At 73.6% G+C, this 115343-nt stretch carries 112 protein-coding genes, 3 tRNA genes and 1 pseudogene (2 of these 116 running past the window's edge); 53 read left to right on the top strand and 63 right to left on the bottom strand.

From position 1 onward, the window contains the following. A protein-coding gene (locus NP075_RS02790; protein WP_227566291.1) for an alpha/beta hydrolase crosses the window boundary here: on the top strand, positions 1-992 show its 3' portion. 16 nt of this gene lie to the left of the window's left edge; only the last 992 of its 1008 coding nucleotides appear in the window; its start codon lies beyond the left edge, outside the window; its stop codon occupies positions 990-992. On the opposite strand, the gene NP075_RS02785 is transcribed toward NP075_RS02790, so the two are convergent. After that, positions 955-1899 carry a cation diffusion facilitator family transporter gene (locus tag NP075_RS02785; RefSeq protein ID WP_227566339.1) on the bottom strand — a complete coding sequence of 315 codons (945 nt, stop codon included), beginning with the start codon at positions 1897-1899 and terminating at the stop codon, positions 955-957. The two genes, NP075_RS02790 and NP075_RS02785, sit on opposite strands and share 38 nt — an antisense overlap. 236 nt (positions 1900-2135) lie before the next feature. Here NP075_RS02785 and NP075_RS02780 point away from each other — a divergent pair, with 236 nt between their 5' ends. Genes NP075_RS02780 through NP075_RS02770 form a run of 3 tightly spaced genes read left to right on the top strand, consistent with a single transcriptional unit; the run spans position 2136 to position 4379 of the window. After that, entirely contained in the window at positions 2136-2915 is a 780-nt protein-coding gene (locus tag NP075_RS02780; RefSeq protein ID WP_227566292.1) for a VOC family protein, read from the top strand. A gap of 22 nt (positions 2916-2937) precedes the next feature. Further along, positions 2938-3663, top strand: a complete 726-nt coding sequence (trmB, locus tag NP075_RS02775) for a tRNA (guanosine(46)-N7)-methyltransferase TrmB (RefSeq protein ID WP_227566293.1) — start codon at positions 2938-2940, stop codon at positions 3661-3663. Next, positions 3660-4379, top strand: coding sequence for a LysR substrate-binding domain-containing protein (locus NP075_RS02770; RefSeq protein WP_227566294.1), 720 nt, complete (start codon positions 3660-3662; stop codon positions 4377-4379). Before trmB ends, NP075_RS02770 begins: the two co-directional genes overlap by 4 nt. A 140-nt stretch (positions 4380-4519) precedes the next feature. On the opposite strand, the gene NP075_RS02765 is transcribed toward NP075_RS02770, so the two are convergent. The 3 genes from NP075_RS02765 to NP075_RS02755 all read right to left on the bottom strand — a co-directional run bounded on the left by NP075_RS02765 (position 4520) and on the right by NP075_RS02755 (position 8915). Then, the gene (locus NP075_RS02765) at positions 4520-7003 is read right to left on the bottom strand and encodes a glycogen/starch/alpha-glucan phosphorylase (RefSeq protein ID WP_227566295.1); all 2484 of its coding nucleotides are present in this window, start codon (positions 7001-7003) and stop codon (positions 4520-4522) included. A 137-nt stretch (positions 7004-7140) separates the two neighbouring features. Continuing rightward, on the bottom strand, positions 7141-7944 hold the full coding sequence (locus NP075_RS02760) for an ABC transporter permease (protein ID WP_227566296.1): 804 nt from the start codon (positions 7942-7944) through the stop codon (positions 7141-7143). Then, entirely contained in the window at positions 7941-8915 is a 975-nt protein-coding gene (locus NP075_RS02755) for an ATP-binding cassette domain-containing protein (protein WP_227566297.1), read from the bottom strand. Before NP075_RS02755 ends, NP075_RS02760 begins: the two co-directional genes overlap by 4 nt. 260 nt (positions 8916-9175) lie before the next feature. Between NP075_RS02755 and NP075_RS02750 the strand changes: the two genes are divergently transcribed. Beyond that, positions 9176-10459: an MFS transporter gene (locus NP075_RS02750; protein WP_227566298.1), complete on the top strand. Its 1284-nt coding sequence runs from the start codon at positions 9176-9178 to the stop codon at positions 10457-10459. A gap of 21 nt (positions 10460-10480) precedes the next feature. On the opposite strand, the gene NP075_RS02745 is transcribed toward NP075_RS02750, so the two are convergent. The 3 genes from NP075_RS02745 to NP075_RS02735 all read right to left on the bottom strand — a co-directional run bounded on the left by NP075_RS02745 (position 10481) and on the right by NP075_RS02735 (position 12551). After that, the gene (locus tag NP075_RS02745) at positions 10481-10933 is read right to left on the bottom strand and encodes a GatB/YqeY domain-containing protein (RefSeq protein WP_227566299.1); all 453 of its coding nucleotides are present in this window, start codon (positions 10931-10933) and stop codon (positions 10481-10483) included. Positions 10934-10989: 56 nt separating this feature from the next. Continuing rightward, positions 10990-12138, bottom strand: coding sequence for an iron-containing alcohol dehydrogenase (locus NP075_RS02740; RefSeq protein ID WP_227566300.1), 1149 nt, complete (start codon positions 12136-12138; stop codon positions 10990-10992). Between the two features lie 65 nt (positions 12139-12203). Beyond that, a complete protein-coding gene (locus NP075_RS02735; RefSeq protein WP_227566340.1) occupies positions 12204-12551 on the bottom strand; it encodes a UBP-type zinc finger domain-containing protein in 348 nt (115 codons plus the stop codon). 241 nt (positions 12552-12792) lie between these two features. Between NP075_RS02735 and NP075_RS02730 the strand changes: the two genes are divergently transcribed. The 6 genes from NP075_RS02730 (at position 12793) to NP075_RS02705 (ending at position 17859) form a co-directional block, all read left to right on the top strand. Then, a complete protein-coding gene (locus tag NP075_RS02730; RefSeq protein WP_227566301.1) occupies positions 12793-13431 on the top strand; it encodes a M15 family metallopeptidase in 639 nt (212 codons plus the stop codon). Next, entirely contained in the window at positions 13428-14621 is a 1194-nt protein-coding gene (gene alr / locus NP075_RS02725; RefSeq protein WP_227566302.1) for an alanine racemase, read from the top strand. The genes NP075_RS02730 and alr overlap by 4 nt, the downstream gene beginning before the upstream one ends. Next, positions 14618-15622, top strand: a complete 1005-nt coding sequence (locus NP075_RS02720; RefSeq protein ID WP_227566303.1) for a D-alanine--D-alanine ligase family protein — start codon at positions 14618-14620, stop codon at positions 15620-15622. The genes alr and NP075_RS02720 overlap by 4 nt, the downstream gene beginning before the upstream one ends. Next, on the top strand, positions 15619-16677 hold the full coding sequence (locus tag NP075_RS02715) for an acyltransferase family protein (RefSeq protein ID WP_227566304.1): 1059 nt from the start codon (positions 15619-15621) through the stop codon (positions 16675-16677). The genes NP075_RS02720 and NP075_RS02715 overlap by 4 nt, the downstream gene beginning before the upstream one ends. Before the next feature lie 110 nt (positions 16678-16787). Then, positions 16788-16958: a hypothetical protein gene (locus NP075_RS02710; RefSeq protein ID WP_227566305.1), complete on the top strand. Its 171-nt coding sequence runs from the start codon at positions 16788-16790 to the stop codon at positions 16956-16958. A 424-nt stretch (positions 16959-17382) separates the two neighbouring features. After that, positions 17383-17859: a hypothetical protein gene (locus NP075_RS02705; RefSeq protein ID WP_227566306.1), complete on the top strand. Its 477-nt coding sequence runs from the start codon at positions 17383-17385 to the stop codon at positions 17857-17859. A 71-nt stretch (positions 17860-17930) separates the two neighbouring features. Here the strand turns inward: NP075_RS02705 and NP075_RS02700 are convergent. Continuing rightward, positions 17931-18003 (bottom strand) — tRNA-Arg (locus NP075_RS02700). A gap of 337 nt (positions 18004-18340) precedes the next feature. Here NP075_RS02700 and NP075_RS02695 point away from each other — a divergent pair. Both NP075_RS02695 and NP075_RS02690 read left to right on the top strand, forming a co-directional pair. Next, complete coding sequence (locus NP075_RS02695; protein ID WP_227566307.1) at positions 18341-18931, top strand: SMI1/KNR4 family protein; 591 nt, start codon at positions 18341-18343, stop codon at positions 18929-18931. A gap of 72 nt (positions 18932-19003) precedes the next feature. Next, complete coding sequence (locus NP075_RS02690; protein WP_227566308.1) at positions 19004-19402, top strand: GNAT family N-acetyltransferase; 399 nt, start codon at positions 19004-19006, stop codon at positions 19400-19402. Positions 19403-19450: 48 nt separating this feature from the next. Here the strand turns inward: NP075_RS02690 and NP075_RS02685 are convergent. From NP075_RS02685 to NP075_RS02660, 6 genes are all read right to left on the bottom strand, one after another. After that, positions 19451-19540 (bottom strand) — tRNA-Ser (locus tag NP075_RS02685). Positions 19541-19620: 80 nt separating this feature from the next. After that, complete coding sequence (locus tag NP075_RS02680; RefSeq protein ID WP_227566309.1) at positions 19621-20889, bottom strand: threonine/serine exporter family protein; 1269 nt, start codon at positions 20887-20889, stop codon at positions 19621-19623. 140 nt (positions 20890-21029) lie between these two features. After that, complete coding sequence (locus NP075_RS02675; protein ID WP_227566310.1) at positions 21030-22220, bottom strand: hypothetical protein; 1191 nt, start codon at positions 22218-22220, stop codon at positions 21030-21032. Positions 22221-22631: 411 nt separating this feature from the next. Continuing rightward, the gene (locus tag NP075_RS02670; protein ID WP_227566311.1) at positions 22632-22940 is read right to left on the bottom strand and encodes a hypothetical protein; all 309 of its coding nucleotides are present in this window, start codon (positions 22938-22940) and stop codon (positions 22632-22634) included. Positions 22941-23096: 156 nt separating this feature from the next. After that, complete coding sequence (locus NP075_RS02665) at positions 23097-23735, bottom strand: dihydrofolate reductase family protein (RefSeq protein WP_348519250.1); 639 nt, start codon at positions 23733-23735, stop codon at positions 23097-23099. A 36-nt stretch (positions 23736-23771) separates the two neighbouring features. Further along, a complete protein-coding gene (locus NP075_RS02660; protein WP_227566313.1) occupies positions 23772-24470 on the bottom strand; it encodes a hypothetical protein in 699 nt (232 codons plus the stop codon). 114 nt (positions 24471-24584) lie between these two features. On the opposite strand from NP075_RS02660, the gene NP075_RS02655 reads away from it, so the two are divergent. Next, positions 24585-25574, top strand: coding sequence for a pirin family protein (locus tag NP075_RS02655; protein ID WP_227566314.1), 990 nt, complete (start codon positions 24585-24587; stop codon positions 25572-25574). Here the strand turns inward: NP075_RS02655 and NP075_RS02650 are convergent. Further along, positions 25508-25798, bottom strand: coding sequence for a Pr6Pr family membrane protein (locus tag NP075_RS02650; RefSeq protein ID WP_227566315.1), 291 nt, complete (start codon positions 25796-25798; stop codon positions 25508-25510). The two genes, NP075_RS02655 and NP075_RS02650, sit on opposite strands and share 67 nt — an antisense overlap. Positions 25799-25960: 162 nt before the next feature. On the opposite strand from NP075_RS02650, the gene NP075_RS02645 reads away from it, so the two are divergent. Beyond that, the gene (locus tag NP075_RS02645; RefSeq protein WP_227566316.1) at positions 25961-27181 is read left to right on the top strand and encodes a serine hydrolase domain-containing protein; all 1221 of its coding nucleotides are present in this window, start codon (positions 25961-25963) and stop codon (positions 27179-27181) included. Between the two features lie 207 nt (positions 27182-27388). Beyond that, entirely contained in the window at positions 27389-28459 is a 1071-nt protein-coding gene (locus NP075_RS02640; protein ID WP_227566317.1) for an HAD family hydrolase, read from the top strand. Between the two features lie 28 nt (positions 28460-28487). Here the strand turns inward: NP075_RS02640 and NP075_RS02635 are convergent, their stop codons facing one another. Next, positions 28488-29366, bottom strand: coding sequence for an alpha/beta fold hydrolase (locus NP075_RS02635; protein ID WP_227566318.1), 879 nt, complete (start codon positions 29364-29366; stop codon positions 28488-28490). Positions 29367-29447: 81 nt separating this feature from the next. Here NP075_RS02635 and NP075_RS02630 point away from each other — a divergent pair, with 81 nt between their 5' ends. Then, positions 29448-31274 (top strand): AfsR/SARP family transcriptional regulator, encoded by a 1827-nt coding sequence (locus tag NP075_RS02630; protein ID WP_227566319.1) that lies wholly within the window; start codon positions 29448-29450, stop codon positions 31272-31274. Between the two features lie 32 nt (positions 31275-31306). Here the strand turns inward: NP075_RS02630 and map are convergent, their stop codons facing one another. Both map and NP075_RS02620 read right to left on the bottom strand, forming a co-directional pair. Further along, complete coding sequence (gene map, locus NP075_RS02625) at positions 31307-32089, bottom strand: type I methionyl aminopeptidase (RefSeq protein ID WP_227566320.1); 783 nt, start codon at positions 32087-32089, stop codon at positions 31307-31309. Further along, the gene (locus NP075_RS02620; RefSeq protein ID WP_227566321.1) at positions 32086-32403 is read right to left on the bottom strand and encodes an antibiotic biosynthesis monooxygenase family protein; all 318 of its coding nucleotides are present in this window, start codon (positions 32401-32403) and stop codon (positions 32086-32088) included. Before NP075_RS02620 ends, map begins: the two co-directional genes overlap by 4 nt. A 59-nt stretch (positions 32404-32462) precedes the next feature. Here NP075_RS02620 and NP075_RS02615 point away from each other — a divergent pair, with 59 nt between their 5' ends. From NP075_RS02615 to NP075_RS02590, 6 genes are all read left to right on the top strand, one after another. Beyond that, positions 32463-33482, top strand: coding sequence for a LacI family DNA-binding transcriptional regulator (locus tag NP075_RS02615; protein ID WP_227566322.1), 1020 nt, complete (start codon positions 32463-32465; stop codon positions 33480-33482). A 158-nt stretch (positions 33483-33640) separates the two neighbouring features. Next, entirely contained in the window at positions 33641-34954 is a 1314-nt protein-coding gene (locus NP075_RS02610; protein WP_227566323.1) for an ABC transporter substrate-binding protein, read from the top strand. 31 nt (positions 34955-34985) lie between these two features. Next, positions 34986-35954 (top strand): carbohydrate ABC transporter permease, encoded by a 969-nt coding sequence (locus NP075_RS02605; RefSeq protein WP_227566324.1) that lies wholly within the window; start codon positions 34986-34988, stop codon positions 35952-35954. Beyond that, positions 35947-36786, top strand: coding sequence for a carbohydrate ABC transporter permease (locus tag NP075_RS02600; RefSeq protein ID WP_227566325.1), 840 nt, complete (start codon positions 35947-35949; stop codon positions 36784-36786). Before NP075_RS02605 ends, NP075_RS02600 begins: the two co-directional genes overlap by 8 nt. Next, on the top strand, positions 36783-37565 hold the full coding sequence (locus NP075_RS02595; RefSeq protein ID WP_227566326.1) for a DUF5995 family protein: 783 nt from the start codon (positions 36783-36785) through the stop codon (positions 37563-37565). The genes NP075_RS02600 and NP075_RS02595 overlap by 4 nt, the downstream gene beginning before the upstream one ends. A 219-nt stretch (positions 37566-37784) precedes the next feature. Then, entirely contained in the window at positions 37785-39350 is a 1566-nt protein-coding gene (locus NP075_RS02590) for an outer membrane protein assembly factor BamB family protein (RefSeq protein WP_227566327.1), read from the top strand. A 63-nt stretch (positions 39351-39413) separates the two neighbouring features. Here the strand turns inward: NP075_RS02590 and NP075_RS02585 are convergent, their stop codons facing one another. Then, the gene (locus tag NP075_RS02585; RefSeq protein ID WP_227566328.1) at positions 39414-41216 is read right to left on the bottom strand and encodes a hypothetical protein; all 1803 of its coding nucleotides are present in this window, start codon (positions 41214-41216) and stop codon (positions 39414-39416) included. Positions 41217-41374: 158 nt separating this feature from the next. After that, positions 41375-41827: a hypothetical protein gene (locus NP075_RS02580; protein WP_227566329.1), complete on the bottom strand. Its 453-nt coding sequence runs from the start codon at positions 41825-41827 to the stop codon at positions 41375-41377. A 234-nt stretch (positions 41828-42061) separates the two neighbouring features. Between NP075_RS02580 and NP075_RS02575 the strand changes: the two genes are divergently transcribed. After that, positions 42062-42832 carry a lysoplasmalogenase gene (locus NP075_RS02575; protein ID WP_227566330.1) on the top strand — a complete coding sequence of 257 codons (771 nt, stop codon included), beginning with the start codon at positions 42062-42064 and terminating at the stop codon, positions 42830-42832. A 29-nt stretch (positions 42833-42861) separates the two neighbouring features. After that, on the top strand, positions 42862-43359 hold the full coding sequence (locus tag NP075_RS02570; RefSeq protein ID WP_227566331.1) for a ribonuclease FAU-1 family protein: 498 nt from the start codon (positions 42862-42864) through the stop codon (positions 43357-43359). Between the two features lie 164 nt (positions 43360-43523). Here the strand turns inward: NP075_RS02570 and NP075_RS02565 are convergent, their stop codons facing one another. Then, positions 43524-44144 carry a hypothetical protein gene (locus NP075_RS02565; protein ID WP_227566332.1) on the bottom strand — a complete coding sequence of 207 codons (621 nt, stop codon included), beginning with the start codon at positions 44142-44144 and terminating at the stop codon, positions 43524-43526. Positions 44145-44254: 110 nt separating this feature from the next. On the opposite strand from NP075_RS02565, the gene NP075_RS02560 reads away from it, so the two are divergent. Then, entirely contained in the window at positions 44255-44464 is a 210-nt protein-coding gene (locus NP075_RS02560; protein WP_227566333.1) for a hypothetical protein, read from the top strand. A 175-nt stretch (positions 44465-44639) separates the two neighbouring features. Next, the gene (locus tag NP075_RS02555) at positions 44640-45281 is read left to right on the top strand and encodes an SMI1/KNR4 family protein (RefSeq protein ID WP_227566334.1); all 642 of its coding nucleotides are present in this window, start codon (positions 44640-44642) and stop codon (positions 45279-45281) included. 209 nt (positions 45282-45490) lie between these two features. On the opposite strand, the gene NP075_RS02550 is transcribed toward NP075_RS02555, so the two are convergent. Next, positions 45491-45577, bottom strand: a tRNA-Ser gene (locus NP075_RS02550). Positions 45578-45660: 83 nt separating this feature from the next. On the opposite strand from NP075_RS02550, the gene NP075_RS02545 reads away from it, so the two are divergent. Further along, positions 45661-46620 carry a Sir2 family NAD-dependent protein deacetylase gene (locus NP075_RS02545; protein ID WP_227566335.1) on the top strand — a complete coding sequence of 320 codons (960 nt, stop codon included), beginning with the start codon at positions 45661-45663 and terminating at the stop codon, positions 46618-46620. Between the two features lie 42 nt (positions 46621-46662). Here NP075_RS02545 and NP075_RS02540 read toward each other — a convergent pair whose 3' ends face one another. Beyond that, complete coding sequence (locus NP075_RS02540) at positions 46663-47094, bottom strand: nucleoside deaminase (protein ID WP_227566341.1); 432 nt, start codon at positions 47092-47094, stop codon at positions 46663-46665. Positions 47095-47336: 242 nt separating this feature from the next. Here NP075_RS02540 and upp point away from each other — a divergent pair, with 242 nt between their 5' ends. Continuing rightward, complete coding sequence (upp, locus tag NP075_RS02535; RefSeq protein ID WP_227566336.1) at positions 47337-47972, top strand: uracil phosphoribosyltransferase; 636 nt, start codon at positions 47337-47339, stop codon at positions 47970-47972. A 317-nt stretch (positions 47973-48289) separates the two neighbouring features. Then, positions 48290-48670, top strand: a complete 381-nt coding sequence (locus NP075_RS02530) for a hypothetical protein (RefSeq protein ID WP_227566337.1) — start codon at positions 48290-48292, stop codon at positions 48668-48670. Positions 48671-48785: 115 nt separating this feature from the next. Here the strand turns inward: NP075_RS02530 and NP075_RS02525 are convergent, their stop codons facing one another. Beyond that, positions 48786-52727 carry a sigma-70 family RNA polymerase sigma factor gene (locus NP075_RS02525; RefSeq protein ID WP_256791444.1) on the bottom strand — a complete coding sequence of 1314 codons (3942 nt, stop codon included), beginning with the start codon at positions 52725-52727 and terminating at the stop codon, positions 48786-48788. A gap of 294 nt (positions 52728-53021) precedes the next feature. On the opposite strand from NP075_RS02525, the gene NP075_RS02520 reads away from it, so the two are divergent. Further along, entirely contained in the window at positions 53022-53975 is a 954-nt protein-coding gene (locus NP075_RS02520; RefSeq protein WP_227564929.1) for a hypothetical protein, read from the top strand. 10 nt (positions 53976-53985) lie between these two features. Then, the gene (locus NP075_RS02515) at positions 53986-54741 is read left to right on the top strand and encodes a phosphotransferase (RefSeq protein WP_227564928.1); all 756 of its coding nucleotides are present in this window, start codon (positions 53986-53988) and stop codon (positions 54739-54741) included. 30 nt (positions 54742-54771) lie between these two features. Here the strand turns inward: NP075_RS02515 and NP075_RS02510 are convergent, their stop codons facing one another. After that, on the bottom strand, positions 54772-55068 hold the full coding sequence (locus tag NP075_RS02510) for a DUF1540 domain-containing protein (RefSeq protein WP_227564927.1): 297 nt from the start codon (positions 55066-55068) through the stop codon (positions 54772-54774). 310 nt (positions 55069-55378) lie between these two features. Between NP075_RS02510 and NP075_RS02505 the strand changes: the two genes are divergently transcribed. The 4 genes from NP075_RS02505 to NP075_RS02490 are packed head-to-tail and all read left to right on the top strand — an operon-like array spanning position 55379 to position 58444. Continuing rightward, a complete protein-coding gene (locus tag NP075_RS02505; protein ID WP_227564926.1) occupies positions 55379-56221 on the top strand; it encodes a DUF4397 domain-containing protein in 843 nt (280 codons plus the stop codon). Positions 56222-56241: 20 nt separating this feature from the next. Next, entirely contained in the window at positions 56242-56982 is a 741-nt protein-coding gene (locus NP075_RS02500) for a class F sortase (protein WP_256791443.1), read from the top strand. A 57-nt stretch (positions 56983-57039) separates the two neighbouring features. Beyond that, the gene (locus NP075_RS02495; protein ID WP_227564924.1) at positions 57040-57612 is read left to right on the top strand and encodes an RNA polymerase sigma factor; all 573 of its coding nucleotides are present in this window, start codon (positions 57040-57042) and stop codon (positions 57610-57612) included. Next, positions 57596-58444 carry an anti-sigma factor gene (locus tag NP075_RS02490; protein ID WP_227564923.1) on the top strand — a complete coding sequence of 283 codons (849 nt, stop codon included), beginning with the start codon at positions 57596-57598 and terminating at the stop codon, positions 58442-58444. The genes NP075_RS02495 and NP075_RS02490 overlap by 17 nt, the downstream gene beginning before the upstream one ends. A 45-nt stretch (positions 58445-58489) precedes the next feature. On the opposite strand, the gene NP075_RS02485 is transcribed toward NP075_RS02490, so the two are convergent. Continuing rightward, entirely contained in the window at positions 58490-60040 is a 1551-nt protein-coding gene (locus NP075_RS02485) for a SulP family inorganic anion transporter (RefSeq protein ID WP_227564922.1), read from the bottom strand. 189 nt (positions 60041-60229) lie between these two features. Next, positions 60230-62191, bottom strand: coding sequence for a right-handed parallel beta-helix repeat-containing protein (locus tag NP075_RS02480; protein WP_227564921.1), 1962 nt, complete (start codon positions 62189-62191; stop codon positions 60230-60232). A 166-nt stretch (positions 62192-62357) separates the two neighbouring features. On the opposite strand from NP075_RS02480, the gene helR reads away from it, so the two are divergent. Further along, positions 62358-64514 (top strand): RNA polymerase recycling motor ATPase HelR, encoded by a 2157-nt coding sequence (gene helR / locus NP075_RS02475; RefSeq protein ID WP_227564920.1) that lies wholly within the window; start codon positions 62358-62360, stop codon positions 64512-64514. 85 nt (positions 64515-64599) lie between these two features. Here helR and NP075_RS02470 read toward each other — a convergent pair whose 3' ends face one another. The 6 genes from NP075_RS02470 to NP075_RS02445 all read right to left on the bottom strand — a co-directional run bounded on the left by NP075_RS02470 (position 64600) and on the right by NP075_RS02445 (position 69335). Next, positions 64600-64815, bottom strand: a complete 216-nt coding sequence (locus NP075_RS02470; protein WP_227564919.1) for a CDGSH iron-sulfur domain-containing protein — start codon at positions 64813-64815, stop codon at positions 64600-64602. Then, the gene (locus NP075_RS02465; protein ID WP_227564918.1) at positions 64812-65783 is read right to left on the bottom strand and encodes a glycosyltransferase family 2 protein; all 972 of its coding nucleotides are present in this window, start codon (positions 65781-65783) and stop codon (positions 64812-64814) included. The genes NP075_RS02470 and NP075_RS02465 overlap by 4 nt, the downstream gene beginning before the upstream one ends. Then, positions 65780-66847, bottom strand: a complete 1068-nt coding sequence (locus NP075_RS02460; RefSeq protein ID WP_227564917.1) for an iron-containing redox enzyme family protein — start codon at positions 66845-66847, stop codon at positions 65780-65782. The genes NP075_RS02465 and NP075_RS02460 overlap by 4 nt, the downstream gene beginning before the upstream one ends. Before the next feature lie 172 nt (positions 66848-67019). Further along, on the bottom strand, positions 67020-67151 hold the full coding sequence (locus tag NP075_RS02455; protein ID WP_227564916.1) for a chromosome partitioning protein: 132 nt from the start codon (positions 67149-67151) through the stop codon (positions 67020-67022). After that, positions 67148-67306 carry a hypothetical protein gene (locus NP075_RS02450; protein WP_227564915.1) on the bottom strand — a complete coding sequence of 53 codons (159 nt, stop codon included), beginning with the start codon at positions 67304-67306 and terminating at the stop codon, positions 67148-67150. The genes NP075_RS02455 and NP075_RS02450 overlap by 4 nt, the downstream gene beginning before the upstream one ends. A gap of 103 nt (positions 67307-67409) precedes the next feature. After that, the gene (locus tag NP075_RS02445) at positions 67410-69335 is read right to left on the bottom strand and encodes an oxidoreductase (RefSeq protein WP_227564914.1); all 1926 of its coding nucleotides are present in this window, start codon (positions 69333-69335) and stop codon (positions 67410-67412) included. A 109-nt stretch (positions 69336-69444) separates the two neighbouring features. Here NP075_RS02445 and NP075_RS02440 point away from each other — a divergent pair, with 109 nt between their 5' ends. Continuing rightward, the gene (locus tag NP075_RS02440; RefSeq protein ID WP_227564913.1) at positions 69445-69993 is read left to right on the top strand and encodes a TetR/AcrR family transcriptional regulator; all 549 of its coding nucleotides are present in this window, start codon (positions 69445-69447) and stop codon (positions 69991-69993) included. A gap of 37 nt (positions 69994-70030) precedes the next feature. On the opposite strand, the gene NP075_RS02435 is transcribed toward NP075_RS02440, so the two are convergent. Both NP075_RS02435 and NP075_RS02430 read right to left on the bottom strand, forming a co-directional pair. After that, positions 70031-71305, bottom strand: a complete 1275-nt coding sequence (locus tag NP075_RS02435) for a PP2C family protein-serine/threonine phosphatase (RefSeq protein ID WP_227564912.1) — start codon at positions 71303-71305, stop codon at positions 70031-70033. A 118-nt stretch (positions 71306-71423) separates the two neighbouring features. After that, positions 71424-71921: a hypothetical protein gene (locus NP075_RS02430; protein WP_227564911.1), complete on the bottom strand. Its 498-nt coding sequence runs from the start codon at positions 71919-71921 to the stop codon at positions 71424-71426. A 390-nt stretch (positions 71922-72311) separates the two neighbouring features. On the opposite strand from NP075_RS02430, the gene NP075_RS02425 reads away from it, so the two are divergent. Continuing rightward, positions 72312-73961, top strand: coding sequence for a glycoside hydrolase family 27 protein (locus NP075_RS02425; RefSeq protein WP_227564910.1), 1650 nt, complete (start codon positions 72312-72314; stop codon positions 73959-73961). Beyond that, the gene (locus tag NP075_RS02420; protein ID WP_227564909.1) at positions 73958-75781 is read left to right on the top strand and encodes a family 43 glycosylhydrolase; all 1824 of its coding nucleotides are present in this window, start codon (positions 73958-73960) and stop codon (positions 75779-75781) included. The genes NP075_RS02425 and NP075_RS02420 overlap by 4 nt, the downstream gene beginning before the upstream one ends. Positions 75782-75920: 139 nt before the next feature. Here NP075_RS02420 and NP075_RS02415 read toward each other — a convergent pair whose 3' ends face one another. Beyond that, on the bottom strand, positions 75921-76142 hold the full coding sequence (locus NP075_RS02415) for a PLDc N-terminal domain-containing protein (protein WP_227564908.1): 222 nt from the start codon (positions 76140-76142) through the stop codon (positions 75921-75923). A gap of 380 nt (positions 76143-76522) precedes the next feature. Between NP075_RS02415 and NP075_RS02410 the strand changes: the two genes are divergently transcribed. Beyond that, positions 76523-76900: a cupin domain-containing protein gene (locus NP075_RS02410; protein WP_227564907.1), complete on the top strand. Its 378-nt coding sequence runs from the start codon at positions 76523-76525 to the stop codon at positions 76898-76900. A gap of 31 nt (positions 76901-76931) precedes the next feature. Here NP075_RS02410 and NP075_RS02405 read toward each other — a convergent pair whose 3' ends face one another. From NP075_RS02405 to NP075_RS02370, 8 genes are all read right to left on the bottom strand, one after another. Further along, positions 76932-78047, bottom strand: coding sequence for an FUSC family protein (locus NP075_RS02405; protein ID WP_227564906.1), 1116 nt, complete (start codon positions 78045-78047; stop codon positions 76932-76934). Between the two features lie 415 nt (positions 78048-78462). Further along, positions 78463-78849, bottom strand: coding sequence for a nuclear transport factor 2-like protein (locus NP075_RS02400; RefSeq protein WP_227564905.1), 387 nt, complete (start codon positions 78847-78849; stop codon positions 78463-78465). Positions 78850-79160: 311 nt separating this feature from the next. Beyond that, positions 79161-80015 carry an alpha/beta fold hydrolase gene (locus tag NP075_RS02395; RefSeq protein ID WP_227564904.1) on the bottom strand — a complete coding sequence of 285 codons (855 nt, stop codon included), beginning with the start codon at positions 80013-80015 and terminating at the stop codon, positions 79161-79163. 209 nt (positions 80016-80224) lie between these two features. Then, entirely contained in the window at positions 80225-80638 is a 414-nt protein-coding gene (locus NP075_RS02390; RefSeq protein ID WP_227564903.1) for a type II toxin-antitoxin system death-on-curing family toxin, read from the bottom strand. After that, positions 80635-80820: a hypothetical protein gene (locus NP075_RS02385; protein ID WP_227564902.1), complete on the bottom strand. Its 186-nt coding sequence runs from the start codon at positions 80818-80820 to the stop codon at positions 80635-80637. Before NP075_RS02385 ends, NP075_RS02390 begins: the two co-directional genes overlap by 4 nt. Before the next feature lie 81 nt (positions 80821-80901). Continuing rightward, positions 80902-81288 (bottom strand): PIN domain-containing protein, encoded by a 387-nt coding sequence (locus NP075_RS02380; protein ID WP_227564901.1) that lies wholly within the window; start codon positions 81286-81288, stop codon positions 80902-80904. Continuing rightward, positions 81285-81560 (bottom strand): type II toxin-antitoxin system Phd/YefM family antitoxin, encoded by a 276-nt coding sequence (locus tag NP075_RS02375; RefSeq protein WP_227564900.1) that lies wholly within the window; start codon positions 81558-81560, stop codon positions 81285-81287. The genes NP075_RS02380 and NP075_RS02375 overlap by 4 nt, the downstream gene beginning before the upstream one ends. Before the next feature lie 103 nt (positions 81561-81663). Continuing rightward, positions 81664-82164 (bottom strand): CGNR zinc finger domain-containing protein, encoded by a 501-nt coding sequence (locus NP075_RS02370; RefSeq protein WP_227564899.1) that lies wholly within the window; start codon positions 82162-82164, stop codon positions 81664-81666. A gap of 101 nt (positions 82165-82265) precedes the next feature. Here NP075_RS02370 and NP075_RS02365 point away from each other — a divergent pair, with 101 nt between their 5' ends. Next, a complete protein-coding gene (locus tag NP075_RS02365; protein ID WP_227564898.1) occupies positions 82266-83129 on the top strand; it encodes an alpha/beta fold hydrolase in 864 nt (287 codons plus the stop codon). 53 nt (positions 83130-83182) lie between these two features. On the opposite strand, the gene NP075_RS02360 is transcribed toward NP075_RS02365, so the two are convergent. From NP075_RS02360 to NP075_RS02300, 13 genes and pseudogenes are all read right to left on the bottom strand, one after another. Next, on the bottom strand, positions 83183-84079 hold the full coding sequence (locus NP075_RS02360; RefSeq protein ID WP_227564897.1) for a sulfurtransferase: 897 nt from the start codon (positions 84077-84079) through the stop codon (positions 83183-83185). Between the two features lie 137 nt (positions 84080-84216). After that, positions 84217-84345 carry a hypothetical protein gene (locus NP075_RS02355; protein WP_255629868.1) on the bottom strand — a complete coding sequence of 43 codons (129 nt, stop codon included), beginning with the start codon at positions 84343-84345 and terminating at the stop codon, positions 84217-84219. A gap of 63 nt (positions 84346-84408) precedes the next feature. After that, entirely contained in the window at positions 84409-84615 is a 207-nt protein-coding gene (locus NP075_RS02350) for a hypothetical protein (protein WP_227564896.1), read from the bottom strand. Between the two features lie 158 nt (positions 84616-84773). After that, positions 84774-84920, bottom strand: a pseudogene (locus NP075_RS02345) (class 1b ribonucleoside-diphosphate reductase subunit beta); the annotation flags it as partial. A 243-nt stretch (positions 84921-85163) separates the two neighbouring features. Next, positions 85164-86831: a ThiF family adenylyltransferase gene (locus NP075_RS02340; RefSeq protein ID WP_227564895.1), complete on the bottom strand. Its 1668-nt coding sequence runs from the start codon at positions 86829-86831 to the stop codon at positions 85164-85166. Next, positions 86828-87811: an SMODS domain-containing nucleotidyltransferase gene (locus NP075_RS02335; RefSeq protein WP_227564894.1), complete on the bottom strand. Its 984-nt coding sequence runs from the start codon at positions 87809-87811 to the stop codon at positions 86828-86830. Before NP075_RS02335 ends, NP075_RS02340 begins: the two co-directional genes overlap by 4 nt. Before the next feature lie 10 nt (positions 87812-87821). Further along, entirely contained in the window at positions 87822-89009 is a 1188-nt protein-coding gene (locus tag NP075_RS02330) for an SAVED domain-containing protein (protein WP_227564893.1), read from the bottom strand. Between the two features lie 663 nt (positions 89010-89672). Then, the gene (gene nrdF / locus NP075_RS02325) at positions 89673-90653 is read right to left on the bottom strand and encodes a class 1b ribonucleoside-diphosphate reductase subunit beta (protein WP_227564892.1); all 981 of its coding nucleotides are present in this window, start codon (positions 90651-90653) and stop codon (positions 89673-89675) included. Between the two features lie 46 nt (positions 90654-90699). Then, positions 90700-92847, bottom strand: coding sequence for a class 1b ribonucleoside-diphosphate reductase subunit alpha (gene nrdE / locus NP075_RS02320; protein ID WP_227564891.1), 2148 nt, complete (start codon positions 92845-92847; stop codon positions 90700-90702). Beyond that, entirely contained in the window at positions 92817-93233 is a 417-nt protein-coding gene (gene nrdI / locus NP075_RS02315) for a class Ib ribonucleoside-diphosphate reductase assembly flavoprotein NrdI (protein WP_227564890.1), read from the bottom strand. The genes nrdE and nrdI overlap by 31 nt, the downstream gene beginning before the upstream one ends. 181 nt (positions 93234-93414) lie before the next feature. Next, the gene (gene nrdH / locus NP075_RS02310) at positions 93415-93660 is read right to left on the bottom strand and encodes a glutaredoxin-like protein NrdH (RefSeq protein WP_227564889.1); all 246 of its coding nucleotides are present in this window, start codon (positions 93658-93660) and stop codon (positions 93415-93417) included. Between the two features lie 554 nt (positions 93661-94214). Then, positions 94215-94448, bottom strand: coding sequence for a chemotaxis protein CheW (locus NP075_RS02305; RefSeq protein WP_227564888.1), 234 nt, complete (start codon positions 94446-94448; stop codon positions 94215-94217). Positions 94449-94593: 145 nt separating this feature from the next. After that, the gene (locus NP075_RS02300; RefSeq protein WP_227564887.1) at positions 94594-96447 is read right to left on the bottom strand and encodes an AAA family ATPase; all 1854 of its coding nucleotides are present in this window, start codon (positions 96445-96447) and stop codon (positions 94594-94596) included. A gap of 290 nt (positions 96448-96737) precedes the next feature. Between NP075_RS02300 and NP075_RS02295 the strand changes: the two genes are divergently transcribed. The 8 genes from NP075_RS02295 to NP075_RS02260 all read left to right on the top strand — a co-directional run bounded on the left by NP075_RS02295 (position 96738) and on the right by NP075_RS02260 (position 106505). Beyond that, entirely contained in the window at positions 96738-98129 is a 1392-nt protein-coding gene (locus NP075_RS02295; protein ID WP_227564886.1) for a glycine--tRNA ligase, read from the top strand. A 190-nt stretch (positions 98130-98319) separates the two neighbouring features. After that, positions 98320-98478, top strand: a complete 159-nt coding sequence (locus NP075_RS02290; protein WP_227564885.1) for a hypothetical protein — start codon at positions 98320-98322, stop codon at positions 98476-98478. A gap of 65 nt (positions 98479-98543) precedes the next feature. Next, positions 98544-99854 carry a radical SAM protein gene (locus tag NP075_RS02285; protein WP_227564884.1) on the top strand — a complete coding sequence of 437 codons (1311 nt, stop codon included), beginning with the start codon at positions 98544-98546 and terminating at the stop codon, positions 99852-99854. After that, positions 99851-101644, top strand: a complete 1794-nt coding sequence (locus tag NP075_RS02280; protein ID WP_227564883.1) for a hypothetical protein — start codon at positions 99851-99853, stop codon at positions 101642-101644. Before NP075_RS02285 ends, NP075_RS02280 begins: the two co-directional genes overlap by 4 nt. Continuing rightward, the gene (locus tag NP075_RS02275; RefSeq protein WP_227564882.1) at positions 101638-102522 is read left to right on the top strand and encodes a radical SAM protein; all 885 of its coding nucleotides are present in this window, start codon (positions 101638-101640) and stop codon (positions 102520-102522) included. Before NP075_RS02280 ends, NP075_RS02275 begins: the two co-directional genes overlap by 7 nt. 82 nt (positions 102523-102604) lie before the next feature. Continuing rightward, entirely contained in the window at positions 102605-104005 is a 1401-nt protein-coding gene (locus NP075_RS02270; RefSeq protein WP_227564881.1) for an amino acid--tRNA ligase-related protein, read from the top strand. Further along, complete coding sequence (locus NP075_RS02265) at positions 104002-105270, top strand: MFS transporter (protein ID WP_227564880.1); 1269 nt, start codon at positions 104002-104004, stop codon at positions 105268-105270. The genes NP075_RS02270 and NP075_RS02265 overlap by 4 nt, the downstream gene beginning before the upstream one ends. Beyond that, positions 105267-106505, top strand: a complete 1239-nt coding sequence (locus NP075_RS02260; protein ID WP_227564879.1) for a cytochrome P450 — start codon at positions 105267-105269, stop codon at positions 106503-106505. The genes NP075_RS02265 and NP075_RS02260 overlap by 4 nt, the downstream gene beginning before the upstream one ends. Here NP075_RS02260 and NP075_RS02255 read toward each other — a convergent pair. From NP075_RS02255 to dnaK, 4 genes are all read right to left on the bottom strand, one after another. Then, entirely contained in the window at positions 106451-106897 is a 447-nt protein-coding gene (locus tag NP075_RS02255; protein ID WP_227564878.1) for a heat shock protein transcriptional repressor HspR, read from the bottom strand. The two genes, NP075_RS02260 and NP075_RS02255, sit on opposite strands and share 55 nt — an antisense overlap. Before the next feature lie 37 nt (positions 106898-106934). Further along, complete coding sequence (locus tag NP075_RS02250) at positions 106935-107924, bottom strand: DnaJ C-terminal domain-containing protein (RefSeq protein ID WP_227564877.1); 990 nt, start codon at positions 107922-107924, stop codon at positions 106935-106937. Between the two features lie 118 nt (positions 107925-108042). After that, entirely contained in the window at positions 108043-108675 is a 633-nt protein-coding gene (locus tag NP075_RS02245) for a nucleotide exchange factor GrpE (RefSeq protein WP_227564876.1), read from the bottom strand. After that, the gene (gene dnaK, locus NP075_RS02240) at positions 108672-110531 is read right to left on the bottom strand and encodes a molecular chaperone DnaK (protein ID WP_227564875.1); all 1860 of its coding nucleotides are present in this window, start codon (positions 110529-110531) and stop codon (positions 108672-108674) included. Before dnaK ends, NP075_RS02245 begins: the two co-directional genes overlap by 4 nt. A gap of 472 nt (positions 110532-111003) precedes the next feature. Here dnaK and NP075_RS02235 point away from each other — a divergent pair, with 472 nt between their 5' ends. Next, a complete protein-coding gene (locus NP075_RS02235; RefSeq protein ID WP_227564874.1) occupies positions 111004-111399 on the top strand; it encodes a hypothetical protein in 396 nt (131 codons plus the stop codon). Positions 111400-111608: 209 nt separating this feature from the next. Here NP075_RS02235 and NP075_RS02230 read toward each other — a convergent pair whose 3' ends face one another. Together NP075_RS02230 and NP075_RS02225 are read right to left on the bottom strand one after the other, a co-directional pair. After that, a complete protein-coding gene (locus NP075_RS02230) occupies positions 111609-112292 on the bottom strand; it encodes an MOSC domain-containing protein (RefSeq protein ID WP_207378943.1) in 684 nt (227 codons plus the stop codon). Between the two features lie 453 nt (positions 112293-112745). Beyond that, a complete protein-coding gene (locus tag NP075_RS02225) occupies positions 112746-113429 on the bottom strand; it encodes an HAD family hydrolase (protein ID WP_227564873.1) in 684 nt (227 codons plus the stop codon). A gap of 291 nt (positions 113430-113720) precedes the next feature. On the opposite strand from NP075_RS02225, the gene NP075_RS02220 reads away from it, so the two are divergent. Then, on the top strand, positions 113721-114458 hold the full coding sequence (locus NP075_RS02220) for a GH25 family lysozyme (protein WP_227564872.1): 738 nt from the start codon (positions 113721-113723) through the stop codon (positions 114456-114458). A 348-nt stretch (positions 114459-114806) separates the two neighbouring features. Then, positions 114807-115343, top strand: partial view of a PKD domain-containing protein gene (locus NP075_RS02215; protein ID WP_227564871.1) — the 5' portion only. The gene runs 2109 nt beyond the window's last position; the window shows 537 of its 2646 coding nt (coding positions 1-537); the start codon lies at positions 114807-114809; the stop codon falls past the right edge of the window.

Here is a 115343-nt window from a genome sequence, read left to right as displayed (position 1 = left end):
ACGCCCGCCCGGCACGCGACCGGTGGGACGCCGAGCGCACGGACGTGCTCGGGGACCGCTGGCGCGCGCGCACACTGCACCTGCGGCCCGACGCGGTCACGCGCCGCACGGGCGTCGACCCGGTGGCCACCCTCGTGCGCAGGGTCCCCGACGGCGCCCCCACGCGGCGCGCCGTGCTCCACCTGCACGGGTTCGTCGACTACTTCTTCCACCCGCACGTCGGTGACGCGCTCGCCGCGGCCGGGTACGACACGTACGCGCTCGAGCTGCGCGACCACGGGCGCTCCATCCGGCCCGGGCGGCCGCCCAACGAGACCACGGACCTGGCCGTCTACACCGAGGAGATCGACGCGGCGGTCCGCGCGCTGCGGGCGGACCACGACGTCGTCGTGCTGCTCGGCCACTCCACCGGCGGGCTGACGGCCGCGCTGTGGGCCGAGGCGCGCCGCGGCCTGGGCCTGGTCGACGCGCTCGTGCTGAACTCCCCGTGGCTGGACGTGCGCGGCACGCTGTTCGAGCGCACCGCGCTGGCCCGCGCGGTCCATCTCGTCGCGGGGCCGGTGCCGCGCCTCCCGGTGCGCCGCATCGCGCCGTACTACGGGCGGGCGCTGCACCGTGACACGGGCGGCGAGTGGGACTTCGACCTCGCCTGGAAGCCGCACGAGGGCTTCCCGGTGCGCGCGGGCTTCGTCCGCGCGGTGCGCCGCGGCCACGCGCGCGTGGCCCGGGGACTCGCGGTCGACGTGCCCGTGCTGGTCCTCGCGTCCGACGCCGCCGGCCCGCACAAGGTCGGTCACGACGCGCTGCTGCGCACCGACTCCGTGCTCGACCCGGCGCAGATCGCCCGTCGCGCGCACCGGCTGGGGGACGACGTCACGTTCGTCGAGGTCACCGGGGGCGCGCACGACCTGGCCCTGTCCACCCCGCCCGTCCGCGAGCGCTACCTGCGCGAGGTCACCGACTTCCTGGCGTCCCGCCTGCCGACGGGCTGACGTCCGGCGGCAGGAGCGACGGCTCCCCCGGCTCGGCGAGCGAGAGCACGGCGCCGACGACCCCGGGCGACGCCCGGACGGCGGCCTCGACCTCCGCGAGCCGGTGCGACGCCTCGGCCTCGTCCGGGTTGCCCACCAGGTCGACCGCCCCGACGAGCACGACCCGGCGCGCCCCGACGAACTCGATCCGCAGCTGCGTGACCCGGGCGACCTGCGGCATCTGCAGGAGGGTCCGCAGCGCGGCCGCCTGCACCTCGGGATCCACCGTCTCCCCCACGAGGAACCGCAGGTTGCGCACGATGAGCACGTAGGCGACGACGGCGAGCAGCAGCCCGACGAGGATCGACCCCAGCGCGTCCGGCACGGCCGAGCCTGTGACCTGGTTGGCCACGATCCCGGCCGCGGCGATGACGAGCCCGACGAGGGCGGCCGCGTCCTCGAAGAAGACGGCCCGCACGGTCGGGTCGGACGTGGCCAGGACGTGCTCGAGCAGACCCCGGTCCCGCCTGCGCGCCTCGCCCCGGCTCTGCCGCCACGCCTGCCGGAACGACACGCCCTCCAGCACGAACGCGACCGCCAGCACCGCGTACGCGACCCCGAAGTCCGTCGCCGGCTCGGGGTCCGCCAGCTCGTGGAGGCCGTGCGTCACCGACACGCCCGCCCCCACGGCGAACAGGCCGATCGCCGCGAACATCGACCACACGTACACCTCGCGGCCGTACCCGAACGGGTGCGAGACGTCGGCCGGCCGGTCGCCCCGCCGCTGCGCGACGAGCAGGAAGACCTCGTTGCCCGTGTCCGCCCAGGAGTGCGCGGCCTCGGCCAGCATGGACGCCGCCCCGGTGATCACGGCGGCGGCCGTCTTCGCGGCCGCGATCAGCGCGTTCGCGAGCAGCGCGAGGACCACGGTGACGGTCGACTCCTCACCCCCGCCGGCGTCCCGCGCGCCGCCGCGACGCCCGGCACGGCCGTGGCCACGGCCCCCCGCGGGCACGTCCTGCGCGCCCGGTCCGGGCGAGGTGTCGGGTGTCACACCCCCGGCCTAGCACGTCCACCCGTGGTGCGCGACGCGGGCCGCGGTGGTTGGCTGTGCTCGCCCTGCCGCGGACGCCCGTCCGCCCCCGACCCCGGAGGACCCCCACCATGACCGTCTGCACGAGCCCGTGGCCCGCCGGTGTCCCCGGCTGGGCGGACATCACCGTCACGGAGCTCGGGCCCACCCAGCGGTTCTACGGCGGGCTGCTCGGCTGGCAGCTGAGCATCGGCGGCCCCGAGACCGGCGGGTACGTGACGGCCACCGTCGACGGGCACGTCGTCGCGGGGATCAAGGTCGCCGACGTGCCGCACCCCGCGGGCTGGTGCGTGTACCTCGCGACGGACGACCTCGCGCAGAGCGTCGCGCAGGGCGTGGCCGCCGGCGGGACGGTCGTCGTCGACCCGGTGACGGTGCTCGACCTGGGGCGCCTCGCGGTGCTGGCCGACCCGACGGGCGCCGTCGTCGGCCTCTGGGAGTCCGGCACGCACACGGGCTGGGAGCTGACCGAGGTCCCCGGCGCGTACGTGTGGGCGGAGCAGATGTCGCACGACCCGGTCACCGCGCGCCGCTTCTACACCGCGCTGTTCGGCTACGAGCAGCAGGACATGAGCGCACCGGACTTCACGTACACGTCGCTGTCCGTCGGCGGGACGCCCGCCGCGGGCATCGGCGGGTACGGGCCCGGGGCCGGCGACGTGCCGGCCGCCTGGACCTGGTACGTCGAGGTCGAGGACGCCGACGGCATCGCCCCGCGCGTCGCCGAGCTCGGCGGCGAGGTCGTCAGCGGGCCGGAGGACACCCCGTACGGGCGCATGCTGCTGGTCCGGGGGCCGGCGGGCGAGGTCGTCGCGCTGCTGCAGCCGCCGCTCGAGGACATCGTCGCCTGACACGGTGCGTAGGGTGGGCGGCGTGCAGCCCGACGTGTTCACCCACCGCGCGTCCGGCCCCCACGAGCCGCTCCGGACGTTCCACCCCCGCCGCTCGCCGCTCGGCACGGACCGCGCCGACGCGCTGACCCGCCTGTTCCCCCGCTGGGGGTTCTCGGTGGACGACCCCCGCGTCCCGCCGCCGCGCACGCGCGACGGGTGGCTCGACCCCCTCGCGCTCTACGGGCGGGACGCGCCCCTCGTCATGGAGATCGGGTCCGGGATGGGCGACGCGACCGCGGCGATGGCCGCGGCCGACCCGGGCCGTGACTGGCTCGCGGTCGAGGCGCACCTGCCCGGCGTGGCGGCGCTGCTCCTGCTCGTCGAGCGGCTGGGGCTGACCAACGTGCGCGTCGCCCACGGGGACGCGCTGCGCCTCCTGCGCGCCGACGTGGCGCCCGGCAGCCTCGACGCCGTGCACGCGTTCTTCCCCGACCCGTGGCCCAAGGCCCGGCACCACAAGCGCCGCCTCGTACAGCCCGCGCACGTCACACTGCTGCGCGACCGCCTGCGGGTCGGCGGCACGCTGCACGTCGCGACCGACTGGGCGGACTACGCCGAGCAGATGCGCGACGTGCTGACGGCCGACCCCGACCTGGTCGGCGGCGTCGTGCCCCGACCCGCGCACCGGCCCGTCACGCGCTTCGAGCAGCGCGGCCTGGACCTCGGCCACGACGTGACCGACGTCGTCGTGCGGCGGGTCCGATGAGGCTGCTCCTGGTGCCCGGCACCAGCCCGGACCGGTGGGCGCGGGTGTGGCGCGAACGCCTGCCGGACGACCCGCTCGACGTGGTGCACGGCTCGCCGTCGGACGCCGTCGGCGCCGTGCTGCGCGGGGACGTCGACGCGGCCGTGCTGCGCCTGCCGCCCGCCGGGGCCGCCACGCCGCCCGCGGGCCTGCCGGCCACGACCCCGAGCACGGCCACCGGCTGGGCGGTCGTGCCGCTGTGGACGGAGCAGAGCGTCGTCGTGGTCCCGAAGGAGCACGTGCTGACGGTCGTCGAGGAGGTCGACGTCGCGGACCTGGCGGGCGAGACCCTGCTCGTCCCCGCCGACGACGTGCTGGGCTGGCTGCCGCCGGGCGTCGACGTCGTCGAGGTGCCCGACGTGCCGACCGCGGCCGACCTCGTGGCCGGCGGGAGCGGCGTGCTGGTGGTGCCGCACGCGCTGGCCCGGCTGCACGACCGCAAGGGCACCGAGGTGCGGCCCGTGCCCGGCGCACCGGGGTCACCGGTCGTGCTCGTGTGGCGCACCGACCACGAGCACCCGCACGCCCAGGAGCTCGTGGGCATCGTCCGCGGCCGGACCGCCGGCAGCTCGCGCGGCCGCGACACCGCCGAGCCGGCCCCCCGACGGGCGCCGGCGCCGGCCCCGTCCCGCCACGGCTCACCCGCGGGACGCTCGCAGCCGCGTCGCCGCCGCTGACGCTCCCGCACGCGACGTCGCGCCGAGCATCCGGCGGGTGACCCGTCCCGACCTGCCGAGGCGCACGGGTGACGACGCACCGCGGCCCCGGTCCCCGCGACGTGGTCGCGGGGGCCGGGGCCGGGTGGGCGCCGGTCGGCTCAGCGCGCGTGGACCGGCTGCGAGTGCCAGATGCGGTCGATGTAGTCCCACATCGAGCGGTCGGAGGAGAAGAACCCCGAGCGGGCGACGTTGAGGATCGCCGAGCGCGTCCACGCCTCGGTGTCCCGGTAGGCCGCGTCCACCCGGTCCTGGGCGTCCAGGTACGACTGGAAGTCGGCCAGGACGAGGAACCGGTCCTCGTGCAGCAGGTTGGACACGATGGGCTCGAACACGGTGCGGTCGCCGTCGGCGAAGGCCCCGGACGCGATGCGGTCGATCGCGCGCCGCAGCAGCGGGTTCTCCTCGTAGTACCGCGACGGCTGGTACCCGGCCGCGACGATCTTCTCCACCTCGGGCTCCAGGAGCCCGAACAGGAAGAAGTTGTCGTCGCCGACCAGCTCGCGGATCTCGACGTTCGCGCCGTCGTCCGTGCCGATGGTCAGCGCGCCGTTGAGGGCGAACTTCATGTTGCCCGTGCCGGACGCCTCCTTGCCGGCCAGCGAGATCTGCTCGGAGAGGTCCGCCGCCGGGATGAGGGTCTCGGCGAGGGTCACGTTGTAGTTCGGCGGGAAGACGACGGTGAGCGCCCCCTTGACGCGCGGGTCCGCGTTGACGGTGCGGCCGACGTGGTTGATCAGGCCGATCGTCTGCTTGGCCATCTTGTAGCCGGGGGCCGCCTTGGCGCCGAACGCGAACACCCGCGGGGGGATCGACGTGGGGTCGAGCTCACCGGTGATGATCCGCTCGTACAGCGACACGATGTGCAGGACCTTGAGGGTCTGGCGCTTGTACTCGTGCAGGCGCTTGACCATGACGTCGAGCATCGCGTCGACCGGCAGGGTGACGCCGTCGCGGCGCTGCAGCAGCGCGTTGAGCCGCACCTTGTTGTGCGCCTTGACGTCCCGGAACTTCTGCCGGAACTCGGGGTCGTCGGCCAGCGGCTCCATCTCCCGCAGCCGCTCGAGGTCCGTGATCCAGCCCGGGCCGATGGCGTCGGTGATGAGGTCCGACAGCGCCGGGTTGGCCAGCCGGATGAAGCGGCGGGGCGTGACGCCGTTGGTGACGTTCGTGAACTTGTCCGGCCAGTACTCGGAGAAGTCCGGCAGCACCTTGTCCCGCAGCAGCTGGGAGTGCAGCGCGGCGACGCCGTTGACCTTCGAGCCCGCGATGGTGGCGAGGTACGCCATGCGGACCGAGCGCTCGGGGTACTCGGCGATGATCGACATGCGGCGCAGGCGCAGCTCGTCCCCGGGGTACCGCTGCGCGACCTCGGCGAGGAAGTCGTCGTTGATGCGGTAGATGATCTCCAGGTGCCGCGGCAGCAGCTTGCCGAGCAGGGCGACCGGCCAGACCTCCAGCGCCTCCGGCAGCAGCGTGTGGCAGGTGTACGCGAAGCACTGGCGCGTGACGGCCCAGGCCTCGTCCCAGTCCCACTTCTTCTCGTCCACGAGGATGCGCATGAGCTCCGGCACGGCGATGACCGGGTGCGTGTCGTTGAGCTGGAAGATGATGCGCTCGGGCAGGCCGTGCAGGTCGAAGTCCTCCGGCAGGACGTTCTCGACGAAGTCGCGCAGCGAGCAGGCCACGAAGAAGTACTGCTGCTGCAGCCGCAGCTCCTTGCCCTGCGGCGTCGAGTCCTCGGGGTACAGGACCTTGGAGATGTTCTCGGCGAACGTCTGGGCGCGCACCGCGTCGACGTACTCGCCGGAGTTGAAGATCGCGAGGTCGAACGCGTTCGTCGCCTGGGCGCTCCACAGCCGCAGCGTGTTCACGCGGCCGTTCTGGTAGCCGGGGACCATGTAGTTGTACGGCACGCCGAGGACGTCCCAGGCGGGCACCCAGCGGGTGCGCTCGACGCCGTCGTCGTCCGTGTACTTCTCCGTCGAGCCGCCGAAGTGCACGGTGACCGCTGCCTCGGGGTGGGGGAACTCCCACGGCGCGCCGAGGGACAGCCACGTGTCCGGCTGCTCCACCTGCCACCCGTCGACGAACGTCTGGCGGAAGATGCCGTACTCGTAGCGGATGCCGTAGCCGATGCACGGCACGCTCATGGTCGCCAGGGAGTCGACGAAGCACGCGGCCAGGCGGCCCAGGCCACCGTTGCCGAGCCCGGGCTCGACCTCCTGCTCGCGCAGCTTCCCGAGCTCGATGCCGAGGGACGCGAGGCCCTCCTCGACGATCTCCGTCATGTCGGTGGCGATCAGCGCGTTGTCGAGCTGACGGCCCAGCAGGTACTCGGCCGACAGGTACGCGACCGACTTGGCCTGGGCGTCGCGCTGGCGGCGCAGCGTCTCGAGCCAGCGGGCCATGAGGTACTCACGGACCGTGCGCGCGAGCGCCAGGTACTGGTCGTTGACGCTGGCACGCTCGAGCGTGACCCCCTGTCCGAAGTTCAGCTCGCGCAGGAACTCCTTGACGAAGCCCTCGACGGAGTGCTGCGGCGCGGCCACTGGTGCGGTGCCGTTGGTACGGTTCTCAGTCACTTGCGCAACGGTAGTTCCCCCATCCGCGTCCGACCAGGCCAAGAGGCCTTCCCCCGGACGCACGAACCTCCCAGACCGCGCGTTTCGCGGCGTGTCGTACGCCACGTCTCATTCATCTCTCATTCCACCGCCCGTCCTCAGCGCGACGTGCGGCGGTACCGCGCGATCGCGAGCGGTGCGAACACCACGAGGATCAGCACGACGCACACCAGGGTGTACGCCACGGGGTTCTGCATCGACCACGCGTCGGGCACGGCTGCGTCCGGGCTGGTGTTGCCGAACAGCTCGCGGCACGCCTGGGTCAGCGTCGAGACGGGGTTCCACTCGACGACGCGACGCAGCGGCTCCGGGAACGACTCGAGCGGGACGAACGCGTTCGACACGAACGTCAGCGGCATGATGACGATGAACGACGCGTTGTTGATGACCTCGACGCTGGGCACGAGAACCCCGACGAGGGCCATGATCCAGCTCACCGCGTAGGCGAACACCAGCAGCAGCCCGAACGCCGCGGCCGCCTCCAGGACGGTGCCGTGCACGCGCCACCCGACGAGCAGACCGGTGAGCGCCATGATGACGAGCGAGAGCACGTTGTACACGACGTCGGACGCCGTGCGCCCGGCGAGCACCGCGGACTGCGACATCGGCAGCGACCGGAACCGGTCGAGGATGCCCTTCTGCATGTCCTCCGCGATGCCGGCACCCGTGAACGTCGCCCCGAAGACCACGGTCTGAGCGAAGATCCCCGGGATGAGGAACTCCCGGTAGCTCACGCCGTCCCCCGGGTCGATCGCGCCGCCGAAGACGTACGCGAACAGCAGCACGAACATGATCGGCGAGATCAGGACGGCGACCAGGATCTCCGGGACGCGCAGGATCTTCAGCAGGTTGCGCTTGGCGACGACGTGCGTGTCGACCACCGTGCGGGCCAGCGTGGTCATCGGGCCACCCCCGCCGGCACGGGGACGTCCTCCGCGGGCCGCCCGGTCAGGGTGAGGAACGCGTCGTCGAGCGTCGGGCGCCGCAGCCCCGCCTCGAGGACGGCCACGCCCTCGGCGTCCAGCCGGTCCAGCACGCGGCGCAGCGCGTACGTGCCGTCGGCGACGGCGACCGACAGCGCGCGCCCGTCGCCGTCGGTGTGGACCTCGTCCCCGGACGCCACGTCCGCGAGCGCCGCGCGGGCCGTGGCGGACGCCGCCGCGTCGGCCAGCAGCACCTCCACCCGCTCGCCGCCGACCTGCGCCTTGAGCTCGTCGGCGGTGCCGCGGGCGATCGCGCGCCCGTGGTCGATCACGACGATGGCGTCGGCGAGGCGGTCGGCCTCCTCCAGGTACTGCGTCGTGAGCAGGATCGTCGTGCCCGCGCGCACCAGGTCCGCGATGACGTCCCACATCTGCAGGCGGCTGCGCGGGTCGAGGCCCGTCGTCGGCTCGTCGAGCACCACCACCGGCGGCTCGGCGACCAGGGCGCACGCCAGGTCCAGCCGGCGGTGCATGCCGCCGGAGTACGTCTTGGCGGGCCGGCCGCCCGCGTCGGCCAGGTCGAAGGCTCCCAGCAGGGCGTCCGCGCGGGCCCGTGCCCGGCGCCGCGGGAATCCGTAGAGCCGTCCGATCATCTCGAGGTTCTCCGCGCCGGTGAGGTTCTCGTCGACCGCCGCGCTCTGCCCGGACAGGCCGATGCGCTGCCGCACCTGCTCGGGCTCGCGCAGCACGTCCGCACCCGCGACGCGGGCCGAACCCTCGTCCGGCCGCAGCAGGGTCGTGAGGATCCGCACGGCGGTGGTCTTGCCCGCGCCGTTGGGGCCCAGCAGGCCCATGACCGTGCCGGCCGGCACCTCGAGGTCCAGACCACGCAGCGCCTCGACCGTGCCGTACCGCTTGACCAGCCCTGTGGCCGTGATCGTCGCCGTCATCGTGCCCCCGTCCCATGCGCCCCGTCGTCGTGCGCCCGTCGTCACCGACCGTCCCGTCCCGTACCGACCGGCCGCGGTGCCCGGGCTCGTCGCCCGCACGTCCGATGCTGCACCCGCCCACCGACACGGACCGCCACAAACCGCATGACATCCCCGCCGGCGCCGGGTGAGCATGACGACATCGCCCGGCGCCGCCCGATGAGTCCCACCGCCCCGCGTGGTCTACCCCGCGACCACCCCCGACCCTGCAGAGGCCTGCCATGACGACCTCCACCGACCGCCCCCGCTGGCGTCGTGACGTGTCGGTGTTCCTCACCGGACAGACGTTCTCCCTGCTCGGCTCGATGCTCGTGCAGTACGCGATCCTGTGGCACCTCGCCCTCGAGACCCGCTCGGGCGCGGTCATGGCCGTGTACGCCGCCGTCGGCTTCCTGCCGCAGGCCGTGGTGTCCGTGTTCGGCGGCGTGTGGGCCGACCGCCTCGACCGCCGCGCGCTCATCATCGGCGCGGACGCGACCATCGCCGCGACGACGCTCGGGCTCGCGCTGCTCCTGCTGTCCGGGTACGACGACCTGTGGCTGCTGTACGTCGCCGCCGCGATCCGCTCGGCCGGCGCGGGCATCCAGACCCCGGCGGTCGGCGCCCTGCTGCCGCAGATCGTCCCGACGGACAAGCTCATGCGCGTCAACGGCATCAACGCCACGATCCAGTCGGCCATGATGCTGGTCGCGCCGGCGCTCGCCGCCGGCCTGTACGCCTGGGCGTCGATCGAGGCCATCTTCTTCGTCGACGTCGTGACCGCGCTCATGGGCATCGGGCTGCTGCTGCTCGTCCCGGTGCCGCGCCTGGTGCGCCCCGACCAGGTCGCGGGCGTCCGCGGCTACCTCGCGGACCTCGTCGGCGGGGTGCGGTACGTCGCGACGACGCCGTTCGTCCGCTGGGTCCTGGCGATGTGGGGCATCGTCTTCGTGCTGATCGTCGCGCCGTCGTTCCTCACGCCGCTGATGGTGGTGCGGACGTTCGGCGAGGAGGTGTGGAAGCTGACGGCCAACGAGCTGGCCTTCAGCATCGGCATGACCCTCGGCGGCGTGGTCGTCGCATGGTGGGGCGGCCTGCGCAACCGCGTGCACACCGTGGTCCTCACGACGGCGCTGTTCGCGGTGCTCAACGTCGGACTCGGGCTCTCGACGAACATGTGGGTGTTCTTCGGGTTCATGTTCCTCATCGGCCTGGGCGTGCCGTTCTTCTCGACACCGACGATGACGGTGCTGCAGGAGAAGGTCGAGCCGGAGCGGCAGGGGCGCGTCTTCGGGTTCGTCGGCATCGTCATGGCCGTCGCGATGCCGCTGGGCATGGCCGTGTTCGGGCCGCTGGCGGACCGGTTCACGATCCAGTCGCTGCTGGTCGCCGCGGGCGTCGCGCTCATGCTCGTCGTGGTGGCGGGCGTCGCGCTGCCCTCGGGGCGGCGGGCGATGGCCGAGGCCGCGGTGCCGGAGTCCGCGGACGTGTCCCCCCTCACGGACGAGCCGGCACGTCAGGGCTGACGCGCCGGCCCGCGGCGGGCGTCACGCCGTCAGGCGTGCCCTGACCAGGGCGCTGAGGGCCTTGCCGTCGGCGCGGCCCTGCGCGCGGGCGGTCGCCTCCTTCATGACGGCGCCCATGTCCTTGAGCGTCGAGGCGCCGGTGTCCGCGACGACGGCGTCGACGAGGGCGGCGAGCTCCTCGTCGGTCAGACGCGTCGGCAGGTACTCGTCGATGACGTCCGCCTCGGCCGCCTCCGTCGCGGCGCGCTCGGGGGCACCGGCGTCGGTGTAGATCTGGGCGGACTCACGACGCTTCTTGACCTCGCGGGCGAGGACCTTGAGCACGTCGTCCTCGGTGAGCTCGCGCTCGACCGCGCCGGCCTTGGCCTCGTGGCGCACGGCGCCGATGACCTGGCGCAGGGTGCTGGTGCGCAGCGTGTCGCGGGCCTTGAGGGACGTGGTCAGGTCGGCGGTGAGCCGGTCGAGGGTGGTCATGTACCCATCCTCCCGGCGATGCGCCGTGACCGCCCCTCGTTTCCTCGCGGCCCGCGTCACCAGGAGGCCGTCACCACGTCGGCCAGCTCGGCGGGCGTCAGCGTGACGGGGTTGCCCCGGGTGGACGACGCGGCCAGGGCGTCGGCGACGACGGCCGGCACGTCGGCGGCGGCCAGCCCGAGCGCCCCCAGGCCCGGCACCTGCAGGGCTGCCACGAGGTCCGCCAGCCACGCCACCGCGTCGTCGGCGCGGGCACCCGGCCGGCCGGTCAGCGCGACGGCGGCCTCGTCGTACCGCGCGACGCCCGGCCCGTGCGGGCCGGTGCGGCGCAGCGCGGCGACGTTGGCGGCCGTCGTCGCGGCCAGCACCGCGGCGCACACCTGCCCGTGCGGCGCCCCGAGCCGCCCGCCGAGGGCCGCCGCCAGCCCGTGCACGGCGCCGAGCCTCGCGTTGGCGAGCGCCATGCCGGACAGCAGCGCCGCGACGCTCAGGTCGGTGCGCGCGTCGACGTCGTCGCCGTGCTCGACGACGCGCCGCAGGCTGCGCCCGGCGCGGACCAGGCCGTCGCGCGCGAGCGGGTCGGTCAGGGGGGTCGCGTGCGGGGTCGTGAACGCCTCGAGGCACTGGGTCAGGGCGTCGGCGCCGGACGCCGCCGTCAGCGCGGGCGGGCAACCCAGCGTCAGCAGCGGGTCCACCACGGCGACCGTCGGCAGCATCGCCCGTCCGCGCAGGCTCGCCTTCACGCCCCGCTCGGGCACCCGGACGGGCGCGTTGGCCGTCACCTCCGCACCCGTGCCGGCCGTCGTCGGGACGGCGACGACGGGCAGCGCGCCGGCGGGCAGCGGCAGCCCGTGCCCGACGACCTCCAGGTGGTCGAGCACGTCCGTGCCACCACCGGCGAGCACCGCGACGCACTTGGCCAGGTCCAGCACCGACCCGCCGCCCCAGCCGACGACGACGTCCGGCCGCACCTCGCGCGCGACGGCGACCGCGCGGCGCACAGCCTCGACGTCGGGCTCGCCGCGGTGGCGGTGGACCGCCGCCGCACCCAGGGCGTCCACGTCGGCCGACCGGCCCGCGACGACGAGCACCCGTCGACCCAGGCCGGCGACCAGCTTGGGGACCTGGTCGGCGGCGCCCGCACCCAGGACGATCCTTCCGGCGGTGACGAACGTCGTGGGCGCGCTGCTGACGGGCGAGGGCATGGCTCGAGGCTAGGCCCGCGCGACGGGCGCCGGGCCGTGGGCTGCCGGCGTCACCCCGGGCACCGTCACCGGTGGAGGTGCTGGCGCCAGTCCGGCGGGACGCGGCCCTCCGGGCCGGGGGTCGGCTGGTCGTCGGGGTGCGCCAGCGGGGGCGCGAGCGGCGGGCCGTCGGTGTAGTCCGTGGCCGCGTAGTCCCACCACCAGCCCTCACCCGGCTCGTACGTGCGCATGACGGGGTGACCGGTGGCGGTCCAGTGCGCCCTGGCGTGCTGCCCGGGCGAGCTGTCGCAGCACCCGACGTGCCCGCACGCGGCGCACCGCCGCAGGGCCACCCACCAGCCGGTCGCCTGCTCGCACTCGACGCAGCCGGGGCCGCTGGGCGGGATGGTCGGGTCGATCGCGGGGACGTCCATGACGCTCACCTCCTGGTGCCCGTCCAGTCTGCGCACGCACGCTCCGCGTCCGCACCCCGGACCGCGGCCCCGGGTGACGTCCCCCCGCCGCGGGACGTGCACGTCATCCCGCGGGCGGACGGGCCGCGCGGCGCCGCCCCCGCACGGGGGGACGCGCCCGTCACGACGTGCCCCCGGGGACGCCGCACGTCGAGACCCCAGGGGGAGCCGGGGCTGCGGCGCCGGCGCATAGCGTCGCTGCATGCCCCTGACCAGCACCGACGTCATCCTCCTGCACGACCCGCGGGTCGCGGCGGTCCCGGTGGCCGACACCGGCGAGCCGCTCGTCATCGCCCCCACGCCACGCCTGCACGTGGGCGGGCCGCAGGGTTCGCGCGTCCGGGCGACGGTCGCCCGCCGCCTCGCCCTCGCGGGTGCGGCCCTGCCCACCGGCACGCACCTCGCCCTGGCGGAGGGGTGGCGCAGCCCTGCCGCGCAGGCCGTGATCGTCACCCGGTACCGGTCCCTCGTCCGGCGGGACCACCCCGGGGCGACGGACGACGAGGTCGACCGCCTCACCAGCCGCTACGTGGCGCCGGTGGCCGTCGCGCCGCACGTCGCCGGCGCGGCGGTCGACGTGACCCTCGTCGACGCCACCGGCCGGGAGCTCGACCTGGGCTGCCCGCTGGACGCCACGCCGGAGGAGAGCGACGGCCGGTGCTTCACCGACGCCCCTGTGCCGCCGGCCGCCCGCGCGCTGCGCACCGCGCTGTCCGACGCGATGAGCAGCGCCGGCTTCGTCAACTACCCCACGGAGTGGTGGCACTGGAGCTTCGGGGACCGCTACTGGGCGCTCGTCACCGACCAGCCCGCGGCGCTGTACGGGCCGGTGGCGACGTGAGCACGACCCTCTGCCCACCGGGGGCCGCCGGTGTCGCCGCTGTGGACCGCACCCGGCCCGTCCTGACCGTGCGGCTCGACGCCGTCGCGCACAACACGCGCCTGCTGGCCGGGTCCGCGCGGCGGCTCATGGCCGTCGTCAAGGCCGACGGGTTCGGGCTCGGTGCCGTCGACGTCGCCCGCACCGCGCTCGGCAACGGCGCCGACGCCCTGGGGGTCGCGACGCTCACCGAGGCCGTCGAGCTGCGCCTGGCAGGCGTGGACGCCCCGCTGCTGAGCTGGCTCGACGCCCCGGGCGCCGACCTGTCCGACGCCGTCCTGCACGGCGTCGACGTGGCCGTGCCGAGCGTCGCGCACCTCGACGCGGCCGTGGCCGCGGCACGTCGGCTGGGTCGCGTCGTCCACGTCCACCTGTACCTCGACTGCGGGGCGGCGCGTGACGGCTGCCCGCCCGAGCTGTGGCCCGGCCTGTGCACCGCCGCGCGGCGCGCCGAGGTGGCCGGGACCGTGCGGGTCGGCGGCGTGATGGGCCACCTGGCCTGCGCGGCAGGCCTCGACGTCGAGGCGAACGCGGCGGCCACGGTGCGGTTCGTGCGCGGCGTCGAGCACGCGCACGCCGCCGGTCTGCGGCCCGCGCTGCGCCACCTCGGCGCGACGGCCGCCGTGCTGGGGCTCCCCGCCGCGAGGTTCGACCTGTCGCGCGTCGGCGCCGGCCTGGTCGGCATCGACCCCACCGGCCGGTTCCCCGTGCTGCGCGCGGCGGCGCAGGTCACCGCTCCGGTCGTCCAGGTGCGCGACGTCGGCGCGGGCGTCGGTGTCGGGTACGACCACACGTACGTGACCACCGCCCCGACCCGGCTCGCGCTGCTGCCGCTCGGGTACGCCGACGGCCTGCCGGTGACCGCGTCGGGCCGCGCCGAGGTCCTGGTCCACGGCCGCCGCCGCCCGCTCGCCGGGCGCGTGTCGATGGACCAGGTCGTCGTCGACGTCGGCGACCTGTCCGTACGGCCGGGCGACGTCGTCACCGTGATCGGCACGGGCGACGACGCGGCACCCACGCTCACCGAGTGGGCCGGCTGGGCGGGCACGCTCCCGCACGAGCTGCTCACCGGCCTGGGGCGGCGGCTCGTGCGCCGCGTCGTCCCCGCACCGCCGACCTCCCGTCCGTCCGCCCTTGAGGAGCACCCGTGACCACGTCCGACCTGCAGGACCGACCTCCGACGTCACCGCCCGCGCCCGCGTGCCGCGTCGCCGTCGTGGGCGGCGGCGCCAACGCCGAGCACGACGTGTCGCTCGCGAGCGCCCGCGCGGTGCACGACGCCCTGGCACCCACGCACGACGTCGTGGCCCTCACCATCGCGCCGGACGGGACCTGGTGGGTCGGGGGCACCGCGGTGTCCTTCGCCGAGGCGGTCGCGGTCGTCGCGACGTGCGACGTCCTGCTGCCCGCGGTGCACGGGCCGCACGGCGAGGACGGGACCCTCGCGGCACTGGCCGACCTGGCGGGCGTCGCGTGCGTCGGTTCGGGTGTGCGCGCCGGGGCCGCCGGCATGGACAAGTGGGTCACCAAGCTCGTCGCCGCGGCCGTGGGTGTGGCGGTGGCCGACGGCCGGGTCGTGCGCGACGTCGCGGAGGCGGTCGCCGCCCCGCGCCTGCCCGCGGTCGTCAAGCCGGTGGCCTGCGGGTCCAGCCACGGGGTGCGCCGCGTCGACACCGTCGCCGAGCTCGCCGACGCCGTCGCGGCGGCCCTCCGGCTGGACGACCGGGTGCTCGTCGAGGAGGTGGTGACGGGACGGGAGATCGACGTGGCGGTGCTGCGCCGCCCCGACGGCACGACCCTGGTGTCCCCGGCCCTGGAGATCGGGCACGCCGGCGCCGTCTTCGACACCGCCACCAAGTACGACGGCAGCGCACGGTTCGTCGTCCCCGCGGCGCTGGACCCGGCGGACGCCGACCGGTTGGCGACCGCTGCGCTGACGGTGGTCGACGCCCTCGGCTGCGACGGCGTCGCACGCGTCGACTTCTTCCTCACCGCCGACGGCCCCGTGCTGAACGAGGTCAACACGATGCCCGGCCTCACGGCGCACTCGCAGGTGCCGCAGATGTTCGCGGCCGTCGGCATCACGTACCCGGAGCTGGTGGCCGAGCTGGTGGCGCAGGCGCGGGTGCGGCACGCGTCGCGCGCGTCGTGACGGCTCGCGTCGGCGCGTGGGACGCGCTGCGGGGCGTCGCCATCGGGCTGGTCATGCTGCGCCACGCGTGGCCCGACGTGTTCCCGGGGGCGGGCGTCGTCGGGGTGGTCATGTTCTTCGCGCTGTCCGGGCACCTGATCACGGGCCTGCTGGTGGACGAGGCCGCCGCGACGGGCCGGGTGGACCTGCGTCGCTTCTGGCTGCGGCGGGCGCGGCGCCTGGTGCCCGCGCTGCTCGTCCTCGTCGTCGGTTTCGTGCTGGTGACGCTCACGCTGGACCCGCTCGGGGACAGCGGGACCCTGCCGCGCACGGTCGCGGTGTCGCTCACCTACACCGCCAACCTGCCGTACGTGGGCCTCGTCGGTGTGAGTCCCGCGATCTACCACCTGTGGACGCTGGCGACCGAGGAGCAGTTCTACCTGCTGTGGCCGCTCGTGATCGTGCTGGCCGCGCGAGCGCGGCGGCTGCGGACCGGGCTGGTGCTGGCCGGGGCCGCATCGGCCGCGCTGTGCGTCCTGACGGTCGTGTGGTTCCGTGACGACCCCGACGCCGCGTACCCGCTCGCGACGTCGTGGATCGGGTGCTTCGTGATCGGCGCGGCGTCCCGTGTGACGCAGGACCGGTGGACGGCGGCCTGGCGGGGCCGGCACGCGGTGGTCGCCGCGGTGACGCTGCTCGCGGCGCTGACGGTCGCGGACCTGCGCGGGCACGCCGCGACGTACCTGCTGGCCGGGCCCGCGGTGGCGGTCGCGACCGTCGTGCTCATGCAGGCGTGGCGCGGGCACGTCACCCCGGCACCCGCGTGGCGTCCGCTCGTCGCGCTCGGCACGGTCTCGTACGCCGCCTACCTGTGGAACTACCCACTGACCCTGTGGCTGCGGCCCGCGCTCGGCGACACCGCCGGACTGGTCGTGCTGCCGGCGACCGTGCTGGTGGCCACCGCGAGCTGGTGGCTGGTCGAACGGCCCGTGCAGCGCCACGGGCGGGCGGCCGGGTCCGGCACGGCGTCGGCGCCGCCCGTCGAGGAGGCCCTCCGGTCCGCGCCGGGCTCGTAGCTGCCGTTCCCCACGGCACGCCGGTGCGCCGTACCGACGCCCCGCGAGATGTCTCCTCCCCCAGGGGCGGGTGCGTGACCGCACTCCTCGGCACACCTCGGGAGGCACCGATGGGCACCGACGAGCGCGAGCGCCCGCAGGACCGCGACCGGGATCCCGACGAGCCCGCAGCGGCCCCGGTACGCGAGAGCGACGCCCCGGCGACGAGCCCGCCCGACGAGGCGATCGTGTTCGACAGCGACGCGCAGACCACCCCGTACCCCCGCAGGCGCCGGCCGTGACCGACGTGCCCGAGGACGGGGCACGCCGCCGGGGAGGACGCGACCGACGGGCGAGCGAGGTGCACCGGCGCTCCTCGCACCCGGACCGCCGCGGCGGCGACGCGCACGTCCCGGCGCGAGGCGGCCCACCCGTCCCGGAGCCGAGCGACGAGGTCCTCGAGTCCTTCGAGCAGCACGTGCGTCGGCAGTACGCCGTCCTCGCCCGGTCCCACGCACGCCAGATGCGGTGCTGCGCACCGGCCAGGAGGTGTCACGGGCCTTCGCGGGGCTGTGGTCCGAGGACCAGCCGCCGTCCGCGACGACGCAGAAGCCCGCGGTCGCGGTCTGACGCCTGGCCCGCGCGGTCCGGGCCTCCCGCGCGACCCGCATCCGCGCCATGCTGGTCACCCGGCCGCCGGTCGCGCGGCCCACGGAGGGCAGGGCGATGAGGACGATCCGAGGCACGGCACCGACGATTCTGCTGGTCGCGCTGCTGGTGGGGTGCGCCGGCAGCAGCGGCAGCACGGGCAGCGCGGGCAGCACCGGTCCGGGCGAGGGGACAGCCACACCCTCACCGACGACGTCCGCGACGGCCGACGCGGTCCCGTCCGTCGCCGAGACCACGTTCCCCGGTGCACCCGAGGGCGTCACCGAGGGCGAGACCGCCGTCGTCGCCGGGGACGACCCCCGCCACCTCCAGGTGGTCACCTACGGCAGCAGCACGTGCCCCGTCCTGCCCACCGACGTCACGTGGGACGCGGGCGCAGGCGCCCTGAGCATCACGCTGACCGGCCCGGGCGCCACGGACGTCTGCACGATGGACCTCGCGCCCACCACCAGCGTCGTCGCCCTGCCCGACGGCGCCCCCGACGCTCCCGGGCTCACGGTCGTGGTCGACGGGCGGAGCATCGTCGTCGAGTGAGGCCGACCGGCTCGACCCCGGGGACGACGAAGGCCCAGCACCGTCGAGGTGCTGGGCCTTCGTCACTGCTGCGCGCCCGAAGGGACTCGAACCCCCAACCTTCTGATCCGTAGTCAGATGCTCTATCCATTGAGCTACGGGCGCACGGCCCTCGCGGGCCGTCGAGAACGATACAGGCACGGAGGGCCGGACCCAAACCGGTTCGCTGCGTCGTCCGCCACACCGACCCGCGAGACCGGCGTGCTACTGGTCGGTAGGGGGCCGATCGTGCCGCGCGTCACCCGCGGACGCTCGCCCGAGCGGGTGGGAAGTCACGATCCCCTACACGACGAGTGCCAACGTGTGTCACTGTGGCGCCTCCGCGCAGGAGCGGGATCCTGCACGTCACACGCACGGAGGAGGCCACGGTGGCTGGTTGTCATGACGACGCCGCAACGGCACAGTCACAGGCCGCAGGGACGCGCGACGGCAGGGCGGCGGCGTGACCGCCCAGGAGGTGCACGACGCGCTGCACGGCTGGGCGGCGCGGCTCGTGTCACTGGGGGCCGTCGTCGTCACCCGCCTGCGCCCGGGACTGACCCTGGCCGAGGCCCTGTCGGTCGCCGACCGCCGCGGCTACGACCTGAGCGAGGAGGTGCTCGCCCTGTGGACGTGGCGCGACGGCGTGGGAGCGCGACCAGGGCGCGCGGCCGCCCACCTCGCACCCGGTCAGGACTTCGCGCCGCTCGACGAGAGCCTGCGCCGCTCGCGCGAGTACCTGGAGGCGTCGGCGGCAGAGGCCCGCGCCGGGACCCTCACCAGCAGCCCGTGGCAGCCGCACTGGGTCGTCGCCGTGCACGGGCACGTGCTGCCGCTGGTCCTCGACGGCTCCCTGCCCGGGCCCGACTCGTTCCGCCACGACCCGTCGTGCGAGCCCCTCGTCGTCGCGCACTCGACCCTGCCGCAGCGCATCGCCCGCTGGCACGACATGCTCGACACCGGCACGTGGCGCATCGCCCCGGACGGCACGTGGGACGTCGACCTGACGCACCTGACCGAGGCGCCGCACGCCGCACGCACCGAGGTGACGTGACGCCGGGTCGGCATCGCGCGCCGGCCGGTCAAACACCTCGCCGGCGGCGCCCGGCCTGCGGCAGCCTGGGGCGTGACCTCCCCCGCCCTGCGCGTCCGCTTCGACGTCGACGACGCCGCCCTGAGCCGCCTGCACGCCCGCGCCTTCGGTGAGCCGCCCGGTGAGGTGCGGCCGTGGGCGGCACGGCTCGCGCGCCACGGCGTCACGTGGGTCGGCGCCTTCGAGGGCGACGAGCTGGTCGGGTTCGTGCACGCGTGCGGGGACGGCGGCACCCACGCCTTCGTGCTGGACACCGTCGTCGACCCCGCGCACCGGGGGCGCGGCACGGGGCGACGGCTCGTCGAGCGCCTCACCGCGGAGGTGCGCTCGGTGGGCTGCACGTGGTTGCACGTCGACTTCGAGCCGCACCTCGACGGCTTCTACCGCGTCTGCGGGTTCCGGCCGACGTCGGCCGGGCTGCTGCGCCTGTGACGCCCGTGCACGACGAAGGCCCGGTCCGAGGACCGGGCCTTCGCGACGCGGAGACGGTGGGATTTGAACCCACGGAAGGGTTGACCCCTTCACGGCCTTAGCAGGGCCGCGCACTAGACCTGGCTATGCGACGTCTCCAGGACGAGCACACGTTACCGGTCACCCGTCCTGTGGCCAAAGCGGGGCCCGGCCGGGCGCGCCCGGGCGCGTCGGCGACGTCACTGCTCGAAGCCCCACTCGCGGTCCGTGACCATCCGGGCGACCGCCAGGCCCACCGCCAGCGCCGTCACGACGAGCGCCGCGGAGACCCCGTACTCCAGGGCCTGGGTCACGTCGCCGTTGCTCAGGTAGTACACGGCCCGGTAGGCGGGCACGCCCGGCACCATGATCGTCACGGCCGGCACGTACACGGTGATGCGCGGGATGTTGAGGCGTGGCGCCACCCACGCGGCCAGCAGCCCGACGAGGAACGCGGCGACCGCCGCGGCGGCCTGCGGCGGCCAGTCGAGCAGCACGACCGCCTCGATGCGCAGCAGGTTGGGCAGCGTCGCGACGCCCGCGGCCACGAGCGCCATCGTCCACGGGCTGTTGAACATCAGCGCGAACCCCAGCACGCCGACGAACGACGCGAGCAGCCGCAGCAGCGTCATCGCGGCCGGGTCCAGCGCGAGCTCGCGCGGCGGGTCGGGCGACAGGCCGATGACGATCGACACCGCCCACACCGCGAACGCCGCCGACACGAAGATCATCAACGCCCAGGTCAGTCGCGCGACCCCCGCCGAGAAGTCCAGCTTGGCGAGGTCCAGCGCCCCGGTGACCAGCGGGAACCCGGGTACCAGGAACAGCGCGGCCGCCACGTACCCCGCCTCGTGCACGCCGCCCGTGACGCCCAGCGCGTGCAGCGCCTGCACGAACCCCAGGTACGACAGGCTCGCGAGGCTCGCCGCGAGCATCGTGACACCGAACTGGTTGAACCCGCGGTGCAGCATGGTCCGCCGCAGCCCTTGCCCGAGCCCGGCGCCGACGAACGCCCCGACGACCTCGACGAGGCCGCCGTTGTTGAGGAACGCGAAGGCCGCGCACGCGATCGCCGCCCACAGCGCGTTGAGCACCACCGGGTACAGCGGCGGCTTGGCGGCGATGCGGTCGATCTCCGTGGTGACGTCGTCGACCGTGACGGGGGCGCGCGCCTCGACGCGCTGGGCGAGCAGCTCGAGCTCGGCGAGCCGGTCGGTGTTGACCCCGACGGTCCGGACCTCGGTGACCTCGGTGCGGAACGAGCGGCCGCGGTGCGACGTCGTCGTGATCTCGGTGAGGGTGACGTGCGCCTGGTGCCGGTCGATGCCGAGCGCACGGGCCACGCGGGCCATCGACGCCTTGACGCGGTAGGAGCCGGTGCCGGACGCGAGGCTGAGGCGACCGACCCGCAGGACCGCGCCGGATCGGCGGATCAGCTCGAGCTCGTCGTCGTCCGGTTCGGTGGGCACGGGCCCATCATGACCGGACGCGCCGCCTCCGGGCAGGACGTCGGCCCTACGCGCGAGCCCGCGATCCGGTACGTCGGCACGTCGGCACGTGTGCAGAGTTCGGGGCGTCCAGCGCGACCAACGCTGCACACCTCCGGCGGTCAGGGCAGGTCGTCGGCCGCACGGGCCTCCGCCGCGCGCGCACGGTCCGCCGCGGCCGTCGCCCGGTCCAGCTCACGCGCCGCGGCCCGGACCGCCTTCTCCTGCGCGCGGGCACGGGCACGGGACGCGACGAGCGTCTCGTCGACCCGCGGCAGGGCGGCACGCGCGTCGGCGAGCCGGCGGCGCACGTCCGCGAGCGCGCGCACCAGCTCCTCCTCCGCGGCGTACGCCTCCGACGACGCACGCTCGGCGTCCTCGAGGGTGGAGACCGCCTGCTGCTCGGCTGCGGCGGCGTCCTCGTGCCGGGTGCGGGCGCCGTCGAGCTCCGCCTCCGCCGCCTCCCGCGCCGCGACGGCCTGCTCGTGGCGGCGGCGCGCCCGCTCCTGCTCGCGCTCGCGCCGCTCGCGCTCCTTGGCCTCGGCAGCGGCGGCGCGGTCCGCGGCGCTCGTCGTGGAGCCGGTCGCGGAGCCGGACGCCCCCTTCGTGGCGGTCCCGGCGGTGCGCCGCGTCGTCGCGCGGCTGCCGGCGGCAGGCTCCTCGCCCGCACCGGACGCGTCGGCGGACGCCCCACCGTCGTCGGTCCCGGGGAGCGTGCCGCCGCGTCCCGCCGCTGCACGGCCCGTGGCGGCGTCCGTCGCACGGGACGTCTCGGCGCGGCCGCGCGCGCCGTCGGCCCCGTCCCCGCCCACCGTGGCCGACTCCGCTCCCCCGTCCGCGCTGCCGAAGCCGACGTGCTCGGTGCCGTGCGTCAGGGTCCCCGCGGCGACGGCGTCGGCGACGCGCGGGTCCGCGAGCGCCGCCGTCAGCGTGTGCTCGACCTCCTGGGCGGCGGCGGCGGACATCTTCTGGCCCGCGTCCGCGACGAGCCGCCGCGCGCGGGCGACGAGCCCTGCCACCAGCGCGCGCCGCTGCTTGCCCAGCTCGCGCAGCGCGGGCCCGTCGAGCGACCGCTCCGCGTCGCGCATGCCCTCGCCGAGGTCACGCAGCGCGCCGGCGAGCGTCGGGTCGTCGCGCACCAGCAGGTTGACCGCCCAGGCGGCGAGGGTCGGCTTGCGCAGCGACCCGATGCGGCCGGCCAGGTCCCGGTCCTTCGCGGCACGCGCCGCGCGGACGGCGGCGTCCCGACGCGCGACGAAGTCGTCGAGCGCCCCGCCGTAGAGCTCGTCGACGACGTCGTCCAGTGCGACCACCGCCCCAGCCTGCCCGCCCCCTCCCCCGCCGACCACCCCGATGCACGGACGCACCACGCAGCACACCCGCCCCGAGCTGGATGGCACTGTCACGCACCAGAGGGGGCACCCAGCCCCCACACCCCCTCCCGCGAGAGTGCAATCCAGTACGCCGAGCCCGAGCTGCATTGCACTGTCACGCACGAGAGGGGGCGCCCGGGCACCCAGCCCCCCACCCCCTCCCGCGAGAGTGCAATCCAGCACAGCCGAGCGCGAGCTGGATGGCACTCTCACCCCCATCCGGGGGGCGACCCCCGACTGGATGGCACTCTCACCCCCATCCGGGGGGCGACCCCCAACTGGATGGCACTCTCACCCCAGGGTGAATGTGACTGGATTGCTCTCTCGCGCCCTGGGGGCGGGGCGGGTGGGTCAGTCGCGGTGGCCCGGGGGGCGGGGTGGGTACCAGCGGTTGCCGTAGCGGCGCACGAGGCGGCCGTCGCTGATGTCGGCGAGGTCGTCCAGCCGCTCGAGGACCGCCCGGCCGACCCGCCGCGCCGCCGTGTCGTGGTCCGCCTCGAACCGCACGGTCACGCGCGCCTGGCCGCGGACCACGCCGACGTCGAACGCCTCGACGGTCGCCAGGGCCCGCGCGGCGGCCACCGCCTCGGGCAGGACGTCGGGTGCCGACGTGCCCGGGCGCAGCAGACCGACGTGCGCGGTGACGCGGTACGACGGCACGGGTCAGCCTCGCACCGGGAGGCCGGCGAGCCGGCGCGCGTCGGCGACGACGACCGCGTACGCGGCGACCCGGGTGTCCACGGGCGACGACGCTACCTCCCGTCTCCGACGACGCCCCCGTCGCAGCCGCGACCCGCTCCGCCGGCAGCCCGCACCTCACGCCTCCGGCAGGTGCTCCTTCGCGTCGTCGTACGTCGCGGCCCCGGGCAGGCCGGCCGGGGCGTAGACCAGCTTGATCACGCCCGCCGGGTACGGGTCGGCTCTCCGCAGCGCGAACGTCTGGATCGTGTCGGCCTCGGCGAACAGCCGCTCGCCGGTGCGCGCGGCGACGGGGTGGACGAACAGGCGCAGCTCGTCGAGCAGGCCGGCGTCGAGGAGCTGGCGGACCACCGAGATCGAGCCGGCGACCAGCACCTTGCCGACCGACGGGTCGTCCTCGAGCGCCCGCACGGCGGCGACGACGTCGTCCGTGCGCTCGACGTTGCGCCACCCGAGGTCCTGGCTGCCGCGCGTCGCGACGAGCTTGCGGGTGTCGCCGAGCTGCTGCGCGAACGACGCGTCGTCGCCGCCCGCGGCCTCCCGGTCGGGCCACGCGCCGGCGAACGAGTCGTACGTGACGCGGCCGAGCACCAGCACGTCGACGTCCTCGTAGTCCTCGCCGACACCGGCGCCCATGGCGTCGTCGAAGTACGGGAAGTGCCAGGCGGGATCGATCTCGGCCACGCCGTCGAGCGAGATGAACAGGGTCGAGACGACGGTCGCCATGGCGGTACCTCCGGTCGGGGTGGGGGTCACGGGTCCAGACCGGCGTGGCCCACCGGACTCATCGGGTCAGTCGTCGACGTCGAGCAGGTCGTCCGGTGCGGCGCGGCGGGCGCCCAGCGCGGGGTCGGCCAGGAGCGCGTCGACGACGCGCCCCGGGCCGCCGACCGCGAGCTCGCGCGTGTAGATCGGGACGCCGACGAACCACGTGCGGTCGTCGGGCCACACGAGCGACGGCGGGTCGCCGTGGAGCCCGGCGAGCGCGAGCGCCGCCCGCAGCGGGCCCGTCCACAGGTGGTACGCGCGGTGCGGCAGGTGCAGGGGCTCGGCGGCGGGGCGTTCGACGCGCCGCGACGCCATGGCCTCGCGCGCCGCGGCACGCGCACGCTCGAGCTCCTCGGCGTCAGGCGAGGGCTCGGCCGCGCCCCACCCGACGAGGGCGCCCATCCCCGGCGCGTACCGGGGGTCGGCACCGTGGTCGAACAGGAACCCCCAGCCCTCCCACAGCCCGCAGTGCACCGGCTGGTCACCCGTGACCGGCGCGAGCGCGTCGAGCACCCGCCCGAGGGTCGCGTGCGCGTCCTCGAGGTGGTCGGGGTGCTCGGGGTGGGGACGCAGCGGGACGACCGCGTAGGCGTCGTACCCGTGCGGCACCGCGTGCCCGACGCTCTGCCCGAACTCGCCCAGGCGCACGCCGATCCACGCACCGGCCCCGGGCCCCTCGTCCCACGACGCACCGGCCCGCCCGAGAGCATCCGACCCCGCCACACGCCGACCGTACCGCCGGCCTCCCGGGCGTGGTCACGTCTTCGACCACAGCCTTGGGGGTCCGCCCGCGGATGTGCCCCCTTCTCGCCGGTGCCCGCACGTAGCCTGGCCGGTGTGACCAACCTCGAGGCGCGCCCCGACGAGCAGGTGTGCGTCGCCGGCCCTGCCGCGGACGTCCAGCTCGTCGAGCCGCGCGACGTGCCGCTCGGCGGGCCACGGGCCATGACCGTGCGGCGCACGCTGCCGTCGCGGGCCCGCTCGCTCGTCGGTCCGTTCTGCTTCGCGGACCACTACGGGCCCGACGACGTCGCCGCGACGGGCGGCATGGACGTGCCGCCGCACCCGCACACGGGCCTGCAGACCGTGACGTGGCTCTTCGAGGGTGCGGTGCTGCACCGGGACGCGCTCGGCTCGGAGCAGACGATCGCACCGGGGCAGCTCAACCTGATGACGGCCGGCCGCGGCATCTGCCACAGCGAGGAGGCGACGCCCGCGCGGTTCCCGGGGCAGCCCGTGCTGCACGGCGTGCAGCTGTGGACCGTGCTGCCCGAGTCGGCACGCCACGGCGACCGCGCGTTCGAGCACGTCGCCGACGTGCCGCGCCTGACGGTCGACGGCGCGCAGCTGCAGGTGTTCCTGGGCAGGCTGGGCGGGGTCGAGTCCCCGGCGCGCGCGTACTCCCCGCTGGTCGCCGCACAGGTCGACGTCCCCGCGGGCGCCCGCGTGACGCTCCCGGTCGACCCGGCGTTCGAGCACGCCGTGCTGGTCGACGCCGGCGCGCTGCGGTTCGAGGGGCACGACGTGCCCCCCGCGTGGCTCGCGTACGCACCGCCGGGGCGCGACGCGCTCGTCCTCGAGGCCGGCGACGCGCCCGTGCGCGCGGTGCTGGTCGGCGGCACGCCGTTCGACGAGCCCATGCTCATGTGGTGGAACTTCGTGGCCCGCACGCACGAGGAGGTCGTCGAGGCGCGCGCGCAGTGGCAGGCCGCGATCGCGGGCGACCCGGCAGGGCCGGGCCGGTTCGGCGAGGTGCAGGGCTACGCGGGCCCGCCGCTGCCCGCCCCCGAGCTGCCGAACGTCCGGCTGCGCCCCCGCGAGCGCTGAGCCCGCGGCCCGGTCCGGCTCGCCGCCCACACGAGCGCACCGGCCGCCACGAGCGCGCCGAGCAGCGCCACCACGTGCACGGCGAGCGACCCGGACCCGTGCGCAGGCAGCAGGAACCCGTACGGCACCCACCCGTCGGTGGCCCCGCGGGCGAGGACGACGGCCAGCCACAGCAGCGGGTACGGCAGGACCCACCGCAGCCGCCCGACACTCTCCCGTGTCATGCGCCGTTGGTACCACGCCGCCCCGGGCACGTGCCGGGCGGTGCCGAGGTACGGCTGGCACCACCTCGATGCACCAGGTGCCGTCATGGTGGCCGCCCCACCCCTCCGACGACGCTGGACAGGTACGCGACCGACCTGTCCGACACGTCCCGAGGAGCTCTCATGCCCGTCCACACCCGCCCGCTCGCCCGCCCCGCCCGCCGGCGCCAGTGGCTCGCCGCGGCCACCGTGGCCTGCACCTTCACCGGCGCCGCCCTGGTGGCGCCCGGCGCGGCCGTCGCCGGCGACCACGGGCACGGGCACGGCAAGCCACGCCCGGACGTCGTCCAGCAGACCCTCGACCGGCTCGTCGACGAGCACGGGGTCCCCGGCGCGCTGGCGACGGTGACGGACCGCAAGGGCCGCGAGCGCCACCTCGTCGCCGGGGTCGCGGACCTGGCCACCGGTGCGCCCGTGCCCGTCGACGGGCAGGTGCGCATCGGCAGCGACTCCAAGACGTTCCTCGCCGCGGTCGTGCTGCAGCTCGTCGGCGAGGGGGTCGTCGACCTGGACGCACCCGTCGAGACGTACCTGCCGGGCGTCGTGCACGGCGAGGGCGTCGACGGCACCGTCGTCACCGTGCGCGACCTGCTGCAGCACACCAGCGGGATCGGCGACTACACGAGCGGGCCGCCGTTCGTCGTCGACGGTGCCCCGTCCCTGCTGGCGCTGAAGGACTGGTACGTCGAGCCGTACGAGCTCGTCGACCTCGGGCTGGCGCGACCGGCGACGCCGCACGGGACGTTCGCCTACAGCAACACCAACTACGTGCTCGCGGGCCTCGTGGTGCAGCGGGTCACGCAGCGGCCGCTGGGCGAGGTCGTCACCGAGCGCATCATCGAGCCGCTGGGCCTGGCGGACACGTACGTGCCGGGCCGGGGCGAGCAGGCCATCCGCGGCGCGCACCCCGACGGGCACCACGCCGAGCCCGCGGGGTCGGGGCTGTTCGAGCACACCGACATCGACCCGTCGTCCGCGTGGGCCGCGGGCGACATCGTGTCCACGCCGAGCGACGTGACCGCGTTCTTCCGTGCGCTCCTGGGCGGCAAGGTGCTGCAGCCGGCCGAGCTGGCGGAGATGACGACCACCATCCCGATGGGCATGGGGCTGCCCGCCGACTGGCGCTACGGGCTCGGCCTGATGTCGATGGACCTCAGCTGCGGCGGGCAGGTCTGGGGCCACGGCGGGACGATCCCCGGCTACCAGGTCGAGGGCGGCGTCTCGCCGGACGGCCGCCGCGGCGTGACGGTGGCGACGACGACGATGCACGGCATGCTGGGGGACGCGGGCCCGGCGGTCTCGACCGAGGTCATCGGCCTCGTCGACACGGTCCTGTGCTCGTGAGCGACCCGACGGCGCACCGCGCCTGACGCGACGCGGCTGCGCCCCGTGGACGACGCGGGGCGCAGCACCTCGTGCACCTGCCCGACTCATCCGTGACGGGTGAGGGCCACGCGGGGTCACCGCAGAAGACTGGCCGGGATCGCCACGGCAGGACGGCGCCGTCTCCTGGCGCAGCCGGACGTGGCGTCAGGTGCCGAGGGGGACGCCATGCCCGACAGGAAGCGGCACGCCCCGACGGTCCGCGACGACGTCGGGGCGGCCACGCGGGACGCGGCACGGCGGGCCGACCCGTCGCGCGGCAGCACGCGACGGTCGCGCCTGACACGTCGCCAGGGCGTGCGCCCGCAGGTGCTGCCGAGCTGGGTGGACGGGCCCACGCGGTCGGCGGTGGTGGACTTCGTCAGCCGGGTCAGCGACCGGGGCGGCCCGGACTTCGTCGAGCCGCCGGCCCGTGTCGCCGTCGTCGACGACGACGGCACGCTGTGGTGCGAGAAGCCCGTGCCCGTGCAGCTCGACTTCACGATCGGCCGGCTGGCCGAGGTGGCGGGGCGCGACCCGACGCTGCGCGCGGGCCAGCCCTGGCGGGCGGCGCACACGCGTGACCTGCACTGGATGGGCACGGCGATGGTCAAGCACTACCACGGGGACGGCCGTGACCTGCGGCTGCTCGTGGCGGCGATCGGGGAGGCCTTCGAGGACGTCACCGTCGACCAGTACGAGGCGCGCGTGCGGGCGTTCTTCGCCGGCACCGCCCACCCGACGCTCCACGTGCCGTACCGCGCGTGCGTGTACGGGCCGATGATCGAGCTCCTGGACTACCTGCGGGACAACGGCTTCACCGTGTACGTCGCACCCGGTGGCGACTGCGACTTCGTACGGCCCGTCGCGGGGGACCTCTACGGCGTGCCCCCCGAGCGCCTCATCGGCAGCACCGTCGGGCTCACGTACCGGCACGACGACGCGGGTCAGCCCCTCTACAAGGGGGCGATGGACGTGGTCGACGACGGCGCCCTCAAGCCCGTCCGGATCTGGAACCGGACAGGTCGGCGTCCGATCCTCTCGGTGGGGAACTCGAACGCCGACCTGCCGATGCTGACCTTCTCCGGTACGGGTGACGGCCCCGCCCTGCGCCTGCTGGTGCTGCACGACGACGACGAGCGCGAGTTCGAGTACGTCGCGGGCGCGGAGGAGGTGCTGGCGGCGGCGGTGAGCCGCGGGTGGGTGGTCGTCAGCATGAGGAACGACTGGAGCAGCGTGTTCACCGGCGGACCGGGGTAGGCCGGACGGTGCACCCGGTGCCGCCGTCTCAGCGGGCGAGCAGCCCTCGCAGCGCCGCGACGACCTCGCCCGGCGCCTCCTCGGCCATGAAGTGCCCCGCGCGCGTGGTGCGGTGGTCGAGGTCGGCGGCCCAGGCTCCCCACAGCGCGGCCGCGTCGTACCCCAGCGCCGCACCCCAGTCCTGCTGCACCGCCGTGACCGGCATCGTCAGCACGCGTCCCGCGGCGCGGTCCTCGCGGTCGTGCGTCACGTCGACGCCCGCGGACGCCCGGTAGTCCGCGACGATCGACGGCACGGCCTCGCGGCTCGCCCGCAGGTACTCCGCGCGGTGCTCGGGCCCGATCGCGGCAGGATCGGCGACCCACCCGTCGAGGAAGGACGCGAAGAACGTGTCCGCGACCGCCTCGATCATCGGCTCCGGCACACCCACGGGCTGCGCCATCAGGTACAGGTGCCAGGCGACCTTCGCGTCGGCGCCGTGCAGCACGTCCCACATGTCGAGGGTCGGCAGCACGTCGAGCGTCAGCAGGTGCGTGACGGCGTCGGGGTGGTCGAGGCCGGCGCGCAGTGCGACGAGCGCGCCCCGGTCGTGCCCCGCGAGCGCGAACCGCTCGTGCCCCAGGGCGCGGGCCACGGCGACGACGTCGGCCGCCATGGTCCGCTTGGCGTACGTGTGCTCGTCCGCCTCGGCGGGCTTGTCGCTCTCGCCGTAGCCGCGCAGGTCGGGGCAGATGACCGTGTGGTCCCGCGCGAGGTCGGCGGCGACATGACGCCACATGACGTGCGTCTGGGGGAAGCCGTGCAGCAGGACGACGGCGGGCCCGCTGCCTGCCACGGCGGTGTGCAGCGCGACACCGGGCGCCGTCCCGACGCGGTGGTAGGTGAAGCCGGGGATGGTCAGGGACATCGTGTCCTCCTGCGGTCGGGGATGTGGTGACCAGCGTGCCGACGCCCGATCAGCGCCCGATCAGCGGGCTACCCTGCCGGGGTGAGCGCCGTGGAGGTCCGGGTGCTGGGCCCCGTCTCCGCCGCCGTGGACGGCGCGGCCCTGCCGCTGCGCAAGCCGCGCGTGCGCGAGGTGCTCGGCGTCCTCGTCGCCGCGCAGGGCCGCTCGGTCGCCACCGGCGCGCTCGTCGAGGACCTGTGGGACGGCGCGGCGCCCGCCGGTGCCGTCGGCGCGGTCCGCACGTTCGTCGGGGAGCTGCGCCGCGCGCTGGAGCCCGAGCGCCCCCCGCGCACACCCTCGCTGGTCGTCACCACGGCCACCGGGTACGCCCTGCACCTGCCCGAGCAGGCCGTCGACGCCTGGCGGGTGGGCGAGGCTGCGCCGGACGCCCGCGGCGCCGCCCCCGCCGTGGCCGTGCCGACGCTGACCGGGGCGCTGGCGCAGTGGCGCGGCGACGCGTACGAGGAGTTCGCGGACCGCCCGTGGGCACACCCGGAGCGGGTCCGCCTCGCCGCGCTGCGGGGCGACCTGGTGGAGCGCCTCGCCGACGCGCTGCTGGCGTCCGGCCGCGCTCCCGAGGCCGTCGCGCTGCTCGACCCGCACGTCACCGCGCACCCGTGGCGCGAGGAGGGGTGGCGCCTGCTCGCCACCGCGCTGCACCGCGCCGACCGCCCCGCCGAGGCCCTCGACGTGCTGCGCCGCGGGCGGCGGACGTTCGCCGACGACCTCGGCCTGGACCCCGGGCCCGCGCTCGTCGCGCTGGAGCAGGAGATCCTCCACCGGCGCACGCACACGTGGCGGGACGGCGGCCTGTCCGCCCTGGACCGGCGCGGGACCCGCGCCCGGCTGGAGGCGTCGGCGGCCGTGCTCACCAGCCTGGCGGTCTCGGGGGACCTGACGACGGTCCGTGCCCAGCGGCTCGCGGCGGTCACCGCGGCGGAGCAGCTCGACGACCCGCTGCTGTCCGCGCGCGTCATCGGCGGCCTCGAGGCCCCGGGGGTCTGGACGCGGTCCGACGACGACGGGCTCGCGCGCGCGGTGGTCGCCGCCGCGACCCGCACGCTGCCCCGCGTCGCGGGCAGCCCGCACGCGCGGGCCCGGCTGCTGGCCACCGTCGCCCTGGAGGACCGCGGCACGGCGGCGCGCGAGACGCACGCGCGGGAGGCGGAGCGGCTGGCCCGCGACCTGCACGACGACCGGCTCCTGTGCCTGGCCCTCGGCGGCCGGTACATGCAGCGGTTCACGCGCACGGGCCTGGCGGGCGACCGCGAGCGCATCGGGGCCGAGCTGGTCGCGACCGCCCGCCGCGCCGAGTCCACGACCTTCGAGATCTGCGGCCGCATCGTGCGGATGCAGGCGCTGTGCGCGCTGGACCGGCTGGACGACGCGGCGGCCGAGGCGGACGCCGTCGACGCCCTCGCCGCCGCCGCCGAGCGCCCGCTGGCCTCGACGTTCACCGCCTGGTTCCGGCACACGTTCGCCGACGCACCCGAGCCCGTGGCGCCCGACGAGATGCCCGGCTTCTCGCGGGGGATCGTCGCGCTGAGCCGGCTCACGCGCGCGCTGCGCGCCGGGGACGACCTCCCCGACGGCGACCTCGGCCCCTACGAGCCGTGGGTGCGGCCGCTGCTGCTGGCTCGCGGCGGGCATCGCGACGAGGCGCGGCGAGCGCTCGCGTCGGCGCCGCCACCGCCGCACGACCTGCTGCTCGAGGTGACGTGGACGCTGCTGCTCACGGCGGCGCGGGAGGTCGACGACGCCGGCACGACCGCCCGGGCGAAGGTCACGCTGCTCCCGGCGCGCGAGGAGCTCGCGGCGGGCAGCGGGGTCGTGGACCTGGGGTCGGTGACGGCCTGCCTGCAGCCCTGAGACGCGTCGCCGCCTGACTGGGCCCGGCGCCGTCAGCGCCGCAGGCGCCGCGGCAGCGTGAGGATCTCGGCCCCGTCGTCCGTCACGGCGACCGTGTGCTCGCTGTGCGCCGTCCGGCAGCCCGTCGCGCTGCGCAGGGTCCAGCCGTCCGCGTCGGTGACGAGCTCGTCGGTGTCCGCCATGACCCACGGCTCGACCGCGATCAGCAGGCCGGGACGCAGCCGGTACCCGCGGCCGGGCCGTCCGTCGTTGGCGATGTGCGGGTCCTGGTGCATCGTCGAGCCGACGCCGTGGCCACCGAACTCGGTGTTCACGCGGTACCCGGCCTCGCGCAGCACCGTGCCGATGGCGTGCGCGACGTCCCCGACGGCGGCACCCGGCCGCACCGCGGCGATCCCGGCGCTCAGCGCGCGCTGCGTCGCGTCGATCAGCGCCAGGCTCTGCTCCGGCCGGGACTCCCCCACGACGAGGCTGACGGCGGAGTCCGCGACCACCCCGGCCAGGGAGACCGCCAGGTCCAGGCTCAGCAGGTCACCGTCCGCGAGCGTGTAGTCGTGCGGCAGCCCGTGCAGCACGGCGTCGTTCACGGACGTGCAGATGTAGTGGCCGAACGGCCCGCGGCCGAACGACGGCGCGTAGTCGACGTAGCAGGACTGCGCGCCGGCCTCGACGATCATCTCGCGGGCCCACTCGTCGATCTCCAGCAGGTTGGTGCCGACGGTGGCGCGCTCGCGGAGCGCGTCGAGGATGTCGGCGACCAGTGCGCCGGTGTCCCGGGCGCGCAGCAGCTCGGTGGGGCTGAGGATCTCGATCATGCGTCGGGCCGGACGTCCAGCACGACGTCGAACTCGAGCAGCTGGGCGCCCGAGCTCACGGGCCGCGGCCGCTCGCCGGTCGGCCCGGCGTGCGCGGCCCGGGCGTCGCCGTCGCGCCACGCGGCGAACGACTCCTCGTCGGCCCAGTGCGTCACGACGAAGTAGCGGTCCTCGCCCGCCGTGGGGCGCAGCAGCTGGAAGCCGAGGAACCCCGGCGAGCCCTCGACGGTTCCCGCGCGTGCGGCGAACCGGCGCTCGAGCTCGGCCCCGGCGCCGTCCGGTACGGAGATGGCGTTGATCTTGACGACGGACATGTGCCCAGCGTACGAGCGCCGTCGGTCGGGGCGTCGCCACCTCCCCCTAGGATCGGCCCATGGCCGAGCGCGTGACCATCGGTGATCTCGCGCAGCGCCTCGGGCTGTCGAAGGCGTCGGTCTCGTACGCCCTGAACGGTCGGCCGGGCGTCAGCGCCCAGACGCGGGCCCGCGTGCTGGCGCTCGCCCGTGAGCTGCAGTGGTACCCCAGCTCGTCGGCGCGCGTGCTGTCCGGCGCGCGGACGGGCGTCGTGGGCCTCGTGCTGTCGCGGGACCCGGAGCTGCTGGGCACGGAGCCCTACTACATGCTCGTCCTGTCGGGCATCGAGTCGGCGCTGATCGACGCCGACTACGGCCTGCTGCTGCGGATGGTGGGCTCGGAGCCCGGGCGCGACCTCGCCGTCTACGAGCGGTGGGCGGGCGAGGGACGCGTGGACGGCGTCATGCTGTTCGACCAGCGCCGCGACGACCCGCGCATCCCCCTCGTGCGTCACCTCGGCCTGCCCGCGGTCCTCAACGGCGCGGCGGAGCCCGGGTCGGCGCTGCGGGCCGTCGTCCCGGACGAGCACGGCGACGCGAACCAGGTGGTCGAGCACCTGGCCGGGCTCGGCCACCGGCGGGTCGCGTACCTGAGCGGGCCGTCCGGCCTGCTGCACGAGGAGCGTCGCGACCTGCTCGTGCGCGCCGCGGCCGCCCGTACGGGCATGGTCGTCGAGACGGTCGAGGGCGACTACACGATGGGGACGGCCGAGCGTCTGGTCACCGAGCGCCTGCGGCGCGGGCCCGGCCCGACGGCGTGGGTCGCGTCGAACGACGTCATGGCGCTGGGGGCGGTGCGCGCGGCCGTCCGCGAGGGCGTCGACGTGCCGGGCCGGGTGTCCGTCGTGAGCTGGGACGACTCGCTGCTGTGCGAGATCGGCGCGCCCCCGGTCACGGCGCTGGACCGTCACCCCCGTGACTTCGGGCGCCGGTGCGCGCAGGCGCTGCTGGCGGAGATTGCCGGCGACCCCGGCGACGACGCTGTCCCGCCGCCGAGCGTGCTGCGGGTCCGGGCGAGCACGGGTCCCGCCCGCCCCTGAGCCTCGTGCTCGCGCCCCGAGCACCCGGCGGCAGTAGACGCATCCGCTGACTCCTGTCACGAATTCGTCTCGGGACTTCCCGTTCGGCCTAGTGCATGGGTACCGTGTCCCCGCGAACTGAACCGGTTAGGTAATCCGGCACCGACAAGGGAGTCCCCGTGAAGCTTCGCCACCTCGCAGCAGCGTCCGTCCCCGTCCTGCTCCTCGCGGCCTGCTCCGGCGGGGGAGGTGGCGACGACTCCGCGTCCGGCGACGGGGACGTCACCCTCACCTACTGGGCCAGCAACCAGGGCACCAGCCTCGACAACGACAAGGAGGTCCTGACGCCCGTGCTCGAGGAGTTCACCGAGCAGACCGGCATCGGCGTCGACCTCGAGGTCATCGGCTGGAGCGACCTGCAGACCCGCATCCAGACGGCCGTCACGTCGGGGCAGGCGCCGGACGTCGTCAACATCGGCAACACCTGGGCCGTGTCGCTGCAGGCCACCGGCGCGTTCATGCCGCTCGACGACGCCGCGATGGAGCAGATCGGCGGGGCCGACAAGTTCGTCGAGACCGCCCTGCAGACCGGGGGCGCCGAGGGCACCGACCCGACGTCCGTGCCGCTGTACGGGCTCGCGTACGGCCTCTACTACAACAAGGCGATGTTCGAGGCGGCAGGGCTGCAGCCTCCGACGACCTGGGAGGAGATGGTCACGGCCGCCCAGGCGCTGACGGACCCGGCCACCGGGGTGTACGGCATGGCGCTGGCCGCCGGCAGCTACACGGAGAACAACCACTTCGCGTTCATCAACGCGACGCAGAACGGCGCCGAGCTGTTCGACGCCGACGGCAACCCGACGTTCACCGAGGACGGCGTCGTCGACGGCATCGTGCGCTACCTCGACCTCATGCAGACCGAGGACGTGGTCAACCCGTCGAACGTGCAGTACGACAACGCCGCGCTCGCCGTCGCGGACTTCGCCACCGGCAAGGCCGCGATGATCCTCAACCAGAACAACGCCAACGCGACCATCGAGGCCAACGGCATGGCCCCCGACGCGTACGGCGTGGTGCCGTTCCCGGCGCCGCAGAACTCCGAGAGCGACGTGGCCAGCCACGTCGCGGGCATCAACATCTCGGTCTTCGGCAACACCGAGCACCCGGACGAGGCCCTTCAGCTCGTCGAGTACATGACGAGCCCTGAGGTCCAGACGACGCTGGGCAAGCCGTTCTCCTCCCTGCCCGTGCTCAAGGACGCCGACGCGGTGTTCACCGAGGACGCCGAGCTCGCGGAGACGTTCACCCAGATCTACAACGAGCGCTCCGCGCCGCTGCCGCTGGTGCCGGCCGAGGACCAGTTCGAGACGACGGTCGGGCAGGCGATGAACACCATGTTCGCCACCATCGCCACGGGCGGCACGGTCACGCAGGACGACGTGCGCGAGGCCATGCAGACCGCGCAGGACCAGGTCCAGGCCTCGGTCGGCTGACGTACCGGTCCCCGCACACCGAGGAGTCGCCGTGGCCACGACCACCTCCACCGCCCCGCCGGTGCCCGCCTCGCGCACCGTGCCCGGCCGTCGCCGTCGCCGGAGCGGGTGGTGGCTGCCGTACGCGCTGCTGGCACCGGCGGTGCTGCTCGAGGTGTTCATCCACCTGGTGCCGATGCTCACCGGCATCTGGATGAGCTTCACGCACCTCACGCGGTTCTTCATCCGGGACTGGACGTCGGCCCCGTTCGTAGGGCTGCGCAACTACCAGGTCGCGCTCGACTTCGACGGGGCCGTCGGGCGGTCGCTGCTCAGCTCCTTCGCGATCACGTGCGCGTACACCGTGCTCGTGGTGGGCGTCGCGTGGGCGCTGGGCATGGCGGCCGCGGTCGCGCTGCAGCGGCCGTTCCGGGGCCGGGCGGCGTTCCGCACGCTGTTCCTCGTGCCGTACGCGCTGCCCGTGTACGCCGGGATCGTCACGTGGAACTTCATGCTTCAGCGCGACACCGGGGTCATCAACCAGCTGCTCGTCGAGGACCTCGGGGTGCTGGACGAGCGGCCGTTCTGGCTCATCGGCGGGCACGCGTTCGCGTCGATCGTCATCGTCGCGACGTGGCGGCTGTGGCCGTTCGCGTTCCTCATGCTGACGGCCGGGCTGCAGTCCGTCCCGGACGACCTGTACGAGGCCGCGGCGATGGACGGGGCGCACGCGTTCCGGTCCTGGTGGTCCATCACGCTGCCGATGCTGCGGCCGGTGAACATGGTGCTGGTGCTCGTGATGTTCCTGTGGGTGTTCAACGACTTCAACACCCCCTACGTGCTGTTCGGCACGTCCCAACCGGCGGCCGGGGACCTCATCTCCTTCCACATCTACAACGCCTCGTTCCTCACGTGGAACTTCGGCGCCGGGGCGGCGATGTCGGTCCTGCTGCTGCTGTTCCTGCTGCTCGTCACGGGCATCTACCTGATCGCGCTGAACCGGAGGTCGCGCCGTGCATGAGACCCGCGCGTTCAAGACCTTCCGCACGGCCGTGATCGTCGTGCTCTGCGCCGTCACGGCGCTGCCGCTCTACATCATGATCACGTCGTCGCTGAAGCCGCTGCAGGACGTGCGCGGGGCGTTCTCGTGGTGGCCCAGCACCCTGACGTTCCAGCCGTTCGTCGACATGTGGACCACCGTGCCGCTGGCCCGGTACTTCGTGAACAGCCTGATCGTGTCGAGCGCCGCCACGATCGCGAGCCTCACGATCGCGATCTTCGCGTCCTACGCGGTGTCCCGGCACCGCTTCCGGGGCAGGTCGGCGTTCACCACCACGGTGCTGTCGACGCAGATGTTCCCCGGCGTGCTGTTCCTGCTGCCGCTGTTCATCATCTTCGTGAACATCGAGCAGGCCACCGGCTTCCAGTTCGTCGGCACGCGCATCGGCCTGATCATCACCTACCTGACCTTCTCGCTGCCGTTCTCGATCTGGATGCTGTCGGGGTACCTCGACAACATCCCCCAGGAGCTCGACGAGGCGGCCCGGGTGGACGGCTGCTCCCCGATCGGCGCGCTGTTCCGCGTCGTCCTCCCCGCGGCGCGCCCCGGCGTCATCGCCGTGGCGATCTACGCGTTCATGACGGCGTGGGGCGAGGTGCTGTTCGCGTCGGTGATGACCACCGAGGCGAACCGCACGCTCGCGGTGGGGATCCGGCAGTACTCGACGCAGACCAACGTCTACTGGAACGAGATCATGGCGGCGTCGCTGGTGGTGTCGATCCCGGTGGTCATCGGGTTCCTGCTGCTGCAGCGGCAGTTCGTGGCGGGGCTGACGGCGGGCGCGGTGAAGTGAGCGGGCCGCCGGACGACCAGCCGGAGGACGGCGGCACCGTGCGGCGGCTCGCCGACCTGGCCGGGGACGCGCCGCCGACGTCGATCCCCGACGTCGTCCGCCGGCTCGAGATGATCCGGGACGGGGCCGCGAGCACGTCCCCGCGGGGCGAGGACGACGGCATCGCGTCCTTCACCCGGCTCTACCACGTCATCACGCGGCGGATCGGCGAGATGGTGGAGAGCGGGGAGTTCCGGTCGTCGCCGTTCCTGGTGCGCCTCGACCTCGAGTTCGCCCAGCGGTACTTCCAGGCGCTGCGCCGGTACGCCGTCGACGTCCGCACGGCCCCCGGGGTGTGGCGCGTGCTGTTCGACAACCGCCACGACCCGCGCGTGCCGCCGGTGAACTCCGCGGTGCTCGGCGTCAACGCCCACATCAACTTCGACCTCGCGCACGCGCTGGTCGCCACCTGGCGCCACGTCGCCCCGGACGGCGAGGACGCCGCACAGCACCACGACTACGGCCTCGTCAACGACGTGTTCCAGGCGGAGATGGACGGGTTGCGCGAGGAGCTCGGCTCGCTGCTCTCCCACGGCCCCGACGGCGCGCCGTGGGACGTGGGCGCGAACTGGCTCTCCGACCTCGTCATCAGGTTCACGCGCGACCTCGCGTGGCAGGAGGCGCAGGACGTGTGGCGGCAGGGCGCGACACCGGAGGTCTGCGCGGCCTCCGAACGGCGGCTCGACGCGATCGCGACGTTCATCGGCCAGGGCGTGCTGCGGGCACCGCTGCCGTTCTGAGGACCGGGCGGCCGGCCCGCACCTTCGGCTCGCCCGCGTGCCCAGAGCCGGTCTCACCTCGTGGCCGCCACGGTCGCGAGGACGAACGCGGTGACGATCAGGACGAGGCGCACGAGGTGCAGGCGGTCCCACCGGCTCCGCTGCTCGCGCCAGCCGGCCGGGACCTGGGACGGGGTGGAATCCGCCCGTCCGCGGCCTGTGTCCGGTTACCCTGCGCCGATGGGACGTCGCGGCCCGAAGCAGGAGGTCGACCTCATCGAGGAGGACGGGCCGGGCGACCCGCCGGACGGCGACGCACCCGAGGACGGCGGCCCGTCCGGGACCGCGGGCACCGACGCCGCACACGTGCGGCGGCGCAGGGCCACCACGCTCGGGGTGGGTCTGCTCGTCGTCCTGGTGCTCGTCGGCGTCGTCGGGCAGGCCGTCGTCACCGCACGCGAGCGGGACCGGCTCGCCGCCGTCGCCGCGCTCCCCGACGTCGTCGCACCGCTCGACGGGCCGCCGCAGATCCTGTGGACCAGCGACGAGGACATCCCGTTCCAGGTGACGACCTCCGCCGGCCACGTGGCGGGGGCCGTCACGCACCCCGACGGCCGGGTCGTCGCGCGGGCGGTCGACCTGGCGACGGGCAGGACGGTGTGGGAGGTCGACCTGCTCACCGCGGCCGACAGCATGGAGCTGCCGGCGGGGGCAGTCCCGGCCGTGCGCGGCTCCGCGTACTGCTGGCCCGGCACCCCCGACAACCGCACGTCGGACGTGATGCTGTGCACCGCCGATAACGCCGTCTGGCTCGAGCAGGACGGCACGATGCGCTGGATCGCCGCGACCGTCACCCGCCTGGTCCTGCTCGACGCACGGGACGGCACGGTCGTCGCCGACCTCACGGACGAGGCCGCCGCGGCGCCGGTCGCGGAGTCGTCCACCACGCTCGGCGACCTGGTGCTGCTGACCGGCCGCACGTCGGACGGCGCCGAGGTCCGGGCCGTCCGACGCGACGGGACCGTCGCGTGGCGCACCACCGTGCCCGCCCCGCCGCCCGCGGAGCCCGAGCCCGGAGGGTCGCCCGAGCAGCTGCAGCTGCTCACGGCAGGTGACCACGCCGCCCTCGTGACCCCCGACGCCGTGCACCTCCTCGACGCGACGGGCGCGACGGTCCGCCGCACGCCCCGCGCCGCGGACGCCTGGGTCACGGGCTCCACCGACGGCACGGTCGTCCTGGGGGCCGGAGGCGCGTACGCGCCTCCGGGCGGCCCGCCTCAGGCCCCCGCGTCCTCGACGTTCATCCGCCCGGACGGCGAGGTCACCCGGCCCGGGGAGTGGGTGTGGCTGGGCGTAGACGACGGCACCGCACCGTTCACGACGCTCACGTGGGACGTCGACGGCCTGCATGCCTGGGGTCGTGAGGACGCACCGTTGTGGACCGCGGACGTCCGGCTGCCGCACGAAGCCGTCGCCCTGGACGGCCTCGTCCACCTCACGGACGGCACCGGGCTGCTGACGCTCGACGCGGGCACGGGTGCCGAGGTGTGGCGGGTGACCGACCTGCGGTCGGACACCCCCCTGATGACCGACGGCAGGGTCCTGCTCGTCACCGCCGGGTCGACGCTGGGCGAGGACGGCGGCACCCGCCTCGTCGCGCTCGACCGCAAGGACGGCTCGGAGGTGTGGCGCGCACCCACGCCGGTCGACGTCGACAGCCTGTGGCCGGTGGGCGGCTTCCTCCTGGGCCAACGGTGGGACCACGACGTGCAGACGAACCGGGCGGTCGTCACCGCACTGGGGTGAGCGCGGCGTGGCGCCCGTGGCACGTGGATGTCGCACGGTGCGTGTCCGTGGGCCGGCCGACGCTCAGCCCTGGTCGGGCAGCGTCCGCAGCAGGTACCGCTCCGACTCCCCGGCCTGCTGGGCCAGCTGCCGCAGCGTCGACGAGCCGGCACCGGACGCGTCACCAGCAGCGCCGTCCTGCGGGTCCGCACCCGCCCGCCCGTCCGGGCGCAGCGCCTGCACCACCTGGTCGAGCTCACCCGGCGCCAACGGCACCGCCTGCGCCAGGACGGTCAGGTCGCGCAGCCCGTTGCGCAGCGTGTCGAGCTCGGCGAGCTGCTGGTCGTCGAGCCGGTCGCGGTCGGGGACCAGGTCGTCCTGCAGCCGCACCGCGTCGCGGAACAGGGCGATCTCGTCCGGTCCCTGCGACCCCTGGCCGCTCGATGCCCGGAGCGCCGTCGCGGTGGCGTCCGCGGCGGTCCGGACGCGTTCGCGCAGCGGCGGTGGCCGGAAGCCCGGGACGACGACGAACCCGAGGACCACGCCCAGCAGCACCGCGCAGGCGATGAGCGCGACGTACTGCAGCAGCAGCGTGACGGGGTCCAGGTCACGGTTGACGGCGTTGAAGCCGACGCTGACGACCACCATGAACGCGCTGCCGAGCGCCGGGACGGTGGTGATGTACCAGAGCCCCAGGCACAGGGACACGAGCGCGACGAGGACGAGGTACCGCTCCGGCACGACGAGCAGCACCACCGCGACCGTGAGCGCACCGGCGACCACCCCGACGACCTTGTTGCGCGTCTTGACGGCGGTGTCGCTCCAGGTGGCCTGCATGATGCCGAAGGTCGCCAGCAGCGCCGTGGAGACCAGCGGGTCGCCCCGCTGCAGGCGCGAGGTGATGAGCAGCATGATCAGCACGGCCAGCGCGGTGCGCAGCGCGTGCCGCACCTGCACGGACCGCAGCCGCGCGGACGGGTGCAGCACGGCGTCCTGCAGCTGGTGGCGCCGGTCGCGCTCGAGCCTGACCGCCGTGGTGTCGCGCGTCAGCAACGCCTGCTCGACGGTGTCGAGGGCGGCGCCCGGGGCGTCGGGGACCTCGACGACGGCCGGTGCGGACGACGGGCCCGCCGCGGGCGTCGGCGAGGACGTCCGCGACGAGGACGACACCGCGGCGTGCTTCTCGCGTCCCGGCTTGGCCCGCAGCCGCGCGGCCAGCTCCTGGGCACGGGCCTGCAGCGCACCGACATCACCCGGGCCACCGCCCGTCGCGAGCTCGGCGGTGCGCAGCGCCAGCCGGTAGCTCGAGGCGCCCTCGAGCGCCTGCGCGAGCCACCGCTGCCGGCCGTCGGTCAGCCAGGTGCCGAACGCGGTGGCGGTGGCCGTGCTCGGGTCGTCGGCGACGAGCACCGCGGCGACCTGCTCCCGCGTCGGCTTCGACGGGTCGGAGATCCCCATGAGGACACGCAGCACGACGGCCACCACGACGCCCGCGACGGCCGCCGCGATCACCTGCCGGTGGTCGGCACCACCCTCCGGTGCGTAGCCGTAGCCGAACATCGTCGTCATCCCCAGCCCCAGGCCCGCCGTGCCGAAGCGCGGCCCGACCAGCGGGAGCAGCGCGGCCACCGCGGTGAGCAGCACGACCAGCACCATCGCCCACGGGCGCGACGTCTCCGCCACCAGGCGTGGCACGGCCGCCGCGACGACGAGCAGCGGGCCCATCACCGCGGCGACGCGCAGGTCCGCCCGCAACGGGCCACCGATCAGCGCCACCAGCGCGAACATGCCCGTCAGGCCGCCGATGATCCCGGCCGCACCCGCGCCCCAGGCGTCGGCCAGCAGGACCGACGGCAGGACGACGATGATCATCAGCACGATCAGCATCGGGCTGCCCTTGGGGCGCGTACGCGCCTCGGTGCTCCCAGTGCCCCCCACGGTGCCCCCTCGGAGGTTCGGCCACGCTCGGTCCTCACGCTAGGGCGGGAGGGAGGGAGCCGCCACAGGCCGGGTCGTGGCCCGTCCGCGCGCCGCCGAGCCCAGGATCACAGCTCCACCGGCAGGAATCGCTCGGCGATGGCACTGGCGAGTCGGTTGCCGTCGATCTCGTACCGCTCGCCGGCGGGCGCGGCCACGAAGTGCTGTCCGTTGAGCCACCACCGCAGCGCGTCCTCGATCGAGTCGTCGTCGAGGGGACGGACGCGGACCGCGACCATGACGGGACCCGTCGGCATGGCCGCGATCGCCTCGAGGGTCGCGAGGTCGTCCGCGTGCTCGGTGGCGTCCTCGGGTGCGAAGCAGCCGGGCACGGGCTCGTCGAGCATCGCCTCGGGGTCGACCGTCGCGATGACCTGCGCCCGGGCGACCGCACGCGACAGGCGGTCCAGCTGGGCGGCAAGCATCCCGATCGTGGCCGACGGTGGCAGGACGCTGACGGCGTAGGTGAGGACTGCGGCGGCGTCGGCGACGGCCTCGAGCGCGTCCGTGGGGTTCTTCATGGCTCCTCCTTCGATCCGGGAGCCGCAGCGGAGCGACCCCTCCCCTCTGCCACGGAGAGCCGAGAAAGTGACATCGGAGGCACGCGGGCGGGGTCGACCAGGACGAACGCGGTGACGACCAGGGCGGCAGCGCAGCAGGTGCGTGGGGTTCGCACCGCTAGCATCGGCGCTCCGGGACGACGGGGTCCCGCACTGTCGGCCGCCGGGACGTACCCCGGCGGCGAGGAGGTCGTCGTGGGACGCACGCTGTCCACAGCCGCACGCACCTGGGCCGCAGTCGCCGGCGTGCTCCTGCTCGTCCACCTCACCGCCGAGGCGACGGGCGCGCAGGACCTGTCGACGGTGAGCCAGTGGACCCTGATGCCGGCGCTCGCCGCCGTCGTGTTCACCGCCACGCGCAGGCCGCGCAGCCGGCTGGTCACCTGGGTGCTCGTCGCGCTCGGGTTCTCGTGGCTCGGTGACCTGGTGCCGTCGCTGGTCGACGACGACATGTCCTTCCTGGTGATGGTCGGGTTCTTCCTGCTCGCCCAGGTGGCCTACGTCGCGGCGTTCGCGCCGTTCGTGCGCAGGTCCGTCGTGCACCGGCGTCGACTCCTGCTGCTGCCGTACGCCGCGGCGCTCGGGACGCTGGTGGCCCTCTGCGCACCGCACGCCGGGAGCCTGCTCGTGCCCGTGTGCGTCTACGGCGCGATGCTCACCGCCATGGCCGTGCTGGCGACCGGCCTGGGACGGGTCGCGGCGCTGGGCGGTGCGATCTTCCTGGTGAGCGACGCGCTCATCGCGCTCGAGGCGTTCGTCCCGTCGTGGGACATCGCGGGTCAGGGGTTCTGGGTGATGCTGACGTACACCGTGGGGCAGGGCCTGCTCGCCGCGGCGGTGCTGCGCCGCGACGCCGCCGAGCGTCGTGCGCCGGAGCAGCAGGTGGCGCCGGCGGACGTTCTGCAGGACGAGCTGGCTCCTCGCCGAACCGGTGGAGACCGCCGGGCCGGGCTGTCGAACCAGTGACGGGCCACCAGCCTGGCCACGTCCCGAGGATGTCGAAGCAGAAGGTGTCCCTGGTCGACGGGACCTGCGCGGAGCGGTTCAGCTGGCCGGTCGAGCACCTCGGCCAGGACCAGCACGGCACATGGCTGGGCGCGCGGCGCGGGAACCCGGTCCGTCAGCCCGACGGCCGCCACGAGTCCCAGGAGCACGATGCCGTCTGGCTGGTCACGGAGGGCGCATGGTGGCTGCCCGCCTTCTGGTTCACCGACACGACCGACCTCACGATCGACATCTGCACACCACCGACGCTCGACGGAAGCGTGTGGTCCTTCGTCGACCTGGAGCTGGACCTGGTGCGCGCCGCCGACGGCCGCGCCGGCATCGTCGACCAGGACGAGTTCGACGAGCTGGCCCTGTCCGGGCACCTCACCGACAGCCAGGTGGCGACGGCCACCGAGGTGGCACGAGCTTTGCTGCCTCTCGTGCAGATGGAGGCGGAGCCCTTCGGTCGAGCGGCGAGGGCGTGGCTGCAGGCGCTCCGCTCCTAGCTCCGTCGCGTCGACGTCGCCCCGCGCTCCCGTCAGCACCGCTGCCCCGCCCGGCCGCTCGACGTCGTCGCCGTCCTCACGACCGGCGCGCCCGGCGGACGAGTGACACCGCGTCCGCGGAGCGGCGACGTGGCCTGCGGGCGTGCGGCACGCGGCCGGGGCGCTCAGGACGGCGCCGACCCGGCGGGCGCGCGCAGGCCGAGCGCGTGCAGCTCGAGCTCGGCGAGGGCCCGCAGGACGTCGGGGTCCCTGCGGCGCCACGCGTCCGCCGGGTCGTCGCTCACACGGGCGAGCTCGCGCACCGGCTGGGTGGCGAGCGCCCGCAGGGCGAACAGGTCGAGGTCGGCCGCCGAGTCGAGGATGCGCCTGGCCGCACGTGCACGGCTCACGAACCGGACGCGCGAACGCAGCCAGGCGGCGCCGACGAGCAGGATCGGGACGGCCGCGACCAGGAGCCCCAGCAGCAGCGCGAGCCGGCCGACCCCCTGCTGCACCTCGATGCCCGCGAGCGCGATCGAGTCCGCGGCGCCGCCGGCCGCGGTGAACGGGGCGCGCACCTCGTCGCCGACGACGGGGACGCGGGCGACGGCGTCCCCGGCGGAGGCCATGCTCTCCGAGAGGGAGGACCCGGCGTCCTCGAGGGTGCGTCCGGGGGCGGCGAGCCGTCCGACGACGTCGTGCACCTCCCGCCCGACGCCCACCCACAGGACGACCCAGCCGGTGACGAGCAGGTCGCCGATGACCTGGCGCGTGCGGCGCCACGGGGTCTGCGCGTAGAGGATCACGCGCACATGGTGGCGTGCCGGGGCGCCGCGCGCTCGGGAAGGGCGCACGGAGCGAGCAGCGCCGGTCCGCGGTTCCGCCGGACGAGCGCACGTCGCGGCCGCGTCAGGACGTGACCGCGGACACCACCTACCGCGTGATGACCGAGATGAAGGCGGCCCTCAGGTCCCCCGCGACCGACAGGGCGTCACCCAAGGTGGCCGTTCACCATCGCCCCGTCCCGCAGGATCGTCAGCTGCCGCGCGACGTCGTCGACGTCGCGCACCTCGGCCGCCCGGGCGATGTCGGCGAAGTCCTCGAGCAGCCACCTGCGGTGCGCTGAGGTCAGCGTGCCCGCTGGCAGTCCACCTGACTGGCCGAGGCGGGGGCAGGTGGGCGAGTGGTTCGGTGTGGGGAGCCGGTCGTTCGGCTGGCTGTGGATCGAGATGGGGGCACCTCGTGAACCGACGCACCGTGGTGGCCGCTGTTGTGGCGGCCGTGCTGACACCTGTGCCCTGATGAGCGGAGCTCAGATCGTCGCCGCCCTGGACGGATGGGTCGAGCGCCTGGCGCACCTGGGCGCCCGCGTGGTCGACCGGTTGCGTCCCGGACTGGAACCGGAGCAGATCCGGCGGGCCGCGGCCGCCCACGGGTTCACCCTGAGCGAGGAGGTCGCCGCGGTGTGGGCGTGGCACGACGGCGAACGGGTCGGCACCGACGTCGGCACGAGTGCCCAGCTCCCGGGCCTCAGACCGGCGGGGGCGTTCTACGACCTCGGCACGACGCTCGAGACCTCGTTGACGTACTACGGCATCTGCGGCGACGCCGACGTGCTGACTGATCCGCACGCCTCGGACAGCGAGAAGGCCGCCGTCTGGAGGCGTGAGTGGATGGTCTTCGACTCGTGGCTGCTGCCGCTCGTGCTGGCGGCAGGGCCCGACGGGTCGACCGATACGTTCCGGTACGACCCGCAGTCGGGGACCGAGGTGGTGGCGCACAGCTCGCTGCCGGCCAGGGTGGCGCGCTGGCACGAGATGCTCGACCGCGGGGCGTGGCGGGTCGAACCGGACGGCACGTGGGCGGTCCAGCCGGCCCTGCTGCCGAAGGTCGATCGGTCCTGGCCCGTGGCGGAGCGGATCCGGTGGACCGAGATCACGTAGCGCGTGACCTCTGCCGGACGGTGCTGGTGGCCGCCCCACCGCTCGGTGGGCGGACGCGGTTCTCCGACGGCTGCGGCCTCGGCGCCAGGGTGGCGCGACCGCCCCGATCCAGCACCCAGGAACGACGAAACCCCCCGCGAGACGCCCTTCCGGGCCCCCGCGAGGGGTTCTGTCACTTCCAGGCACTGAGTTTCGTCAGTACCCCGCGGCGGTAGCGGTGGGATTTGAACCCACGGTGGACTTTCACCCACACACGCTTTCGAGGCGTGCTCCTTAGGCCGCTCGGACACGCTACCTCGGGGGGTCACAGTACCCGGTCGGCGCCGTCGGACCCAATCCGCCCCGGGCCGCTCACAGCGACCCGTCGTACCGTGGCCGGGTGAGCACGTCGCAGGCAGCCCCCGTCACCTCGGGGTCGCTCGCAGACGTCGTCGCGCTGCTCACGGGCCACCGGCTGACGGTGCTGACGGGCGCGGGCGTCTCGACCGACTCCGGCATCCCCGACTACCGCGGCCCGGACTCCCCGCCGCGCACGCCGATGACGTTCCAGCAGTTCGTCGGCGACGAGGCGTTCCGCCGGCACTACTGGGCCCGCAACCACGTCGGGTGGCGGCACGTGCACCGCACGCAGCCGAACGCGGGGCACCGGGCGCTGGCGGCGATGGAGCACCGCGGCGTCGTGCACGGCGTCATCACCCAGAACGTGGACCTGCTGCACGAGGCCGCCGGCTCCCGCCACGTCATCGACCTGCACGGGCGCTACGACCGCGTGGTGTGCCTGCGCTGCGGGCGCGTGGTGCCGCGGGCGGAGCTCGCCGACCGGCTGGAGGCGCTCAACCCGGGGTTCGTCGAGCGCGTGGGCCAGGTCGCGGACGTGGAGATCGCGCCGGACGCCGACGCGGTCGTCGAGCAGACCGCGGACTTCCGGGTGCAGGCGTGCTGGGGCCCCGACCCGGACGGCGGGCCCGGCGAGTGCGGCGGCATGCTGAAGCCGGACATCGTGTACTTCGGGGAGACGGTGCCGCGCGAACGCGTCGAGCGGGCGTACGCGATGGTCGACGAGGCCGACGCCCTGCTCGTCGCGGGGTCCTCGCTCACCGTGCAGTCGGGACGCCGGTTCGTCCGGCACGCGGCACTGACGGGCAAGCCCGTGGTCGTCGTCAACCGTGGCGCGACGCGTGGCGACCGCTACGCGACCCTCACCCTGGACGCGGGCACGAGCGAGACCCTCACAGACCTCGCCGACCGTCTGCCCACGCCCTCACCCGCCCGAACGCCCGCCGAGCGCGGCACACGACTGCCGAGCGCGGGGGAAACGACACCCGCGCTCGGTGGTTGAGTACCGCGCTCGGGGGGTGAGGTACCGCGCTCGAGGGCGCGGTCAGCGGTGGCGGTGGAAGAAGCCGCGCAGCAGGGCGGCCGACTCCGCCGCCCGCACGCCCGGGACCACCTCGACGCGGTGCGGTGAGCGCCGGTCGCGCACGACGTCCCACTGCGAGCCGCAGGCGCCCGCCTTCTCGTCCCACGCGCCGAGCACCAGCCGCGCGACGCGGGCCTGCAGCAGAGCGCCCGCGCACATGAGGCACGGCTCCAGCGTCACGACGAGCGTGCACCCGTCGAGCCGCCAGGTGCCGAGCGCGGCAGCCGCCTGCCGCATGGCGACGACCTCCGCGTGACCGGTCGGGTCGGCCGCCTCCTCGCGCACGTTGCGCCCGCGCCCCAGGAGAGTGCCGTCGGGGCCCAGCACGACGGCGCCGACCGGCACGTCGTCGGTCGCGAGCGCGGCCCGCGCCTCGTCCAGCGCGACGTCCATCGCGGCCTCGTCCGCCGGGGTCGCGTACGGCGACGGGTCCCCGACCACGGCGAGCGGCACGTCGGGCTCCACCCGCGCACCAGCGGCCGACGCGCCCGTCACGTCCCGCTGCTCCCCCACCGCGCACCTCCGATCGCACCCGCACCCCGAGCCGGCCCGCACCCCCGGTGCGACGCACGCCACCCGGACATCCGACCAGCATCCCAGGGTTGCCGGGCCGTGCGCGCACTACTCTGGCGGACATGCGCCTGCACGTCGCGGACCACCCGCTCGTCGCCCACAAGCTCGCCGTCCTGCGGGATGCCCGCACGCCGAGCCCGACGTTCCGTCAGCTCGTCGACGAGCTGGTCACGCTGCTCGCCTACGAGGCGACGCGCGAGGTGCGCACCCGGCAGGTCGAGGTCGTCACGCCCGTGGCGACGACGACGGGCGTGAAGCTCGCGAACCCCAGCCCCATCGTGGTGCCGATCCTGCGCGCGGGGCTCGGCATGCTCGAGGGCATGACGCGCCTGCTGCCGACGGCCGAGGTCGGGTTCCTGGGGCTGCAGCGCGACGAGGAGACGCTCGAGGCGATCACGTACGCCAACCGCCTGCCCGACGACCTCACGGGCCGGCAGTGCTTCCTGCTCGACCCGATGCTCGCGACGGGCGGCACGCTCGTCGCGTCGATCGACTACCTGCTGCAGCGCGGCGCGCGGGACGTCACGGCGGTCTGCCTGATCGCCGCCCCCGAGGGCATCAAGGTCGTCGAGGACTTCGTCGGCGACCGTGCGGACGTGCAGGTCGTCGTCGCCGCCGTCGACGAGCGCCTGGACGAGCACGCGTACATCGTGCCCGGCCTGGGCGACGCGGGCGACCGCCTCTACGGCATCGTCTGACCCCGCCGGCACGGCGGCGCGGCCCTCCGACGGGCCGGCCGCCGGCCCGCGACCGCGTCGTGCGAGGTGCCGACGCGTCCTGACGGACGGTCCCACGGCCTGAGACGGGCCGGATAACGGCTTGGGCAGCGCCGCTCGCCGTGCCACGATCGTCCGGTGAGTCCCGTGATGTCCCCCTTGTGCGCCGGCCCTGGCCGCCGCGTGCATGCGTGCGGGTGGTATCCGCGCTGCTGTCGGTCCTGACCGACCCCTCGGACCGTCCATCCCGCCGACCGTGGCCGCCCGCCGCCCGGTCACCCCGCTCACGGAGAACTCCCATGGCCTCGTCTGCACCACTGCGCAGCACCTCGCGCCGGCAGTCCCCCGCGCCGCTGACCGCGGCCCCCGTCGCGCCCGCCCCCGGCCCCCGCGCCGGCTTCGTGCTCTACGTCAGCATCCCCGACGACGAGCCCGGCGCCACCGCCGGCCGGCGCCCGACGACGGCCGAGATCGCCGAGACCGCCGACCTCCTGCGCGAGCTCGCGCAGGAGGCGCTGCCGGGCTCCGACACGTTCACGGCGCTGTCCCTCGTCGACGGCACCCCGGGCGACGTCCGGACGATCGGCGAACGCCTCACGCACCTGCGCCTGCTCGGCCCCGCGGACGACGCGGCACCGGGCACCCCTGACGTCCTCAGCGGCTCGGGGGACGCCGGCTGAGGACACGCGCTGCCGGGTCGGGACCGGGATCGGGGGACCCCGACCGGCCCGGCAGCGCACCTTCCGACGCGGTCGGCCGGCGGCAGCACCGGGGACCCGCGGTGTGGACCCGCGCTCAGCCTCGGGACGACCCGAGCAAGGGCGGGGCGGTGGTGCGCACCGTGACCACACCGATGAGGTACTGGTCGGTGGCCGTGGTGGGTGTCAGCGTGCCGACACCCGACGGCAGCGCGACCTCCGCGAACCCCTTGGCGTCGACGCCGAGGGAGTTGGCGTGGCGCCACCCCGTCGCGGTCGAGTCGAACGCGTTGGCGGACGACCCCCCACCGCCCGGCCCGGACCCGTCCCACCGCTGGGGGGTCAGCGCACCGACCCCGGACAGCAGGAGCCGGTCGCCGGCGGTGCTCCGGTCGCCGTCCCACGCGACGACCCCGATGCGGGTGAGCGCACCCGCCTCGGCGACGAACGCGAACGCGGGCGCCGTCGAGGACGTGCCGATCCACGCGCCACCCTGGTGGACCGTGACGGCGGACGCCCCCGCGGCGCCGGGCTCGGTCTGCGTGCCGTGCACGACGACGAGCGACCACCCGCCGTAGTAGCTGGGTTCACGGTCGCTGCGGGTGGCGCTCACCGCGGCGTCGGCCAGCGCCCACGCGCCCGCGCCGCCGGCCGCGACGAGCTCGGTGACGTCCACCGCGGCCTGGTAGTACTCCCGGCGGGCGTTGTCCGTCACGTACGTCACCGACCCCGCGGTGACGTCGGTCCACGTCCCGTCGGGGGCGCGCAGGCGCGCGGTGTCGCGCGGGGCGCTCCACTGGTCGGACGGGCCGCGGACCGCGGACCAGTACAGGCCGGCCCAGACGACCGGCCGCGCGTCCGGGACGTCGAGGTGCGTCGACGACGACACGGGCACCGACGCGCGCGGACCGCCCGGCGGATCGAGGTCGAGCGGGCGCATGGTGAAGCTGTTGTTGTCCCGGTCGCCGATCGCGACGGGGCACGTCGGCGCGTACGGCCCGACGCAGCCGAGCAGGGGCGCCCCGACCTCGACGACGTCCAGGTCACCGGTCCCGGACCAGACCGGCGTGAGGTTCGCGGACGACACGACGACCTGCGTGGACGCCGTGGCGGGCTGCGCCCCGGTCGCGGTCAGGCGCAGGCCCACGGTGCCGCGCACCGCGCCGGCGGCCCGCACGTCCACCTGCACCGGGACGACGGCCCCGGCCGCCAGCTCACCGAGGGCGCAGGTCACCTCGGCCCCGGCGGACGTGCAGCCGGACGTCTGGGGGCCGAGCGACGACGGGTCGGCGCTGATGCCCGGCGGCAGCGTCAGGGTGGCGCGGACGTCGGCGGCGGCCGCGGCCGGCCGGCCGTCGGGGCGGTGCGGGGCGACGCGCGCGACGAACGCGATCGTGCCGCCGCGCACCGCGTCGACGACGGCGGTCGCGTCCGTGACCGCGAGCAGCGGCTCGACGGCCCTGACCGCCACCGGCACGGGCCCGGCGGGCACGTCGGCGTCGGCACCGCCGACCGTGACCGTGACGGCACCGAGCGCTCCCGCGGTCCCCACGGGCGCGCTCAGCCGCGCGGCGACGGCGCTGCGGGCACCCGCCGGCAGGTCGGCGGTGCACACCGCGTCGCCGGCGGCGGGCGTGCACGTCCAGCCGGCACCGGTGACGTCCTCGACGACGGCGCCCTCGGGCGCGTCGAGGGTCAGGGTCGCGCCCGGCGCGGCCAGGTCGCCGCCGTTGGCCACCACGAGCGGGAGGACGGCCGGCGTCCCGGGCGCGACGTCGAGGGCGGTGGGCGCCTCGACGCCCAGCGTCGCGGGCCGCACGAGCGTGTAGGCGACGTCGCGGGTCTCGACCGGCCGGTACGCGGACGGCGTCAGTCGTACGTGCACGGCACCGGACCCGGTGGCCGCACCGGGGGCGCCGCTGAGGACGACGGACAGCGTGGAGTGCTCGAACGCGGCGAGCGCGTCGTGCCGGCAGGTCAGGCGCGGGCCGTCCGCCGGAGCGCACACCCACGGGAGGGCGGCCGTCCCGGTCACCCCGGCGGGGAGGTCGAGCTCCACGACGGCCGGCGCGCCGGGTGTCACCGCGCGGCCACCGGCGTTGCGGACCGGCAGCTCGAACGTCCGCGAGCGCCCGGTCACCAGCTGCACGTCCGACGGCACCCCGTCACCGAACGCGAGGCGCGCGGGCGAGGAGGCGACGGTGACCCGGATCGGTGCGGGCTCCCACGTGCGCCCGGTGCCGGCGATCCGCACGCGCACCGCCTCGTCGCCCGACGCGTGGTACGACTCGTCGACGCCGACCGTGAGGGCGAGCAGGGCGTCCTGGCCCGGGGGCAGCTCGTCCAGGGTGCAGGTCGCGGTCCGTCCCTCGGCGCCCGTCACGCACAGCCACGTGACCGGGTCGCCGGGCGCGAACCCGAACCCGATGGTCACGTTGCCGCCGCTCTCGAGCGTGACCCCGACCGGCAGGTCCACGTCGGCGACCAGCCCGGCGGCCGGCAGCCCGCCGGCGTTGCTCACCGTGAGCTCGATGGGCTGACCGCCGGCACCCGCGGTGAGCGTGATGCCGCCGGCGGGGGCCGCGACCACCACGTCGGCGGGCAGCGGGTCGGGGTCGGGCGACGGCGAGGCGGCGGGCGGGTCCGTCGGCCCAGGACCCGTCGGCGCGGGCGCCGCGGCCGTCGGCGCACCGGTGGCCCCGCCTGTCGGCCCGCCGGCCGGCAGCGGGCGGGCGGGCGGCGTCGCGCGCGCCGCCGCGCGGTGCCGCGTCGACCGCGTCGTCGCGTCGTCGGATGGGTCCGGCGACGGCGCCGGGGAGGTCGTCGGGACGCCCGTCGGCGAGCTGCTCGGCCCCCGTGCCACGTCGGCGCTCGGCGAGGCGGACGCCGTCTGCGACGCGCCGGACACGTCGGGCGTCGGTTCCGCCTCCGCGCCGTCGGGACCCGACAGCAGCTGGACGACGCCGACGACGACCACGACGACGACCGCCGCGACGGCGGCGACCGCGGCGACCGCGCTCGCCGACGCACCGGCGAGGACACCGGTGGCCCCGACCGCCGCGACCCCGCCGGCGGCCGTGCCCGTCCCGGCGACAGCTGCCCCTCCCGCGCCCGACGCACCGCCCGACGCGCCGCCGCCGGACGCCGCTCCCGCGCCACCGGAGCCTGACGCCCCGGCCGCGCCGGCGGGCTGGGCGAGGGCCGCGGTGCCGGCCGCGAGGCCGCCGCCGACCGGCAGCGGGTGGCGCAGTGCGCCGAGGCCCAGCAGCCCGAGCACGAGGGGCGCGACGACCGCGCGCATGCCGTGGTTGACGTCGCCGAGCTCCAGGACGAGCGTGCGGCAGTCGCCGCAGCCGTCGAGGTGCTCCTCGACCTGCCGCGTGTCGCGGGCGCCGAGCCCGCCACGGACGTGGGCACCGAGCTTTCCGGCGACGGCACGGCAGCCGTCGTCGAGGGGGTCCTGCAGGTGCTGCTGGAGGTACGCCTGCCGCAACCCTTCCCGCGCTCGGTAGGCCAGCGCGGCGGTGCTGTTGGCGGTCAGGCCGACGATGGGGGCGATCTGGGCGGGCGTCAGCCCTTCGACCTCGCTGTGCCACAGCACCTCGCGCCAGCGCTCGGGCAGCGAGCGGAACGCCCGGGCGACGACGCTGCGCTCGAAGCCCGCCAGCGTCGGGGCCTCGGCGGTCTCGACGGGCGCCGACGCGGTCTCGAGGGTCGCGACGTCGTCGGTCGGCTCGACCCGGCGTCCGGCGGAGCGGTGCACGGCGGCGACCCGGCGGACGACGGTGAAGAGGTAGGCCCGGAAGGCGGCCTCCGGGCCACCTCCGCCGAGGATCGCGCGGTGGACGTTCGCGAACGCGTCGGCGACGACGTCCTCGGCGTCGGCGGCCGAGTCGGTGTACTGCCGGGCCACGACGAGCGCCGCACCGGCGTGTCGCTCGTAGAGGTGACCGTAGGAGGCCGCGTCACCCGCGCGGGTGGCGCGCAGGAGCCCGGCGTCATCCTCGATGACGCCGCCCTCGTTCGCGCCTAGCACCACGCCGCGTCCTCGTCAGGTCGTCGTCAGGCCGTCGTCGTGCCCCCACGACCTGCGGTACAGCGTGCCATACCCGACCGATGGGATGAACAGGACGCCGGGTTGCGGGTACTTCGTCCGGTGAAGCGCCTGCCCAGGTGAGAGGCCCCTTCCGGGCCGGTCGCGGCGCGCCGCGCCGTCGGTGCGACGACTCGCTCGACCGGGTGACGACAGGGCCGACCGGGTGACGGTGCGGCCGAGCGGGTGAAAACACCCGGAGCCGCGTCACGATCCGCCACCTGCCCCCTCTCTACCGGTGTGACGACCAACATCGGCAAGGACGGGCGCGCCCTGCCCGAAGGGCTGCGGGAGCGCTGGCGGGACGAGAGCGTCGGGTCCGTGTGGCGACGCCCGTCCGACTGGTACCACCCCGCCGTCGACGGCCTCGCGGTCGCGGTGCTCGCGGGCGGGGACCCCGCGCCCGCCGCGTGGGAGCTCGGCCGCGCCCGTGGGGAGCACGGCGTGGGCATCGGCGAGGCCCTGGACGACCTGGTGTGCCTCTACCGCTCGACGGGCCGCCCCACGCCGCCCCTGGACGCGGTGCGCGCGCTCAACGAGGGCTGGTCCGACGCCCAGGCGGCGCTCGTCACGACCGGGGCCTGCGTGGACCCCGAGACAGGGCTGCCGACCCAGCAGTACCTGGCGGTGCGGCTCGCCGAGGCGTACCTCTGCGCCGAGCAGGACGACGTGGACCCCGCGATGCTGCACCGGCTCGTGGTGGTCGACGTCGCGGCCGGCCACGTCTCGGGCCTGATGCGGGCGGCCCGGTCGGCCGCCGTGGGTGCGGCGATGCGGGAGGCCTTCGGCGCCGGCCACCCGATGGCGACGCTCGGGGGCGGCGTGTTCGTCGCCCTGGTGCGCACCGACGACGACGTCGACGCCCGCGTGGCGGACCTGCGTGCCGACGTGGCACGGCGCTGCGACGACGTCGAGGTGCGCATCTGCGTGCGCCAGCCGGCGCGCGTGTGGGTGGAGCCGCTGCCCGAGACGCACTCCCAGGCCGTCCAGCGGCTGTCCCACCTGGCCCGGCCCGAGCCGTGGGCGGGCATCCCCCGCCCCGCCGACCCCGCGGACGACGCCCAGGCCCTCGGCGCCGCGCTGCCGCCGGGCCTGCTGACCGCCGACCTGTGGCCGTACGGGGCGACCGGAGTGCGGGAGGACCCGTCCCGGGGTGCGGATGCCCCCGAGACAGATCCGGGCGAACAGGACTAACGTCGATGGCATGCCCCCGGCCGACGTGATCCCGGAGGGCGGCGAGGCGCCGCCTGCTGACGTCCCCGGACCGCTCCTGACGTCCGGCACGTCGGCCGACGTGTACGCGCTCGACGACGAGCGCGTGCTGCGGCGCTACCGCGAGGGTCGGGACGCGGCACCCGAGGTCGCGCTCCTGCGGCACGTGCACGCCCACGGCTTCCCCTCGCCGGACGTGCTGGACGCGTCGGGCTCGGACATCGTCATGACGCGGCTGCACGGCCCGACGCTCCTGCAGGCCCTCGGTGCAGGCGAGATCTCGCTCCCGGACGCCGCGCAGGTGCTGGCCGACCTGCACGCCGGGCTGCACGGGGTGCCCGCACCCGAGTCGTGGAAGGTCGCCGCGGACCACGACTGGCCGTCGCTGAGCGGCGGTCCCGTCGTCGTGCACCTCGACCTGCACCCCGGCAACGTCATCCTCACGGAGTCCGGCCCCGGCGTCGTCGACTGGGCCAACGCGCGCACCGGCACCGCGGAGCTGGACGTGGCGATCACCGCGGTGCTCATCGCCGAGGTCGTCGTCGACGCCGGCGGCGACTACTCGCAGGCCGCCCGCGTGCTGCTGGCGGCGTTCCTGCACGCCAGCGACGTCTCACCGGTCCCGGCGCTGGAGGACGCGGCGGGCCTGCGCGCCGTCGCGCCGCTGCTCCTGCCGGGCGAGCGCGAGCTCGTCCCGCAGGCCGCGGCGCTCGTGCGCGCGATGGTGGACGTCACCGCGCACCCCTGACCGACCAGTCACCCCCGACCGGCGGGCGCGTCAGAGCGGCGCGTACGTGAGGCAGTCGGCGAGGTCGTGCCCGGCGCCGATGCGCACGGACGGCGCGCCGCACTCCAGGTGGGAGTTGTGCGAGCAGTCCTGGCGCTGGCACGCGCCGACGTGCGAGACGACGCGGTCCAGGCCGCCCTTGACGCTCAGCGGGATGAACGTGGCGCACTGCGCGTCCCCGGTCCCACCGATGGTCACGGCGGCGGCGTGGCAGGACGAGTGGTCGTTGTACGAGCAGCCGGCGACCGAGCACTCGGCCACGGGGGGGAGCTCTGCGAGGGTGCTCATCTGGGGAACCTCCGGGGAGTGGGACGTGGGGCGTACGTGTCGACGCTAGACCCGTCCGGCGGCCCCCGCCAGCAAGCAAGTACTGGCTTACCTGCAGGTCAGAGGCGGTTTTTAACGCAAGGTCGCTGTTGCGCAAAGGGCGTCCGTGCAGGTCCGGACGCCCCTCGACGGCGCCCGCCCGGCACCGGCGCCGGCGGCCCGCGGAAGAAAACTCGCCCCGGGTGCATCCGGATGCGCCCGCCCGAGGGAAGTAGGGGTGTCAGCACGTCGTCGCCCGCCATCGCGCGGGCCCCATGGAAGGACCCCCTCGATGCGCGCACGACTCCTCACCGGCACGGCCGCCGGTGCTCTGGCCCTCGGCCTCGTCGCCACGTTCGCGGCACTGCCCGCGACCGCGGCCACCGGCAGCACCGCCAAGCTCTCGGTGCTGCACGGCGTCCCCGACCTCACGGTGGACGTGTGGGTGAACGGCGAGCGGACGCTCGACGACTTCACGCCCGGCACCCTCGCCGGCCCCCTCGACCTGCCGGCCGGGACCTACACCGTGGCGATCACGGCCGCGGACGCGACCGACGCGTCGTCGCCGGCGATCGGCCCGGTCGACCTCCCGCTCGAGGGCGGCAAGAACTACACCGCCGTGGCGCACCTCGACGCCGCCGGCGCCCCGACCGCCACGCTCTTCACCAACGACACGGCACCCACCGCGGCCGGCCAGGGTCGGCTCACGGTGCGCCACGTCGCCGCGGCTCCCGCCGTCGACGTCCTCGCCGGTGGTCAGGCCGTCATCACCAACCTGAGCAACCCGAACGAGCAGACGCTCGACCTGCCGGCCGGCACGGTGTCGGCCTCCGTCGTCGCGGCGGGGACCACCGAGCCCGCGCTGCTCGGCCCGGCCGACGTCCCCGTCACCGAGGGCGCCCTGACCGTCGTCTACGCATGGGGCTCGCTCGACGCGGGCAACCTCGCGCTCGCGACGCAGACCGTCACGGGGCTGCACTCCGACCCGGCGGGCGTGCAGGCCGGCCAGGTGGGCCTCGCGGCCGACAGCTCGCCGGTCCTGCCGGTCGCGCTGACCATGCTCGTCGTCGGCGGCGTCACCGGTCTGGCTCTGGCCGGCCGCGCGGTGTCCCGCCGCGCGACGGTCGGTCGCTGACCCTCCGGAGGCGGAGCACCGTGACCCACGACGTGCCCGGCGGCCGGCCGACCTCAGACGGTCGGTCGCCGGGCACCCGCACCGCCCGCCGCCGCGCGCGCACCACGCGCGCGGCGGCGCTGGCCACCCTGCTGGCACTCGCCGCGGCGTGCGGGTCCACCACCGCCGACGCGCCGGCACCCCCCACGGCACCGCCCACGTCGGCGGTGCCGACCACGTCGCCCTCGGCGGGGCCGGCCGGCCCGGACGTGCCGCTGCGCGACGCGGACCTCGGGGCGCAGCCGGCGCCCGCGGCCGCCCCCGCGCCGACGCGGCTGGTCGTGCCCGACCTGGGCCTGGACATGCCCATCGACGCCGTGGGCGTGGAGGAGGACGGGACGATGGAGATCCCGCAGGACGCGGGCCGCGCCGGCTGGTACCGCTTCAACCCCGCACCGGGCGACCCCGCCGGCGCCACCGTCCTGGCCGCGCACGTCGACTCGTGGACGACCGGCATCGGCCCGTTCTCCCGCCTGCGCGAGGTGGCGCCCGGGGCGCGCGTGGAGGTCACCACCGCGGACGGCGTCGTGCACCCGTACGTCGTGCGGGACGTCACCCAGGTGCCCAAGCAGGACGCGCCGGTCGAGCAGTGGTTCGACCGCGAAGGGGCGCCACGACTCGTCCTGGTCACCTGTGGGGGAGCGTTCGACCGCGAAGTGGGGCACTATGCCGACAACGTCGCGGTGACCGCCGACCCCGTCGTGGACGGCGCAGGTGGATGAGCGCCGTGAAGCGCACCCCGTGCGCGCGGTACCGGGACGGTGACGGAAGGAGCGCGGGTGAGCACGTCGGCCACCGTGCCCGACGACGTGGAAGGGCTGGGTCGTGCCTTCGCGTCGGGGGACGAGGCGGCGATCGGCGAGGCGTACCGCCGGTGGTCGGCCCTGGTGCACACGGTCGCGCTGCGCTCGCTCGGCGACCGGACGGAGGCCGAGGACGTCACCCAGCAGGTGTTCGTGGAGGCGTGGCGAGGGCGTGCACGTTTCGACCCGGACCGTGCCCGACTGCCGGCGTGGCTGCTGGGCATCACCCGGCACGCCGTCGCCGACGCCCACGAACGACGCTCCCGCGAGCGCCGCGTCCGCGAGCAGCCGGAGGTGGCCGCGGACCCGCAGCGCGTCCCGGTGGCGACGCTCGACCAGCGGGTCGTCGACCGGGTGGTCGTGGCCGACGCCCTCGACGACCTCGGTGACCCGCAGCGCACGATCCTGCGGCTCGCGTTCTTCGACGACCTCACGCACGACCAGATCGCCGTCAGACTGGGACTGCCGCTCGGGACCGTGAAGAGTCACGTGCGGCGTAGCCTGGCGCGCCTGCGGACCCGATGGGAGGTGGATGGTGCCGTTCGATGACCTGCACGTGGACGACGAGACGCTCGCCCTCCTCGCGCTCGGTGAGCAGGTGGGCACCGCCGACGACCACGACCACGTCGCGGCGTGCCCGCGGTGCGCGGACGAGCTCGCGGCGCTGCACGGCGTCGCCGCCCTGGCCCGCGAGTCCGGCCCCGACCCGCACCTCGTGACGCCCGACCCGCAGGTGTGGGGCCGCGTGGCGGCCGAGCTGGGGCTGGGCGAGCGCGCGCACGCGGCTGCGCGCGGCGAGCTCACGGAACGGTCGGACGTCGAGCGGTCGGACGTCGAGCACCCGGACGCCGCGCCGACCGCTCCCCCGCCGCCGGCCGCCGACCCCTCGGCGCCCGGCGCGCCCGCGGAGCCGCCCCTCGCCACCGTCACACCGCTCGCGTCGCGCCGGCGGGTGCGCCGCGCGTGGCTGGCGGTCGCCGCGGCGGCCGGTCTCGTGGTCGGTGGTGCCGGCGCGACCGCCTGGGTGCAGCTGCGGACGGACCCGTCGACGGTCCTGGCGTCCGCGGTGCTGGAGCCCTTGCCCGGCTGGTCGCCGACCGGCACGGCCGAGGTGCGCACGGCCCGCGACGGGTCGCGCGAGCTCGTCGTCGACCTGGACTCCGCCCCCCAGGGGGACGGGTTCCTCGAGGTCTGGCTGCTGCGGCCCGACGTGTCGGGCCTGGTCAGCCTCGGGACGCTCGACGGCACGAGCGGCACGTTCGCGCTACCGGCCGACCTGGACCTCGCCGAGTACCCGGTGGTCGACGTCAGCGACGAGCCGCTGGACGGCGAGCCCGCGCACTCCGGGGTGTCGGTGGTGCGGGGCGCGCTCGACGCGTGAGCACTCGGCGCGTGAGCACTCGGCGCGCGCCGGCGGTCGCCAGGCTCAGTGCCCCGCTCCCAGGTTGCCGGCGAGGCGGCCGTGCCGCTCGGCGCTGTGCGCGTCCATGCCGACGATGGTGACGGTCTTGCCGCGCGTCGCGTACTTGTGCGTGATGGCGTCGAGGGTCGCGACCGTGGACGCGTCCCACACGTGCGCGCGGCTCATGTCGATGACGACGTCGTCGGGGTCGCCGGCGTAGTCGAACTGGTAGACGAGGTCGTTCGACGACGCGAAGAACAGCTGCCCCTCGACGGCGTACACGCGGCGGCCGTCGTCGTCGCTCGCGTCGAGCCGGGTGACCGTGGTGACGTGGGCGACGCGGCGGGCGAACAGGACCATGGCCAGCAGGACGCCCGCCAGGACGCCGTAGGCGAGGTTGTGGCTGGCGACGGTGACGACGACGGTCGTGAGCATCACGGCCGTCTCCGAGCGCGGCATGCGGCGCAGGGTGCGCGGGTGGACCGAGTGCCAGTCGAAGGCCCCCACGGACACCATGATCATCACCGCGACGAGCGCGGCCATCGGGATGACCGCCACCACGTCGCCCAGCCCTACGACGAGGACGAGCAGGAACACCCCGGCCAGGAACGTGGAGATCCGGGTGCGGGCACCGGAGATCTTCACGTTCATCATCGTCTGGCCGATGACCGCGCAGCCGCCCATGCCGCCGAACAGCCCGGTGACGATGTTGGCGCCGCCCTGGCCCCACGCCTCGCGGGTCTTGTCCGAGTGCGTGTCCGTGATGTCGTCGACGAGCTTGGCGGTCAGCAGGGACTCCAGGAGCCCGACGAACGCCACGGCCACCGCGAAGGGCGCGATGGTCCGCAGGGTGTCGAGGGTGGGCGGCACGTCGGGCCACAGCAGCGACGGCAGCGACTCGGGCAGGGCGCCCTCGTCGCCGACGGTGGGCACGTCGAGGCCGGCGAGCACGGCGGCGCCCGTGAGCAGCACGACCGCGACGAGCGGCGGGGGGACGGCCGTCGTCCAGCGCGGCAGCAGCACGATGACCAGGACGCCGACGGCGACCAACGGGTACACGAGCCACGGCACGCCCACGACGTGCGGCACCTGGGACATGAGGACGAGGATCGCCAGCGCGTTGACGAAGCCGACCATGACGGAGCGCGGGATGAACCGCATGAGCCGGGCCACCCCGAGGAGCGCCAGCGCCACCTGGATGACGCCCGCCAGGACGATCGTGGCCATGAGGTGGTCGACGCCGTGCTCGCGCGCGACCGGCGCGACGACCAGGGCGACCGCCCCCGTGGCGGCCGAGATCATCGCGGGCCGGCCACCGAGGAACGCGATCGTCACGGCCATCGTGAACGACGCGAACAGCCCGACCCGCGGGTCGACGCCGGCGATCACCGAGAACGCGATCGCCTCGGGGATGAGGGCCAGCGCCACGACGAGCCCTGCGAGCACCTCGGTGCGCAGCCGACGCGGGGACCGCAGGGCCGCGAGTACCGAGAAGGACTCGTCGGCCTCGGGGACGGCGGGGGCCACCACGGGTGCGGGATCGGCGGAGGGCGGGGTCGGTCGGTCGTCAGGCATGCGGGCTTTCCGTCGGTGAGGGCTGTGGCGGGCCGCGACGGGTTCGCGCCGACCCGGCGCGACGACCAAACGGCCCCCGCCACGCTAGCGCCTCCTGCCACCACCCCCCGACCCACCCGTGAGACAGAGAAATCCGGGACTTCAGTGCCCGGATTCCTCTGTCTCACGGGGCGTGCCCGTCGGCGGGGCTCAGGCCAGGCGCACCCGGGCGCCCGTCAGGCCACCGGCGAGCGGGCCGGCGGGGAACGTGCCGACCAGGCTGTCGCCCAGCAGGTCCGTGTCGAGGCGCAGCGTGCCGCCGTCGGGCTCCTCGAAGTCGGCCCCGACCAGCCGCGTGGGCGGCAGGTCGGTGCCCGTGACCAGGTCGAGCACGGCGGCGTCGGCCCCGGGCACGTCGACCTCGAGCCAGACGCCGTCGTCGGTCGTGACGACCTCGACGCGCGCCGGCCCGTCGAGCACCAGCGGGTCGGACTCGACGTCCGCGGGGCGCGCCCCGCCGACGAAGACGTTGCCGCGCGACCAGTACGGCTGCACGCGGCTGGCGAAGCGGTTGTGGTCGCCGTCCCAGCGGTCGCCCATCTCCGTCAGGTACTGCTCGAGCGACGTGGGGTAGCCGTCGTACGCGCTGGTGCCCGTCTGCGAGCCGATGCGGCCCCACGACGTGGGCGCGTACGCGACGTCGAGGTCGCCACCGGCGAACACGTTGCCGATCCAGCGGTCGTCGCCCGTCAGGGTGATCGCGTAGCCGGCGACCTGCGTGGAGTGCGGCCGGTGGTACGGCGTCGCGCGATCCAGCATCTGCTTGAGGCCGACGGTCCCGCACAGCAGGTTGCGCACGTACGCACCGCCCTGGCTGTGGTTCTCCACCGACACGGGCGACGCCAGGACGTTGTGGTCGACGACGTACGGGCCGTGGCTGACCTCGATGAACAGGTCACGGCTGTTGTCCCACAGGACGTTGCGCGTGATGCGCGTGCCCTGCGTCTGCCAGTCCAGCCAGATGCCCAGCGAGCAGTCGTGGATGCGGTTGTTCGCGATGACGACGTCGATCGGCGCGTGCAGCTTGATACCCGCGATCTCGTGCCCGTAGAACTCGCGGTCGTTGGCGATGTCGTGGATGTGGTTGTCCTCGATGCGCGAGAACACGCAGCCCAGGTGCCCCACGACCGCGTTCTGGCCGCAGTGGTGGATGCGGTTGCGCCGCACGACGTGCGAGCCGATGTGCTCGCGGTCCCAGCCGATCTGGCGGGCGGCGAACACCGACTCGAGCTGGTACTGGTAGCCGGGCTTGTCGCCGCGGTCGGACGCGTAGTTGTCGCCCGTCGACGCCTCCTTGCCCAGCGAGACCGCCGAGCACGTCGCGTCGTGGATGTCGTTGTCCTCGATGACCCAGCCGCGCGCCCAGTTGGGGCCGACGAGGCCCGGCTGGTTCGCCGTCGGGGGTGCCCACTGCGTCGCCGCCTGCGCGAGCTCGAAGCCGCGCACGGTGATGAAGTCGACGTGGTGGTCGGTCGGCCAGAAGACCGTGGGACGCACGTTGATCTCGACCAGCGCCGCGTTCGGGTCCGCGTCGCCGAAGCCCGCGTGGATCGTCGTGACGTCGGCGCCCACCTCGGCGTGCCAGACGCGCTGCGTCCAGTCGGGGTCGGGGACGGGGACGGTGGTCCCGGTCCAGTCGTCCACGAGCTCGGTGCGGCGCGGGGCGGACGCGACGGCGTCGACGCTCGCGACCTCGAGGAGACGACGGCCGTCCAGGTACACGGCACCGAGGTGCTTCTTCGGGTCGTCACGGCCGGGGCGGACGATCCAGTCGCCGTCGATCTCGACGGCGAACGGGTTGACCTCGCCGAAGAGCGTGTTCGGCACCTCGACGCGCCACACGCCGCCGCCGACCGGCTCCCAGCCGGTGACCTGCTCGGAACCCGTGATGCGCACGTGCTCACCGGGAGCGGCCTGGTAGGTGATGCGGCGGTCCTCGCTGCGACCGCCGCGGCGAGGGCGGACCCACTCGCGGTAGGTGCCGGCGTGGACGGTGACGGTGTCACCGGGGCGGGCGAGCTGGGCCGCGCGGTCGATCGTGCGCAGCGGGGCGTCCGGGGTGCCGGCGGCGTCGTCGGATCCGTGGACGGACACGTGGATAGCGATTGCCATGGGAGGACTTTACCCAGCCATGGCGATGCCTGCGAGCAACGCGCGTAGGCTCGCCTCCGTTTCCAACGTATAGCGCACCGGGGGTCTTGCGGCAAGACCCGGTCGACGGCGCATGATCACCGCTCACGCCCGCGCCGACGGCGCCGTACGACCCGGAGCTGATGCCGTGCCTCCCGTCTCCACCCGCGCCTTCGCCCTCCCCGAGAGCCGCGCCGCCAAGGCCGACCCGGCGCTGGTCGGCCGTGACGAGCAGCAGCTCGCCGCGCTCGCGGCCACGCTGGAGCAGCAGGTCGCCGAGCTGCGGGAGCGCGTGGTCGAGCTGCGTCGCGCCCCGGGCCGCCACGGCCAGGCGGCGCTGGACCGCGACCAGGACATCCACCGCCTGAGCAGCCGGCTGCGGCTCCTGGAGCGCTACGGCCTGGACCTGTGCCTCGGCCGGATGGTCCTGGCGGACGACCCCGAGCCCGTGTACGTCGGGCGCATCGGGCTGACGAGCAGCGCCGGCGAGCGCCTGCTCGTCGACTGGCGGTCCGCCAGCGCCGCACCGTACTTCGCCGCGACCCTCGCGCACCCGATGGGCCTGGTCAGCCGCCGCCGGTACCGGTGGAGCGGCGGCCGGATCACCGACTACTGGGACGAGGTGTTCACGCCGGACGGGTACGACCAGCAGGCCGCGCTGGACGACCAGTCGGCGTTCATCGCGAGCCTCGGCGCGAGCCGCTCGCCGCAGATGCGCGACGTGCTGGGCACGCTGCAGGCCGACCAGGACGCGATCATCCGCGCCGGCGCGCGCACCCCGCTCGTCGTCGACGGCGGGCCGGGCACCGGCAAGACGGTCGTCGCCGTGCACCGTGCGGCCTACCTGCTGCACTCCGACCCGCGCCTGCGGGACCGGCACGGGCGCGTGCTGCTGGTCGGGCCGCACCAGCCGTACCTGTCGTACGTCGCGGACGCGCTGCCCGGGCTGGGCGAGGAGGGCGTGCAGACGTGCACGCTGCGGGACCTCGTCCCCGAGGGCGCCGTCGCGACCGCCGAGACCGACGACCGCGTCGCGCGCCTGAAGGCGTCGGCGGCGATGGTCAGGGCGATCGAGCCGGCCGTGCGGTTCTCCGAGCGGCCGCCCACGCAGGGGATGCGCGTGCAGACGCCGTGGGCCGCGGTGACGCTCAGCCCTGACGACTGGGCCGACGCGTTCGACGCCCCCGACCCGGGCACGCCGCACAACGAGGCGCGCGACCAGGCGTGGGAGGCGCTCGTCGAGATCGTCGCGGACGGCCACGGGGCCGACGTCCCGGCCGACCAGCTGCGCCGCGCCCTGACCCGCGACACCGAGCTGACCAGCGCGTTCAACCGCGCCTGGCCGGTCCTCGAGCCCACCGACGTCGTGGCCGACCTGTGGTCCGTGCCCGCGTACCTGCGCCTGTGCGCGCCGTGGCTGACGCCGGACGAGGTCCGCCTGCTGCAGCGCGACGACCCGCGGGCCTGGACCGACGCGGACCTGCCGCTGCTCGACGCGGCCCGCCGCCGCGTGGGCGACCCCGCCGAGTCCCGGCGGCGGCGCCGGCGCGCCGCGACGGTCGCGGCCGAGCGGGAGTACATGTCGCACGTCGTCGACAACCTCGTCGCGGGCGACGACTCCACGCTGGGCGTCATGCACATGCTGGGCGGCGACGACCTGCGCAGCGCGCTCGTCGACGAGGCCGGGCTGCCCGGCGCCGACCCGGACCTGCTCGCCGGGCCGTTCGCGCACGTCGTGGTCGACGAGGCGCAGGAGCTCACCGACGCGCAGTGGCAGATGCTGCTGACGCGCTGCCCGTCGCGCAGCGTCACGATCGTCGGCGACCGCGCCCAGGCGCGGCACGGCTTTCCCGAGTCGTGGTCCGAGCGGCTGGAGCGCGTCGGGCTGCGCGGCGTCACCGTGACGTCGCTCAGCATCAACTACCGCACGCCGGTCGAGGTCATGGCCGAGGCCGAGCCGGTGATCCGTGCCGCGGTGCCGGACGCGAACGTGCCGACGTCCGTGCGGACCACGGGCCTGCCCGTCGTGCACGGCGCACGCCGCGACCTGGCGACGGTCGTCGAGGACTGGCTCGCGTCGCACGAGGGCGTCGCGTGCGTGATCGGCGACCCGACGTTCCCGGCCGGCCCGCGCGTGCGGACGCTCACCCCGCAGACCGCGAAGGGCCTCGAGTTCGACCTCGTCGTGCTCGTCGACCCCGCCGCGTTCGGCGACGGCGTCGAGGGGGCCGTGGACCGGTACGTCGCGATGACCCGCACGACCCAGCAGCTGGTGGTGCTGACGGGCGGACGCGCCCCGGCGTGACTGGATCGCACTCTCACCACCTGGGGGTGGGCCCACCTGGGGGCAGCCCCGTATCTGGGGGTGGGCCGACGTCAGCAGCCGCGCGTCAGTCCGCCGTGCGGAAGCCGTTGACCTTGTGCGTCCCGTCGCACCACGGCGGGGTGCCGGTGCCGCCGCAGCGGCACAGCGCGACGGTGCGACGCGCGGGCACAAGGACCTCGCCGTCCGCGCCGACGATCTCGATGGAGCCGCGCACCAGCAGCGGGCCGTCGGGGCAGGGGGTGATGCGCACCGGCCCGCGTGGCTCGTCACGCGCGGTCATGCGACGAGCCCCAGGCCCCGGCGCAGCCGGCGCGGCGACGACGCGGCCGCCCGCAGCCGGGTGCCCGCGTACGGGACCCCGCCGGAGAAGCGGTAGCCCAACGCCAGCCAGGAGCAGACGGCGCGCTCGACGACCCACGCCGGCGCCCACGCGGCCGACGTCGCCGGGAAGTGCCGCGCACCACCGTCCCGCCGGCGGCCGACCTCCGCGACGGTGACCGCCACGGCCACCGCCACCGCCGCGACCCGCACCGCGCCGTACCGCCGCGCGGCCGCCACCAGCAGGGGCGCCGCCGCGAGCTCGGCCAGGAGGCGCGCGGGCTGGGCGTGGCTGTCGTACGCCTGGCGCAGCCGCTGCTCCGCGAACCGCCGGGGCGTCGGCGGCACGCGCCGCACGACCAGGTCGCGTGCGACGTGGGCGGCGCCGCCGCGGGCCTGCACCGTGCGGACCATCTCGAGGTTCTCGAACAGCACGTGGTCCGCGTAGCCGTGCACGGGCAGGGCGTCGCGCCGCACGACGAGCGTGCCGGGCCAGTCGCCGCCGAGCGCGCGGTTCACCAGCGAGCGCGCCGTGTCCCAGCGGGCGTGCCACGGCAGGGGGTGGAAGACGTTCTGCGGGCGCACCAGGTCGACCTCGTCGAGCAGGCGCAGCGCGCGGGCCAGCGTCGCCGGCTCCCACCGCACGTCGTCGTCCGCCACGACGACCAGCGGGTGGTGCGACACCTCCAGCCCGCGGCGCACCCCCAGGACCTTGCCGTTGCTTCCGGCCCGTGGCTCCGGCGCCGCGACGTGCACGACGTCGCGCGGCAGCACCTGGGCGTTGCGCTCCCGGACGTGCGCGGGCGACCCGTCGACGAGCACGACGGTCACCTCGCGCACCAGCCCGACGATGTACGTCAGGGCCTCGGTGCCGAGCGGGTCGTCGCTGCGCCGGGGCAGCACGTACACGGCGTCCGGGTGGTGCGTCACGGCAGCGGCTGCCGCAGCGACGTGCCACCGGCCTCCCACCGGTCGAGCACGTGCTGCGCCCACCAGCCGTCGAGCGCGAGGCACGCGGCCGCGCCCCACATGACGTCGGCGCCCAGGGTCGGATCCTGCTCGACGAGCCGGCCGGCGAGGTCGCGTCCGGCGATCTGCTCGTGCACCGCGTCGGCCTCGACGTGCTCGTCGAAGTACTCCGTGACGTCGCCGCCCAGGCCGATGCGTCGCATGCCGTTGCCGTACAGCCGGTTGGGGATCGACGACGTCATCTCGAACGCCGCGAGGTGCCCGACGATCGCGCCGCGCAGCCGACGATGCAGCCCGAACATCGACATGACGTTGGGGTGCGCGAGGGTGATCGCGGGGACGTTGTCGACGTAGCGCCCGTACGTGTCGTCGAGCCCGAGGCCGCGCATGGCGGTGGCGAACAGTGCGGCGTGCTGCCGCTCGGGGTCGCCCGCGCCGTACTCGTCGGACTGGATCTCCATGAGCGCGACCTTGGGCGCGCCCCCGAGCCGCGGGACTACCCACGTGTGCGGGTCGGCCTCCTTGAGCTGATAGACCGACCGGTGCACCAGGAGCTCCTCGAGGTGCTCACGCTGCGCCCGGCGCGCGATCCAGCGCGACATGCTGGGGCCGTCGTCGGACGACGTGAGGTCGAACAGGGCGGTGGCGACGGCCTGCGCCGACGTCTCCTGCGGGACGGCGGCCGTGACGCGGGCGCGCAGCTCGCCCTCCACGGCCCGCTCGAGCGCCGCGCGCGCGGCCAGGACGTCGGGCTGCCACTCCCAGTCGTCGTCCACGCCGTCCAGGCCGCGGTAGTGCAGCTCGTACATGCACGTCAGTGAGAGCTGGACATCCTCGTCCTCGAGCCAGGAACCGGTGGGTGCGGCGAGGACCGCGGCCGTTTCGCCTGCGAGCGAGGCGGGGTCGCCCGCAGCGGCGAGCACCTGCAGCAGGGCGTCGCTGAGCGGGCCGCGCGGGGTGGGCAGCGGCATCGGCGACTGCGCACTGAGGGCTGCGGGCGCGGGGTGCGGCAGCTGGGTGGTCATGCGGGCTCCTCCTGCAGGTCACGCGCCCTGCTCGGCGCCCGCTCATCGTTGCGCCACCCCTGGGGACCCGCCACCGGGAGGGCGGACGTCACACCGATGCCACCGTCGGCACCCGGCGCGGGTCAGCGGGCCCGGCCCCGCTCAGCGCGCGGCGGCGCCGACGCGCAGCCGGTCAGGACCCGGCCTCGCCCTCGCCGTCCGGGGCGTTGCCCTCGTGGTCGTCGGGGATCGGGTCGGGGTCGACGCCGAGCGACGGCAGGTCCGGCTGCTTCTCGTCGAAGCTGTCCGGCAGGTGCTCGCTCACGTGTCGTCCCGCGGGTTGAGGTTCCCGGGCTCGGCGTCGGTGTCGACGTCCTCGTCCGGGTCGCCGCTCGCCGCCGCGCCGGTGCGCGGGTTGAGGCTCGCGGGGTCGGTGTCGGGGTCCTTGTCCGGGTCGTACCCGGTCGTCTCTTCGCTCATGGCCCCACGTTCGCACCGGCGCGCGGGCCTCGCACGCCGAGGTCGACGCAACGGGTGTGAAGGGTTGTTGCCGGATATCGGCAACAACCCTTCACACCGTCGGTCAGATCGCGGCGCCGGCGGCGTAGCCCGCGTGGATCGCGTCGCCGACCTTGGAGGGCTGCACGCAGTCGCCCACGACGTGGGTGGCCGGGCGGTCCGCGAGCGCGTCGGGCAGGTCGCGGTCGGGGCGGACGCCGAAGGCCAGCAGCGCCGTGTCCGCCGGGAGCTCGACCGGGCCGTCGGGGCCCTCGCAGGCCACCGCGTCGCCGCCGACGGCGGTCACCCGGTGGCCCGTGAGCACGCGCACACCGACCTCGGCCAACCGCCGCAGCAGCGCGACGCGGTTGTGCACCACCATGTCCGCCGCGATCTGCGGCGCGGCCTCGACGATCGTCACCTCGTGCCCGTCGAGCGCGAGCTCGAGCGCGGCGTCGGCCCCCGACAGGCCCCCGCCGCAGACCACCACACGCGGTCCGACGTGCGCGCCGCGGTGGAAGTCGAGCACGTGCACCGCGGACAGGCCGTCGGCACCCGGGACGGGCGGTGCCCAGGGCGTGGAGCCGGTGGCGACCACGACCGCGTCGGCGTCGGTGACCTCGGGGGCGTCGGCGGTGACCTCGTGACCGAGGTGGACGGTCACACCCAGGCGCGCCATCTCGCCCTCCCACCAGTCGACCATGCGGTGCAGCTCGCGCTTGAACTCGGGGGTCGCGGCGGGCTCGAGGACGCCACCGAGCCGCGGCCCACGCTCGTAGAGGTCGACCTTGTGGCCGCGCTCGGCGGCGACGCGTGCGGCCTCCAGCCCGCCGGGGCCGCCCCCGACGACCGTGACCGCGCGGACCACCGGCGTCGGCAGCAGCACCCGCGTCGCCTCCTGCGCGGCCTCCGGGTTGACCGAGCACCCCAGCGCCTTGCCGGCGACGACGTTGCCGATGCACAGCTCGTTGCAGCGGATGCAGGGACGCACCTGCTCGGGGCGACCCTCGGCGACCTTGCGGACCAGGTCGGGGTCGGCGATGACCATGCGGCCGAAGCCGACGAAGTCCGCCGTGCCGGCGGCCAGAGTCTGCTCGGCCAGGTCGGGCGTGAGGTTGCCGTTGACGGCGACGGGGATGCGCAGGACGGGCTTCACGACCTCGGCGTCCGGCAGGTACACGCCGTCGCCCATGTAGTACGACGGGAACGAGTAGTCGATCGCCTCGTAGGAGCCGGCGTCGACGAGCAGCACGTCGAGCCCGGCGTCCTGCAGGATCACCGCGAGCTCGCGCGCCTCCTCGGGCGTGCGTCCGCCCGGGAAGCCCTGGCGCACAGAGATCCGCATGGACAGCGGGAAGTCCGCACCGCCCTCCTCGCGCACGATCCGGATCATCTCGGTGGCGAAGGTCGCCCGGCCCCGGACGTCCCCGCCGAAACGGTCCGTGCGGGTGTTCCACACGGCGGCCATGAACTGGTCCGTGAGGTAGCCGGTGTGCCCGTGCAGGTCGATCGCGTCGAAGCCGCACTCCAGTGCGCGGCGGGTCGCTGCGCGGAACCGGTCCAGGATGTCCTCGACCTGCTCGGTGCTCAGCGCGCGGCAGCGGACGCTCGGGTCCATGAGGGTGGGGCAGTCGGACGCCGAGAACGGGGGCAGACCGCCGGGGCCGCCGGGCATGATCCGCCCGAGCCCCGGGGTGAGGTTGGCGCTGATGAGCCCGCCGGCGCGGTGCACCTCGGCGACGGCGTCGCGCAGCGGGGCGACGTGCCGGTCGTGGGTGAGGCTGATGGTCGAGCCGGTGGGCAGGTCGTAGACGTCCTGCGTCTGGATGGACTCGGTGATGAGCAGGCCGACGCCGCCGCGCGCCCGCGCGACGAGGTAGGCGACGCCCGAGGCGGAGATCGTGCCGTCGGCGTTCGCCGTGTGGGTGCCCATGGGCGGCATGAAGGTGCGGTTGGGCAGCTCGAGGGAGCCCCAGCGGGCGGGCTCGAGCATGCGGGGGTGGCGCGTCACAGGGCTCCGATCAGGGAAGGGATCGAAACGGACGGCCGCGTCCGTTTCTGTTCCCGAGTATTCCGGCGGCCCGCCCGCGACGCCGGGATCAACGTCCTAAACTCCCCGGGTGACCTCCGCGCGACGGGACGCCGCGCGCAACCGCGCCGCCGTGATCGCCGCCGCCGAGCGCGTCTTCGCCGCCCGGGGCCTGTCCGCCCCGCTCAGCGAGGTCGCCCGCGAGGCGGGGGTCGGCCGCGCGACCGTCTACCGCCACTTCCCCGACCGGTACGCGCTGGCCGCCGGGCTCTACGGCAGGCACCTCGACGACGCCGCGCGGCTCGCCGCCGAGCGCGCGGGGCAGCCCGGCACGTTCGAGGCCGTCGTCCGGCGCATCGCCGACGGCCAGCGGCAGCTCGCGGGCCTGTTCCCCCTGCTGCGCTCGGCGCCCGACGCCGCCGGCCACCTCGACGCCCTGGGCGAGCGCATCGGCACCCTGGTGACCCGGCCGCTGGCCGATGCCATCGAGCTGGGCGAGGTCTCCCCCGACGTCACGGTCGCCGACGTCCACCTCGTCCTGATGATGGTCGAGGGCGTGCTCGCCTCCCAGGACGACGACGCGCGCGACGCCGCGCTCGACCGCGGGCTGACGATCGCGCTCGCGGGGCTGCGGCCGTGACCGTCCGGGCCCGCGCCCACGTCAGCCGCTGACGCGCCTACCGGGCGGCGTCCGCCCCGTGGTGCGTCCGGCGGTGCGTGGAGCCGCCGTGCCACTCGAGCAGCAGCAGGGCGGCGTCGTCCTGGACGTCCGCGCCGACCTTCTCGAGGAACATGCGCGAGATGTCCTGCGCGACGTTGCGGGGGTGCTGGTCCGCCGTGTCGCGCAGTGCCGCGGGCAGGTCGAACGCGGCGGCGCTGCGCTCGAGCATGCCGTCGGTCATCAGCAGGAGCCGGTCTCCCGGGTACATCTCGATCTCCTGAGCCTGGTACTCGTGCGGCCGCATCCCGAGCAGCGGGTTGTTGGCGGGAGCGACGGTCGTGACGTGACCGTCGTGGAGCAGGAGCGCGCCGGGGTGGCCGGCGTTGATGATCCGGACCACGGTGCCCTCGCCGCTGCCCTCCTTGTCGTCCACCGACCGGAGGTCGATGTCGAGGAGCATCCCGGTGACGTAGGCACCGCCGTGGGGGACGCCCTGGTCGATGAGGGCCATGTTGGCGGCGTGCGCCTGCTCGACCAGGTCGGCCCCCTGCCGGCGGGCGTTGCGCAGCGCGTTCACCGTGAGCGTCGCGATGAGAGCGGCGTTGAGGTCGTGCCCGGTGGCGTCGGTGAGGGTGGCGATCAGCCGGTCACCGGACGCCACGTAGTCGAACGTGTCGCCGGCGGCGCTGGCGGAGGGCTCGAGCCAGCCGGCGATCGTGAAGGACCCGCCCTCGCACACGAAGCCCAGCGGCAGCAGCCGACGCTGGATCTCCCGGGGCAGGGTGAACTCGGCCGAGCGCATGGCCGTCTCGTAGGTGTCGGTGTGGCGCTGGTTCGCGACCAGCACGTAGGCCAGGGCGTGGGCGACGGCGGCGAGCTGCTCGGCGCGGACCGGGTCGAGCTCGCCGTCGGCGGCGTCCGCACCTTCCTCCGTGCCGTCTCCTGCGCCGTCCGCCGTCGCGTCGCTCGATGGCAGCTGCACCGCCAGGACGCCCAGCGCGTCGCCCCGCACGGTGACGGGTGCGTACGCGCGCCGGTGCGCGGCGTCGTGGACGATGCACTGCCCGCGCCACGCACGCCCCGGGTCGGTGCCGTCGAGCGAGAAGCGGGTGGCGGGGTCGCCGTGGTCGATGAGGGTGTTCCCCGCCGCGTCGGCGATCAGGAACGTGGCCGACTCGACGCCCAGGCTCCGCCGCAGGGCGTCCGCCGCGGCCGACATCGCGTCGGCCGGGGAGACGTCCTCCGCGGCTGTGAGCAGGGCAGAGATGTCGACTCGTGGGGTGGGCGTCACGCCACAACCGTGCCACGCCTCCCGGACGGCCGCACGAGAAGTGCCCGCGAGGGTGCACGTACAGCACGAGCGGTGGAAGGGACGCCGTAAGCGCCCTTCCACCGCTCGTCCGGACGTGTCAGCGCGTGGCGGAAGCGCCCTGCTGGTAGGTGTCGACGCGGTCGTCACCCTCCACGTCCTTCGCCAGCAGGAAGGCGCCGACGGCCCAGACCGCCCCACCGACCAGGCCGACCCACACGCCGATGTCGGTCGCCAGACCGTCACCGCGCTCGAGGCCGCCCATCGGGTTGATCGCGAAGGCCAGGCACTGGATGGCCGCGGCGATGCCGACGGCCATGGTGACCAGCGTGAGGCCGCGGTGCTGGCCGCGCCGGGCCAGCTTGTTCGCGTAGAGCAGGGCGACGAGCAGCCCGAGGCCCAGGTAGGCGATGAACGGGACGACCGAGTCGGTCTCGTAGCCCGTCCTCGGGTCGGCGTCGCCGCCCGGGTTCACCCAGTTGAGCAGGGGCGAGATGTTGAACAGCACGATCCCGAGGGCGGCGACGACCAGGCCGGTGGTCGCCGCGCGGCGAGGCTCGTGGTCGGCGTTGCCACCGTTTGTGCGGGGTGCAGCCATGAAAGCCTCCAGTGGGGGAAACGGTTGTGCGTGAACCTCAACCGTTGCACCCCGGAGTCGGTCACGCGACCTGAACGGCATTTTTCGGGCATTCTGGCCCGATTCCGCAGAAACGGGTTCCCCCATATCGGCGCGCGGGCGCCCGTGCAACATCGAAGCGTTTCACCACTGGATGCCGCCGTCCTGCTACGCCACCGTGAGGCCGTTGTGAACGTTCACGGCTGGGTCGGACGCGTGACACGTCGGCCTCGAGACGACGCCCGGTGACTCGGCGCCCACCCGTGACGCCCCGGTGGACACCGACGTCCGCGGGGTTGATCCGGCCCGTCCGCGGGCCACGTCCACGAGGAGACCTCCGTGTCACGCACCCGTCCTCGCTCCAGGCTCCGCATGCTCGCCCTCGTCCTGGCCCTGCTCGCCGCGCCCGCCGCCGCCCTCGCCGCGCCCGCCGCGGCCGCCCCGACCCCCACCGTCCAGGAGCCGGCTCCCCTGCCGCCGCTCGGCTGGAACAGCTGGAACACGTTCTACTGCAACATCAACGAGCAGATGATCCGCCAGGCGGCGGACTCCATGGTCAGCTCCGGCATGGCCGCGGCCGGCTACCAGTACGTCGTCGTCGACGACTGCTGGATGCAGGACACGCGCGGCGCCGACGGAAACCTGCGCGCCAACACCTCGCGCTTCCCCTCGGGCATGAAGGCGCTCGGGGACTACATCCACTCCAAGGGCCTGAAGTTCGGGCTGTACCACGCGCCGCGCGAGAAGACCTGCGACCAGTACTTCGGCAACCGCCCCGGCACGTCGTCCAACGGCTACGAGACGCGCGACGCGCAGCTCTTCGCGTCGTGGGGCGTCGACTACGTCAAGCACGACTGGTGCGATCCGCGGGGGAACGTTCAGGAGCAGGCGGCGCTGTTCAAGAAGTTCGGCGACGCGCTCAAGGCCACCGGCCGCCCCATCGTCTACTCGATCAACCCCAACAGCGCGCACGACAACACGGCGCCGACGTACTCCGGCTGGGGTGCGTTCGCGGACATGTGGCGCACGTCGGAGGACCTCAAGGACGCCTGGTCGACCGGCTGCCCGCCGTCCGACCAGTGGTGCTTCGTCGGCATCACCGAGGCGCTGGACATCATCGAGCCGATGCGGGAGTGGACGAAGCCGGGGCAGTACAACGACCCGGACATGCTCATGGTCGGCGTCCGCAACACCCTGACGCCCACGGAGAACCGCGCCCACATGAGCATGTGGGCGATGCTGTCGGCGCCGCTCATCGCGGGCAACGACATCCGGAACATGAGCGCCGACGTCCGCAGCATCCTGACCAACCGCGACGTGCTGGCGATCGACCAGGACCCCCTGGTGCGCCAGGCCGACCGGGTGCGGGACGACGGCGACGCCGAGGTCTGGGCCAAGCCCCTGGCCGACGGGTCGGCGGCGATCGCGCTGCTCAACCGCGGCAACAGCGCGCGCAGCATCTCCGCGACGCTCGCCGAGGCCGGCCTGCCGGCAGGGACCGCGTCGTACCGCGAGCTGTGGACCGGTGCGACGGGCCAGACGTCCGACCGGATCACCGCCACGGTGCCCGCGCACGGCGTCGCGCTCTACCGCGTCACGCCGGGCACGACCACCCCGCCGCCGACCGACCCGCCGCCGACGAGCTCGACGTCCATGCTGGTCAGCGCCGCGTCCGGCCGCTGCCTCGACGCGCCGAACGGTGCGACGACGAACGGCACCAAGCCGGTGATCTGGGACTGCCACGGCGGCGCGAACCAGAGCTGGGAGGTCAGCGGCACCCAGCTGCGGGTGCTCGGCCGCTGCCTCGACGCCCCGAACGGGGCCGCCGCCGGCACGGCCGTGCAGCTCTACGACTGCCACGGCGGCACCAACCAGCAGTGGACGCTGGAGTCCAACGGCACCATCCGGGGCGTCGCGTCGGGCCTGTGCCTGGACGTCGACCGCAACCTCACCGCCAACGGCACCGGGGTCCTGCTCTGGCACTGCTCCGGCTCCGCCAACCAGGTCTGGAGCCGGCGGTGACCCGGCGGTGGCGGGTCACCGCGCTGGCGGCCGCAGCCCTGCTCGCACCCCTCGCCCTCGCCGTCCCGGCGCAGGCCGACAACCCGATCGTCCAGACGATCTACACGGCCGACCCGGCCCCGCTCGTGCACGACGGCCGGCTGTACGTCTACACGACCCACGACGAGGACGGCTCGACCTGGTTCACCATGAAGGACTGGCGGGTGTACTCGACGACCGACATGGCGAACTGGACCGACCACGGCTCCCCCATGAGCCTGGCGACGTTCTCCTGGGCGCAGTCCGACGCCTGGGCCGGTCAGGTGGTCGAGCGGGACGGGCGGTTCTACTTCTACGTGCCGGTCGTCAAGCGCGGCGGCGGCAACGCCATCGGCGTCGGGGTGTCGGACAGCCCCACCGGCCCGTTCCGCGACGCGATCGGCCGGCCCCTGGTCGACAACGCGGAGATCGACCCGAGCGTGATGATCGACGACGACGGCCAGGCGTACCTCTACTACGGCAACCCGAACCTCTGGTACGTGAAGCTCAACCGGGACATGATCTCGCTGGCCGGCAGCCCCACCCGGATCCCGCTGACGACGGCGGGCTTCGGCACCCGCCGGGGCAACGTCGCGCAGCGGCCCACCCTCTACGAGGAGGGCCCGTGGGTCTACCAGCGCAACGGCACGTACTACAACGTGTTCGCCGCCGAGTGCTGCAGCGAGTTCATCGGCTACTCCACGTCCCCCACGCCGACCGGCCCGTGGACCTACCGGGGGACGGTGATGGCCCGGCAGGGCGGCAGCTTCACCAACCACCCGGGCGTCGTCGACTACCGGGGCAGGTCGTACTTCTTCTACCACAACGGTGCACTGCCCGGCGGGGGCGGGTTCACCCGCTCGGTCGCCGTCGAGCAGTTCTCCTACGGCGCCGACGGGTCCATCCCCCAGCTGAGCATGACGACCGCCGGGCCACCGCAGATCGAGCCGCTCGACCCGTACGTCATCCAGCAGGCCGAGACGATGGCGTGGGCCGGCGGCCTGGAGACGGAACCGGCCACCGAGGGCGCCATGAACGTCGGGTGGATCGAGAACGGCGACTGGCTGCGGGTGAAGGGCGTCGCGTTCGGCACGGGCGCGGCCACGTTCACCTCGCGGGTCGCGTCGGCGGGCAGCGGTGGGCGGATCGAGGTGCGCCTCGACAGCGCGTCCGGCCCGGTGGTCGGCACGTGCACGGTGCCCGTCACCGGCGGCTGGCAGACGTGGGCGACCGTCAGCTGCCCCGTCAGCGGCGCGACCGGTACCCGGGACCTGGTCCTGCGGTTCACCGGTGGCAGCGGCAGCCTGTTCAACGTCACCAGCTGGCAGTTCACGCGCGGCGGGGGCGGCGACCCGACGCCGACACCGACGCCCACTCCCCCGTCCGGGGACGTCCGGATCATCAACCGCGCCAGCGGCAAGGTCATGGACGTGCAGGCCCCCAACCGCGACGACCTCGCGGTGGTCGGCCAGTGGACGAGCAACGGCCAGCCGTGGCAGCGCTGGCAGGTCGTCGACGCCGGCGGCGGCTACGCCACCGTGCGCAGCGTCCACAGCGGCAAGTGCCTCGACGTCAGCGGTGCGTCGGGGTCCGACGGCGCCCGCCTCATCCAGTACACCTGCCACGGCGGGACCAACCAGCAGTTCTCGTGGCGCTCCACCGGCGACGGCTACGAGCAGCTGGTGACCCGCAACAGCGGCAGGTGCGTGGGTGTGGTCGGCGGCTCGACCGCCGACGGCGCCGCGCTCGAGCAGCGCACGTGCACGTCGGCGGGCACGTTCCAGTGGAGCCGGGCGTCCTGACGCCACGGCAGCGCGACGTCGGCGGCTCCGGGAGGGCCCGGGGCCGCCGACGCGTGCTCGGGCGGTGCGGGTGCGTGGTCGTCCGGTGGCAGCGAGCGGCACGACGCAGAGAGTGGCCCCGGGGTCCGTTGTCAGAAGGTCAGGCGCCCGAGGGCGTCGACCGGTGTCTCGCGCTGAAGGCGAGGTTGATCGCCCACAGCAGCGGGCCGAGATACGGCAGGAGGACGACGATGCCCGTCCAGTACACCTTCCAGCCTGTACCAGTCTCGGAAGACCGCCAGACAGAGGTGAGCGCCGCAATCATCGCCGCTAGGTAGACGACGACAATCACCAGGTGGGTGTACGACACGTTCACGAACATCACTACCTCCTCGTAGGCGATTCGGGACTGCTACTGCCAGAGCGAGCGACGACGTGCCCGCCACCGTGAGCCCGCAGCCGGGTCAGGACGCGGCGAGCGTCCCGACCGGCGTCGTCGGCGACGCCGTCGCGGGTCAGGAACAGCCAGCCGGGCTCCGCGGTCGCTGCCTGCTGCGGCCAGCTCGCGGCACCCACCCGGCCGGCCCCGTGGACGACCACGACCTCCATGGCGGGCATCGTGCCGCACTCCCGCGGTCCGCGCGTCACCGCCGGCGGTCCGGAACCCGTCGGGCGTCACGTGGGAGCGACGACGCGCTGGAGCCACGTCGGTGCGCGGCCGTACGGTGGTAGCGAGCGGTACGACGCAGGGAGGCGGTCACCGTGGTCGGACAGGACGAGCCCACGATCCCCGGTGTGATCCCCGCCGACCGGCTGCGCATGGCCGGCAGCCGGACCCTGCGGTTCGAGGGTGCGCAGCACGGCTCCGGCGTCAGCTTCTTCCTCGTCACGAACGCCCCCGGGCAGGGGCCGGTCCTGCACCGCCACCCGTACTCCGAGACGTGGTCCGTCATCGACGGGGAAGCCACCATCCGGATCGGGGAGCACGAGGTCGTCGCACGCACCGGTGACACCGCCGTCGTGCCACCCGACACGTGGCACCGCTTCACCAACACCGGCGACGGCGACCTGCGGATGATCTGCATCCACGCGTCGCCCGTGATGATCCAGGAGAACGCTGCCGAGGATCCGCCGGGCTGACGGACCGCTGCGTCCGGTGCGCGCCGGCCCCTCAGCGGTCCGTGCGGTCGTCCTCGAGCTCCAGCGCCTCGGCGGGGCTCGTCGACAGCTGGATGCGGTCCCACGGCGTGAGCGCCGACAACGACCGCCGCAGGGTCGTCACGACGGCCGAGACGACGAGCGTGACGGCGTCCGACCCGCCGCGCTCGCCGTAGCGGTGCAGCGCGGAGACGAGCGTGGCGGTCGCGCGGTCGGCCGACCGGCGACGCCCGGGCTCCACGTCGTGCGTCGCGGCCTCCGCCGTCGTGGCGGCCAGCTCGCGCAGGGCGTCCGCGGTGGGTGTGCGCAGCTCCTCGGGGAGGTGCGACACGCTCAGGCCCCAGGGCTGGTCCTCGACCGTCGCCTGGAGGTCGTCGACGAGCAGCGCGGCACGCTGCAGGGCACGGAAGTACTCGGTCCGCCGCGCGACGTCGTCGGACCGGCGCCGCGCCCTGCGGTTCCCGCGTGCCGCCTGCCGCAGCTCGTCGACCTCCGTCCGCGCGCGGTTGAGCGGCCCGCTCAGCCCGTCGCGGTCCGGGAGCTCGACGCCGTCGCCGGCAACCGGGTCGATGACCGCGGCGAGCGAGCGCAGGTGCTCGACGCACGCCTCGCGCAGGGCGTCCAGCGCGCGATCGGTCCGCTCCAGCGGCAACGCCGGGCGGACGGTGCTGACGACGACCGTGCACGCGGCCCCGAGCAGGAACAGCCCGGCGTACGCCGCGGTGTACCCGAGCTCCTCCCCCTGCCCGACGAGCAGCACGAACATCCCGGCGACCGGCACGTACGAGCGCGCGTCACCGAACCACGGCACGCCGGCGAGCAGCATCCCGAGCCCCACGACCAGCGCGATCGCGGCGACGCCGGGGCCGAGCACCACGTCGGCCAGCACCCCGACGACCCCGCCCAGCAGGATGGCGGCGACCGTCCGCACGGCCTCCGCCACGGACCGGACGACCGCCGAGTACGTCGTCGCGACCGCGCCGAAGGGTGCGTAGAACGCGTACTCCTGCGCGCCCGGGACATGCCGCGCCAGCACCCACGCGACGGTCGCCGCCACCGCCGCCTTCAGCGCCAGCTCCACGCGCGGGTGGCGCAGGAGCCGACGCGCGGTCCCACGGTCTGTGCGCATCCGTCCAGTCGAACGCGGGGTGCGGGCACCGGCAAGGCGGCCGGGGGCAGGGTGTGCGTCCCGGTACGGCCGGACGACGACCGGCCCAGGGTGGCACGGGTCGGCGGGTGGTGGCCGGACCGTGCGCACCCACGAGCGGACTACCGCTCGAGGTCGTGCGGGACAGCGTGGCGCTCGAGCCACCCGGCCAGTTCCCCGGGTCCAGGCGCTCGTCACCTCCGACGGTTCGAGCGAACTCGTCGCCCTCGACCGCGTCCGTGAGGAGTGAGAAGCCGTTGACCTCGTCGAACGTCGCGGCACCGACACCGACACCGACATCATTTTCGCGGCGAGAGGTCAATCCAGCCCTCGCTCACCAGGTCGTCCCGCCGGACGCCGCGGGGTCAGCGATCCTGCTGCGCGCGGCGACCGACCGTCAGCGGCCGCCCTTCGCGAGGTACTCCGGGCCGTCGTAGTGCAGGCGCAGGGTGGCGATGCGCCCGTCGTCGACGGTGAAGAACTCGGCGAAGGTCACCGGGCCGCCGGGCATGGCCGCCGTGTAGAGCACCGCCGAGCCGGTGTCGTCGTGCACGTCCTGGAGGACGTCGATCCCCTCGACCGTGGCGACGAAGCCCGCCGCACCGCGCAGGAAGCCCTCGGTCGCGTCCGGCCTGTGGCCTGCGAGCGCTCCGGTGAAGTCCAGGTGGTCGCTCACCAGGCGGCGCATCACCTCGCCCTCGCCGTAGGCGGCGGCACCGCCCTCGAGGACCTCGTAGTAGTCCCGCAGGACCTGGGGTGCGTCAGGTGACAGCGTGGCAGGCATGGTGGTCCCCCTCGGATCGGCGTCGACCCTCTGATGGTCCTCGGCACCACCGACACGCGCCCCTGCACGGGCGCCCGGGCGGTCGAGACGACGACGCCGTACGAGCGGGTGCGTCGACGAAGCGGCGTCCACCACGCTCCGCCGCCCACGGACCCACAGCCACCCACCGCCGGCGGCGCCGCGTCAGCCGACCTCGACGAGTCGGCCCTGCTCGGCAGAGGTCATGGGGCTCCTCGCCGGGGACGGCGTCCCACCGCCCGGCCCGACACCGGTCGTTCATCCCGAGCACGCACGTCGAGACGCGGCACGTTCTAGTGCCCGCAGAGGGCGGTCACGGTCGACACGAACCCCTCCGGGTCGTCGAGCCACGGGTAGTGGCCGGCCCCGGGCTGCACCGCGAGGGTCGCGCGCGGGAACAGCGCGGCGTAGTCGGCGGCACGGGCAGGCGGGAGGGCCACGTCGAGCTCGCCCGCGACGAGCAGCACGGGAGCGCGCAGGGCACCGAGCGCGGCGCGGGTGCCGTCGACGTCGAGGTCGAGGTCGTAGTAGATGGCCGCAGCCTCGTCGTTGCGGCCGGCGTCGAGTGCCGGGAGCAGGTCGCGACGCTCCTCGTCCCAGCGGCCGTGCAGGAACGGGGTGATCGCGTCGGCGTCCGCGGCCGTCGCGCTGCCCGACCAGATGCGCTCGAACGCGGCCCACGCCGTGGGGAACCAGGGCTCGTCGCGGCGCTGCTCGGCCACGGCACGGCGGTCCGCGTCCGTGACCTCGACCCCCAGCACCCGCGGGCTCGGCGCGACGAGGACCATCGTGCGCACCCGCTCCGGGTACCGCGCCGCGTACATCACGGCGATCGCGGCGCCGGCCGAGTGGGCGAGCAGGTCGAGCCGGTCGGCGCCGCGGTGCCGACGCAGCGCCTCGAGGTCGTCGACCTGACGGTCGCAGCGGTAGGTGGCGACGTCCGCCGGCACCGCGGACCCGCCCGTGCCCCGCGGGTCGAGCAGCAGCAGGGGACGGTGCGACGCCAGCCCGCCGAGGTCGCCCAGGTAGGACGACGACTGCATCGGACCGCCGGGCAGGCACACGAGCGGCTGCCCCGCACCGGTGATGTGCGCGACGAGCGCCGTGCCGTCGGCTCCCTCGAAGCCGACCTCGGTCGGCCCCCTCACACGGGCCGGCCGGTGACGGGCGTCGACGTCGGGCCGGCCTGCGGCGGAGCGGGGATGGCGCGCACAGGTCGAGTATCGCGAGGCGGCAACCGGCGGGCGAGGGATATTGCGCCGCCCCGCGCAGGTCGGTGGAGCGCGCCGTCCCTCACGCAGGACTCAGAACGCCCGGTCCTCGTCCTCGGTGTTGACGGCGGCGACCACGGCGCGGGTCAGGGAGACCGGTCCGCACCGCGGTGGTCGGCGGGGTGAGGGTGCTCGGCAACGTGCTCGGGCAGCCAGGTGCCGACCTGCTCGAGGTCGAGGTGGTCGTCGCCACCGACCCCCCGGATGAACGCATCGCCCTCGCGCGGCTCGACGACGAGCGAGCACCCGTTCACCTCGTAGAGCGACGAGACGAGCACCCACGACAATCGCTCGTTGCCGTCGTGCAGCGGATGCGACCGGTTGATCGCGTCGAGCAAGGCCGCGGCCTTCAGGTGGAGCCCGACGTACGCCTCAGCCACCCAGACGACCTGCGAGGGCCGAGCCAGCGCCGACGCGAGCGCGCCCGCGTCCCGGATGTGCAGACCGAAGCGGTCGCAGATCCGCCTGGCCGTGTCGAGCGTCGGGTACCAGAGGCTCACCGGGAGAGAAGGTCGAGGAGCGTGGCGTCACGGGCGGCGACCTTGGAGATCGCGTCGTCGAACGCGTCCTCGACGACCGTCTGCTCCGCCAGCCGCCGGATCGCCAGGATCGCGGTGTCGTTCATGGACCGGTTCTCGCGTTCCGCCAGACGACGGAGCAGCGTGCTGTCCTCATCGCTCATCCGCAACGACATCGTGGGCATCCCGAGCCTCCCTGGTATCAGAGTGATGCCATCGCAGTGCCGTGCCGCCGGCGTGCGACCTCAGCGGCGGACGGGTGCGACCACCTGGACGACGTGGTCGAACGGCTGGAAGTCCGCGACGTTCTCCGTCAGGACGGCAGCGCCGTGCCGGTGCGCCTGCGCGGCGATGAGCGCGTCCTTGCCGCGGACCCTGGCACCGGACGCCCGCGCGGTCGAGGCGACGATCCCGTACGAGCGGGTGCACTCGACGTCGAACGGCAGCCAGTCGAAGAGCTCGTCGAGCTCGTTGAGCCTCCGCGTGCGTGCGGCGGTGTCCACGGCGGAGCGCGCCGCGCGGACGCCGAACTCGAGCTCGGCGCGCGACAGGATGCTCACGGCGTACTGCTCGGCAGGGTCGAGCGCGTACAGGTGCAGGTCGACGAGGACGTTCGTGTCGAGCAGGATCACGCGGGCTTCCCCCACGGGTCGACCAGCTCGTCGTCGTGCTCGAGAGCGGAGAGGTCGTCGCGGAACCTGCGGGCCTCGTCGGGGCTCATGGGCGTGATCCTCGTGAGCTCGGCCCCGTGCACCCAACGCCGCGGCGTTGGGGCCGCCGGCACCAGCGCGACACCCGTCGGGTGCCCGTGCGTCGTGACTTCCAGCGGCTCGCCGGTCTCGAGGACCCTGCGCACCACAGCGAGAGGGTTCTGCTTGAGGTCCCGCGTCCCGACCGTTGCCACGCCACCACCGTAGGCGAGGCGTAGACGTCCGTCTACACCTCGCGGGAGAAGCGCGCACCGTCCACACGCGCGTGGCGGAGCGGTCGCGCCAGCTCTTGCCCGCTCAGACCTGACGTCGCACGCGCTCCGCGTGGGCCCGCGCCTTGAGACGGTTCCCGCACGTCGCCATCGAGCACCACTTCGCCGTGCCGGGACGGCTGTGGTCGACGAGGAAGAGGTTGCACTCGTCGTTGGCGCAGGGACGCAAACGGCCCGGGAGCTCCTGCTGGACCCGCGCCCACGCGAGGACGGTGCGTGCCGCGAGCCGCTCGTCGGCCGGGGCACGCAGGTCCCAGTCGATCCCCGTGGCGGTCACCTGCGGCACGAGGACGGCGTCGCCGATGGCGGCGGACAGCTGCTGCGGCGCGTCGCGGTGCCCGCGGACGGCCGCGTGCACCGCCGCACGGGCGCGCCGCAGCGCACGGAGCTCGACGTCCGAGCCCGTGCCCCCGAACCGGGTGGCGAGCTCTTGCCCCTGCGCCCCGTCGAGCTGCTCGGTGACGGCGCCGTCGACCACCGGGCTGCTGTTGAGCACGTCCAGGAGCAGGTCCTCGTCCTCGAGCATCCTCCGCCACCTTCCTGAGCCGCCGGCCGGTCGGCCATTGCCGAGCGTACGACCCCATGCTACGGTCCGCTAACCATTAAATCCACCGTTAGGGGTTAGTAATGAGCGCCGGAACGCACCACCGGACCGTCACCGTCAACGGGCTCGACGTCTTCTACCGCGAGGCCGGGCCGCAGGACGCCCCGGTGATCCTGCTCCTGCACGGGTACCCGACGAGCTCACACATGTTCCGCCACCTCATCCCGGCGCTGTCGGACACGTACCGCGTCATCGCCCCGGACCACATCGGGTTCGGCCGCTCGTCGGCACCGTCCACCGACGAGTTCGACTACACCTTCGACGCCCTCGCCGACGTGACCGCCGCGTTCGTCAAGGCACTCGGGGTCACCCGGTACACCGTCTACGTCCAGGACTACGGCGCGCCGATCGCGTGGCGTCTCGCGCTGGCCGACCCCACCGCGGTCGAGGGCGTCATCTCGCAGAACGGCAACGCCTACGAGGACGGCTTCGTGCCGGACTTCTGGGAGCCGATCTGGGCGGACGCGGCCCACCGCACGGCCTCGACACGGGACGCGCTGCGTCCGGCCCTGGGCCGGGCAGCCGTCGAGTGGCAGTACACGCACGGCGTGCCCGACCCCTCCCTCGTCGACCCGGACGCCTGGGAGCACGACATCGCGCTGCTGCAGCGCCCCGGCCAGGACGCCGTCCAGCTCGACCTCTTCCGCGACTACGCGAGCAACCGCGACCTCTACCCCGCGCTGCACGACTGGCTCCGCACGTCCGGGGTCCCGGTCCTCGCGATCTGGGGCCGCAACGACGAGATCTTCGGGCCGGCCGGCGCCGAGGCGTTCCGCCGCGACGTACCGGGCGCCCGCGTCGAGCTCCTCGACGGGGGCCACTTCCTCCTCGAGTCCCACCTCGACGCGGTGGCCGCGTCGATCCGGGACTGGCGCAGCACCTTCTGATGCCGGCGTCCCGGTGTGCCGGGAGGACGGCCACCGGGACAGGGTCGGCGGGTTCAGCCGACGTCGACCGGGCGCCCCTCGTCCGCCGTCCACTCGGAGAGGGAACCGTCGTAGACCGCGACGTCGACGCCGGCCGCGACGTAGGCCGCGAACGCCGGGACGGTCGCCGCGATCCCGCCGCCGCAGTACGTGACGGCGCCCTGGGCGTCGAGCAGGCCGCCGTCCTGCAGGAGGCCGCGGAGGTCGGCGGGCGGCAGGAAGCGGCCGGTCGCGGGGTCGAGGAACGTGAACAGCGGCAGGTTGACGCTGCCGGGGATGCGGCCGCGGCGCGGGTACGGGCTGACCTCCTGCTCGCCGCGGAACGTCGCCGGGTCGAGCGCGTTGACGAGCAGCCCGGAGGCGGCACCCGACGAGATCTGCTCGACCTGCGGCAACGTCGCCAGCAGCTCGGGACGGACGCGCGGGGTCAGCCGCCCCGGGGTGGCACGGGCGGCCACGTCGTCCTCGGCCCCGCTCGCCACGGGCAGCCCTGCCGCCTGCCAGGCGCCGAGCCCGCCGTCGAGCACCGACACGTGGTCGTGGCCCAGCCAGCGCAGCAGCCACCACACGCGCGTCGCCCACGCGGAGCCGACGTTGTCGTACACGACGACGTGGGTGTCGTCGCCGATGCCGAGCGCGCCGAGGGCGGCGGCCAGCGCGTCCGGCGCGGGCATGGTGAACAGCTGCGGGGCGGACGTGTCCGACAGCTCGTTCGTCACGTCGACGAACGCCGCGCCCGGCACGTGCGCGTCGAGGTACGCGGCGCGCAACGGCTGCGCCGTGTACGGCTCGGCCTCGCCGTGCGTGGCGAGGGCCGTCGAGGCGTCGAGCACGACGAGGGGCACGGTGACCGCCGCCGCGGCGGCGTGCAGCTCCTCGGGGCTGACGAGCGCGGGAAGGGCAGAAGTCATGGGGCTCTCCTCGCGGGGATCGGTGTCCCACGACGCTACGCGGCGCACGCCCGACCCGACACCGCTCGCCCACCACGACCGCCGACGCATCGATCCGCGCCTGCGCCACCGTGCGACGCGTCGCGCGCGCCCAGCCGTCAGTGCGCGACGGCGTGCGCCGACAACCAGTCGGCGACGGCGTCGAGCGTCAGGTGGTCGTCACCCCCGACTGCGCGGATGAACCCGTCGCCGTCGTGCGGGTCGACGACGAGGGAGTACCCGTTCACCTCGTAGAACGACGCTACGAGGAGCCACGACAGTCGCCGTGTCGAGGGTCGGGTACCAGACGCTCACCGGGACAGCAGGTCGAGCAGGGTGGCGTCGCGCTCGGCGACTTTCGAGACCGCGTCGGCGTAGGCGTCCTCGACGACGGTCTGCTCGGCCAACCGGCGGATCGCGAGGATCGCCGTGTCGTTCATCGACCGGTTCTCGCGCTCCGCGAGGCGTCGCAGCAGCGCGCTGTCCTCGTCGCTCATGCGCAACGACATCGTCGACATGCCGACCTCCCTGGTATCACTGTGCCACCAGCGTATGCACGAGTCCCGTGCGGCGCGGACCTTCGCCGCAGCGCGCGGGCCGCGGAGCAGGCCGTCCCTCACAGCACCGCGGCCCCGTGACCAGCAGGTCACGGGGCCGCGGCAATGTTGAGCAGGACTCAGAAGTCCCAGTCGTCGTCCTCGGTGTTGACGGCCTTGCCGATGACGTACGAGGAGCCCGACCCGGAGAAGAAGTCGTGGTTCTCGTCGGCGTTGGGGCTCAGCGCGGACAGGATCGCCGGGTTGACGTCCGTCTCGTCGCGCGGCAGGTTCTCGACGACCGTGCGGGCCCGCGCCTCGACGCCGGCGACCGCCCGCCCGGGATCGGGTACGAAGGCACCGTCACGGTCAAGCCCTCGTGCGCAGCAAGCCCTGCCGCTAGACCGCCCACGAGGTAAATGCTGCCTACGTGCCAGGCGAAGCGGCTTAAGGGCGAGCCGCCGACAAGCCAGCCACGGTCCAGCGCCTGGTGTCGCTCTTGGACGATTGCATCCCGGCTCGCGCTCCTCTCAGCCTGACGTATCACTCTGGTGGGGCAAAAAGACGTAGCCCGGGGCGACTCCTGTGTGGGGAAGCGCGAACAGGTAGGTTCCGGAGGTCTGCTGGCCCGCGTGCCTGCCGATGATGTTTATCTGGATCGCGGCGACGGCCGCGAGGTCAGCGGCCGATCCGTGGAACGTCGGCACAGAGCAGCCACGGGCCGGGACGAGCTCGTCGTCCTCGCTTACTTCCCAGAACGTGCGGTACGCCTCGAGCTCTCCGGTGGCGGTGACATGAACGCCCGCCGCCGTGTCGACCGTCGGTACTTCAGTTCCCGGGGCCGCCACGACCACCATGCCGAGCGATCCGGTGGCCACGTCGGTCGCAACCTGGGCGACGAAGGCCCGCCGCTCAAAGGAACTGACGTCGAGCAGGCTGAGATAGGTGGCCATCGCGTTGGAGACGGTGGCGTCGATGATGAAGCCGCCCCCCGTCAACACATCCAGTGCATCAGGGCTGAGGGTGGAACCGACGCTCGCGGTGACCTTGAGGTCCGGGTTGATCGCTCGCAAGTGCTCTGCCAGGGCGGAGGCCTTCGCGTCGGTGACATCCGCTTCCGTAAAGTTCTGCCTTACGAGGTGTCCACCACTGACAGCTCCGTAATCGACAAGGTTGATCGACCGGCACCCGGCGCGCACTAGGTACTCAGCGATCCAGGAGCCGAGCCCTCCGCAGCCGAGGATTACGACGTCGGACTGGTGGAAGGCGTTCACGGGACGGTCCTTGTCTCGACGGGTGGAGATCGACGGTCGCTCGTCGTACAGACGGCACCACTCGATGGGACGGTCACAGACTGACATGTCAGCCGCGTCTCGCAGGTCCACCTGCCCGACGAGCAGGGAGGTGACCGTCGATGCTGGGTGCGGAACATTCACGACGAGGTGGACGGACCCAGCCTCGTCGCTGCGCCGACGCGCGACACGCGCCTGCAAGGCGCGCAGGGCGGACGCCGCGTCGGGCTCGCCGAGCTCGCGGAGCACCTCATACACGCTGCGGCCCGCTCCGGTGTATAGGGGCCCGGGCATCCGCAGGACGAGGACGCGCTCGTCCTCCGGGCGTCGTTGCGTTCGGTGCAGGTCGAGGCGGGCGTTCGCTCCATGGCGGCTGAGCCACGCCAAGGAGAGGCGGCGCGGGTCGTCGAACTCTTCCCTGCACACGACCGGTTCCGCGTTGCCGTGAGCGTACTGGAGTCCGCCGACCGCGTGGAACAGAGCGGTGTCCGCGTCGAACCGATCCGCAAGTGCGTCTTCGAACCACCGGAACAGCCGGTCGAGGAAGCCGCGCGCGCCAACGAGCGGGTTCCACTCCCGTGCGGGGTCGAGGTAGACACAGAGCTGGCCGTCGCTCAGAACGTGCGGGACACCGAGGAACCGGTCGTGCGTGACGCCGACGACTGGCGGGGCGAGAGGACTCGACGGGATCAGGACGACGAGATCCTCGATGTCGTGTGCCTCCATACCGCCCGGTGACCGGCTCATGCTTCCTGTCGCCAAGCGCAGCCGAACCTTCAGAAGGTCACCGTTCAGCGCCCCGCGGGCGACTTGCACGAGGGTCTTTGGGGACTCACGCTGCAGCTCACGCAGATCGGCGAGGAATCCCTCCTGGTACGGGGTACCGAGAGGGTCACGGCGGTTCACCCGGCACGGCCGACGCGGCCGTTGCTCGGGGCGGCGCCGGCGACGACGAACGGGCTGGCTGATGCCGTCGTCGTAGTCGCAAACCCGAAACCGTCGCCGAACAGGGCACGCCACTTCCGGGTGCTCTCCTCGGCGTCCGGCTCGTCGAGCGAGTCGCGCATCTGAGCGGCGTGGGCGTGGATCCGAGCACGGAAGAAGCTGTAGGAGTTTTGCGACCACCGGTGGTTGAACGTCGTTTGCGGCGACGATGGGTCGACGACGTCCGGCATCAGCGGCCTGGCTTGCAGCCAGTCGTCGAGCGACTCCATGAGCGCCACGAGCGTCACGGGCACGTTCTTGTACGCGCCCGGCTGTACGAACTCCTTGAGCGAGTCCGCCTGATTGCCGAGCAGAGTCGTCAGGATGATCGACGGGGTGCCGGTGAATGAGTTCTTGTGGTCGCGCAGGTACTTCAGCAGGCGCACGGAGCGGCGGAAGTTGCTGTGGGTGATCTCATCGCGCTTCTTCATCCAGGCGGTGTAGCCCGCTGGGTCGGAGTCCTCCCACTCGCCGGTCTGGCGGTTCACGATCCGCTGCCCCCAGGGGGTGTCCACGTACGGGACCAGGTCGACGTGACACTCGTTGGCGTACTGCACGCGCACGCACCGCGTCTTCATCGTGACCTTGCCCTGGTAGCCGGAGCGCTCGAGCGCCCGCTTGAGCGAGGAGATGTAGCGACCCTTGTCGCTCTCCCAGTCGGGGTTCGCAGTCATGTGGATCAGGACGTCGGCGTCGTACTCCTGGGCCTTCGGGGGCTTGATGATCATGCGGTGGGCCCAGGAGCCTTGCTTGGTCTTCCCCGTGACGAGGGCGCCGACCTCGGCGTCGCTGCGAAGCACCCCGAAGATGGTTTCGACGCGGTCGTCGAGCTGGTCCAGTCGCCACTGCGGGAGGTTGACCGTGTCACGCAGCAGCGTGTCGAAGTGCTTGACCTGCTCCATCGTCGTTCTCCTACTCAACCGGGTCGGTGATCGTGGGGGTGGGCATGTACGTACCGTTCGCCAGTTGGTAGACCACGAAGGCCGGGTGTGCCGCGCGCATGCGCGCGCGACCCATGCGGACCGCGAGGCTCGCGGGCACGGATGCGACGACGTGCAGGGTCCGGACGTTCGGGCACCGCTCCTCGACGAGGGCGAGGGATCTCGTCCATGCCGCGGACGCGGCATCGAGGTCCGCGCGCGTCTCCAGCACGCCTGCGCGGGCGTCCTGCCCAGTGAGGGCCATACGTGCGCGCGGCAGCGGCTCGACATCCTCAGGCAGTCGGCCGACTCGCGCGGTCCCCGAGACGGCGACCTCGATGACCAGTTCGGTGGCGGATGCGTCGCGCGGAACGTCGATGTCGAACTTAACCGGGGGTCCCTCTCGCCGGGTTCGCCACATCCACGCCCTGGCCTCGTGGTCGTCACGGTGCCGGTCGAACACCCGGACCGTCGTGGTGTCGTCCAGCAGGGCACCCAGGTTCATCAGCAGCGGGATCGGCGCGAGCGCGAACACCGACAGGTCGGCATCGGCGCCCTGTTCGATGCTCCTCCTGATCTTCCGCACCTGGGCCACGATGGTCTTCATCGCGTAGGCCCAGTCGGACGGGTCGTCGAGGGCTTCCGGGAGCTTGACGCAGATGTCGCTCCGCAGGCCCCCGTCCATGTGCGCGGTCAGACCTTCCTCGACGAGAGCGTGGGTGATCTGCCGGCTTCCGACGGTGACGCGCTCGGACCGGACCGTGCTCTCGGTGGTCACCACGAGGGTGCGCTGCAGGGTCGAGAAGTCAGTGACACGGCGGACGCGCGCCTCGTGCTCCTCCTTGCGCTGGGACAGCACGCCCTCGGTCCAGATCTCGACGTTCTGCGGGTCGTCCACCATCCGATGACATGCGTGGCAGAGCAGCATCAGGTTCGACTCGGCAGCGCGGGCCTCCTCGTCAAGCGGGCTGTTGCCACGCGGCGACTTCGGTCCCGAGGACGCGCCGACGATGTGTGCGACCTCTCCGACCTTGGTGGTGTGGATGTGCCACGTGCGCTCGTCGAGCAGGTACGCCGCGCACAGAACACAGCGGCCCGCGGCCTTGACCCACACACGCAGTTCGACCCCGCGGGCCAGCGCAGTGCGCGCAACCTCGGTGTCACGTCTGATCTCGGCCACGGCCACACCTCCTTTCTACCGATGGGAACTGACACGAGGTCGCAGCGCTCCGGTCGCAGGTAGCGGTCGACTGGAGACCCGAGCACTGCTGCTTGTGTTACATGCCCTGTCGTTCGGGCGAGTCGAGAAAGGGCTCAGCGCGGCCCGCCCCTGACTTCCTCGGCGCCTCGCCTTCGGCGCGCACCCGCGTCCATGCCGCGCGATATGTGAGCACGCGCGAGCATGTGCGATGAGTTGCACGCCCTATCGACTCCGACGCCACCGTCGACGTCGGAGATCACGAGCGGCGGCTGAGCCCATTGGCGGCGGGAACGGCAGATGGCGGGCCGCTTCGACTGCTCGGCGGCCCGCCGTACTGTTCAGCGACCCCGCTTCGGGCTCTGGGACAGGGCGGACGCTGCAGCGGACTTCGCCGCCTTCGACGACTTCGGGTTCGCCAGGACCTTGCTCGCGGCCGAGGCGGCCTTAGCACCGGTCTGCCGGGTGTTTCGTGCCAACTTGATCACCTCCTCCCGTGCCGGCTTGCACAGCGGCACGTCGAGGTGTTCTCCTGCGTGGGTAGCACCCCAGCACGAGCCTCTCGTGTGCCTCGGACGCCCGACCTGCCAGTCGGGCGTTCGTTGTCTCAGGACCAGCGGCCGGAGCCGCCTCATCCTCCGCGACTCAGAAGTCCCAGTCGTCGTCCTCGGTGTTCACGGCCTTGCCGATCACGTACGACGAGCCCGACCCGGAGAAGAAGTCGTGGTTCTCGTCGGCGTTGGGGCTCAGCGCGGAGAGGATCGCCGGGTTGACGTCCGTCTCGTCGCGCGGGAAGAGCGCCTCGTAGCCGAGGTTCATCAGGGCCTTGTTGGCGTTGTAGCGCAGGAACTTCTTGACGTCCTCGGTCAGGCCGAGGTCGTCGTAGAGGTCCTGCGTGTACTCCACCTCGTTGTCGTACAGCTCGAACAGCAGGTTGAACGTGTAGTCCTTGAGCTCCGCGCGCTCCGCCTCGCTGACCAGCTCGAGGCCCTTCTGGTACTTGTAGCCGATGTAGTACCCGTGCACCGCCTCGTCACGGATGATGAGGCGGATGAGGTCGGCCGTGTTGGTGAGCTTGGCGCGCGACGCCCAGTACATGGGCGCGTAGAAGCCGGAGTAGAACAGGAACGACTCGAGCATGGTCGAGGCGACCTTGCGCTTGAGCGGCTCGTCACCCCGGTAGTAGTTCAGGACGATCTCGGCCTTGCGCTGCAGGTTCGGGTTCTCTTCCGACCAGCGGAACGCCTCGTCGATCTCCTTGGTGGAGATCAGCGTGGAGAAGATCGAGGAGTACGACTTGGCGTGCACCGACTCCATGAACGCGATGTTCGTGTAGACGGCCTCCTCGTGCGGGGTCAGCGCGTCGGGGATGAGGCTGACCGCGCCGACCGTGCCCTGGATGGTGTCCAGCAGCGTCAGACCGGTGAAGACGCGGGTCGTCATCGTCTTCTCGGCCTCGGTGAGGGTCGCCCAGGACTGGATGTCGTTGGAGACCGGCACCTTCTCCGGCAGCCAGAAGTTGCCGACGAGGCGGTCCCAGACCTCCGCGTCCTTCTCGTCCTGCAGCCGGTTCCAGTTGATCGCCGACACGCGGTCGACCAGCTTCAGCTTGCCCGTGCTCATCATGTGTTCGTTCCTCAGTCTCGTCGAAGGCGTCGTCGCAGGTGGGGCGTCAGAGCATGCAGCTGACGCAGCCCTCGACCTCGGTGCCCTCGAGCGCCATCTGCCGCAGGCGGATGTAGTAGATCGTCTTGATGCCCTTGCGCCACGCGTAGATCTGCGCCTTGTTCAGGTCGCGCGTGGTGGCGGTGTCCTTGAAGAAGAGCGTGAGCGACAGGCCCTGGTCGACGTGCTGCGTCGCCTCGGCGTACGTGTCGATGACCTTCTCGAAACCGATCTCGTACGCGTCCTGGTAGTACTCGAGGTTGTCGTTCGTCATGAAGGGCGCCGGGTAGTAGACGCGCCCGATCTTCCCCTCCTTGCGGATCTCGATCTTCGACGCGATCGGGTGGATCGAGCTCGTCGAGTGGTTGATGTACGAGATCGAGCCGGTCGGCGGCACCGCCTGCAGGTTCTGGTTGTACAGACCGTGCTCGGCGACGAGCGCGGCCAGCAGGCGCCAGTCGTCCTGCGTGGGGATGCGCACGCAGGCCTCGTCGAACAGCGCCTGCACGCGCGCGGTGCGCGGGGTCCACGTCTGCTCGATGTACTTGGTGAAGTACTCGCCGGTCGCGTAGGTCGACTTCTCGAACCCGTAGAACTTCTCCCCGCGCTCCTGCGCGAGCAGGTTCGACGCGCGGATCGCGTGGTACGCCACCGTGTAGAAGTACATGTTCGTGAAGTCCAGGCCCTCGTCGGACCCGTAGAAGATCCGCTCGCGCGCCAGGTACCCGTGCAGGTTCATCTGGCCCAGGCCGATGGCGTGGCCGCCGGCGTTCGCCTTCTTGATCGACGGCACCGACTCGATGCTCGTCTGGTCCGAGACGGCCGTCAGCGCGCGGATCGCGGTCTCGACGGTCTTGCCCAGGTCCGGGGAGTCCATCGACAGCGCGATGTTCATCGAGCCCAGGTTGCAGGAGATGTCGCGGCCGACCTCGGCGTACGACAGGTCCTCGTTGTACGTCGACGGCGTCGAGACCTGCAGGATCTCCGAGCACAGGTTCGAGTGCGTGATCTTGCCCTCGATGGGGTTGGCCCGGTTCACCGTGTCCTCGAACATGACGTACGGGTAGCCCGACTCGAACTGGATCTCGGCGAGGGTCTGGAAGAACTCGCGCGCGTTGATCTTGGTCTTGCGGATCCGGCCGTCGTCGACCATCTCGTAGTACTTCTCGGTGACGTTCACGTCGGCGAACGGCACGCCGTAGACACGCTCGACGTCGTACGGCGAGAAGAGGTACATCGGCTCGTTCTTCTTCGCCAGCTCGAACGTGATGTCCGGGATGACGACGCCGAGCGACAGCGTCTTGATGCGGATCTTCTCGTCCGCGTTCTCGCGCTTGGTGTCGAGGAAGCGGTAGATGTCCGGGTGGTGCGCGTGCAGGTACACCGCACCGGCGCCCTGGCGCGCACCGAGCTGGTTGGCGTACGAGAACGAGTCCTCGAGCAGCTTCATCACGGGGATGACGCCGGAGCTCTGGTTCTCGATGTGCTTGATGGGCGCGCCGTGCTCGCGGATGTTCGACAGCAGCAGGGCCACGCCGCCACCGCGCTTCGACAGCTGCAGGGCGGAGTTGATGCCGCGCGCGATGGACTCCATGTTGTCCTCGATGCGCAGCAGGAAGCAGGACACCGGCTCGCCGCGCTGCGCCTTGCCGAGGTTGAGGAACGTGGGGGTCGCGGGCTGGAAGCGGCCCGAGACGATCTCGTCGACCAGGTTCGTCGCGAACTGCTGGTCACCCTCGGCCAGGGCGAGCGCGACCATGCACACGCGGTCCTCGAAGCGCTCGAGGTACCGCTTGCCGTCGAACGTCTTCAGCGTGTACGACGTGTAGTACTTGAACGCGCCGAGGAACGTCTGGAAGCGGAACTTCTTCGCGTACGCGTGCTGGAACAGCGACTTGATGAACGCGCGGTCGTACTGCGCGAGCACGGCCGGGTCGTAGTACTTGTTCTCGACCAGGTAGTCGAGCTTCTCGTCGAGGTCGTGGAAGAAGACCGTGTTCTGGTTGACGTGCTGCAGGAAGAACTCGCGCGCGGCCTGCCGGTCGGCGTCGAACTGGATCTTCCCGTCCGCGTCGTACAGGTTGAGCATCGCGTTGAGGGCGTGGTAGTCCAGCCCCGTCAGGTCTACGCGGGTATCTGTGACTGTCGCTGCCAAAATCTTCCCAATCCCTCGCGGACGCGGGTGACGTCCTCTGTGGTTCCCATGAGCTCGAAGGCGTACAGGTACGGCACGTGGCACTTGGAGGCCACGATGTCGCCGGCGATGCAGTACGCCTCACCGAAGTTCGTGTTGCCGGCCGCGATGACGCCGCGGATCAGCGCACGGTTGTCCTCGTCGTTGAGGAACTTGACGACCTGCCGTGGCACCGCGCCGCCCTCGTTGCCGCCCCCGTAGGTCGGCAGCACGAGCACGTACGGCGCGCTGACGTGCAGGAACTCGTCCGTGGGCCGCAGCGGGATGCGCCGCGCCCCCAGGCCGAGCTTCTGCACGAAGCGGTGGGTGTTGCCCGACGCGGAGGAGAAGTAGACGAGGTTGTCCATCGCCGCCCTCCCTGTCCGTGTCGTCGTGCTGCTCGTCGTCACCGACCGGGTCCGGACGCACCGCGGCTGCCTCGCATACCGGTCGACCGCTCGGCGAAAGCCTGCCGGGCCGACGCGGCGTGAGCCGTGCGTCGGCCCGGGGCGTCCGGGGCGACGGGCCGCCGGGGGCCCGTCGGTGGTGTCAGGCGACCTGCGTCGCCAGCTTGTCCGCGAGCGCCTTGATGCGGTCCGGGCGGTAGCCCGACCAGTTCTCGCCGCCTGCGACGACGACGGGCGCCTGCAGGTGGCCGAGCGACATGACGTAGTCACGCGCGTCGGCGTCCTGCGAGATGTCGACCACCGTGTAGTCGTGGCCGAGCTTGTCCAGGGCGCGGTACGTGGCCGTGCACTGCACGCATGCCGGCTTGCTGTACACCGTGATGGTCATGTCTGCTCCCCCGAGCTGTGTGGTCGTCGTGTGTTCACCGTCGCGGCCGCGACACCCGGGGGCCGGAGGTCCTGCGTCGCCCTCGCCGGTCAGCCGGCACCCCCGCGAGGGGGCTTGCCGAGCTGCTGACGAGGTCCGCGTGACCCCCGTGTGGTTCGGGGCGAGCCGTCTGTCTAGACACTACACCTGGGGTCTGACATAGCAAGCCGCCACTAGGTGTTGTGTTACAGACGTGTCGTTCTTCACCCTGTGCGCAGCTTCGCGCACTCCCTGTGGACGCCGGGACCGCCCCCTGACGTGCGGCGACGTGCGTCCGCCACCCGACACGCCGCGGCGACCCACAGCCGTGTGCACACCGAACGGCGGCGTGTCCCCAGGGCCGTCCACAGGCGCTTCGCGCGCGTTGTCGGCTTTGCCGCACGGGCGTGCCGGAACGTGACGTGCACGAGCCCGACGTCCGCGGGGGGACGTCGGGCTCGAGAGCTGCTGCGGACCGGGGTCCGGCCCGCCCGGGCCGGGTGCGCCTCGTCGCGCACCCGGTGCGGGCGGTGGCCTCAGAAGGACGTGAGCGCGCGGCCGAGGGCCGCGAGGACGACCAGCGAGCCGCTGGTCCAGACGAGCACGGAGCCGAGCAGGTAGCCCACGTACTGCAGGCGCTGGCGTGCGGTGCCCTCGAAGTACGGGGCGGGGGCCCAGCGCACGGTCTCGGTGAGGTGGCGCAGGCGGGTGCGGAGGGGAAGACGGGGGGCGGCTGTCGTCGGGTGACGGTGCCAGGTGGCGGCGGACACGGGAACACGCTCCTGTAGGTGCGACGGATACGGCGGCCGGGTTCTCCGGCCCCGCCATCGTCTCACGATGCGGACGCTGTCAAGGGGACCAAAGGCACCGCAGGGCCCTCTGGGCTCCAGGTTCACCCGAAGGCGCGACGACTGCTCAGGCGATCCGCAGGTGCTCCGCGGAACGGACCGGACGATCCCCGTCCGGACGCGACGCGACGGCCTTCTCCAGCACGGAGGTGATCTCCTCGCCGACCAGCTCGTGACGGTCCAGCAGCGCGTCCCGCAGTGCCTCCACGAGGTCCCGGTTGCTCGCCAGCAGCCGGCGCACGGTCCCCCGCGCGCTGTCGAGCACCTCCTCGAGCTGGGCGCGCGCCGACCGGTCGGCGATGACGGCCGAGACCAGGTCCCTGTCGGTCGCAGCGAAGGACACGAGCGACCCCGTCATGCCCGCCGCGCCGACCATCTGCGCCGCCGTGCGCGTGGCGGCCGCGAGGTCCGAGGCCGGGCCCGTCGTCGTCTGGCCGAAGAACAGCTCCTCGGCGACCCAGCCGCCCATCGCGATCTGCACCAGCGCCCGCAGGTCGTACTGCGTGTGCGTGTAGACCTCCTCGCAGTCACCGTGCGCGAGCAGCCCCAGGGCGGACCCGCGCTTGACGATCGTCAGCACCTCGAGGTTGCGGTTGGGGGCGACGAGCCACGCGGTGACGGCGTGGCCCGCTTCGTGCGTCGCGATGAGCGCGCGCTCCCCCGCCGTGTACGTCACGGGGTGGCCGAGGCCCACGAGCTCGGTGATGCGCGCGGTCTCGACGTCCACGAACCGCATCTCGTCGTCGCCGCGCCGCAACGCGTTGACCAGGGCCTCGTCGAGCAGGTGCTCGACCATCACGGGCGTCCACCCGCTCGTCGCCGCCGCCACGCGGTCGCGGGCCGCGGGCTCGTCCAGCTCCGCGTGGTGCGCGCGCCGGGCGAGGAAGTGGTCGACGAGCGCGCGCCGCCCGTGCGCGTCCGGCGGGTTGAACGTCAGGCGCCGGTCGAACCGGCCCGGGCGCAGCAGCGCCGGGTCCAGGTGGTCCGCGCGGTTGGTCGCGGCGATGAGCAGGAGCGGCGCACGTGTGGGGCGCCGCAGCCTGAGCTGGCGGTGCGCCGGCAGCAGCAGGTTCACGGCGGCGACGAGGCGGTTGTAGACGCGATCGGCGCCGACGGGCTCGTCGAACGACTGCATCTGCACCAGCAGCTCGTTGACCACGCCGCCCGTGCCCTCGGAGACCATCGCGTTGCGGACCACCCCGGTGCCCTGGCCGGCGAGCACGGCCGAGAGCGACGGCAGCCCGACGAACGCGGCCGTCGGCGCGGCACCCAGCAGACCCCCGCGGCGCAGCGCGATCGCGTCGATCTCCTCGATGAAGCCGATCGCGCCACCCTCCTTGCGGGCCGCGGCACGCAGCGCCTTGAAGTACGCGCGGATCTTGCGGGCCGTCGCGCCGTAGTACATCGACTGGAAGCTCGTCGCCGACACGAACAGGAACGGCACGCCCGCCTCGGCCGCCATCGCCTTGGCCGTCAGGGTCTTGCCGGTCCCGGGCGGCCCCTCGAACAGGATGCCCCGGCGCGGCGTGCCCCCCATCTTGTCGGCGAACCGGCGGTGCGTCTGGAACAGGTCGATCGAGCGGCGCACGTCGTCCACGATCGGGTCGATGCCGACCACGTCGTCGAGCGTGACGTCGACCTGCTCCGGGCGGAACGTGATGTGCGGCGAGCGCCCGGCGCCCACCTGCGTGCCCAGCAGCAGCCCGATCAGCGCGACGAAGAACAGCACCGGGGCGACGACCAGCGGGTCGACGGCGGGCAGCGCCACGAGCGGCCGCCCGGTGAGGGCCGACCACACGACGTACGCCTCGAGCGCCAGGACCACCAGGCACAGGCGGATCACCCGGCGGCGGCGCACCCGCTCGCGGTCGACGGCGATGTCGTGCGCGCCGAGCAGGGGCCTGGCGGGGGCGTCGGTCACGGGCGGACCCTTCGTGAGGCGACGGCCCGCGGTGCCAGGCCGCCGCAGCCGCGGTGGTCGGGCCATCGTCGTCCGGATTGTCCGTTTCCGACAACGGGTTCGACCCGCTGTCACCCGTCCGGTCCAACGCGCGCGGACGGGCTCGCCGCGGCAGCCTCCACCACGCCCGTGAGCGCGCGACGCCCGTGGTGGAGAAGTAAAGAGGTCTACAGTGCTGGGTCACCGACGCCCATGACGTCCCCACCGTTCCCGGTCCACCGCGCGGCGGACCCGTCCCATGGAGAGCTCCCGTGAACGCAACGCCGTCCCCCGCACGACTCGACGCCGCCATCTCACTCGCCAAGCGACGCGGTTTCGTCTTCCAGTCGGGAGAGATCTACGGCGGAACCCGTTCTGCGTGGGACTACGGCCCGCTCGGGGTCGAGCTCAAGGAGAACATCAAGCGCCAGTGGTGGATCGCGATGACCCGGCGCGACGACATCGTGGGCATCGACTCGTCGGTGATCCTGCCGACGCCGGTGTGGGTCGCGTCGGGGCACGTCGGTGCGTTCACCGACCCGCTCACGGAGTGCCTCAGCTGTCACAAGCGGTTCCGTGAGGACCACATGCTGGAGGACTTCGAGGCCAGGAAGGGCCGCGTGCCCGAGAACGGGCTGGCCGACATCGCGTGCCCCGGCTGCGGCACGCGCGGGCAGTGGACCGAGCCGCGCGACTTCAACATGATGCTGAAGACGTACCTCGGCCCGGTCGAGGACGAGTCCGGCCTGCACTACCTGCGGCCCGAGACCGCGCAGGGCATCTTCGTCAACTACGCCAACGTCGCACGCACCTCACGCAAGAAGCCGCCCTTCGGGATCGCGCAGATCGGCAAGGCTTTCCGCAACGAGATCACGCCCGGCAACTTCATCTTCCGTACGCGTGAGTTCGAGCAGATGGAGATGGAGTTCTTCGTCGCCCCGGGCACGGACGAAGAATGGCACCAGTACTGGATCGACACGCGCCTCGCCTGGTACACGGGGCTCGGGATCAGCGGTGACAACCTCCGGCTCCACGAGCACCCGCCGGAGAAGCTGTCGCACTACTCCTCCCGTACGGTCGACATCGAGTACCGGTACGGGTTCCAGGGCTCGGAGTGGGGCGAGCTCGAGGGCATCGCCAACCGGACCGACTACGACCTCACCACGCACTCGCGGAGCTCGGGGGTGGACCTCTCCCACCTCGACCCCGAGTCGGGAGAGCGCTGGACGCCGTACGTGATCGAGCCGTCGGCGGGCCCCAACCGCTCCCTCATGGCGTTCCTCGTCGACGCGTACGACGAGGACGAGGCGACGAGCGGCAAGGGCGTCACCGAGAAGCGCACCGTCCTGCGGCTCGACCCGCGACTCGCACCCGTCAAGGTCGCGGTCCTGCCGCTGTCCAAGTCCGCGGACCTGCAGCCCGTCGCGACGAACCTCGCGGACTCGCTGCGTCGCCGCTGGAACGTCGACATGGACGTCACGCAGGCCATCGGCCGCAGGTACCGCCGCCAGGACGAGATCGGTACGCCGTTCTGCGTCACGGTCGACTTCGACACGCTCGACGACCAGGCCGTCACCGTGCGGGACCGCGACACGATGGCCCAGGACCGCGTCGCCCTCGACAAGGTCGAGCAGTACCTCGCGGAGCGCCTCGTCGGCGCCTGACGCACCCGCACCTCCCGCCCAGGGCCCCGTCGCACCAGCGACGGGGCCCTCGTCGTCATGCCCACGACGGGCACCAGATATCACGGTCATGTTGCAGAGTCAATGCCGTCATACACATTGCGACAAACCCTGGCGCGCGACGACGCCCGCCCGCTACGGTGGCCAAACCCGATGAATGGAGGTGATTTGCATGAAGAAGCAGACGCTCACCATCGAGGGAGCAGGCGACTTCTGTGCCCGCTCCTCGTACCGCCCGAAGCGGGCGGAGTGGAACGACCCCGAGGCCGATTTCGAGGCCGAGCTCTTCGCCGCGCTGGCGGAGGAGTCCCACACGCTCGCGACCTCGTGAGCACCGGCCCCCGGTGAACCCGCCGGGGGTTCACCGGGGGCCGACCCGAACGTTGAGGAGCCGCTATGCCGTTGCACCGAAGCAGGTACGCGCACGTGCTGTCGTCACCCGCACGTACCGTCGCCTTCAACAGCCTGACGCTCGAGTCGTGGGAGCTGGCGCCCGACGACGTCGCGGCACTCCAGGACCCCGGCGCCCTCGACGTCACGTCCGCGCAGGCCCAGGAGCTCCTCGAAGCCGGCCTCGTCGTCCACGAGGACGAGGCCCCGGGAACGGCCATCGCCCGGCTCAACGAGCTGCGCATGGAGCGGGCACAGCGGCGCGGCGGCCGGTTCGCCACGCTGCGCATCGCGCTCACGGAGCGCTGCAACATGGCATGCGGCTACTGCTTCCAGCAGGCGCTCTACCCGGACGCGCAGCCCCGCATGGACCTGGAGACCTTCGAGCGTGAGATGTCGTGGTTCATCGATCAGGCCCGCGGCGAGAACGTCACCATCCAGTACTTCGGCGGCGAGCCGATGATGGAGTGGGCGCTCATCCAGCGCGGCGACGAGATGCTGCGTGAGGCCCTGAGCGCGGGGCTCGTCTCCGAGTTCCGCCAGACCATGACCACCAACGGCACGGTCATGACCGCGGAACGCGCTGCCTGGCTCGCGGAGCACGACTTCGACCTCATCATGAGCTTCGACGGACCGCCCGCCGTCAACGACCAGCTACGCGTCTTCAAGAACGGTCGCGGCACCTACGACAAGGCCGCGCGCGGCCTGCGGCTGTGGACCGAGGCAGGAGGTCGTGGCGCGATCCTCATGACCGCGACCGAGCTCAACCTGCCGCACCTGCCGACCTACGTCCGGTGGTTCCTGGAGGAGTCCGGGCTGCCCATCGAGACCGTCGCGCTGAACTCGCCCCAACCGACCGCCACCGGGTGGGAGACGGGCGGCGTGGAGCTGGCGACCGCCGTCTTCGACATCTGGACGTACTGCCGGTCCAAGGACGTGGAGTTCCACGGTCCCGGCACCTTCATCCCCTCCCACATCCGGACCGGTGTGGCGCAGACCGACCACTGCGTCGACGGGGACCTCCTCGGTGACGGCGAGGGGTCCTGGCCGATCTACGTCAGCGCGTCCGGCGAGAGGTCCCTGTGCCTCGTGCACCACAACGACCACCGCGTGCAGACCACGCCGGAGGACAGCCACGCCCGTGGCCGGGAGTGGCACCTCGCGGGCCCCTCGTCGGAGAGCTGCGACGGGTGCGTGGCGAGCCAGATGTGCGGCGGCCCGTGCACGCTCGAGAAGCTCCTGTGGGGTCCGAAGCTCAGTGCCGACCGCTGCGACTTCGTCCGGACCATGACCACGCTCGTGCTCACCGAAGGATGACACGGGAGACACGTGCGGCGGTCGCCCTGGGCGACCTGGTGCAGCGCCTCGCGCCGGCCGCACGACACGCCCGGATCTACCACCGTGGGCACGGGCGGGTCTGGCAGGCGTGGGCGCGCGAGCTCCGGATCCGGGGGCTCACGGTCGTCGTGACGGCCTCGCGGGACGACGACCACGGATGGGCACCACCCGCGGACGACGGCACCCCGGCGAGCATCGACGTCTACCACGACCCGTTCGGGCCACACCCCGCCGGGCAGGCAGGACTCGACACGCTCCGGAACCGGACCAGCCCGCTCATCGTCGTCGACTACCCGCACGGACTGCGCGACCCGGCGTTGTCCTCCGCTCTCGAGGACCGCTACCTCGACGCTCTCGCCGTGCCCTGGTACGAGTCCGAGGCCCGTGCCCGTGCCTACGCCGCGGCGATGGCGTCCTCCCCGACCCTGCGGGTCGAGGCGGACGACGCACGGTTCACGACGCAGGTGCTCGACGTCCGGACGGACGTGACGTCCTTCGAGCGCGACGTCCCCGTGGTGCAGGTACCTCTCGGCGAGGCGTGGGCGGTGCTCGCACCCGGGAGCACGCGGGGCCGCGCACGCGTGCGTGACGGCGCCCGGCACTCGCTCCTCGTCGACCTGACGGAACCATGGCGGGGCGATCCGGCCGTGCCCGCGGGTGCCGTGGTGGAGCTCGGTGTCGGCACCAACGACCGGGCCCCGTGGCTGCCGGGCGCCTCCCTCGGGGAGAAGACCCGTGGTCGGCTGCACCTGGGGTCCGGGGACAGCGCGCTGATCGGCGGCGGCACCGTCGCCGACGACCACAGCGACGTCTCGCTCGCACCGGGGAGCCGTCTCGTGCTGACCCGTCCTCGCGGTCTGGCGCGTGAGCTCGTCGTCGACTCCGAGGACGGCGACTGGTGCGTGGTCTCGGAGACCGGCTACGTGCTGGTGGCACGTGCGCGTGACGCCTCGGGACCGGCGGTGCTGGGCACCACCGTGACCGACGGCGACGAGACCCGCACGCTGGGCGCCGCCGACCTGCGTGCGCACCTCGTCGGGCACCCGAGCCGCGGTGGTTCGCTCACCAACGTGTCGGTGCTGCACACGCTCGGCGACCCCCGGCTGGCGGACGTCGCGGTCGTGCCGTGCGGCCGTCTGCGCACGAACGAGGTCGCACGCTTCCGCACGGACGGCACGCCGGGGACGGGCTACGCCCTCGAGCCCGACGTCCACGCCGTCTGGTGCGGCCTGCTGGAGGCCCTGGGGCCCTTGCCCTGGGACGAGGTGGTCGTGGTCGCGAGCGGGCTCGAGTGGCCACGGGCGCTCGCGTTCCCCGGCCTCGTGCTGCTCGCGGACGAGCTGCTCGCGTCGCCCGGGAAGCTGCGCTGGGTCTACCTCGTCCACGAGCTGGTCCACCAGTGGCTCGGGGGCCTGGTGCGCACGCAGGGCAGCCGTGACGACGCCGCCGAGTGGGTCACCGACGCGCTCGCGCTGGCGGTGCTCCGCCGCGTCCGACCGGTGCAGGCCCGCGCCCTCACCCGCGTCCACGAGCGAGCGAGAGAGAGCGGACCGACAGAGCTGGCGGAGCGCGGGCGACAGGTCCTCGCGCTCGTCCGGGACGAGCCGACGACTCACGCGACGGTCTCGCGCGCCGCTGCGGCGGCCACGGAGTCGTGGGCGTCGATGCGCACGCTCGGCGTCCGTGCCTCGTCCACGGGCGAGGAGCTCGGAGCAGAGCGCCGGCCGGGCTCTCCGGTCGCGCTGGAGACGGGAGCAGCGCTGTGCTGAGCGAACAGACCTTCATGATCGCCAACGGATGCAACCTGTCCTGTACGTACTGCTGGTACGAGACCGGGTCCGCGTCGTACGTCACCGAGTCCTTGAGCCCTGGCGTGTACGACCGCTGGCTCGGGCGGTGCGTCGACCGCGGTGTCGACCTGCGGCAGATCAACATCACCGGTGGCGAGCCGCTGCTGCGGGCGGACTTCTGCGACCTGCTGGCGGTCGCGTCACGCCGGGCGCGCAACGTCAGCGTCTTCACCAACGGGCTCCTGCTGGGCGGCGAGATCCTCGCGGCACTGCGCGCGGCGCGCTGCGAGGTCCACGTGTCCATCGACCACGTCTCCCCCGGTCTCGGTGACCGGGTCCGCGGTGGGACGGCCGCCACCCTGCGCGGGATCGAGGCGCTCGCGACGTCAGGGGTCGAGCACGCGCAGCTGTGCATGGTGGTCACCAGCCGCAACCATCGCGAGGTCACGCCCGTGCGCGAGCTCGCCGACCGGCACGGGTACGCGCTCGAGCTGATCCCCGTGGCCCTGCCGGCCCACCACCCCCTGAGCCTCATGTCGCTCCCTGAGCAGGACCGCGGAGAGCTCGCGGCTGAGCTCGCGGGCGCCGGCGCCCGCGAGCGGCCCGGCTACTACGCGCGCTTCCGCCGCTACCTCCAGACCGGGACGGTGGACGCCTCCGCGCGCTGCCGGGCGGCCGAACGCGGGGTCTTCATCGACGCGGACGGCCGCATCGCCCTGTGCACCCAGCGCACCGCGGTCGCCCTGGGGGACGTCGTCTCGAGCGACCCGGACGACGTCCTCGCCGCCAAGGAGCGTGCGGCCGCCGACCGGCGGCCGGGCTCGTGCGTCTCGCTCGACTGCCTCGTGCTGGTGTGACCGTGGGCGGCCCGCCCCTCAGCACGTCCACCGACAGAGCACCCGGGACACCATCAGAACGCCAGGAGAGGAACGGCTGGAGATGAACGTTTTCGACTCGACGGGCTGGCTCATCCGTGACAAGGGCCAGCACTACCTCGCGACGAGCCGCGGCTGGTTCACGCTGACGGACGTCCCACGCGGGTACGGCACCGAGGTCCCGGCACGTGTGCGCGGAACCCTCGACGGCATGACCGTCCGTGTCGAGGAGCTCCGCGTCGGCGCGCTGGCCGCGACGCCGGCCCCGAGGCGGCCCGACCACGTCGTGCACGGTCGGACCGAGCTGAGCGAGGCGTCGCGGCTGCGTCTGGAGGTGCAGCAGTGGCTCGCCGGTCGCGGATACACCCACGTCACGCTGCCGCACGTGTGGTTCCGCACCGAGGAGTACGGCGCGACGGAGTACGCCCTCGGTCACCCCGCGCTCGGTGCGCGCGACGACCTGCGGCTCCTCCAGTCCCCGGAGCTTCCCCTCTTCTTCGCGTTGGCCGAAGGACTGGAACCGTGCTGGACGTTCGCCCGCTGCTACCGCCACGAGGTCGTCCACGACCCCGATCGCGACGGCAACTACCTGCTGGAGTTCGAGCAGCTCGTCGTCGGTGCGTCCCACACGTCCCTCGAGGAGCTGATGCGGGCCGCCCAGGACCTCGTCGCCCATCTCGCGGCCCGGGTCGGTGTCACGATCACCGACGACCACTACCGCGTCCTCGACGGCCGGGGCGCGTCCGGCGCCGCCGGCACCGTCACCCTGGACGACCTGCAGCTCTTCTCCATCCCGTCGTCGTGGCCCGCTCGGGCACGCGAGCTCCTGACCGACCGCCTGCGTGACGCGGGCGCACGCCTGTACCGCCTCGACAGCGACGGTCCGTCCGCCCTCGAGCAGGACGACCCCGTGACGGGGACCGGCGGCGAGGTGCGCCTCGGTGCCCTGCCCGCCGCCGACGACGGCGGGCGCGTGCGCCGCATCCTCGACGTGGCGGGCACGATGGCGGGTGCGGGCGACGACGTCGACCGTCTGGTCGCGCTCCAGTGGAACCCCACCTGGAGCATGCACCCGGACCTGCAGTGGGGGGACGGCGAGCAGTCGGACTCGAGCCTCGCCGTGCGGTCCTTCACCTCCGCGAGGACGACCACACCGGACGGACGGACCGTGATCCGTGACGCCGAGCTGCACCTCGGCGGCGTGGAGGTCGTCCACGTGCGGGAGTACGCGGCGGTCGACGACCTGGCGAAGCAGGCGGCGGATGCCGGCGCCGCCGCCGACCTCGGTTACCTCAACCGGTCCGGCGAGGTCGCCCCGCCCGGGATGGTGGGACTCTTCGTCGGGTGGGAGCGCCTCGTCGCGGTGCTCTGCGGACTGTCCGGTGTGGACAGGACGTTGTTGTTCCCGCGCGGCGGGGACGGCACGCTCCGGACCGTGAGCGACTCGTCGAGGGGACCGGCATGACCGCAAGCACGTCTCAGGCCGGCCCGACCCCCTCCGCCCTGCGGCGCCAGCTCGCCGCGCTCGTGGCGGTCGTCGCCGTCGCCGACTTCGCGTTCGGGGCCGTCAACGTCGTCCACATGACGTCGGCAGGTCTGGCACCCCCGACGATCGGCCTCGTGCTGGCGGTGGCCGGCATCGCGTCGACCGTCGTCGAGGCCCCCAGCGGAGCGCTCGGCGACCTCTTCGGCCAGCGCCGGATGCTCGTCGTGGGCCTCGTCCTGTGGGGTTCCGGGCAGCTGCTCTTCAGCGCCGCGTCGTCCGCCTGGACCATCGCGATCGCGCTCGTGCTGTGGGCCGCGGGCATCGCCTGCTACTCCGGCATGCCGTACGCCATGGTGATCAACGGGTTGAGGGCGGCAGGTCGGGACGACCTCATCGCCTCGACGGTCCGGCGGACGCACGTCACCCGCTGGATCGCCTCGGCCGCGGGGGCCCTGGCGGTCTTCCTCCTCGTCGACGCGGCGGACACCGGCATGGTGATCGCCGTGGCGAGCGTCCTGCTGCTGCTGCTTGCCGGCTGGGTCCGGCTCACCTGGGCCGAGAGCCCTCGCCGCGCGGGCCGCGTCCGCGACACGCTCCTCGAGGGGGCGCGTGCCGCCGTCGTCGGTGAGCTGCGCGTCATCGCCGTGGTCACCGCGATCAGCTCGGCCGGGTTCGCGGTCGTCGTGCTGTCGTGGCAGCCGCTCGCCGTCGAGGCCGGGCTGCCGGTCCCGTCGCTCGGTGCGGTCCTCGTCGTCTTCACCGTCGCCTCGGCGGGTGGTGCCGCCCTCGCGCGCTTCGGGGAGCGTCGTCATCGCGCGGCCGTCACGGTGGGGACGCTCACCCTGGCGGCCGTCCTGTGCACGGCGGGATGGGGGGCTGCGGCGGTCGTCGTCACGCTGGTCGTCGGCCAGACGGCCCTGGGGTTCGTCCTGACCGTCGTCGGGATGTGGTCGCACGCGACCTTCCCGGACCACCTCCGCAGCACCATGGTGTCGATCATGGGAGTCGCGGGTGGGCTGTCGATGGCACTCACCGACGCCGTCTTCGGCGTGCTCTGGTCCGCGACGAGCATCACGACGGCGACCGGCATCTCCGGGGTCGCGCTCCTGGCTCTTCTCGCGGCCGTCTCCCCGCTCCTGCTCGCGCGCCCGGTCACCACGCCTGCCGGCGCCCTCGACCCGACGGCGCAGACGTCGCCTTCGACGAGTGACGCGCCCGCTCGGGCGGGAGGTGAGCAGCCGTGACCGGCCACGCCCCGACGCCGGTCCCGCTGCCCGAGCTGACGACGCGACGGTGCCCGTTCGCGCCGCCGCGCGAGTACGAGGAGCTGCGCGACCGCGGTGACGTCGGACTGCTGACCTTCCCCGGCGGCAGCACGGCCTACCTCCTGACACGGGACGCCGACGTGCGGGCGGCGTTGACCGACGAACGTCTCAGCTCGTCGATCAACGCGGCACCACCACGGGAGGGCGGCGGTGAGGTACCCGGGTGGTTCTTCGGTCTGGACGGCCCCGACCACGCGGCGGTGCGCAGCGTCGTCGTCCCGCACTTCACCGCGCGCGCCGCGCGCACCCTGACCCCCCGGGTCGCGGAGATGGTCGACGACACCCTCGACGACCTGGTCGCCGGACCGGGGCACGCCGACCTCGTGGCGGAGTACTGCGTCCCGCTGGCACGCCGGATGATGCGACTCACGCTCGGAACGAGCGAGGCCGACCACCGCGCCCTCACCGAGGCGATCGAGCGCATGGAGTCGCCCGAGCTGGACCAGGACGCGTGGCGAGCCGCCGTGTTCGACGCGTGGCGAGCCGCCCACGCCGTGGCCGCGAGCGACGACCTCGACCCTGCGGGCGTCGTCGCCCGGCTCCGCGCCGACAGCCGGCTGACGCACGACGAGCTGTCGAGCGTGCTGGTGTCGCTCCAGATCGGAGGCGACGTCCCGGTCGTGCAGTTCCTCGCGATGGCGCTGCGGCTGCTCCTGGAGTCCCCTGACGCGCGTGACGGTCTGCTCGCCGGCCCGCACGACGTCGCCGTGCACGAGCTGCTGCGGTACGTCCCGTCCAACAACCTGGGTGTCGTCCGACGCGTCACGGCCCCCCTGGTGCTGGGTGGCACGCACCTGCCGGAGGGAGCCGTCGTCTTCTCGTCCCCACCGGTGGCGAACCGCGACCGCGAGCAGTACGCGGATGCCGAGTCCCTCGACCTGGCACGCACACCGCACCGGCACCTGTCGTTCGGCCACGGTGCGCACCGCTGCCTCGGGCAGCATCTCGCGGTGGTGCTGGCGGAGCGGGCGCTCGTCGGCTTCGTCCACCGCTTCCCGGAGGCCCGCATCAGCGTCGCGGCCGACGACCTCGCGTCCGTCGACAGCGCCACGACTCACGGCCTGTCCACGCTGCCCGTGGGGCTGGGCCCCGCGAGGACTCAGCCGACCGCGCCGGTTTCACGGCCGCGGCGGGGCGGTCCCGAGGTGAGCTGACGCGGCACCCAGCGGGTGGGCCGCGGTGCGGTCGCCTCGGCCAGCGGGTGCAACCGGTCGGCCACGACGTTGCCCGTCGGGTCCGCGCGGAACACCCGGCGGCCCGGGTCGACGAGCGTGCGCAGGAACTCGACCTGCCGGCGCATGGCCTGCACCTCCTCCTCGAGCTCGAGGATCCGCTTGATGCCGGCGAGGTTCACGCCCTCGTCGTGCGAGAGGCGCTGCACCTCGCGCAGCATGCGGATGTCACGCATCGAGTACCTGCGGCCCCGGCCGCGCGTGCGGGCGGGACGGACGAGGCCGAGGCGGTCGTACTGCCGCAGCGTCTGCGGGTGCATGCCCGCGAGCTCAGCGGCCACCGAGATCACGTAGACCTTGGAGTCCTCGTCCATCGTCCCTCCCTTCGCCCGTCCCCTTCGTCCTGTCGTGTCAGCGCCGCGCCTGCGCCATGAGCTCGGCGCGCACGTCCTCGCCGGACGTCGCGATGCCGAACGCCTGCACGGCCTCCTTGGCGGCCGTCGACAGCTTCTGCGGCACGACGACCTGCACGGTCACCAGCAGGTCGCCCGTGCCCTTGGACGTCGCGACGCCCTTGCCCTTGACGCGCAGCGTGCGGCCCGACGGCGTGCCGGCCGGCACCTTGACGCGCACGGTCGACCCGTCGAGCGCCGGCACCTCGATGGTCGCGCCCAGCGCCGCCTCGTCGAACGCCACGGGCACCGTCACCCGCAGGTTGGTCCCGTCGAGCGTGAACACCGGGTGCGGCTCGACGTGCACGGTGATGACGAGGTCGCCGTCCGGGGCACCCGGGTCGCCGGGCCGGCCCTTCCCGCGCAGCCGGATCTTCTGCCCGTCGCGCACCCCCGCGGGGATCCGCGCGTTGACGGTGCGCCCCTCGACGGACAGCGAGATGGTCGAGCCCTCGACGGCCGTGCGGAACGGCAGCGTCGTCGTCGCCGTCAGGTCGATGCCCGGCTGCGGGCCGCGGGCGCCGCCGAACCCGCCGGCACCGCCGAACAGGCCGCCGAGGATGTCCTCGAAGCCCGCGCCGCCGGCGCCGCCGGTGGAGTACCGCACCCGCCCGCCGGGGCCGTTGGCCCCGCCGCCGAACATGCCGCCGAACACGTCCTCGAAGCCCGCGGTGCCGCCGGCCCCGCGACCGCCCGCGGTGAAGCGGGCGCCGCCGGCCATGGCCCGCAGCTGGTCGTACTGCTGGCGCTGCTCGGGGTCCGACAGGACCGCGTACGCCTCGCCGATGTCCTTGAACCGCGCCTCCGCCTTGGCGTCACCCGGGTTCTGGTCCGGGTGCAGCTGGCGGGCGAGCTTGCGGTACGCCTTCTTGATGGTCGCGGCGTCGGCGTCCTTGGTGACGCCGAGCACGGCGTAGAAGTCCTTCTCGATCCAGTCCTGGCCGGTCACGGCGCCTCCCTCCTGTGGTCCGCTTGCGTGTCCGTGGTGGTTCTCCCGGTGCTGCGGAGGCGACGGCCGGTGGTCCGGCCGCCGCCCCCGCGTCGTGTGGTGCTGATGATGCTGGTCCTCAGGCCTCCGGGTCCACGACCGCGACGCGCGCGGCCCGCAGGATCCGGTCGGGGGTCCGGTAGCCGGGCTGCAGCACCTGCTGCACCGTCGGCTCCGTGACGTCCTCCGCGTGGGAGTGCATCAGCGCCTCGTGCACGGCCGGGTCGAACGCCTCGCCGGCCTCGCCGTACCGCACGACGCCGAAGCGCTCCAGCGTGCCCTCGAGCTTCTCCGCGATCGACGCGAACGGGCCCGACAGGTCACCGTGCCGGCGTGCCAGCTCGATGTCGTCGAGGACCGGGATCAGCGCCTCGGCGACGGCGGCGACCCCGCGGTCGTGGGCGGTGATCGCCTCGGCCTTGGAGCGCTTCACGTACGCGTTGTACTGCTGCTCGAGGTTGTAGTGCGCCGCCTGGGCGCGCTGCAGCTCGTCGAGGCGCTCGGCCGCGAGCTTCTGGGCCTCGACGAGGCCCTCGAGCACGACCGACTCCTCCGCCTCCGTGGTGACCTGCTCGGCCTCGGCCAGCACGGCCTCCTCGGGGGTGGGCTCGCGCACCTCGCCCGTCTCGGGGTCGACGCGACGCTTGTCGGTGAACCGGGGGGTCTCCTCGGGGTCGGGGGTGCGCCCCGAGGAGGTGCGGTCCTCGGTCACTTCTTGTCGTCCTCGTCGTCGACGATCTCGGCGTCGACGACGTCCTCGTCGGAGGTCGTCGAGCCGGCGCCCGCCGGGGCCTCGTCAGCGGCCGGGGCCGCGGACTGGTTGGCGTAGAGCGCCTCGCCGATCTTCTGGCTCGCGGTCAGCAGGGCCGCGTGCTTCGCCTTGACGGCGTCCACGTCGGTGCCCTCGAGCGCGGTCTTGAGCTCCGTGACGGCGCCCTGGACCTCGCCCTTGACGTCGTCGGACAGCTTGTCCGCGTTGTCGGCCAGCAGCTTCTCCGTCTGGTAGACGAGCTGCTCCGCGGTGTTGCGGGTCTCGGCCTCCTCGCGGCGCTTCTTGTCCTCCGCGGCGTGCTCCTCGGCGTCCTTCACCATGCGGTCGATGTCCTCCTTGGGGAGGGCCGAGCCACCGGTGATCGTCATCGACTGCTCCTTGCCCGTGCCGCGGTCCTTGGCGGACACGTGCACGATGCCGTTCGCGTCGATGTCGAACGTGACCTCGATCTGCGGCATGCCGCGCGGGGCAGGGGCGATGCCGGTCAGCTCGAACGTGCCGAGCGGCTTGTTGTCGCGTGCGAACTCGCGCTCGCCCTGGAACACCTGGATGAGGACGGACGGCTGGTTGTCCTCGGCCGTGGAGAAGATCTCGGACCGCTTGGTGGGGATGGCCGTGTTGCGCTCGATGAGCTTGGTCATCACCCCGCCCTTGGTCTCGATGCCGAGGGACAGCGGGGTCACGTCGATGAGCAGGACGTCCTTGCGGTCGCCCTTCATGACGCCGGCCTGCAGCGCGGCACCGACGGCCACGACCTCGTCCGGGTTGACGCCCTTGTTGGGCTCCTTGCCGCCCGTGAGCTCGGTGACGACCTCGGAGACGGCCGGCATGCGGGTCGAGCCGCCGACGAGGACCACGTGGTCGATGTCCTTCACGGAGATGCCCGCGTCGCGGATGACCTGGTGGAACGGCGCCTTCACGCGGTCGAGCAGCGACTGCGTCATCTGCTGGAACTGCGCGCGCGTCAGCTTGGTGTCCAGGTGGATGGGGCCGTTCTCGCTCATCGAGAGGTACTGCAGCGAGATGTTGGTGCTCGTCGCGGACGACAGCTCCTTCTTGGCCTGCTCCGCCGCCTCACGCAGACGCTGCAGGGCGATCTTGTCCTTCGACAGGTCGACGCCCGTGGTGTTCTTCACCTCGGTGACCAGGTGCGCCACGATCGCGGCGTCCCAGTCGTCACCGCCGAGGCGGTTGTCACCGGCGGTCGCGCGGACCTCGATCGTCGAGAAGCCGTCGTCGTCCTTGCCGACCTCCAGCAGGGACACGTCGAACGTGCCACCACCCAGGTCGAACACGAGGATGTTCTCGTCCTCCTTGCCGCGCTCGAGCCCGTAGGCGAGGGCGGCGGCGGTGGGCTCGTTGATGATGCGCAGGACGTTGAGGCCCGCGATCGTGCCCGCGTCCTTCGTCGCCTGACGCTCGGCGTCGTTGAAGTACGCCGGGACCGTGATGACGGCGTCCGTGACGGGCTCGCCCAGGTACGCCTCGGCGTCGCGCTTCAGCTTGCCGAGGATGCGGGCGCTGATCTCCTGCGCCGTGTACTTCTTGTCGTCGATGGTGACCGACCAGTCCGTGCCCATGTGGCGCTTGACGGACGAGATGGTGCGGTCGACGTTGGTGACCGCCTGACGCTTGGCGACCTCACCGACGAGCACCTCGCCGGTCTTGGAGAACGCGACCACGGACGGAGTCGTGCGCGACCCCTCCGCGTTCGCGATGACGGTGGGCTCGCCGCCCTCGAGGGTGGCGACCACCGAGTTGGTGGTGCCGAGGTCGATGCCGACTGCTCGTGCCATGTGTGTGCCTTCTTCCTGGAGCCGGGTGAGGCTCCGACGTGCTGTGGTCTGAGACGTCTTGAGTCCGCCGGGCTCAAGTCTGCGGTGCGCCGGGGGCGCGAGGCAACTGGAGGCGGCGGAAGTTGAGTCTGATGGGCTCAACTCTGGGTGGGCGGAGTTTGTTCCCGGGTGTCGCCTACTCGTGCATCAGCCGTCTTGTTGCCCCCTACGCCACCCCGTCCCCCAGTCTGGGCACCGGCGACGTCGCGACCGTGCAGCTCAGGCCGTCGGCCGAGCGTTGCGGAACGATGAAGTTGGCGCCTGTCGAGGCCGATGCGTGGAAGTGGCCCAACACGACCCGGCAGGCACATCGTCGCGACCTGTTCGTCCCGGGGTCCGGCGCATCGTTGTGGACTTCCTGCTCGGCGTGCGGCCGGACGCGGCTCGCACCCGCTACCCGCGAGCACTCCGGACCAGCTGGAAGCGAGCGGTCGTGACGTCCGAGGCTGTCCAGTGGAGGAGCCGGGCCGGCCGTCAGCGGCGCATCGAACGATCCCGGATCTCCCGCATCGAGCTCGTCCAGACAGTGCCCTTCCTCGACCAGGGCAGCCGGGGCACTGACATCGCCGTCGACCACCACCTCGTCATAGGTGCGACGGGAGGTGTGCTCCTCCGAGTGCGGGACACGATCACCGCCAGCGACACAGCCATGCGCGCACGCTGGGCACCACTCGATGTCCCTACGGCGCGGGTCAACCTGCCGATCAACCGGTTGAAGGACGCCCGCCGTCGGTGGCCCGAAGCGTTCTGGATCGTCACGGCACACCCGGTCCTCTCCACCACTCTCGCCACCATCGCATTCATGTACGGGCTGCCGAGGCTGATGTAGAACCCGCGGAGCAAGTACCTGAGGATCCGGACAACTTGCTGAGACGAACGCCGTCTCATCTACTTGTCCGATCGCAGGTCACAGCGTCGCTCTTCGGACAAGCCGGATGAGTTCCTACACTCCGACTGACTGGGAGGGCGACGGTGGGCCGTGCGCCGAGCGTCGCCTGACGCACCCTGTCCGGTCGGATGTTGCGGCCCGTCCTCGGCTCAGAGCACAGAGATCTCGTCGCCGAGGGTGATCACACCCGGTCGGCTGACGTCGGCGTAGACCGCGAGGTACAGATCTCGCTCGGAGCCGAGCGACCGGAGCCATGGGGCACGCGGGCTGGTCCCGTCCTGCTCGACATCGATCATCCGGCACCGTGGGATCCGCTCCACGACCGTCAGCGCGGCGGACCCGAGGGCGATCTGGTGGCCGACCCACGTCTCCTCGATGAACGGCGTCTGCGTCTCCACGACGATGTTGACGCGCAGCCGCCGAGGGTCGTCGCTGCCGCCCCACCGGGCTGCGCACCATGCGATCGTCGCGGTGCCGACGAGGGAGACGGCACCGGCGTCCTGGTGCGAGACGGCAGCCTCGGGCAGGATGCGCTGCTCGCTCCCCATGGCGGTGGTGAGGTGCCGGTCGAGCAGCGGGTCGCCCACGAGCCAGCTCGTGTCGTCCGAGCGAACCTCGACCTGGCCGTCCGCCGTCGTCGACGCCGTGTAGCGCACGACGGCGTCCCGCCGGCGGAACCGGCGGGTGTCCTTGACCGACGCGAACCGGCCGTCGCCGTCCACGACGGCGTACCAGCGGTCCCCGTGGAACCCGCGATGGTCCAGCTCGGCTGAGGCCAGCGCCTCTCCACCCATCGACTTGACCGGGTAGCGGCGCAGGGAGGTGACGACCACGATCCCGAACCTAGCGAGTCGCTCACGGTGATCAGTGCTCCTGCGCGTCCTGGCGCGCCCGATGGCGACGCGCGGGCTGCCGAGGCACTGAGCCGCCGCTGTCGTTGGCTCCCGTGACCCGCCGCCCGCCGCGGGCAACCGGCTCTCACCGTCGACGACATCGCCACTTGCACAGCTGACGCACCACCCAGTGGCCGCAGCGCATCCGAGGATTGGGACAGCCAACTGAGACGCGCGCCGCCTCACCTACTTGTCCCACCGCAGGCCAGAGCTTCGGCCCCCGGACAGGTTCGATGAGCTCCTACAGCCACCTGATGTGGGTTCGCATCCCGCTTGTCCGGCTCGCGTCAGCGTGTCCGGCGCGTGCCCGCCGTCGCCTTGACGTGTCCGCGCACCACTGAGGATCTGGACGGGTCCTGCCCCCCCGTCTGCGCGCTCGCCTCCTCGTGTCGATCAGCTGCGCCGCATGCCGAGGCGCAGCTGTTCGGACAGCTCGTGGAGGGAGCCCGCCGTGAAGGTCGGTTCGCAGCCCGCCGGGGCACGCCGGCCCTTGCGGTTGATCCATGCCGTAGCCATCCCGAGCACCCGGGCACCACCGATGTCGGCGGACGGCGAGTCCCCGACGTGCAGGACCTCGTCGACCTGCAGCCCCAGAGCGCTCAGAGCGAGCTCGAACGGTTCTGGGCGAGGCTTGTAGGCGCGGGCGTCCTCGCTCGTGACGACGGCGTCCACCGGCAGGTGGTGCAGGTCCAGTACCGCCTGCACGTCGTCCCGGTCGATGTTGGAGACCACGCACACGGGCGCCCCGACCTGCTGCAGGAACGGCAGGCTGTCGGCGAAGACCGGAGGACGACGCCAGAAGTCGAACTGGGGCCGGCAGAGGTCCTCCGCGTCGCCCCGCACGTCGAAGTGCTGCATCGTCTCCGCGAGCGTCTCGTGGCTGAGGTCCCGCTGCAGACGGAAGGCGTCACCGTGGGCCGCGCGGTTGGCCTCGCCGAAGCGCCGCCACCACTCGTGCGCCACGGCGCCGGGCTCGACACCGGCGAGCTGCGCGACGTGGGCACAGATCGGTGCCAGGACCTCGTCGTCCTCGTGCACGAGGGTGCCGTACAGGTCGACGAGGAGGCCGCGGTACATGGGCCGCACGATATCGAGGCCCCGCCATCGGCCCGGTCATACGCACCCCTGCAGCTCAGCCCGCCCCGTACTGCTTCTGAGGATTCGGACACGACAGTGAGACGGCGGCGTTCTCAGGGAGCTGTCCACGTCGGGGTCAGGGCGTCGGACGGCGGACTAGTTCCGCGAGTTCCTACACCCGATGACCGGGCGCGGTGCGCGCTTCGGCGACCAGGTCGTGGCACGCAGCGTCCGCGGCCGGTCGGGTGGACGTTGCGCGCGCAGGACGCGCGACGACGCCAGACTGGCGCGGTGCCGAGCCGCCGTCGCATCCGTGTCCTGCTGATCGCCCTGACGGGGACGATCGTCGTCGTCGCGCTCGGGGCGGTGCTCGTCGAACGCGGGCTGGTGTGGCCGAACCGTCTGTTCGCGGCGCGCTACGAGGTCCGCGGGGTCGACGTCTCCGCGTACCAGGGAACCGTCGACTGGCCGACGATCGCCCGGCAGGACGTCGACTTCGCGTACGTGAAGGCCACCGAGGGCTCGTCGTTCGTCGACCGGGAGTTCGAGGCGAACCTGCGCGGGGCGCGTGAGGCCGGGCTGCTGGTCGGTGCGTACCACTTCTTCAGCTTCGAGAGCAGCGGCAGGGCGCAGGCCGAGCACGTGCTCGCGACGGTGCCGGACGACGAGGACCTGCTGCCCGTCGCCATCGACGTCGAGTACTACGGGACGTTCCACGCCGACCCCCCGGATGCGTCGCAGGTCCGCCCGGAGCTGACCGCGCTCATCGAGACCCTGCGCGACCACGGCATCGAGCCGATCGTCTACGCGACCGGCAGCGCGTACGACCGGTACGTCGCCGGCCACTTCCCGGGCACGCCGATCTGGATCCGGTCGGTGATCGTGCCGCCCACCATGTCGGACGAACGGGTGTGGACCTTCTGGCAGTACTCGAACCGGGACCGCCTCGACGGGTACGACGGCGAGGAGTCGTTCATCGACATGAACGTCTTCGACGGCGACCTCGACGACCTGCGCGCCCTGCGGTAGGCCCGGCGGAGGCAGGTCACGAAGCGGGCCGGTCCGCCTCCGGCCGCCCGGGGGTCGTCGCAGGTCCCGCCATGACTTAAAGGTTTGGAATGGGGAATTCGCTTACCGACCCCCGCGACGGCGGCTAGGTTGGCGAGCGCACGACGGGGGTCGCGCCTCCGGTCAGGCCGGTCGCCGCCGGTGCGTTCGCGCCGACCGGCGGGGATCGCCTACCGGAGCAGGCGCTACGGCGCACAAGGCAACTACAGGGGATGTCACGGCGCGACGTCGGACGTCACGACGCGGCCGCTACGGCGGCGGGCGGGTGGCACCGGCGCCGATCACGCATCGTGAGATGGGGGTTCTTCCATGCTGCCTGCCGTCAGGCGCGCCGGGGCCACGTCCCGGCGCTCATCGAGCCGGGCGACGACTCCGGCCAGATCTGCCGACCACCGACGACGTTCTGCGTGGGTCCTGACGACGGCGGCCGCGTTCGTCGCCACGTCCTTCACCCTGCAACCGGCGGCCGCAGCGGCCGCCGAGACCGATCCCGCGACGGCATGGACCGCCTCGGGCAACGCCGCCGACGAGGGAGCCTCCCCAGCGGTCGCTGCCACCGGTCCCGTACGGGACGCCGCGCCGGACGCGACGCCCCTGACGCAGGACCAGCTGCTGGAGCGGGCGCGGGCACGCGCCCTCGAGGGCCACCAGTACACCTTCCGCGACGCCGACGACCTGGAGGCGGCCGCGACCGAGGAGCCAGCCACCTCTGCGTCCGGCAACCCGGCGGAGCCGGGAGGACCGGAGGCCGGGGGGATGGCCGCTGCCGCGGTCGGCGTCGACCTGCCCACCGCACCGCTGGCCGGAGACCTGCAGGACTGCCTGTCCGCACCCGGTGCCGAGACG

It is taken from the genome of Cellulomonas wangsupingiae, assembly GCF_024508275.1.
In the GTDB taxonomy this organism is placed as follows: Bacteria; Actinomycetota; Actinomycetes; order Actinomycetales; family Cellulomonadaceae; genus Cellulomonas; species Cellulomonas wangsupingiae.
The sequence above is the reverse complement of the archived record's forward strand: the minus strand, read 5'-3'. Positions and strand labels throughout refer to the sequence as shown.

Coding starts and splice junctions, on each gene's coding strand:
- NP075_RS02780 (WP_227566292.1), top strand. CDS start 2,136: ATGACCGTCTGCACGAGCCCGTGGCCCGCCGGTGTCCCCGGCTGGGCG.
- NP075_RS02770 (WP_227566294.1), top strand. CDS start 3,660: ATGAGGCTGCTCCTGGTGCCCGGCACCAGCCCGGACCGGTGGGCGCGG.
- NP075_RS02760 (WP_227566296.1), bottom strand. CDS start 7,944: ATGACCACGCTGGCCCGCACGGTGGTCGACACGCACGTCGTCGCCAAG.
- NP075_RS02755 (WP_227566297.1), bottom strand. CDS start 8,915: ATGACGGCGACGATCACGGCCACAGGGCTGGTCAAGCGGTACGGCACG.
- NP075_RS02750 (WP_227566298.1), top strand. CDS start 9,176: ATGACGACCTCCACCGACCGCCCCCGCTGGCGTCGTGACGTGTCGGTG.
- NP075_RS02745 (WP_227566299.1), bottom strand. CDS start 10,933: ATGACCACCCTCGACCGGCTCACCGCCGACCTGACCACGTCCCTCAAG.
- NP075_RS02740 (WP_227566300.1), bottom strand. CDS start 12,138: ATGCCCTCGCCCGTCAGCAGCGCGCCCACGACGTTCGTCACCGCCGGA.
- NP075_RS02735 (WP_227566340.1), bottom strand. CDS start 12,551: ATGGACGTCCCCGCGATCGACCCGACCATCCCGCCCAGCGGCCCCGGC.
- NP075_RS02730 (WP_227566301.1), top strand. CDS start 12,793: ATGCCCCTGACCAGCACCGACGTCATCCTCCTGCACGACCCGCGGGTC.
- NP075_RS02710 (WP_227566305.1), top strand. CDS start 16,788: ATGGGCACCGACGAGCGCGAGCGCCCGCAGGACCGCGACCGGGATCCC.
- NP075_RS02705 (WP_227566306.1), top strand. CDS start 17,383: ATGAGGACGATCCGAGGCACGGCACCGACGATTCTGCTGGTCGCGCTG.
- NP075_RS02650 (WP_227566315.1), bottom strand. CDS start 25,798: ATGACACGGGAGAGTGTCGGGCGGCTGCGGTGGGTCCTGCCGTACCCG.
- NP075_RS02645 (WP_227566316.1), top strand. CDS start 25,961: ATGCCCGTCCACACCCGCCCGCTCGCCCGCCCCGCCCGCCGGCGCCAG.
- NP075_RS02640 (WP_227566317.1), top strand. CDS start 27,389: ATGCCCGACAGGAAGCGGCACGCCCCGACGGTCCGCGACGACGTCGGG.
- NP075_RS02635 (WP_227566318.1), bottom strand. CDS start 29,366: ATGTCCCTGACCATCCCCGGCTTCACCTACCACCGCGTCGGGACGGCG.
- map (WP_227566320.1), bottom strand. CDS start 32,089: ATGATCGAGATCCTCAGCCCCACCGAGCTGCTGCGCGCCCGGGACACC.
- NP075_RS02620 (WP_227566321.1), bottom strand. CDS start 32,403: ATGTCCGTCGTCAAGATCAACGCCATCTCCGTACCGGACGGCGCCGGG.
- NP075_RS02615 (WP_227566322.1), top strand. CDS start 32,463: ATGGCCGAGCGCGTGACCATCGGTGATCTCGCGCAGCGCCTCGGGCTG.
- NP075_RS02590 (WP_227566327.1), top strand. CDS start 37,785: ATGGGACGTCGCGGCCCGAAGCAGGAGGTCGACCTCATCGAGGAGGAC.
- NP075_RS02585 (WP_227566328.1), bottom strand. CDS start 41,216: ATGCTGATCGTGCTGATGATCATCGTCGTCCTGCCGTCGGTCCTGCTG.
- NP075_RS02580 (WP_227566329.1), bottom strand. CDS start 41,827: ATGAAGAACCCCACGGACGCGCTCGAGGCCGTCGCCGACGCCGCCGCA.
- NP075_RS02570 (WP_227566331.1), top strand. CDS start 42,862: ATGTCGAAGCAGAAGGTGTCCCTGGTCGACGGGACCTGCGCGGAGCGG.
- NP075_RS02555 (WP_227566334.1), top strand. CDS start 44,640: ATGAGCGGAGCTCAGATCGTCGCCGCCCTGGACGGATGGGTCGAGCGC.
- NP075_RS02540 (WP_227566341.1), bottom strand. CDS start 47,094: ATGGACGTCGCGCTGGACGAGGCGCGGGCCGCGCTCGCGACCGACGAC.
- upp (WP_227566336.1), top strand. CDS start 47,337: ATGCGCCTGCACGTCGCGGACCACCCGCTCGTCGCCCACAAGCTCGCC.
- NP075_RS02530 (WP_227566337.1), top strand. CDS start 48,290: ATGGCCTCGTCTGCACCACTGCGCAGCACCTCGCGCCGGCAGTCCCCC.
- NP075_RS02515 (WP_227564928.1), top strand. CDS start 53,986: ATGCCCCCGGCCGACGTGATCCCGGAGGGCGGCGAGGCGCCGCCTGCT.
- NP075_RS02510 (WP_227564927.1), bottom strand. CDS start 55,068: ATGAGCACCCTCGCAGAGCTCCCCCCCGTGGCCGAGTGCTCGGTCGCC.
- NP075_RS02505 (WP_227564926.1), top strand. CDS start 55,379: ATGCGCGCACGACTCCTCACCGGCACGGCCGCCGGTGCTCTGGCCCTC.
- NP075_RS02490 (WP_227564923.1), top strand. CDS start 57,596: ATGGTGCCGTTCGATGACCTGCACGTGGACGACGAGACGCTCGCCCTC.
- NP075_RS02485 (WP_227564922.1), bottom strand. CDS start 60,040: ATGCCTGACGACCGACCGACCCCGCCCTCCGCCGATCCCGCACCCGTG.
- NP075_RS02480 (WP_227564921.1), bottom strand. CDS start 62,191: ATGGCAATCGCTATCCACGTGTCCGTCCACGGATCCGACGACGCCGCC.
- NP075_RS02470 (WP_227564919.1), bottom strand. CDS start 64,815: ATGACCGCGCGTGACGAGCCACGCGGGCCGGTGCGCATCACCCCCTGC.
- NP075_RS02460 (WP_227564917.1), bottom strand. CDS start 66,847: ATGACCACCCAGCTGCCGCACCCCGCGCCCGCAGCCCTCAGTGCGCAG.
- NP075_RS02450 (WP_227564915.1), bottom strand. CDS start 67,306: ATGAGCGAAGAGACGACCGGGTACGACCCGGACAAGGACCCCGACACC.
- NP075_RS02430 (WP_227564911.1), bottom strand. CDS start 71,921: ATGGCTGCACCCCGCACAAACGGTGGCAACGCCGACCACGAGCCTCGC.
- NP075_RS02425 (WP_227564910.1), top strand. CDS start 72,312: ATGCTCGCCCTCGTCCTGGCCCTGCTCGCCGCGCCCGCCGCCGCCCTC.
- NP075_RS02415 (WP_227564908.1), bottom strand. CDS start 76,142: ATGTTCGTGAACGTGTCGTACACCCACCTGGTGATTGTCGTCGTCTAC.
- NP075_RS02405 (WP_227564906.1), bottom strand. CDS start 78,047: ATGCGCACAGACCGTGGGACCGCGCGTCGGCTCCTGCGCCACCCGCGC.
- NP075_RS02400 (WP_227564905.1), bottom strand. CDS start 78,849: ATGCCTGCCACGCTGTCACCTGACGCACCCCAGGTCCTGCGGGACTAC.
- NP075_RS02385 (WP_227564902.1), bottom strand. CDS start 80,820: ATGAGCGATGAGGACAGCACGCTGCTCCGTCGTCTGGCGGAACGCGAG.
- NP075_RS02370 (WP_227564899.1), bottom strand. CDS start 82,164: ATGCTCGAGGACGAGGACCTGCTCCTGGACGTGCTCAACAGCAGCCCG.
- NP075_RS02365 (WP_227564898.1), top strand. CDS start 82,266: ATGAGCGCCGGAACGCACCACCGGACCGTCACCGTCAACGGGCTCGAC.
- NP075_RS02360 (WP_227564897.1), bottom strand. CDS start 84,079: ATGACTTCTGCCCTTCCCGCGCTCGTCAGCCCCGAGGAGCTGCACGCC.
- NP075_RS02350 (WP_227564896.1), bottom strand. CDS start 84,615: ATGTCGACGATGTCGTTGCGCATGAGCGACGAGGACAGCGCGCTGCTG.
- NP075_RS02335 (WP_227564894.1), bottom strand. CDS start 87,811: ATGGAGCAGGTCAAGCACTTCGACACGCTGCTGCGTGACACGGTCAAC.
- nrdF (WP_227564892.1), bottom strand. CDS start 90,653: ATGATGAGCACGGGCAAGCTGAAGCTGGTCGACCGCGTGTCGGCGATC.
- nrdI (WP_227564890.1), bottom strand. CDS start 93,233: ATGGACAACCTCGTCTACTTCTCCTCCGCGTCGGGCAACACCCACCGC.
- nrdH (WP_227564889.1), bottom strand. CDS start 93,660: ATGACCATCACGGTGTACAGCAAGCCGGCATGCGTGCAGTGCACGGCC.
- NP075_RS02290 (WP_227564885.1), top strand. CDS start 98,320: ATGAAGAAGCAGACGCTCACCATCGAGGGAGCAGGCGACTTCTGTGCC.
- NP075_RS02285 (WP_227564884.1), top strand. CDS start 98,544: ATGCCGTTGCACCGAAGCAGGTACGCGCACGTGCTGTCGTCACCCGCA.
- NP075_RS02280 (WP_227564883.1), top strand. CDS start 99,851: ATGACACGGGAGACACGTGCGGCGGTCGCCCTGGGCGACCTGGTGCAG.
- NP075_RS02270 (WP_227564881.1), top strand. CDS start 102,605: ATGAACGTTTTCGACTCGACGGGCTGGCTCATCCGTGACAAGGGCCAG.
- NP075_RS02265 (WP_227564880.1), top strand. CDS start 104,002: ATGACCGCAAGCACGTCTCAGGCCGGCCCGACCCCCTCCGCCCTGCGG.
- NP075_RS02255 (WP_227564878.1), bottom strand. CDS start 106,897: ATGGACGAGGACTCCAAGGTCTACGTGATCTCGGTGGCCGCTGAGCTC.
- dnaK (WP_227564875.1), bottom strand. CDS start 110,531: ATGGCACGAGCAGTCGGCATCGACCTCGGCACCACCAACTCGGTGGTC.
- NP075_RS02225 (WP_227564873.1), bottom strand. CDS start 113,429: ATGTACCGCGGCCTCCTCGTCGACCTGTACGGCACCCTCGTGCACGAG.